Origin of the sequence: Sorangium sp. So ce321, from assembly GCF_051530195.1 — a bacterium.
GTDB lineage: Bacteria > Myxococcota_A > Polyangia > Polyangiales > Polyangiaceae > Sorangium.
The window spans coordinates 6542113-6657455 of the sequence record NZ_CP150329.1 but is presented as its reverse complement, the minus strand read 5'-3'; the positions used below and the strand labels follow the sequence as shown (position 1 = coordinate 6657455).

Annotated in this window: 93 protein-coding genes and 1 tRNA gene (2 of these 94 only partly in view); 58 read left to right on the top strand and 36 right to left on the bottom strand. The window is 73.4% G+C overall.

The features are described 5' to 3' along the window. The 3 genes from WME89_RS24615 to WME89_RS24605 form a co-directional block, all read left to right on the top strand. A protein-coding gene (locus WME89_RS24615) for a glutamine synthetase family protein (RefSeq protein WP_437627674.1) crosses the window boundary here: on the top strand, positions 1–579 show its 3' end. Its footprint begins 783 nt before the window's first position; 579 of the gene's 1362 nt are visible here — the last part of the coding sequence; its start codon lies off the left edge, out of view; it ends in the stop codon at positions 577–579. Then, on the top strand, positions 576–1730 hold the full coding sequence (locus tag WME89_RS24610; RefSeq protein WP_438011525.1) for an iron-containing alcohol dehydrogenase: 1155 nt from the start codon (positions 576–578) through the stop codon (positions 1728–1730). Before WME89_RS24615 ends, WME89_RS24610 begins: the two co-directional genes overlap by 4 nt. 191 nt (positions 1731–1921) lie before the next feature. Beyond that, the gene (locus WME89_RS24605; RefSeq protein ID WP_437663734.1) at positions 1922–2560 is read left to right on the top strand and encodes a sterol desaturase family protein; all 639 of its coding nucleotides are present in this window, start codon (positions 1922–1924) and stop codon (positions 2558–2560) included. 329 nt (positions 2561–2889) lie between these two features. Here the strand turns inward: WME89_RS24605 and WME89_RS24600 are convergent, their stop codons facing one another. Beyond that, positions 2890–3192, bottom strand: a complete 303-nt coding sequence (locus WME89_RS24600; protein WP_438011524.1) for a hypothetical protein — start codon at positions 3190–3192, stop codon at positions 2890–2892. A 201-nt stretch (positions 3193–3393) separates the two neighbouring features. Between WME89_RS24600 and WME89_RS24595 the strand changes: the two genes are divergently transcribed. From WME89_RS24595 to WME89_RS24575, 5 genes are all read left to right on the top strand, one after another. Then, positions 3394–3930, top strand: coding sequence for a hypothetical protein (locus tag WME89_RS24595; RefSeq protein WP_438011523.1), 537 nt, complete (start codon positions 3394–3396; stop codon positions 3928–3930). 115 nt (positions 3931–4045) lie between these two features. Continuing rightward, positions 4046–4118: transfer RNA gene (locus WME89_RS24590), tRNA-Gly, on the top strand. A gap of 340 nt (positions 4119–4458) precedes the next feature. Further along, positions 4459–5907, top strand: a complete 1449-nt coding sequence (locus WME89_RS24585; protein ID WP_438011522.1) for an oligosaccharide flippase family protein — start codon at positions 4459–4461, stop codon at positions 5905–5907. Between the two features lie 397 nt (positions 5908–6304). Next, complete coding sequence (locus WME89_RS24580) at positions 6305–7837, top strand: protein kinase domain-containing protein (protein WP_438011521.1); 1533 nt, start codon at positions 6305–6307, stop codon at positions 7835–7837. 69 nt (positions 7838–7906) lie between these two features. Beyond that, positions 7907–8728 (top strand): hypothetical protein, encoded by an 822-nt coding sequence (locus WME89_RS24575; protein WP_438011520.1) that lies wholly within the window; start codon positions 7907–7909, stop codon positions 8726–8728. Here WME89_RS24575 and WME89_RS24570 read toward each other — a convergent pair. The 3 genes from WME89_RS24570 to WME89_RS24560 form a co-directional block, all read right to left on the bottom strand. Next, positions 8692–8952 carry a GlsB/YeaQ/YmgE family stress response membrane protein gene (locus tag WME89_RS24570; RefSeq protein ID WP_438011519.1) on the bottom strand — a complete coding sequence of 87 codons (261 nt, stop codon included), beginning with the start codon at positions 8950–8952 and terminating at the stop codon, positions 8692–8694. The genes WME89_RS24575 and WME89_RS24570 overlap by 37 nt on opposite strands. A gap of 279 nt (positions 8953–9231) precedes the next feature. Continuing rightward, on the bottom strand, positions 9232–9633 hold the full coding sequence (locus WME89_RS24565) for a hypothetical protein (protein WP_438011518.1): 402 nt from the start codon (positions 9631–9633) through the stop codon (positions 9232–9234). Beyond that, positions 9630–11483, bottom strand: coding sequence for a serine/threonine-protein kinase (locus WME89_RS24560; RefSeq protein ID WP_438011517.1), 1854 nt, complete (start codon positions 11481–11483; stop codon positions 9630–9632). The genes WME89_RS24565 and WME89_RS24560 overlap by 4 nt, the downstream gene beginning before the upstream one ends. A 287-nt stretch (positions 11484–11770) precedes the next feature. Between WME89_RS24560 and WME89_RS24555 the strand changes: the two genes are divergently transcribed. Beyond that, on the top strand, positions 11771–12847 hold the full coding sequence (locus WME89_RS24555; RefSeq protein ID WP_438011516.1) for a hypothetical protein: 1077 nt from the start codon (positions 11771–11773) through the stop codon (positions 12845–12847). Between the two features lie 79 nt (positions 12848–12926). On the opposite strand, the gene WME89_RS24550 is transcribed toward WME89_RS24555, so the two are convergent. Next, entirely contained in the window at positions 12927–14474 is a 1548-nt protein-coding gene (locus WME89_RS24550; RefSeq protein WP_438011515.1) for a serine/threonine protein kinase, read from the bottom strand. A 511-nt stretch (positions 14475–14985) separates the two neighbouring features. Between WME89_RS24550 and WME89_RS24545 the strand changes: the two genes are divergently transcribed. Next, positions 14986–17460 (top strand): hypothetical protein, encoded by a 2475-nt coding sequence (locus WME89_RS24545; protein WP_438011514.1) that lies wholly within the window; start codon positions 14986–14988, stop codon positions 17458–17460. Positions 17461–17464: 4 nt separating this feature from the next. Next, on the top strand, positions 17465–19762 hold the full coding sequence (locus WME89_RS24540; protein WP_438011513.1) for an ATP-binding protein: 2298 nt from the start codon (positions 17465–17467) through the stop codon (positions 19760–19762). Positions 19763–19779: 17 nt separating this feature from the next. Here WME89_RS24540 and WME89_RS24535 read toward each other — a convergent pair whose 3' ends face one another. The 4 genes from WME89_RS24535 to WME89_RS24520 form a co-directional block, all read right to left on the bottom strand. Continuing rightward, a complete protein-coding gene (locus tag WME89_RS24535) occupies positions 19780–20997 on the bottom strand; it encodes a phosphodiester glycosidase family protein (protein WP_438011512.1) in 1218 nt (405 codons plus the stop codon). Positions 20998–21069: 72 nt separating this feature from the next. Next, entirely contained in the window at positions 21070–21474 is a 405-nt protein-coding gene (locus tag WME89_RS24530; RefSeq protein ID WP_438011511.1) for a hypothetical protein, read from the bottom strand. 83 nt (positions 21475–21557) lie between these two features. After that, complete coding sequence (locus WME89_RS24525) at positions 21558–22064, bottom strand: hypothetical protein (RefSeq protein ID WP_437627656.1); 507 nt, start codon at positions 22062–22064, stop codon at positions 21558–21560. Positions 22065–22314: 250 nt separating this feature from the next. Further along, on the bottom strand, positions 22315–23067 hold the full coding sequence (locus WME89_RS24520) for a hypothetical protein (protein ID WP_438011510.1): 753 nt from the start codon (positions 23065–23067) through the stop codon (positions 22315–22317). A 229-nt stretch (positions 23068–23296) separates the two neighbouring features. Between WME89_RS24520 and mutY the strand changes: the two genes are divergently transcribed. Together mutY and WME89_RS24510 are read left to right on the top strand one after the other, a co-directional pair. Then, the gene (gene mutY, locus WME89_RS24515) at positions 23297–24529 is read left to right on the top strand and encodes an A/G-specific adenine glycosylase (protein WP_438011509.1); all 1233 of its coding nucleotides are present in this window, start codon (positions 23297–23299) and stop codon (positions 24527–24529) included. Between the two features lie 378 nt (positions 24530–24907). Beyond that, the gene (locus WME89_RS24510; protein WP_020736650.1) at positions 24908–25063 is read left to right on the top strand and encodes a hypothetical protein; all 156 of its coding nucleotides are present in this window, start codon (positions 24908–24910) and stop codon (positions 25061–25063) included. A gap of 84 nt (positions 25064–25147) precedes the next feature. Here WME89_RS24510 and WME89_RS24505 read toward each other — a convergent pair whose 3' ends face one another. After that, on the bottom strand, positions 25148–25651 hold the full coding sequence (locus tag WME89_RS24505; protein ID WP_438011508.1) for a hypothetical protein: 504 nt from the start codon (positions 25649–25651) through the stop codon (positions 25148–25150). Positions 25652–25938: 287 nt separating this feature from the next. Here WME89_RS24505 and WME89_RS24500 point away from each other — a divergent pair, with 287 nt between their 5' ends. From WME89_RS24500 to WME89_RS24490, 3 genes are read left to right on the top strand one after another with little or no spacing between them, the layout of a single operon-like run. Continuing rightward, positions 25939–26616, top strand: a complete 678-nt coding sequence (locus WME89_RS24500; RefSeq protein WP_438011507.1) for a hypothetical protein — start codon at positions 25939–25941, stop codon at positions 26614–26616. Beyond that, the gene (locus WME89_RS24495) at positions 26613–27023 is read left to right on the top strand and encodes a hypothetical protein (RefSeq protein WP_438011506.1); all 411 of its coding nucleotides are present in this window, start codon (positions 26613–26615) and stop codon (positions 27021–27023) included. Before WME89_RS24500 ends, WME89_RS24495 begins: the two co-directional genes overlap by 4 nt. A 38-nt stretch (positions 27024–27061) precedes the next feature. Further along, a complete protein-coding gene (locus WME89_RS24490; RefSeq protein ID WP_438011505.1) occupies positions 27062–28054 on the top strand; it encodes a hypothetical protein in 993 nt (330 codons plus the stop codon). A 51-nt stretch (positions 28055–28105) separates the two neighbouring features. Here WME89_RS24490 and WME89_RS24485 read toward each other — a convergent pair whose 3' ends face one another. Next, positions 28106–29596 carry a sulfatase gene (locus WME89_RS24485; protein ID WP_438011504.1) on the bottom strand — a complete coding sequence of 497 codons (1491 nt, stop codon included), beginning with the start codon at positions 29594–29596 and terminating at the stop codon, positions 28106–28108. A 77-nt stretch (positions 29597–29673) separates the two neighbouring features. On the opposite strand from WME89_RS24485, the gene WME89_RS24480 reads away from it, so the two are divergent. Together WME89_RS24480 and WME89_RS24475 are read left to right on the top strand one after the other, a co-directional pair. Further along, complete coding sequence (locus tag WME89_RS24480) at positions 29674–30783, top strand: hypothetical protein (protein WP_438011503.1); 1110 nt, start codon at positions 29674–29676, stop codon at positions 30781–30783. A 44-nt stretch (positions 30784–30827) separates the two neighbouring features. Then, positions 30828–32918, top strand: coding sequence for a hypothetical protein (locus WME89_RS24475; RefSeq protein WP_438011502.1), 2091 nt, complete (start codon positions 30828–30830; stop codon positions 32916–32918). Positions 32919–32999: 81 nt separating this feature from the next. Here WME89_RS24475 and WME89_RS24470 read toward each other — a convergent pair whose 3' ends face one another. Next, complete coding sequence (locus tag WME89_RS24470) at positions 33000–34868, bottom strand: aconitase family protein (protein WP_438011501.1); 1869 nt, start codon at positions 34866–34868, stop codon at positions 33000–33002. Positions 34869–35442: 574 nt separating this feature from the next. Between WME89_RS24470 and WME89_RS24465 the strand changes: the two genes are divergently transcribed. From WME89_RS24465 to WME89_RS24445, 5 genes are all read left to right on the top strand, one after another. Continuing rightward, positions 35443–35790: a roadblock/LC7 domain-containing protein gene (locus tag WME89_RS24465; RefSeq protein ID WP_437627645.1), complete on the top strand. Its 348-nt coding sequence runs from the start codon at positions 35443–35445 to the stop codon at positions 35788–35790. Further along, the gene (locus tag WME89_RS24460) at positions 35787–36254 is read left to right on the top strand and encodes a type II 3-dehydroquinate dehydratase (protein ID WP_437628053.1); all 468 of its coding nucleotides are present in this window, start codon (positions 35787–35789) and stop codon (positions 36252–36254) included. Before WME89_RS24465 ends, WME89_RS24460 begins: the two co-directional genes overlap by 4 nt. A 39-nt stretch (positions 36255–36293) precedes the next feature. Next, positions 36294–36821, top strand: a complete 528-nt coding sequence (gene accB, locus WME89_RS24455; RefSeq protein WP_437663775.1) for an acetyl-CoA carboxylase biotin carboxyl carrier protein — start codon at positions 36294–36296, stop codon at positions 36819–36821. A 21-nt stretch (positions 36822–36842) separates the two neighbouring features. Then, the gene (accC, locus tag WME89_RS24450) at positions 36843–38189 is read left to right on the top strand and encodes an acetyl-CoA carboxylase biotin carboxylase subunit (protein ID WP_437663777.1); all 1347 of its coding nucleotides are present in this window, start codon (positions 36843–36845) and stop codon (positions 38187–38189) included. A gap of 346 nt (positions 38190–38535) precedes the next feature. After that, entirely contained in the window at positions 38536–42384 is a 3849-nt protein-coding gene (locus tag WME89_RS24445; protein ID WP_438011500.1) for an FAD-dependent oxidoreductase, read from the top strand. Between the two features lie 140 nt (positions 42385–42524). Here WME89_RS24445 and yhbY read toward each other — a convergent pair whose 3' ends face one another. Then, entirely contained in the window at positions 42525–42827 is a 303-nt protein-coding gene (yhbY, locus tag WME89_RS24440; protein ID WP_438011499.1) for a ribosome assembly RNA-binding protein YhbY, read from the bottom strand. Between the two features lie 372 nt (positions 42828–43199). Here yhbY and WME89_RS24435 point away from each other — a divergent pair, with 372 nt between their 5' ends. The 3 genes from WME89_RS24435 to meaB all read left to right on the top strand — a co-directional run bounded on the left by WME89_RS24435 (position 43200) and on the right by meaB (position 45494). Then, positions 43200–43994 carry an arginyltransferase gene (locus tag WME89_RS24435; RefSeq protein ID WP_438011498.1) on the top strand — a complete coding sequence of 265 codons (795 nt, stop codon included), beginning with the start codon at positions 43200–43202 and terminating at the stop codon, positions 43992–43994. Positions 43995–44104: 110 nt separating this feature from the next. Then, positions 44105–44341 (top strand): hypothetical protein, encoded by a 237-nt coding sequence (locus tag WME89_RS24430; protein WP_438011497.1) that lies wholly within the window; start codon positions 44105–44107, stop codon positions 44339–44341. Positions 44342–44402: 61 nt separating this feature from the next. Then, the gene (gene meaB / locus WME89_RS24425) at positions 44403–45494 is read left to right on the top strand and encodes a methylmalonyl Co-A mutase-associated GTPase MeaB (RefSeq protein WP_438011496.1); all 1092 of its coding nucleotides are present in this window, start codon (positions 44403–44405) and stop codon (positions 45492–45494) included. Positions 45495–45638: 144 nt separating this feature from the next. On the opposite strand, the gene WME89_RS24420 is transcribed toward meaB, so the two are convergent. From WME89_RS24420 to WME89_RS24410, 3 genes are all read right to left on the bottom strand, one after another. After that, positions 45639–45932 (bottom strand): hypothetical protein, encoded by a 294-nt coding sequence (locus WME89_RS24420; protein WP_438011495.1) that lies wholly within the window; start codon positions 45930–45932, stop codon positions 45639–45641. Between the two features lie 142 nt (positions 45933–46074). Next, a complete protein-coding gene (gene nth / locus WME89_RS24415) occupies positions 46075–47058 on the bottom strand; it encodes an endonuclease III (RefSeq protein WP_438011494.1) in 984 nt (327 codons plus the stop codon). 121 nt (positions 47059–47179) lie between these two features. Continuing rightward, positions 47180–48418 carry a Fic family protein gene (locus WME89_RS24410; RefSeq protein WP_438011493.1) on the bottom strand — a complete coding sequence of 413 codons (1239 nt, stop codon included), beginning with the start codon at positions 48416–48418 and terminating at the stop codon, positions 47180–47182. On the opposite strand from WME89_RS24410, the gene WME89_RS24405 reads away from it, so the two are divergent. Beyond that, positions 48411–49322 carry a hypothetical protein gene (locus tag WME89_RS24405; RefSeq protein WP_438011492.1) on the top strand — a complete coding sequence of 304 codons (912 nt, stop codon included), beginning with the start codon at positions 48411–48413 and terminating at the stop codon, positions 49320–49322. The genes WME89_RS24410 and WME89_RS24405 overlap by 8 nt on opposite strands. Before the next feature lie 157 nt (positions 49323–49479). Here WME89_RS24405 and WME89_RS24400 read toward each other — a convergent pair whose 3' ends face one another. Next, positions 49480–54777, bottom strand: a complete 5298-nt coding sequence (locus WME89_RS24400; protein ID WP_438011491.1) for a protein kinase domain-containing protein — start codon at positions 54775–54777, stop codon at positions 49480–49482. Between the two features lie 75 nt (positions 54778–54852). On the opposite strand from WME89_RS24400, the gene WME89_RS24395 reads away from it, so the two are divergent. From WME89_RS24395 to WME89_RS24385, 3 genes are all read left to right on the top strand, one after another. Further along, complete coding sequence (locus WME89_RS24395) at positions 54853–55062, top strand: hypothetical protein (RefSeq protein ID WP_438011490.1); 210 nt, start codon at positions 54853–54855, stop codon at positions 55060–55062. A 37-nt stretch (positions 55063–55099) separates the two neighbouring features. Beyond that, positions 55100–55399, top strand: coding sequence for an FtsB family cell division protein (locus WME89_RS24390; RefSeq protein ID WP_438011489.1), 300 nt, complete (start codon positions 55100–55102; stop codon positions 55397–55399). A 399-nt stretch (positions 55400–55798) separates the two neighbouring features. Next, positions 55799–57433, top strand: a complete 1635-nt coding sequence (locus WME89_RS24385; protein WP_438011488.1) for a hypothetical protein — start codon at positions 55799–55801, stop codon at positions 57431–57433. Here the strand turns inward: WME89_RS24385 and WME89_RS24380 are convergent. Beyond that, positions 57405–57905, bottom strand: a complete 501-nt coding sequence (locus tag WME89_RS24380) for a hypothetical protein (protein ID WP_438011487.1) — start codon at positions 57903–57905, stop codon at positions 57405–57407. The two genes, WME89_RS24385 and WME89_RS24380, sit on opposite strands and share 29 nt — an antisense overlap. A gap of 858 nt (positions 57906–58763) precedes the next feature. Here WME89_RS24380 and WME89_RS24375 point away from each other — a divergent pair. Further along, complete coding sequence (locus tag WME89_RS24375) at positions 58764–60317, top strand: pre-peptidase C-terminal domain-containing protein (protein WP_438011486.1); 1554 nt, start codon at positions 58764–58766, stop codon at positions 60315–60317. Between the two features lie 216 nt (positions 60318–60533). Here the strand turns inward: WME89_RS24375 and WME89_RS24370 are convergent, their stop codons facing one another. Further along, a complete protein-coding gene (locus WME89_RS24370) occupies positions 60534–61298 on the bottom strand; it encodes a hypothetical protein (protein ID WP_438011485.1) in 765 nt (254 codons plus the stop codon). A 330-nt stretch (positions 61299–61628) separates the two neighbouring features. Between WME89_RS24370 and WME89_RS24365 the strand changes: the two genes are divergently transcribed. Then, entirely contained in the window at positions 61629–62738 is a 1110-nt protein-coding gene (locus WME89_RS24365; protein ID WP_438011484.1) for a DUF1566 domain-containing protein, read from the top strand. A 13-nt stretch (positions 62739–62751) separates the two neighbouring features. Here the strand turns inward: WME89_RS24365 and WME89_RS24360 are convergent, their stop codons facing one another. Both WME89_RS24360 and WME89_RS24355 read right to left on the bottom strand, forming a co-directional pair. Beyond that, positions 62752–63627: a class I SAM-dependent methyltransferase gene (locus WME89_RS24360; RefSeq protein ID WP_438011483.1), complete on the bottom strand. Its 876-nt coding sequence runs from the start codon at positions 63625–63627 to the stop codon at positions 62752–62754. Between the two features lie 125 nt (positions 63628–63752). Beyond that, positions 63753–65492 (bottom strand): serine/threonine protein kinase, encoded by a 1740-nt coding sequence (locus WME89_RS24355; protein WP_438011482.1) that lies wholly within the window; start codon positions 65490–65492, stop codon positions 63753–63755. Positions 65493–65812: 320 nt separating this feature from the next. Here WME89_RS24355 and WME89_RS24350 point away from each other — a divergent pair, with 320 nt between their 5' ends. After that, on the top strand, positions 65813–66631 hold the full coding sequence (locus WME89_RS24350; protein ID WP_438011481.1) for an SDR family oxidoreductase: 819 nt from the start codon (positions 65813–65815) through the stop codon (positions 66629–66631). A gap of 201 nt (positions 66632–66832) precedes the next feature. Here WME89_RS24350 and WME89_RS24345 read toward each other — a convergent pair whose 3' ends face one another. Further along, on the bottom strand, positions 66833–69232 hold the full coding sequence (locus tag WME89_RS24345) for a DEAD/DEAH box helicase (protein ID WP_438011480.1): 2400 nt from the start codon (positions 69230–69232) through the stop codon (positions 66833–66835). A gap of 558 nt (positions 69233–69790) precedes the next feature. On the opposite strand from WME89_RS24345, the gene WME89_RS24340 reads away from it, so the two are divergent. From WME89_RS24340 to WME89_RS24320, 5 genes are all read left to right on the top strand, one after another. Further along, positions 69791–70144, top strand: a complete 354-nt coding sequence (locus WME89_RS24340) for a DUF4398 domain-containing protein (RefSeq protein ID WP_438011479.1) — start codon at positions 69791–69793, stop codon at positions 70142–70144. Between the two features lie 24 nt (positions 70145–70168). After that, positions 70169–70648 (top strand): DUF4398 domain-containing protein, encoded by a 480-nt coding sequence (locus WME89_RS24335; protein ID WP_438011478.1) that lies wholly within the window; start codon positions 70169–70171, stop codon positions 70646–70648. 176 nt (positions 70649–70824) lie between these two features. After that, a complete protein-coding gene (gene lspA, locus WME89_RS24330; protein WP_438011477.1) occupies positions 70825–71508 on the top strand; it encodes a signal peptidase II in 684 nt (227 codons plus the stop codon). A 219-nt stretch (positions 71509–71727) separates the two neighbouring features. Continuing rightward, positions 71728–72492 carry a signal peptidase II gene (gene lspA, locus WME89_RS24325; RefSeq protein ID WP_438011476.1) on the top strand — a complete coding sequence of 255 codons (765 nt, stop codon included), beginning with the start codon at positions 71728–71730 and terminating at the stop codon, positions 72490–72492. Positions 72493–72494: 2 nt separating this feature from the next. Next, positions 72495–73433, top strand: coding sequence for a prolipoprotein diacylglyceryl transferase (locus WME89_RS24320; protein ID WP_438011475.1), 939 nt, complete (start codon positions 72495–72497; stop codon positions 73431–73433). 293 nt (positions 73434–73726) lie between these two features. Here WME89_RS24320 and tatC read toward each other — a convergent pair whose 3' ends face one another. Genes tatC through rlmN form a run of 3 tightly spaced genes read right to left on the bottom strand, consistent with a single transcriptional unit; the run spans position 73727 to position 76628 of the window. After that, positions 73727–74614 (bottom strand): twin-arginine translocase subunit TatC, encoded by an 888-nt coding sequence (gene tatC / locus WME89_RS24315; RefSeq protein WP_438011474.1) that lies wholly within the window; start codon positions 74612–74614, stop codon positions 73727–73729. Beyond that, positions 74611–75327: a Sec-independent protein translocase protein TatB gene (tatB, locus tag WME89_RS24310; protein WP_438011473.1), complete on the bottom strand. Its 717-nt coding sequence runs from the start codon at positions 75325–75327 to the stop codon at positions 74611–74613. Before tatB ends, tatC begins: the two co-directional genes overlap by 4 nt. A 44-nt stretch (positions 75328–75371) precedes the next feature. Then, entirely contained in the window at positions 75372–76628 is a 1257-nt protein-coding gene (rlmN, locus tag WME89_RS24305; RefSeq protein WP_438011472.1) for a 23S rRNA (adenine(2503)-C(2))-methyltransferase RlmN, read from the bottom strand. Positions 76629–76679: 51 nt separating this feature from the next. Between rlmN and WME89_RS24300 the strand changes: the two genes are divergently transcribed. From WME89_RS24300 to WME89_RS24290, 3 genes are all read left to right on the top strand, one after another. Next, complete coding sequence (locus WME89_RS24300) at positions 76680–77996, top strand: OmpP1/FadL family transporter (protein ID WP_438011471.1); 1317 nt, start codon at positions 76680–76682, stop codon at positions 77994–77996. After that, on the top strand, positions 77996–79369 hold the full coding sequence (locus tag WME89_RS24295; protein ID WP_438011470.1) for an OmpP1/FadL family transporter: 1374 nt from the start codon (positions 77996–77998) through the stop codon (positions 79367–79369). The genes WME89_RS24300 and WME89_RS24295 overlap by 1 nt, the downstream gene beginning before the upstream one ends. A gap of 367 nt (positions 79370–79736) precedes the next feature. After that, positions 79737–80759 carry a hypothetical protein gene (locus WME89_RS24290; protein ID WP_438011469.1) on the top strand — a complete coding sequence of 341 codons (1023 nt, stop codon included), beginning with the start codon at positions 79737–79739 and terminating at the stop codon, positions 80757–80759. A 46-nt stretch (positions 80760–80805) separates the two neighbouring features. Here WME89_RS24290 and WME89_RS24285 read toward each other — a convergent pair whose 3' ends face one another. Both WME89_RS24285 and WME89_RS24280 read right to left on the bottom strand, forming a co-directional pair. Further along, positions 80806–82077, bottom strand: a complete 1272-nt coding sequence (locus WME89_RS24285) for an MFS transporter (RefSeq protein ID WP_438011468.1) — start codon at positions 82075–82077, stop codon at positions 80806–80808. 81 nt (positions 82078–82158) lie between these two features. Further along, complete coding sequence (locus WME89_RS24280) at positions 82159–83424, bottom strand: condensation domain-containing protein (RefSeq protein ID WP_438011467.1); 1266 nt, start codon at positions 83422–83424, stop codon at positions 82159–82161. A 530-nt stretch (positions 83425–83954) separates the two neighbouring features. On the opposite strand from WME89_RS24280, the gene WME89_RS24275 reads away from it, so the two are divergent. The 4 genes from WME89_RS24275 (at position 83955) to WME89_RS24260 (ending at position 89442) form a co-directional block, all read left to right on the top strand. Continuing rightward, positions 83955–84164: a hypothetical protein gene (locus tag WME89_RS24275; RefSeq protein WP_437517332.1), complete on the top strand. Its 210-nt coding sequence runs from the start codon at positions 83955–83957 to the stop codon at positions 84162–84164. Positions 84165–84342: 178 nt separating this feature from the next. Further along, positions 84343–87159, top strand: coding sequence for a TonB-dependent siderophore myxochelin receptor MxcH (mxcH, locus tag WME89_RS24270; RefSeq protein WP_438011466.1), 2817 nt, complete (start codon positions 84343–84345; stop codon positions 87157–87159). Positions 87160–87190: 31 nt separating this feature from the next. Continuing rightward, positions 87191–88444, top strand: coding sequence for a hypothetical protein (locus WME89_RS24265; protein ID WP_438011465.1), 1254 nt, complete (start codon positions 87191–87193; stop codon positions 88442–88444). Between the two features lie 26 nt (positions 88445–88470). Beyond that, on the top strand, positions 88471–89442 hold the full coding sequence (locus WME89_RS24260; protein ID WP_438011464.1) for a PepSY domain-containing protein: 972 nt from the start codon (positions 88471–88473) through the stop codon (positions 89440–89442). Positions 89443–89494: 52 nt separating this feature from the next. On the opposite strand, the gene WME89_RS24255 is transcribed toward WME89_RS24260, so the two are convergent. From WME89_RS24255 to dhbC, 5 genes are all read right to left on the bottom strand, one after another. Then, on the bottom strand, positions 89495–90271 hold the full coding sequence (locus WME89_RS24255; RefSeq protein WP_438011463.1) for a 2,3-dihydro-2,3-dihydroxybenzoate dehydrogenase: 777 nt from the start codon (positions 90269–90271) through the stop codon (positions 89495–89497). Positions 90272–90434: 163 nt separating this feature from the next. Then, positions 90435–91280, bottom strand: a complete 846-nt coding sequence (locus tag WME89_RS24250; protein WP_438011462.1) for a siderophore-interacting protein — start codon at positions 91278–91280, stop codon at positions 90435–90437. Between the two features lie 32 nt (positions 91281–91312). Then, positions 91313–92305, bottom strand: a complete 993-nt coding sequence (locus WME89_RS24245; RefSeq protein ID WP_438011461.1) for an isochorismatase family protein — start codon at positions 92303–92305, stop codon at positions 91313–91315. Positions 92306–92394: 89 nt separating this feature from the next. Continuing rightward, a complete protein-coding gene (locus WME89_RS24240) occupies positions 92395–94041 on the bottom strand; it encodes a (2,3-dihydroxybenzoyl)adenylate synthase (RefSeq protein WP_438011460.1) in 1647 nt (548 codons plus the stop codon). Beyond that, positions 94038–95297: an isochorismate synthase DhbC gene (gene dhbC, locus WME89_RS24235; protein WP_438011459.1), complete on the bottom strand. Its 1260-nt coding sequence runs from the start codon at positions 95295–95297 to the stop codon at positions 94038–94040. Before dhbC ends, WME89_RS24240 begins: the two co-directional genes overlap by 4 nt. 570 nt (positions 95298–95867) lie before the next feature. Between dhbC and WME89_RS24230 the strand changes: the two genes are divergently transcribed. Together WME89_RS24230 and WME89_RS24225 are read left to right on the top strand one after the other, a co-directional pair. Then, positions 95868–96125, top strand: coding sequence for a hypothetical protein (locus WME89_RS24230; RefSeq protein WP_438011458.1), 258 nt, complete (start codon positions 95868–95870; stop codon positions 96123–96125). A gap of 152 nt (positions 96126–96277) precedes the next feature. Continuing rightward, positions 96278–97123, top strand: a complete 846-nt coding sequence (locus WME89_RS24225) for an NAD-dependent protein deacetylase (RefSeq protein ID WP_438011457.1) — start codon at positions 96278–96280, stop codon at positions 97121–97123. 70 nt (positions 97124–97193) lie between these two features. On the opposite strand, the gene WME89_RS24220 is transcribed toward WME89_RS24225, so the two are convergent. After that, positions 97194–97772 carry a 2OG-Fe(II) oxygenase gene (locus WME89_RS24220; RefSeq protein ID WP_437627601.1) on the bottom strand — a complete coding sequence of 193 codons (579 nt, stop codon included), beginning with the start codon at positions 97770–97772 and terminating at the stop codon, positions 97194–97196. A 123-nt stretch (positions 97773–97895) separates the two neighbouring features. Between WME89_RS24220 and WME89_RS24215 the strand changes: the two genes are divergently transcribed. Then, on the top strand, positions 97896–100787 hold the full coding sequence (locus tag WME89_RS24215) for a helix-turn-helix domain-containing protein (protein WP_438011456.1): 2892 nt from the start codon (positions 97896–97898) through the stop codon (positions 100785–100787). A gap of 142 nt (positions 100788–100929) precedes the next feature. Here WME89_RS24215 and WME89_RS24210 read toward each other — a convergent pair whose 3' ends face one another. Then, entirely contained in the window at positions 100930–101625 is a 696-nt protein-coding gene (locus tag WME89_RS24210; RefSeq protein ID WP_438011455.1) for a type II toxin-antitoxin system RatA family toxin, read from the bottom strand. A 141-nt stretch (positions 101626–101766) separates the two neighbouring features. Here WME89_RS24210 and WME89_RS24205 point away from each other — a divergent pair, with 141 nt between their 5' ends. From WME89_RS24205 to WME89_RS24190, 4 genes are all read left to right on the top strand, one after another. After that, complete coding sequence (locus WME89_RS24205) at positions 101767–102069, top strand: hypothetical protein (RefSeq protein WP_438011454.1); 303 nt, start codon at positions 101767–101769, stop codon at positions 102067–102069. 97 nt (positions 102070–102166) lie between these two features. Next, positions 102167–102775, top strand: coding sequence for a Uma2 family endonuclease (locus WME89_RS24200; RefSeq protein WP_438011453.1), 609 nt, complete (start codon positions 102167–102169; stop codon positions 102773–102775). A gap of 453 nt (positions 102776–103228) precedes the next feature. Further along, positions 103229–104125, top strand: coding sequence for a hypothetical protein (locus tag WME89_RS24195; protein ID WP_438011452.1), 897 nt, complete (start codon positions 103229–103231; stop codon positions 104123–104125). Positions 104126–104363: 238 nt separating this feature from the next. Next, positions 104364–105635 (top strand): RNA polymerase sigma factor, encoded by a 1272-nt coding sequence (locus WME89_RS24190; RefSeq protein ID WP_438011451.1) that lies wholly within the window; start codon positions 104364–104366, stop codon positions 105633–105635. Between the two features lie 136 nt (positions 105636–105771). Here the strand turns inward: WME89_RS24190 and WME89_RS24185 are convergent, their stop codons facing one another. Next, the gene (locus WME89_RS24185; protein WP_438011450.1) at positions 105772–106065 is read right to left on the bottom strand and encodes a hypothetical protein; all 294 of its coding nucleotides are present in this window, start codon (positions 106063–106065) and stop codon (positions 105772–105774) included. A gap of 316 nt (positions 106066–106381) precedes the next feature. On the opposite strand from WME89_RS24185, the gene WME89_RS24180 reads away from it, so the two are divergent. From WME89_RS24180 to WME89_RS24155, 6 genes are all read left to right on the top strand, one after another. Then, positions 106382–106906 carry a hypothetical protein gene (locus WME89_RS24180; protein WP_438011449.1) on the top strand — a complete coding sequence of 175 codons (525 nt, stop codon included), beginning with the start codon at positions 106382–106384 and terminating at the stop codon, positions 106904–106906. A gap of 147 nt (positions 106907–107053) precedes the next feature. Further along, positions 107054–108205: a hypothetical protein gene (locus WME89_RS24175; RefSeq protein ID WP_438011448.1), complete on the top strand. Its 1152-nt coding sequence runs from the start codon at positions 107054–107056 to the stop codon at positions 108203–108205. 192 nt (positions 108206–108397) lie between these two features. Further along, on the top strand, positions 108398–109924 hold the full coding sequence (locus WME89_RS24170) for a metallophosphoesterase (protein WP_438011447.1): 1527 nt from the start codon (positions 108398–108400) through the stop codon (positions 109922–109924). A 230-nt stretch (positions 109925–110154) separates the two neighbouring features. Next, complete coding sequence (locus WME89_RS24165; protein WP_438011446.1) at positions 110155–112236, top strand: hypothetical protein; 2082 nt, start codon at positions 110155–110157, stop codon at positions 112234–112236. A gap of 2 nt (positions 112237–112238) precedes the next feature. Further along, positions 112239–113225 (top strand): hypothetical protein, encoded by a 987-nt coding sequence (locus WME89_RS24160; RefSeq protein ID WP_438011445.1) that lies wholly within the window; start codon positions 112239–112241, stop codon positions 113223–113225. After that, positions 113222–115114 carry an ArnT family glycosyltransferase gene (locus tag WME89_RS24155; RefSeq protein ID WP_438011444.1) on the top strand — a complete coding sequence of 631 codons (1893 nt, stop codon included), beginning with the start codon at positions 113222–113224 and terminating at the stop codon, positions 115112–115114. The genes WME89_RS24160 and WME89_RS24155 overlap by 4 nt, the downstream gene beginning before the upstream one ends. A gap of 22 nt (positions 115115–115136) precedes the next feature. Here WME89_RS24155 and WME89_RS24150 read toward each other — a convergent pair whose 3' ends face one another. Continuing rightward, a protein-coding gene (locus WME89_RS24150) for a hypothetical protein (RefSeq protein ID WP_438011443.1) crosses the window boundary here: on the bottom strand, positions 115137–115343 show its end. The gene runs 1275 nt beyond the window's last position; only the last 207 of its 1482 coding nucleotides appear in the window; its start codon lies beyond the right edge, outside the window — the gene reads right to left on this strand; its stop codon occupies positions 115137–115139.

Sequence of the window (115343 nt, the reverse complement as noted above, 5' to 3'; positions counted from 1 at the left end):
CACCAGAGCCTCTGGAAGGACGGCCGCAACGTGTTCGATGACGCGTCGGCGCCCGGCGGGCTCCCGGCCGCGCTGCGGCACTACGTCGGCGGCCAGATCGCGCTCATGCCCGAGCTCACGGCGCTCTACTCGCCGACGATCAACGCCTACAAGCGGTACGTGCCCGGCGTCTGGGCGCCGCTCACCGCCAGCTGGGGCGTCGAGAACCGCACGGCCGCGATCCGCCTCATCGGCATCGGGACGCCCGCGGCGCGCGTCGAGTACCGCCAGACGGCCGCGGACATCAACCCGTACATCGCGATGGCGACGTGCCTGGCCGCGGGGCTCCACGGCATCGAGAGCGGCGTCGAGCCGCCGCCGCAGGCCTCCGGGGACGCGTCGTCCACGGAGTCCTCGCGCCTGTCGCTGCCGCGCACGCTCGCGGAGGCGACCCGGATGCTCGCGGGCAGCCAGAAGGCCCGGGACATCCTCGGCGAGCGGTTCGTCGAGCACTATGTCAGGACGCGCGACTGGGAAGTACGGCAGTACGAGCGCGCGGTCACGGATTGGGAGCTGAAGCGCTACTTCGAGGCGGTGTGATCATGAGCCAGTTCACGGTTTGGAGCTTTCCTACACGCATCCTCTTCGGCGCCGGCGTCGTCGGGCAGACCGGCGCCGAGGCGCGCCGGCTCGGCGCGTCGAGGGCGCTCGTCGTCACGGACAAGGGCGTCGTCCGCTCGGGGCTGCTCGAGCCCGTCGCCGCGTCGCTGCAGCGAGAGGGCGTCGAGGTCGCCGTCTTCGACGACGTGCTCGGCAACCCGATCGAGAAGAACGTGCACGACGGCGTCGCCGCGTTCCGCGCCGCGCGCGCCGACATCGTCATCGCCCTCGGGGGCGGCTCGCCGCTCGACGTCGGCAAGCTCGTCCGCCTCGGCGTGAACCACGACCGGCCGCTCGTCGACTACGACGACGCCACGGGCGGCGATCGCTTCATCACGCCCAACGTCCCGCCGATGCTCGCCATCCCGACCACGGCCGGGACCGGCAGCGAGGTCGGCCGGTCGGGCGTCGTGACGCTCGACGTGAACCACCGGAAGACCGTGATCTTCTCGCCGCACCTGCTCGCGAACGCCGCGCTGCTCGACCCGGAGCTGACGCGATCGATGCCGGCCTTCCTCACCGCGGCGACGGGCTTCGACGCGCTCACCCACTGCGTCGAGGCGTACGTCTCGAAGGGCGATCACCCGATGGCGGACGGCATCGCGCTCGAGGGGATCCGCCTCGCGGCCGCGCACCTCGAGCGCGCGGTCACGCACGGCAACGACCTGGAGGCGCGCGGCGGCATGATGAAGGCGGCGATGATGGGCGCCGTCGCGTTCCAGAAGGGGCTCGGCGCGTGTCACTCGCTCGCCCACCCGCTCTCGAGCGAGTGCGGGCTGCACCACGGCCTCGCCAACGCGCTCTGTCTCCCGCCTGTCGTCGAGTTCAACGTCGTCGCCGCGGGGCCGCGCCTCGCCCGCGTCGCGGCCCTCCTCGGCGCGCAGGAGGACGCCGCCGCGTGCGCGGACGCGATCCGCGGCCTGCGCACCCGCATCGGGCTCGCGGCCGGCCTCGAGAAGGCGGGCGTCCCGCTCAACAAGCTCGACGCGCTGGCGGACCTCGCCGTTCAGGACGCGTGCCACTCGTGCAACCCCCGCCCGTGCTCGCGCGAGGATCTCCGCCACCTCTACGAGGCCTCCTTCGTGGGCTGACGCGCGCAGATGCGACGTGACCGCGCCGCGCCCGCGCCTCCGCCGCGGGGCGGACGCGGCGAGCGCCGACCCGAGCGCTGATCCGGGCGCCGACGCGGCGGGATCTCGGCCAGTTCCCGGCATCCAGCGGGCGGCTGGATGCCGGCCTACCTCTGGCCGACAATGGATAAATGAGGTAGCAGGGGTCCACGATGACCGTCACCCCCGCCGAGCGCACCGCCCGTCCTGCGACGTGCCAGATGTTCGAGACGCCGCTCATCGAGCGGTTTTCTCGGATCCACCCGATCGTGCCGTTCGCCTTCTGGCTCCCGGTCTACGGCTATCTGGGCGTCCGCGCCGCTCTGAATGGTGTCAGCCTCCTGGACGGGCTCGGGCTCCTGCTGGTCGGCCTGTTCCTGTGGACGTTCGCCGAGTACGTCCTGCACCGATACGTCTTTCACTACGTGGGCCCGCGCCTGTGGCAGCGACGGGTGCACTTTGTGCTCCACGGGGTGCACCATGACTTCCCGCAGGACGCCGACCGGCTGGTGATGCCGCTCGGCGCCAGCATCCCCCTCGGCGTCGTGTTCTACACGCTGTTCCGCGCCGTCTTCGGCCCTGTTCCGGCGGATCCGCTGTTCGTCGGCTTCGGCCTCGGCTACCTCGCGTACGACGGCACACACTATGCCATTCACCACTTCCGCATGACCTCGCGCTGGGGGAAGTGGATCAAGCGCCATCACATGGTCCATCACCACACGGGGGAGCGCGCGCGGTGGGGCGTGTCGTCCCCGCTCTGGGACTGGGTCTTCGGGACGATGGGCACCCCGCAGGCAGGAAAAGGCAGCTGAGCGGGAGATCGAATCGCGCTCCGGAGCGCGATTGTGGTGAACGTCAGGAGAGTGGGAATCGGTCCGCGGCGCCGCGGGTTGAGAGGCCGTGAGTCGGTCGCGCCTGGACGCCTGTGCCTGCGTGGTCGACGCGGCGCTCCAGCGCGGCGTCGGGCCGCGGGGTCGTCGAGGAGGGGAGGGGAGAGCCCGGTCGGGTCGGCTCGCCGCGCGAGATGTCGGAGCGCGAGGCGCGCGCGGCGGTGAACGCGCGGCGCCCGCCCGGGCTCAGGCGCGCGGGAGCCGCGCCTGCTTGACGCGCGGCCCGGGGAGCGCGAGGTGCGGCGAGCGCCTCAGGGCGAGGAGGCCGTGCCGGGGGGAGGCAGCTCGGCGTCGGGCAGGCGCCTCATGGCACCCGCATAGAAGGTCCGGAGCGTGTTGCGCCCGCAGTAGGGGCACAGCCACGCCACGTCGAACCGGTCGAGGTGGGCGTTGATGCTGTGCGCCGGCGCGAGCTCCTTGTCGGCCTCACCGGAGGCCGACCGGCCGCGGGGGGTCCGGGTGGCCCACCCGGCGGTGACGTGCCGGTGCTCGTCCAGGGTGGCTGAGAGGCTTGCCTGGCACTCGCAAGGAGTGGAGATGAGAAACCGACTCATGCGTGACCGTCCTTCGTAGATGTTTCCGTAAAACCATGTCGGCATGCCGCGACGCGGCGTGCCCGGAAGCGCGTCCGGGAAGCGTGCTCGGCGCCCGGTCCCGGTAAAGAAGCGCGCCCTCATATAAAGGTTGGTCAGTTTGAGCTCAAGGGGTGTTAGCCTGGAGTACGGTCGCCTTCGAGTGGCCGGGAAGGGGAGTACATGACCGCTCGACGTGCCGCTCGTGAGCGCGCGACGCTGGCGTCCGGGAGGCTGCAGGTCGTCGAGACGCGCCGGCCGGGGCCGCGCTCGGTGCGCAGCTTCAAGATCCTGCTCGCGCATGACCCCCGAGCCGCGACCTGCGACCCGCTGGCCCGCGCGATCGAGGCCGCGCTGGAGAACGTCGAGATCGTGGACGCGTCGTCGATCGACGACGCCCTGCTCGCGTCGGCGACCGAGCGGTTCGACGCGTGCCTCGTCTGCCTCGATCTGCCGCCGGCTCCGGTCGGCGGCGCGCGCCTCGCGAGCGAGCTCGTGGACAGCAACCACCCGGTCGTGCTCGTGACGAGGAGCCTGCGCTGGCTGCCGCCCGACCGGCCCGCGCTGCAGAAGCTGCCCTGGATCCCGCCGGACGCGCGCACGGCCGAGATCACCAGCGCGATCGCGGCGGCGACCAGCGAGTGCGACAGCGTGGTCCGCGCGCGCGCGCCGCTGCCCGGGGACGTGCTCGGCGCGCCCGCGTTCCGCGCGCGTCGCTGAGCGCCGGCGCCCCGCTGCGGCTCGACAACCGACGACCACCGGCGGGCCCGCGTCGAAAACGAAATGAAGGGGTTGCTCTGCGGCTCAGGATTCGGTAGAAGCTCCTCCACCTCGTGCGGGACTAGCTCAGTTGGTAGAGCATCAGCTTCCCAAGCTGAGGGTCGCGGGTTCGAATCCCGTGTCCCGCTCCGAGGATCGCCGGCCCCCTCCTGCGCTGGCGGTCCTTCTGCAATCGGATGCCGCGAGGCCGAGAAGCGTCTCCTGCCTGGACGCCTCCACGACGCCTTCGTGAGCTGAGCTCGAGAGCGGGCGTTCGGCGCCCGGCGGCTCCTTGCCAGCGTCCGGGCGCGCGTCGCTCGTCGGCGCGCCCGGCGGCTCCTTGCCAGCGTCGGCGCGCGCGTCGCTCGTCTGCGGCCCCATGCGCCGCGGTAGACGGACGCGCTCTGGGCGCGCACGACGCCTGAATCCGGGTCCCTCCCGCTACGTGGGTCGCGCCGCCCCGCACCATTGGGACACGCGGAGGTGTTCATGCAGGATGGCCGGCGCATCGCCCTGAACGCGGCGCTGATGCTCCTCAAGCAGGCGATCATGGCCGTCCTCGGCGTCGTGTTCGTCGGCTACCTCGCGCGGAAGGTGGGCGTCGTCGCCTGGGGCGAGTTCCAGGCATCGCTCGCGATCGCGGGGATCGTCACGATCCTCGCCGGCGTCGGGGTGAGGGGGTACCTCGCCCGGGAGATCGCCGTGCGGCCGGAGCTCGGGCCGCGTCACCTCGGCGCGGCGCTCTCGATCCGCGGCGTGACCGGGACGCTGGTGCTCGGCGCGACCGTGGCCGTCGTGCTCGCGACCCGCTCGGGGACCGGCGCGCAGCTCGTCGTGCTCGCCGCCGCGTCCCAGCTCGCGACGCTGCTCTACTCGACCATGTGGCTCTCGTTCGAGGCCCACGAGCGCTTCGAGCTCATCCTCTACGCGGAGCTCGGCGCGAGGCTGTTCGTCATCGGGCTCTCGACGGCCTTGCTCGCCCTGGGCCTCGGCGTCGTCGCGGCGGCCGCGGCGTTCCTGCTCGGCAACGTGCTGGAGCTCGGGCTCACCGCGCACTACCTCCGCACCCGCCTCTACCGGCCGGAGTTCGCGACGCCCCCCGCCGCGCTCTGGCAGATCGCGAAGCGCAGCCTGCCCATCGGCGCGCTCGGCGCGCTCGCGGGCGCGCTCCTCCAGGCCGACCGCATCATGCTCCGCGCCCTCTGCGACGAGGAGGCCGTCGGGGTCTACAGCGCCGCCTGGGTGCTGAACGAGAACTTCCGGATGCTCCCCGACGTCCTGCTCGGCGCCGCGTTCGCGGCGGGCATGCGCCTCTACGCCGAGGACCGCGACGCGTTCGGGCGCCTCTACAGCGGCTGCATGCTCGTCGCCGCGCTCTTCGGGCTACCCATCGCCGCCGGCCTCTTCCTGCTCGCGCCGGACATCATCCAGCTCGTCTACGGATCGGCGGGCGACTACGCGCCGGCGGCGGAGGTCCTCCGGGTCCTCGCCTGCGGCGTCCCCGTGATGTTCGCGTTCCAGGTCGTGACGCTGCCGCTGCTCGCCGCGAAGCGCGAGGTCGACATGGTGCAGCTGCTCGCCGTGACGCTCGTCGCCAAGATCGCGCTGAACCTGCTGCTCTTGCCGCGCTACCGCGCGCTGGGCGCCGCGTGCGCGACGCTCGCCGTCGGCGCGGGGTCGCTGCTCGCGTCGTGGGGCATGACCGCGCGCTGGGCCCAGTTCGTCGAGCTCGGCCGCATCGTCGCGGTCCTCGCCGCGACGGCGGCGATGGCCAGCGCGGCCTACGCCGCGCGCGTCCTCGCCGGGATGTGGGCGTCGATCGCCGTGGGCGCCGCCGTCTACGTCGCCCTCCTCCTCGCCTTGCGCGCCGTCTCCTTCCGCGAGCTGCGCGCGCTGCTGGCGCGCCGCGTCCGCGCCGCGCCAGCCCCTGCGGGTTGATCCGGGTCCGCCGAGGGCGGGCCCGGCGCGCGCGCAACGTGTTCCTCGGCGCCCGCGTCCATGTGTGGAACAAGGGGCGATCCAGATTCCGCATTTTCCGCCGGAAGCAGCGCTCGCCGCGGGTCTCTGTGGCTGCCGACATGCGCTCTCATCCGGCGGGATCCACGCAGGAGGAGCTCGAAGCCTGTGGCTCGGAGGTGACGGTGACGCGGCTCTCCCCGTGGCATGCAGCGTGAATAGCGAAGGGCCGATGTGGCGTCGCGGGCAGGTCCGGGGGCTGGCCGGGGTAGGGCGACTCCGGCAGTGGATGGCGCGGCGGCCGTCCTCGCTCCGCGCCCTCGGTGCGCCGGGGCGAGGCGAGGGGAGCGCGGCAGAGCAGCCGTGGAGGTCGAGGGAGATGGACCTGCCCATGGGCGACGGCGGCTACGCATTGCTCGCGCGCCTGTCGGCGGGCGGCATGGCCGAGCTGTTCCTCGCGTGCCGGCGCGGGCCGGCAGGTATCGCCCACCCCGTCGTCGTGAAGCGCCTGCGCCCCGAGGCGAGGCGAGATCCGTCGATCGTGCGGATGTTCCTCCGCGAGGCGTGGATCAGCGCCAGGCTCCAGCATCCGAACGTGATCCGGTTTCACGACTTCGTCTTTCACGAGGGGCGCCATCACCTCGTCGTCGAGTACGTCCCGGGCTGCGATCTCGCCGCGGCGGCGCGCGCCTGCTTCGCCGAGGGACGGCCGTTTCCGATCGAGGTGGCGATCGAGATCGGCCTGGGCGTGCTGCGGGCGCTCGGGCACGCCCACGGGCTCCGCGACGACAGCGGCAACCACGTCGGCCTCGTGCACCGCGACGTGAGCCCGCAGAACGTGCTCCTCTCGCTCGAGGGCGAGATCAAGCTCATCGACTTCGGCGTCGCGAAGATGGCGGCGATGAGCGGGGTGGAGGACGCCGTCGCCCTTGGCCCGGCAAGGGCGGCGCGGGGCGCGGCCCAGTCGAGCGGCGCCGGCACGGTGAAGGGCAAGCTCGGCTACGTGGCGCCCGAGCAGCTGTGCGGGCAGCGGATCGACGCGCGGGCGGATCTCTTCGCGGTCGGGGTGATCCTGTTCGAGCTGCTGACGGGGCGGCGCCTGTTCCACCGGAAGGACGACGGCGCGACGATGCGCGCGGTGCTCTCCGGCGAGGTGCCGGCGATCGCGCCGCTCCGCCCGGCGTGCCCCGCGCTGCTCGAGGAGGCGGTGCGGCGCGCGCTCGCGCGCGACCCCGACGCCCGCTTCGAGGCAGCGGCGGACATGGAAGAGGCGCTCGCCGAGGTGCTCGCCTCGCTGCGCAGGGCGGCGGGCGGGGGTGACGAGCCGAGCTCGAGCGAGCGCGGCCTCCTCGCGGGCCAGGAGCTCGCGGCGCTCGTGCGCGAGGTCACGAGCGGCCGCGATCGGCACCGATCGATGCTCGTGCGGGGTTGCCGGAGATCGGCCGGGCTCCGTGCGCGCCGCGGCGCGCGGTCGACCGCCGCGGGCCGCTCCGAGCAAGACGCGCGGTCGACCGCCGCGGGCCGCTCCGAGCAAGACGCGCGGTCGACCGCCGCGGGCCGCTCCGAGCGAGACGCGCGGTCGACCGCCGCGGGCCTGCCGACGGACGAGCGCAGCGAGGCGACGCCGCAGCCGCGCGGGCCGGATCCGGGCGCGAGCGCGCCGGAGGACGGGCGCGAGCGCAGCGAGGCAAGGGACGCCGTGACGCCGCACTGGAGGGACGCGCGCCCCGCGCGGCGCGTGCGACTTCTGCCCTGGCTCTTGATAGCGGCTGTCACGTTCGCCGTCGGGGCGCTCGCAGGCAGGGCCATCGGCGCGACCGGCGCCAGATCGTCCGGCGCCCGAGAGCCGCGCGGCGGAAGCGCGGAGAGCGCGCCATCCGGGGAAGACAGCCATTCGGCACCGCGGCGGTGACGCGCCGGACGCGCACGGCCCTTTGCGGTGGCGCGGCCAGCGACGGGCTCGCTAGCCTAGCCGGCCCTGATGTCGGTCCGGAACCTCCTGAGCCGTCCCTTCGCCGTCGCGGCGCTGGCCGTACCCCTCCTCGCGAGCTCCACGAGCGGGCGCGCGCTGCCTCGGCCCGTCCCTGGCGGCCCGGCGGAGCCGAGCGAGATCGGCGCGGCGCTCGGCGCGGCGATCGAGCGGCAGTCGATCTGCGTCGGCTCGACGGTGGCGAGCGCGGGGGAGCTCGGCGACGTCCTGTATTACCGCAGCTCGCCGGGCGAGCGCGGCGAGGTCTCGGTCGGCTACTACGCCTTCTTCTCCGAGGAGCGGCCCTGGGGTAACAACTGGCTCACCTGGACCGTGTTGCCGGCGCTCGCCGTGGACCTCGTCTACACGCACGCGCTGCTCCTCGGCCCGGGGATCCAGCGCGTCGCGTACGGCAAGGGCGACGTCGAGGGGTTCAGGATCCTCTACCGCATGGACGAGGAGGGGCGGCTCGCCGCCGACCACGCGGTGGCCGATCGCGGCGATCACGGCGAGGTGCGGCTCGAGCGCTCGGATCTGCTCTCGGTCGATGCCGCGCGGCCGACGGTCTACTCGAGGTGGTGGAGCCATCAGCTCGGCGGGCAGGGCGCGGGGCCGGACGATCTCGTCTATCGCCGCTGCTACGGGGCGGGCGCCATCCGGCCGCTGCCACCAGAAGTGGCGCTCGACTTCCGCCTGGATCGGCGCGCCGCGCCCGCGCGCGTGGTGCCCGCCGCCGCGCTGCTCGCGCCGCCCTCGCCCCCGCGGCAGGGCGATACCGCCGCTGCGAGGGCGAGCGATCAGGGCCTCGCCTTTCTGCCGACCGTCGCGTTGTAGATGGCGAGGAGGACGATGGCGCCCAGGATCGACATGAAGAAGCCCCCGCTCGACTGGTACGAGGGGTAGATCCCCAGGGCCCGGCCGACGAAGCCGCCGAGCAAGGCGCCAGCCACGCCCAGCAGCGCTGTCACCACGAAGCCACCCGGCTCGCGCCCGGGGGTCAGCAGCTTGGCGATGACGCCGACGATGAGCCCAAACAGGATCCACAACAGCACGGACATGGTTCGCTCCTCTCGACACCGGGTCGCGCCAAGGGGCAGCTTCCCGTGTCAACGCGGAGGCCAGCGTTTGCAGACGACGTGCCCGGGCGCGGTGCGCTCCGTTCACACCGGGATGGAAGCGGCGCCACGGCGGCCAGCGTGAACGGCGAGGCCATGCCGGCGAGCGGCGCTGCGCATCGGCTGTACACCGGCGCGCGACAGGTCGAGCGGCGTCGCGGGCCGCGGCGCTGCCGCGCGCCGGCGCGGGGTGAGCGCTCCGTTCGCACCCGCGCCCGGGCCTCAGCCCTCGCCGTCGGCTGGCTCCTCGTCGCTCCCGGCGCGCTCGGGGCTCGGCTCGGGCGCCGTGCGCACGGGTGCCGGTGCGTCGCCGGGGCCCGTCGGCCCGCCGTGCCCCGGGGCATGCCCGTGCGACGCGCCGTAGCCGAGATCGGCCTCCTGCGCGGGAGCCTCGCCACGGGGTGAAGCGCGGCGGCGCCGCGGCGGCCGGGCGCGCGCTGCGCGGGGCCGCCTCAGCTCGTGGACGCCGCTCGGCAGCGGCGCGGGCGTGAGGTCGGCGCCGCACGCGCACCGCGGCGCCGCGGCGGTGCCTGGGCCGGGCACGAGGAGAAAGCAGCGCCCGCAGCGCGCGCACTCGAGGAGCGCCGCGGAGGGCGCGTCCGGGGCGCCGCCGTACGCGCTCACGGCGGCTCCATCGGACAGGCGTGCTCCGGCTCGGGCGGGCGCGTCGCCCGGGCGGGCGCGTCGCCGGTCGGCGCCGCGGCGGCGTCGCGCGCCGGCGAGGGCCAGGTGAGCGGGGCGAGCGCGGCGGCAGCTGCGTTGAACAGCAGGCACAGCGAGCCGCCGAGCAACGTGGCCGCCACGGTGCCGAGCACGACCGGGGCGAGCCGCCGCCGCCGCCGTCGTCGCAGCCCGCTCTGGCTCCGCGGCCCGCCGGACAGGCGCGCCCGGAGCAGGAAGAGCGGCGCGAGCGCGGCGCCGAGCTCCGTCCTGCGATCGGCGCGGGCCGGCTCGGGCGCGGGCGGGGGCACCGCGGCGGCGGGAGGCGCCTCGCTCGCCGGCGTCGCGCCGATCGGCGCAGGCGGCGCGGCGAGCTCGGCGAGCGCGGCCGGCGGGCACGGCGAGGAGCGGTGACCGACCCACGTCGGCGCGGAGGAGGCGTCGCGCCGGGGGCTCGACGGCGAGCAGGGCTGATCGAGCGGCGCGCTCACCGAGGGCGACGAGGCGCGGTACCCCACCCACGTCGTGGCGCAAGCGGCGCGCGACGCCGCGGCGTCCCGCCCGGCCGCGGCGTCCTCCGCGGCGGTCCTCCAGCGCGACGAGGGCAACGCCGCGTCGCGCGCGCTCCGGGCCGGCGGCCGGGCGCGGCTCGCCGCCGCGCCGTCCTCCGCGGCGGAGCGCGCCAGCCGGCGCGCGATGTGCGCGAGCGCCCTGCGCAGCGCGCGCGCGCTCTGCGGGCGATCGTCCGGATTCTTGCGCAGGCATTGCAGGATCAGCGCCTCCAGATCCGGATCGATCGCCGGGTGGAGCGCGCCCGGTCGGGGCGGCGGGGAGTCGACGTGGGCCGCGGCGAGCGCCACGGGCGTGGGGCGCTCGAACGGGAGCCGGCCAGTCGCCATCTCGAAGAGCAGCACGCCGCACGCATAGATGTCGCTCCGCGCATCCACGGCCTGCCCCGCGGCCTGCTCCGGGCTCATGTAGGCGGGGGTCCCGATGACGAGCCGGCCGCATTCCTCGTCGGGCACGGCGGGGCGGGGCGCGCCCGCGAGCGCGCCGGACCCGTCGTCGTGGAGCAGCTTCGCGGTGCCGAAATCGAGGAGCTTCACCTGCTCGATCGGCGCGCCGTCGTCGTCCACGCGGGGCACCAGGCGGATGTTCTCGGGCTTGACGTCGCGGTGGATGACGCCGGCGTCGTGCGCGTGCTGCAGCGCGGAGCACAGCTGGCGCATGATCGCGACGATGCGCTCCGCCGGCAGGATCGGCTCGGCGTTCAGGAGATCGATGAGGTCCTCGCCGTCGAGGTGCTCCGTGACGAGGTACCAGAGGCTCGGCGGCGCCGCCTCACGTCCGCCGGCGCCGAGCGCCTCGGCCGGCTCGCAGCCGAAGTCGAGGACCCGCACGATGTTCGGGTGATCGAGCCGGCTCGCCGCCAGCGCCTCGACGTGGAACCGCCGCACCGCGTCCCCGGCGAGGGCGCCGCCGGAGCGCGATCTCTCGTCGGTGCGCGACCGCTCGCTCACGCCGCTCGACCCCCGGTGGTCGAGGTCCATCCGGCGCGGCGCCGCCGAGGCGCGCGTCGTGCAGGCGCGGCTCGCGTCGCCGCGAGCGCGCGGCGACGCGGCGCGCTCGCGGATGATCTTCACCGCGCACGCGCGACCGAGCCCTACATGCCGCGCGCGGTACACGCGCCCCATCGCGCCGGCGCCGATCATCTGCTCGACGAGGTAACGCCCCCCGAGCAGGCGTCCCCTGAGGAATCGCTCCGAGGACGGGAGTCCCGCGTCGAGGGGCGCGGAGGAGCGGAGACATTCCATGGCGCGTCCCACGCAGCAGAATGGGTGCCATCGCGCTGTGCGGACGGTTCACAGCGCCCCGCGGACAGAACAGCAGGCGCCGCCGCCCCGCGCGCTCACGCCCGCCCCGCCGGGCGCGGAGCCCGCGCGACGCGGGCCGAGCGCCCCGCGAGCGCCCGCGCAACCGCGGGAAATCGCGCGCAAAGGGCGCGGAGCTCCGCGGGCGGAGCGCCGGGGCGGCGGCGCTCGGGGGCTGAATTGTTCTGTTGTCGACGGCCTGTGATAGCGTGGCGCGCGAGGAGGCCCGAGTGCTCTTGAGACGATCCGTTCCGTTCGCTGCGGCGCTGTTCCTGTTGCTCCCGACAGGCGAGGTGCGCGCGCAATCGGACCAGGACAGAGCCGCGGCCAGGTCGCTGGCCACGCAGGGCGCCGAGGCGTTCACGTCCGGCCGCTTCGAGGAGGCGATCGATCTGCTCGGCCGCGCCGAGGCGCTCGTGCACGCGCCGACTCACCTCCTCCTGGCCGCGCGCGCGCAGACGCGCCTCGGCCGGCTCGTCGCGGCCAAGGAGACGTACCTGAGGATCGTGCGCGAGGAGCTTCCGCCCACGGCGCCGTCCCCCTTCAAGAGGGCCCAGCAGGACGCGCGGGAGGAGCTCGCCGCGGTCGAGCCCCGGATCGCGACGCTGCGCATCGCGCTCGAGGGCGCCGCGGGCCGGAAGATCGGCGTGAAGCTGGACGGTCAGCCGGTCGCGGACGCGCTGCTCGGCGTGCACCGCCCGATCGATCCCGGCAGCCATGTGGTCGTCGTGTCGCCGCCGGGCCTCGCCCCGATCGAGCAGGGGATCACCCTCGCCGACGGCGAGCGGAAGGAGCTGAAGATCCCGATCCCGGAGAGCCCGCCCGCGCCTCCGCCGAGCGGCTCGGGCTACTGGCAGGGCGCCGGGAGCGGCGACCAGACGGGGGTGCCGCCCGCCGGCCTGCCGGGCACCGCGGAGCGGAAGACGAACGTGGCGCTGCTGGGCGGGGGCATCGCGGCCGCGGCGCTCGGGCTCGGCGGCGTCGTGGTCGGGTCGGTGTTCCTGGCGAAAGGGAGCTCGACGCAGCAGAAAGCGAACGATCTGAGCGCGGCGCGCGGGTGCGAGTCGCCGGGCGGCGTCGGCTCGGACTGCGGGCCGCTGGTCCAGCGCCAGATCCAGACGCTCGACTCCGACGCCGCGTCGCAGCGGACGACCGGCGCCATCGGCCTCATCGCTGGCGGCGTGCTCGTCGTCGGCGGCGCGACGCTGATCGTGCTGGAGCTGACGTCCAAGCCGGAGCCGTCGAGCTCGGCCTGGATCGCGCCCTACGTCACGCCGACCGGGCTCGGGGTGCGCGGCGCGTTCTGAGCGGCGCGCCCCGAGCGGAGCGCTCCGGCGCGTGCTCGTCGCGGCGCGCCTGGAGCGTGGCGCTCTGCGTGGCGCGCGCTCAGTAACCGAAGTCGCCCGGAACGCCCGGCTTCTGCGGCTTCTGTGACGGTGCCGTCGGCTTCGTCGACGGTACCGTCTGCGGCGGCTTCGTGGCGGGCGGGGGCCTCGTCGGGGGAGGCACCGTCCGCGGCGGGAGCGGCTTCACGGGCGCCGAGGAGGCGCCCGGCGTCGCGCTGGGCTCGGTGGTGGCGGACGGCACAGGATCCGCGACCGCGGCGCTCGCGGTGACGGTCGGCTCGGACGGGGGCGTCGTCGCCGTCGCTGCCGCCGTCGTCGGTGGCGGCGGCGGTGGGGGGGCCGTCGCGCTGACGGCGCTCGGGTCGGCGGTCGCCGCGCCCGTGGGCCCGCTGCGGCCGAAGGCGAGCCACGCGGCGAGGCCCGCGCCGAGCACGGTGGCCGCCGCGGCGATCGCGACGAGGAGCGGCATCCTGGAGGGGGGGCGCGTCGAGCGGCCCGTGACGCCGGACGAGGCGCCCCACGAGTTGGCGGTCAGCTGCGGCGTCTGGCCCATGCCGGAGACCGGCGGTCCGTGTCCGTTCTGGCTCCCCCACGAGCCCTCGGGCCGGGCGACCGGCGGCGTGGTCGCCGGCGGCGTTGTGACCGGCGGGGCGACCGTCTCCGGCTGGGACGGCAGCGACAGCCGGGGGAACGTGCTTCGCCCCGTGGTGAGCATGGCCAGGCTGGGCCGCGCCGCTGCCCAGGCGAGGAGCGCGTTCTTGAACTCCGCGCAGCTCTGGAAGCGCGCCTTCGGCTCGCGCGCCATCGCCTTCTGGATGATCCCGGAGAACTCGACGTCGAGGTCGGGCACGAGCTGCTGGGGCAGGGGTGCTGTCTCGAGGACGATCTTGAAGAGCAGCTCGTTGAACGTCTCGGCGTCGAACGGCACCTGGCCGGTGGTCGCCTGATAGAGCAGCACGCCCATGGCGTAGATGTCGGTCCGCTGATCGACCGGGCTGGAGCCGCGCGCCTGCTCGGGCGACATGTAGTAGGGCGTCCCGACGACAGCGCCCGTGCGGGTCATGCTCATCTCCGAGCCGGCGAGCTGCGAGAACTTCGAGACGCCGAAATCGAGCACCTTCACGAAGTTGCTGAGGCCGGCCTTCGTGGGGAGGATGAAGATGTTGTCGGGCTTGAGGTCGCGGTGGATGATCCCCGCGGCGTGCGCTGCGCCGAGCGCCTCGAGCACCTGGATCATGATCGGCACGGTGGCCTCGGGCCCGAGGCGCCCCATCCGCTGGATCTTGGCCCCGAGGGTCTCGCCCTCGAGGTACTCCATGACCATGTACCGCGTGCCGTCCGACAGCACGCCGAGGTCGAGGACCTCGCAGATGTGATCGGAGCCGATCCGCGCCGCGGCCTGGGCCTCGCGCTCGAACCGCGCGACCGACTCGGCCTGGCTCGAGATGGTCGCGTGCAGCAGCTTGATGGCGACGCGGCGCCGGATGCGCACGTTCTCGCCCTCGAACACCGCGCCCATGCCCCCCTGACCGAGCAGCCGGACGATCCGGTACTTGCCGTCGATGATCTCGCCGATCAACGCGGTCATGACAGCATTCCCGGTTCGGAGAAGCGAATCACGCGGCCAGACTAGCACGGTCGCCCGAGCCCAGCCTACGCCCTCGCGGGGCGCGCGCTGCTCGTCGTGGTGCCGCTCGTCGTGCCCGGTCGTGGTGCCGCTCGTGGTGCCGCTCGTGGTGCCGCCGTCCACTCGTGGTGCCGCCGTCCATCCCGTACCGCGTCTTTCCCGCGGCGCGCGCCGCGCCCCGTCGGCCAGCGCCGCGCTCCGCGCGCCGCCGGTCTGCCCCGCACCGCGCTCCGCGCGCCGCCGGTCTGCCCCGCACCGCGCGGCGCGGGGTGCCCATGGCCGCCGTGCGGCGTTGACGCCCCCACACGAGGCCTACGAGGATCGGTGGCAGCGCGAGCCGCCTGAACATGAAAGCCCCGCGACCGCGCATCCCCGGGGCTGGCGCGGGGGATGTTCGTGATAACGTCGCCCACGTATGCCGGTTTACGAGCTGTCGGTCGATGGTGCCCTGGTTCGCGAAGCGGAGAAGGTCGTGTCTCTCGCAGGCCGCGAGTACCCGACGCTCGTCATGCGCTGGGAATCACGCCTCTTCGACCAGCCCTGGCTCACCACGCTGGTGCTCGACTACGTGATCGCGTTGCCGCCGCTCATGGTCGGGCAGGCGACCTTCAACGAGGTCAGGATCGCCGCCTTCACCGGGCGCGCGGGCACGAAGTTCATGTACTTCGGCACCGAGATGAGCGCGAGCGTGCCCCGGCTCGCGCCCGAGATGGAGAATGCGATCGCGCCCGCCGCGCTCTACCAGGAGTTCCGGCTGGACGAGCAGACCTGTCCCATCCCCTATCTGAAGCTGATCCAGGTCAGTCCGCGCATCTATGGGGAAGGGCTGCAGAACTACTACTCGCCGCCGATCAAGGTCGAGCGCTACGACGGGGTGGCCTCGCCGGAGCACGTCGCGGACTTCTTCCCCAAGATCGTGGCGAACCTCGATCCGGTGAAGGGCACGACGCTGGTCGATCCCGCGCAGGGCTTCTGGTCGGGCGCGCGGTTCCTCGGCGCCACGTCGATCGCCATCCTCCGGCAGGGCCGCGTGGTCGGCCTGCACCGCCGCACCGGCAAGACCGACAAGGACCCGATCCCGCCCGAGGTGAAGCGGCGCGACCCGCGGCACGACGTGCGTGGCGACTGGGTCGCCGTGGACGTCGGCGCGGCGTCGACCGTCGTCGCCGTCCGGGGAGAGCGCGGCGGCGCGGAGTTCCTCCGCATCGGGACCGACGCGCCGATCCGGGTGTCGGCCGACAACGAGAACCCGAGCGAGGTCGCCTTCGAGGCGCTCGCCCGGACCACGAAGGCCTGGCGCGACCGGGTGATCCTGCCCCTGACGCGCTGGGGCGACGTGCTCGTCGGGCACGCCGCGCGCGACATGCGCCTCCGGCCGGGCGAAGGCGCCCACGATCGCGCCGCGGCGTCCCTCCCGGCCCTCGCGCTGCTGCGCGAGCGGACCGAGCGCGGCGAGCCGTTCCGGCTGCGGGGCAGGGGCGACCCCGACACGACCGAGTCGCTGAAGAAGCCGGCGCCGCCCATCATCGACGAGGAGGGGATCGGCGCGCACGACCCGTTCGATCCGATCGAGCTCTACGCGTACTACGTCGGCCTGCACCTGAACCAGCGCTCGCGAGGGCTCTACACGCGCTACGCGATCACGATGCCGACGGGCTGGTCGGCCGAGCGCCGCGCCAGCGTGCTCATCGCCTTCCGGCGCGGCCTCTTCCGGAGCCTGCCCGCGGGCCTCTGCGAGTACCACGACCTCGACGGCCTCCAGGTCGTCGACGCGGGCCCGTCGGCGATCGCGTATGCCGTCCAGGCGTTCCGCATGTTCGGCGTCCAGCCGCGGGACGGCGGCGTCCCGTTCTGCGTGATCGACGCCGGCGCCAGCGAGACGGGGATCGCGTTCGGCATCCTGCGGAGCGCCAAGGCGCACGAGGAGGCGCAGGGGTTCGAGCGGATGGTCGAGTACCTCGAGCCCGCGGCGATCCCCTGGCTCGGCGGCGAGCGGCTCCTCCACCGGCTGGCCTACCGGGTCTACGCGGAGAGCCAGGACGCGATGCGCGAGCGCCGGATCCCTTTCGAGCGCCCGCCCGAGGAGGGCGCGCTCGACGGCGCGGAGGAGCTCTTCGCCCCGTCGCCCGACGCGCGCGCCAACACCTGGGCGCTCAAGGAGCTCTTGCGGCCGCTCCTCGAGCGGGGGTCGAGCGCGCCGATCGAGGAGCAGATCGCGCTGCGCGGGCTCGACGGGGAGGAGGTCCAGGTCCCGCTCTCGATCGATCGGGGCGCGCTCGACGGCGCGATCGAGGGGTGGCTCCAGGACGGGATCGACGTGTTCCGGCAGCACCTCGGCGGCGCCATCGCGAGGATCGGGCGGGAGCCGGATCCGTACCAGGGGCTCCGGGTCCTGCTCGGCGGGCGCCTCGGGATGAACCCGCGCCTCGCGGAGCTGCTCGCCGGCGTGCTGCCCCCGGGCGTGCAGGTGCACCGCTTCAAGGAGCCGGACAAGGCGAACCTCGGCGCGCCCACCGTGAAGATGGCGGTCGCGCTCGGCGCGCTGTCGCTGCGGTTCGATCGGATCGGGGCGACGCTCCGCGCGGAGAAGCGCGACGCGTTCCGCTACCGCGTCGGGCGCGCGCGCCACGGGCAGCTCGCCGACGTGCTCGATCCGTCCGTCGACTACGACGCCTGGCGCGAGATGGGCGCTTGCCTGAAGCCCGACGTCGAGGTCCTGTTCATGGCGGCCGAGGACGAGGGGGAGGTCGCCGCCGACGACCCGCGCGTGCGCCGCGCGGTCTGCGCGCTCGGGCGCGGCGCCGTCGGGCAGCGGCTCTACATCCGGGCCGTCGCGCCGGCGCGCGCGGAGGTCAGCGTGGGGCCGCCCGGCGGCGAGCCCGCGGCCGGCGCCGTGTGCTGGATGGTCAACCTGGAGAGCGGCGCCGCGGAAAAGACCGGCGGCTGATCGTATGGGGGCTTCGCAGCTGCACGCGCCACACGGCGGCCTCGATCCCGACGAGGTCGCCGCCCACGCCGGGGCCGCGCAGGGCGGCGCGCCGGCGGCGCCCGCGCTGCTGGGGGGCGCTTCGCCGCTCGATCCGCTCGATCCACCCGACGCCCCCGACGCCCGCCAGGCCGAGGCCCGTCTGGCCGCGCAGCTCGCGACGGCGAGCGCGCTGTCCGGGTCTACCTCGCTCGTGGAGGCTGCCCCGCGCGTCCTCGCCGCCCTGGTCGAGCACCTCGGCTGGGACGTCGCGGCGCTCTGGCTCGCCGAGCCGGAGGCCAGCGCCGCGTGCCCGCCGTCGGCCCTGGATGGCGCGCCCACCGCGGGCGACACCGCGCTCGCGGCGACGCCTGCGGGCGCGCTCCGCTGCGTCGAGGTCCGGGCCGCCGCGCCCCTCGATCCGGAGGCGCTCGCGGCGGCGCTCCGCGAGACGTCGTCGGCCTCCGGCGAGCCCGAGCTCGTCGCCGAGGCCCTCCGGAGCGGCGCGCCGGTGTTCCGCGCCAGCGGGGACGGCGTCCCCGAGGCGGCGCGCGAGCCGTGCTGGTGGCGCGCCGCCTGCGCCGTCCCGATCCTGAGCGGCGCCCGCGGCGTCGGGGCGCTCGAGCTGAGGAGCCGCGCCCCTCACCGCGGCGATGAGCAGCTGCTCCGCGTCCTGTCGGCCGTGGGCAGCCAGATCGGGCAGGTCATCGCGCGACTGCGCGCCGAGCGCGAGAGCGCGCGCGCCGCGGTCGAGCTCCGCGCGCTCTTCCGCGCCATCCCCGACCTCTGCTTCCGCCTCGACGACGAGCTCCGGATCGTCGACTGCAACGAGCCGCGCCTCTCCGAGCTCCACGCCGCGCCGGAGGCGCTGCTCGGCAAGCGCATGGCCGAGGCGCTCCCTGGCGAGCTCGGCGAGCAGCTCGAGCGCGCGACCCGGGAAGCCCGCGAGGCGGGCGCCGTCGTCGCGCTCGAGCACGCGCTCCCGGGCGCGGTCGGGGAGCGCCACGTCGAGGCCCGCATGATGCCGTTCCTCGACGGCCACGCGCTCGTCCTGATCCGCGACATCACCGAGCGGCGGCGCACCGAGGAGGCGCTCCGGCAGCGCGAGGAGCGCTCGCGCGAGTCGCAGAAGATGGAGGCGCTCGGCCGGCTGGCCGGCGGCATCGCGCACGACTTCAACAACATGCTCATGGTGATGCTCGGCTACGGCGAGCTCCTCCTGCGCCGGCTCGGGCCCGACAGCGCGCTGCGGCGCGACGCCCTCCAGATCACGAAGGCCGGCGAGCGCGCCGCGGCGCTCACGCGGCAGCTGCTCGCGATGAGCCGGCGCAAGGCGCTGCAGCGCGAGGTGCTCGACATCAACGCGGTGGTGCTCGACATGCAGACGATGCTGCAGCGCCTCATCGGCGAGAACATCGACCTGCAGACGAACGTCGGCCGCGATCTCGGATCGATCAAGGCCGACAAGAGCCAGCTGGAGCAGGTCCTCCTCAACCTGGTCGTGAACGCGCGCGACGCGATGCCGAGGGGCGGCAAGCTCGTGGTCGAGACCTCCCTCGGCGAGCCCGGGGCGAGCTCCACCGCGAAGTCCTTCGCGCCGGCGGAGCGGGACGAGGACGCCGCGCCCGCCGCGGGCGGCCCCCCGTACGTCGTGCTCTCGGTGACCGACAGCGGCCACGGCATGGACCAGGACACCCTCTCGCACCTGTTCGAGCCGTTCTTCACGACGAAGGCGCGCGGCAAGGGCACGGGGCTCGGCCTCGCCACCGTCTACGGGATCGTGAGCCAGAGCGGCGGGCTCATCGAGGTCGAGAGCGAGGTCGAGCGCGGCGCGACGTTCCGCGTCTACCTCCCGCGCGTCGAGGGCCGCTCCGAGGTGGCGCCCGCGCGGGCCCGGCCGTCGCCCGCGGGCGGCGACGAGACGGTGCTCGTCGTCGAGGACGACGACGCCGTCCGCAAGCTCATCGTCGAGGTGCTCGAGCGGCGCGGCTACGGCGTCGTCTCGGCAGCGAGCGCCGAGGAGGCGCTCGCCGCGCTCGCGCTCGAGGGGGCCGACGCGGTGGACCTCCTGCTCACCGATCTCGTGATGCCGGGCATGAACGGCCGCGAGCTCGCGGAGCGCGCCCTCGCGCTGCACCCGCGCGCCCGCGTGCTGTACATGTCCGGCTACGCCGACGATGTGTTCGCGGGCGCCGAGCCCGACGGCGAGCGCGCCCTGCTGCAGAAGCCGTTCACCCCCGACACCCTCGCGCAGCGCGTGCGCGACCTCCTCGACCGGCAGTAGCGGCGGCGCCCTGGTCGCTAGGAGTCCGGCCGCCGGCGCCTCAGGTAGAAGAAGTCGCGCGGCGACGGCTCCGCCACGTATTCCTCCGCCTTGAACTGCACGTCCGGGATGAGCGCGGACGTCGCGCGCGGCGCCGCGCCGTCCGCGCCGCGGCCGTACAGGAGGAAGCGCGGGTAGGCGTGGTTGACGTCGAGCTCCGCGACGTCGTGCGCGCCCGCGGCCCTCATCCCGTGGGCGAGGGTGCGCGCCGTCACGGCCTCGCCGAGGCCGTAGAAGAGCAGCTTGCCTGTCGCGTCGACGCCGAGCGCCGACCGACGGATCACCGTCTCGCCGCTCACCGTCGCGCCCCAGTCGCGGTTCGAGTCGTAGAGCGCGTGGTGCAGCTCGCCCTGCTCGACCAGGCACGGCGGCGTCTGCCGGTAGCCGGCCATGCGGGCCTCGTCGGCGCGCACCTCGGGCCAGGTGCGGATCCGCACCGCGCCGTTGCGGTAGAGCGCGATCGTGCAGGCCCTGTCGCGCGGCTGCAGGAACGTGTCGCCGTCGAGCATCATCCCGTAGTGGCCGTGCATCGCCTTGAAGCCCCCGTTGAAGGCGGCGATGAGCTCCCCGGCGTGGTCCTCGGGGATGAGCCCGGGGCGCCGCTCGGCCGGGATGTCCGGCGAGAACGGCTCCTTCGTGCCCGCGACGAGCCGGAGGTCGACGCGCCCGAGGTCGATGGCCACGACGGCGACCGCCGCGAAGACGCGCCGCGCGTCGGGGTGCACGACGCTCTTCCAGAGCGCCGGCGCGTCGCCCGGCCGCGCCGGGTCGGCGATCGGCGCCCAGACGCCGTCGCCCGTCGCCGCGACGTCCGGGAAGGGCGGCGCGAACGAGGAGGGGGGCGAGGCCGCCTCGGCCGCCAGGCGCTCGCCGCGCTCCTCGGCCTCCGCCGCGGCGGCGGGCGCGGGCTCCCAGAACGTCTTCGGGGCCGCGTGCCTGTAGATGGCCTGGTTCACGCGATCGGCGACGCCGTACGCCACGTCCTCGGCCCACGCGACCGGCGCGGGGCCGACCACGGCGCGCGCGCCGTCGGCCAGCGCCGGACCGAAGCCGCGGACCTCGTGGATGCCGTACCAGAGCGCCTCGACGGCGATCGCGCAGACCGCCGCCCAGCGCAGCGCGCGCTCGGGCAGGCGAGGTCGGGGTCGCCGCCGGCGCGAGGACCCGCTGGTGGAGGAGGGCGAAGGTTCGTCCACGGCGACGAAGAGGCTACCCGATCGCGCGGGCAGCCCCAAGTTCCGGGCTCCGGGCGCGCGACGACGAGCTCTCTACGGCTGCCCGTGCGCCATCGTCCGGGGCCCATCCTTGAACAGGATCTCGATCTTGCCCCGATCGATGACCTTCGCGACCACGCCGTCGCCGAACTTGCTGTGGTGAATGAGCTCGCCCTCGCCGAAGGTGAGGGTGATGCGGTACGGCTTGAACGCCCCGGAGGGCTGCCCCGCGATCGCGCGCTCCCAGGCGAGCGTCTGATCGCGCTCGGCGCGCTGGGCGGCCGTGAGGCGCTCCGCGCCGCCGCCGCGCGGTGACGCCGAGGCAGCCCTCGGCTCGCCGCTGCTCCGCGCCGTGGCGCGCGCCGCCGCGCTCTTCTCCCGCTCGCTCTTCGGCTGGCGGTAGAGGTGGTGCGACATGCAGGTCTTGCACTCGACCTTCTTCACCACGTCGCCGACCATCGCGATGATTCTATGAGTGAGGTCGAGGCGGCACTTGGTGCACCAAGCATCGACTTCGCCGCCGGTCCTAAGCTTCTTCGTCGTCACTTCTCCTCGCGGCGCCGGTCTCGCCCGGTCTCTTTGCTTCGGTCCTTCACGTTCACTTGGGCGGTGACTTCCGGTTTTGGCAAGCCGGTCCTCGGCTCGTCCTGGCTGTCGTCTCTCTTGGCCGCGTCGTTCGGGACGAAGCGGATCTCGGTCTTGATCTCGAAGGAGAGCTTCGTCAGCACCTTCGTGATCTCGTCCGCGAACTGGGTGTGCTCGAGCACGTCCCGGATCTCCTTGGCCACGACCCGGTAGAGACCGTTCTTGGTCTCGTCGATCTGGGTGTAGAGGTAGTGGAGGACCTCTTTGGGCAGCTTGAGATCGCCCACGAAGTGGCGGAGGTTCTCGGGCCCCTCGCTGAGCTTGTCGATGCCGCTCTCGACGGCGCGCTCGACCACGCGCTTGAAGAGCTCCGGGATGGCTCGCTCGAAGAGGCGCTTCTTCTCGCCTTCGCCTTCGACCTTGTCCCCTTCGTCCTCGCGGAGCGGCTCGGTGTCGTCGGCCATGGGTCGGGCTCCCCTAGCGGGACGAGGCGGCCACGTCAATGCGGGGGTGCGTGCGGGGTGCCGGCGTCGCGCCATGGTCCATGGATCTGCCGGATTTCGATGACGATGGGGAGCCTTTCGCGCGCTTCCGACAGGCGGGAGAGCTCTTCCTGCCAGTCTCGCGCCAGTGCCCTGCGGCGTGAAGCCGCCGCGACCGGGACGGAATGTGGCCATTCGATGTCGGCCGCGCGAAGGTCCAGCCCGCGTCGGCTCAGAGCTCCTCGTAGGCGTCGGTCTCGTCCGCCTCCGCGCCGCCGTCGCCCTCTGGCGCTTTTTTGTAGGATTTCAGGACCCACACCTCGGCCGCGAAGCGGCCTCCGCCGCGCCGGGCGCTGATCTCGACGGTGGCGTCGTCGTCCTCGAGCGGGCAGAAGGGCCGGTCCGGCTGGACGATCGGCCAGGCGTCCTCGGTGCCGTCGCTCGCGATCATGGCCCCGCGGCTGCTCCGCACGGCGACGTCCAGGTTCAGGACCCCCGGTCCGCCCACGGCAAAGACCCGGTAGCAAGCGCCCCGGATCGCCTGCAGCGGCGCCGTGACGATCGCCCCGCCTTCGGCCACCTGCCCCTCGATCGGCCTGGGCGAGAGCCGCCGCATGCCGTTCTCCGGGCCGCAAAGCAGCGAGAGCCGGGTCACGTCTTTCGCCGGATCGCCGGTGATCCTGAAGTTTCCGTAGCAGCGAACCCAGGGGCCGCCGACGCGCACCGGCAGGACCGGCAGGTCCGGATCCGCGGCTCCGGCGTCGCCGTCGCCCTGTCCCGCGTCGGCGTCCGCGGGGCCGCCGGACCCGACCGCGACCGCCGGGTGCGGCGGCGCGGCGGAGAGCACGACCGGCGGGCCGGGCTTGCCCTCCCAGGGGCGCGGCTCCTCACGGCACGCCGGCGCGGCGAGCCCGAGGAGCAGGGCGGCGCTGAGGCGCGCGGCCCGAGGGATCGGCAGGGAGGAGCAGGCGCGCCGCGACGACACCGCGGTCGGCTCTTGCGCTAGAGTCCCGCGCGATGGAAGCGTTTTCTGAGCGCAGCGCGCGGCAGCCGGGTAATCCGTGCGTGGGACCGTGCGTGGGAGCGTGCGTGGGACCGTGCATGGAACCCGGCGATGGCCTGCGCGCTGGGCCGTGCAAGGGACCGCGCCGAGCGGTGCGCCGCGGACCGCGCCGCGGATCACATAGAGGGCACACCGGGCGGGCCCTTCACGCGTGAGCCCGGCGCCGCGATCGCCCGCGCGCGCGAGCGCCAGTCACGCGAAGCAGGCGCCCACGCGCGCCCCGCGCCGCCGCAGCCCGTCCGCTGAGCAGGACGCGACCCCGCCGGAAGCGCCCGCGCCGAGCGAGCGCGATCTGGACATCGCGGCCGCCCTCGCGGCGTGGTTCGAGCGCGTGGCGCGCGACCTGCCGTGGCGGCGGACGCGCGACCCCTACGCGATCTGGCTGAGCGAGGTGATGCTCCAGCAGACCCGCGTCGAGACGGTGATCCCGTATTACGAGCGCTTCCTCGCCCGCTACCCGACCGTCTTCGCGCTCGCCTCCGCCGCGATCGACGACGTGCTCTCGCTGTGGAGCGGCCTCGGCTACTACCGCCGCGCCCGCGTGCTCCACCTGGCCGCGCGCGAGGTCACCGTGCGCCACGACGGCGCGCTCCCGCGCGACGTCTCCGCGCTCCGCGCGCTGCCTGGCGTCGGCGCGTACACCGCGGGCGCGATCGCGAGCATCGCCTACGATCAGCCCGTGCCCCTCGTCGACGGCAACGTCGCCCGGGTCCTCTCCCGCATCGAGGGCATCGACGACGACATCCGCAGCGCCGCGGGCACGCGCAAGCTCTGGTCGACCGCAGACCGCCTCGTGCGGGGCGCGGCGCGCAGCGTTCAGCCGGGACGCTTCAACCAGGCCTTGATGGAGCTCGGCGCGACCGTGTGCACGCCCCGCAATCCCCGCTGCGACGCGTGCCCTGTCGATGGCGCTTGCGTCGCGCGCGCCCTCGGGAGGCAGGCGGAGCTGCCGGTGATCGCCCCGAAGCGCGACGTCCCGGCGGTCGCGATGGTCGCCGCGGTGGTGCGGTCGGGCGACCGCGTGCTCTTCGTCCGGCGCGCCGAGGGGGGGCTCTTCGGCGGGCTGTGGGAGCCGCCCATGGTCGAGGCGCGCGCGCTCGCGGACGCCCGCGCGCTCCTCGAGCAGGTCGGCGTCGAGCCTGACGCGCTGCTCCGCGAGGTCGGCCGCGTGCGCCACATCCTCACGCACCGCCGGCTCGACGTGACGGTGGCGCGCGCCGAGGTGGCGGCCCCCTGGCGCAGCCGGGCAAAGCTTGCCTCCCCCTACGAGAAGGCGGCGTGGCTCGATCCGGGCGTGCTGGATATCGGCGTTTCCAAGCTCGCGCGAAAGGTCCTGTCCGCGGCGTCGGCGCCGGACGCCGGATCCACGCGCCGGCCTCGGTAGCGGCGCGCTCCCGGCCGAGCGCGCGCGTCCCGGCCCCGGAGAGGCCGGAGACGGGCCCGCAAGCGCGCCCGCGTGGAGCTCCCAGCTCGCTCCGCTCCGCTGCGGGCGGGGAGGGGCGGCGCGCGCGGCCGGGCCGCCGCGACGCAGCGGCGCGGGGTCAGGGCGAAACCCATATGTCGCCGTGGAACGCTCCTGGCGCCGGCGTCGCGGCGCCGGCGCCGTGGCACGGAAGGCGCTTGGTGGGGTGGTGGGCAGGCCCTCTAGCCTCGTGGCGCCGGCGATGGCCGGAGCTCGATTGAAGCCTGGGAGCTCAGCAACATGGATGCGCGACGACGGACCACAGAGACGTTGCCCACGGCGAGCGCACCTGTGCGATCCATGACCGTGATGGCGGACGACGGCGCGCTCTACGTGCTGCCGCTGTGCGAGCGGATCGTGCTCGACGTGCTGGCCTACGAAGACGAAGGCCTGCTGGCCTTCATCCGCATCGACGGAGAGGTGGTCGCGGAGCTGCCCGTGCTCGGTCAGGCGTGACCGAAATGCACCCTGCGCGCGCCCAGCGCGGCGGTGCGGCCCCACGACCTCGCGGCGCGCGCGCGGCGGCCCCGCGCGCCGCCTTCAGCCGACGCTCCGCCGCATCCGCTGCGTCACCGGCTGCTCGTCCTCTCCTTCGGCGTCTGGATCCACGGACTCGACATCCTCGTCCTCCAGCAGATAGGGCAGGTCGCCGTCGTCGTCGTCGTGCGACATCGCCACGTCGCTGATGTCCTGGCCCCTGGTGGCCCCTTCGAGGAACTCCGCCCCGAGATCGCTCGCCAGGTCGGCGGCGGCGTCGGCGGCGTCGGGGTTCACCTCGAACTCGGTGCATCCGGCGTCGTTCGGGTGGTGGTGGTAGCCGCGGCTCTCGTCGTCGAGCGTCGGGATGACGTCGCTGAGCTCGCTGCGCGGATGGGCCTTGCCGCGCAGAGGGGGCGCCGCGCCGGCGTCCATCATGTCGGCGAAGGGCTCATCCAGCTCGCTCGTGACGAGCCGCGACGCCGCGGACCGGGGCGCCTCGGCCGGCTTGCGCGGCCTTCCCGGGTCGGTGCGATCTTCTCGTTCTCGGCGGTGCGTCGGGCTCACGCGCGGTGCGCGCAATGTCGACGACGTCGGCGCGTGTGCGGCGGTGCTCTGCCTGCCTCGGGTGCTTGAATTGCTCACGGTGGTCTCTGCATGCAGGGTCCGGTCCGCAGGTGAAGCGGGCGGATGCGCAAAGAGAGCGAGGAGCGTGCCGCGGGCCGCGGGCCGCGGGCGGCGCCGATGCCGGGGCAGCGCCGCGTCGAGAACGCGCCGGAGCCGCGCGCGGGGCGCGGGCCGGACGCAATTGAGCGTGCCAGCGGGCGCTGCCTCGGGGTAGAAGGCTCGTGCCGATGCTGGAACTCCGGACCGGGCTCTCGCTCGTGGCCGTTCTGCTGGGAGCGTCCTGGGGGCGCGCCGCGGCGGCCCAGCCTGCTGCCGCGCGCGAGGCTGGGGCTGCCGGGGAGGCGGTGGCCGCCGAGGAGAGCGAGGGCGCCGCGCTGGAGGCCTACCGCGACCTCTCGCGGCCGCCGGGGACGGCGGCGCGCGTCGTGTCCACGGTCGCGATGGGGAAGGGGATCCGGTTCAACAACCCCTACCGGCTGCAGACGCAGCTCGGCGACACGGCGGAGTCGCTCTCGCTCACCGCGGGGTACCTCGATCTCGGCGCCGCGTTCGCGCTGGGGCCGGCCGACGGCGTTCAGCACGGCGCGGCCCTGCGCTTCTCTATCGCCACCGGCGGCGTCCCGCAGGAGTCGCTCACGCCGAGCTACTTCGTGGCCTACCGCGGCTTCGAGCGCGCGCTCGGGTACGGGCGGCTCGGGGCGGCGATCCTGATCGAGCCCGACGTGAACGTCGGCGGCGAGCTCGCCGTCGGCCTCGGGTACTTCCTCCTCGCTGGCGTCGCGCTCTCGGGCGAGATCGTCGGGGATCTCTTCTACGGCGCCGCGACCTACGACGCGGCGTACACCGTCTACCCCGTCGTCTCGGCGCAGCTCGGGCTCCTCATCGATCACGAGCTCCTGCCATGAGCGTGCCGGGACGCGCGCGGCGCGGCGGGCGCCTCCGGGCGAGGGAGATCGCGGGCGTCGCGGCGCTGCTGCTCCTCGCGGGCATCGCGCCGGTCGTGGGCGACATCGGCAGCTGCGGGCAGGCGCCGGAGGAGCTCGATCCGTACAAGTTCTTCGCGCTCAAGGCGCGGATCGATTGCGCCCAGTGCGAAGCGTGCGGCCTGCGCTCGCGCGCCTGCGACGCCGCGTGCGGGTTCGAGGACGCGCCGGAGTTTCCGCCCGGCTGCTACCCGCTGGTCCACGACGGCGAGGTGTGCCTGCACAAGCTCCAGATGGAGGGGTGCGACGCGTACCGCGCCTACGTGGCCGATGAGCGCCCCTCGACCCCGACCGAGTGCAATTTCTGCCCGGCGGCGGCCGCGCCGTGAGCGCGCGCCGCGCAGCCGCGCCGCGTCGGGGCCTCGCGATGGCCGCACGGGTGCTCTCGTGCGCGGCGCTCGCGGCGCTCCTGTCCGGGTGCGCCGCGAGGCCGGCTCTCCTGGCGAGCCACGACGACTACGCGGCGTACCGGGCCACCCGCGTGTCGAGGACCCTCGAGGGGCGGCTCGCCGCGGCGTCGACCTACCTGGAGCGCTACCCGCAGGGCACCTTCGCCGGCGAGGTGCGCGCGTACCTCGCGCGGGCCGAGCCGATCTACTACGCCGCCAAGCGCGGGACCGCCGCGGGGCTCACGGCGTACCTCGCGACGCTGCCGCGAGGCGCGTTCCGCGACGACGCGACCCACCGGCTGCGCGAGCTCGTCCGGGATCGCAGCGCGGGCGACCTGCTCGCGCGCGGCGCCAGAGAGACCGAGGCGCAGCTCGCGAGGCAGCGGGCGGCGCGCGCGCGGGTCCGCGAGGAGCTCGCCGCGTGGCTGCGCCGGTTCCTCGGCAGGGACGCCTGGGGGCGTCCCCTCGCGGAGTCGCCTGCCGAGGTGATCGTCCCGTTCGCCTTGACGCTTCCGGCCCCCCGGTGCGCGCCGGCCGACGGGCGCGGGGGGCCGGGCGCGGTCGTCTGCTCGAAGCGCGTCGAGCTCCCGTTCGTCGTGAACGCCGGGGGCGAGAGCGCGCCGCGAGAGGCGGAGCTCGAGGTCGCGGTCCTGGAGGACGCGGCGGGCCGCCCGATCGAGGTCGCGCTCCGGGGGCCCGACCTCTTCACGCGCCTCGAGGAGGCGCGCTCGGCGCGCGAGGTCGCTCCGGACGACGCCGCGGGCCGCGTCGGGGGCATCGCGCTCGCGGTCGAGCTCTCGCGCGGCGCCTTTGCGGCGCGCGTCTCCGGCGACCCGTCGTGCAACCGCGAGGCGGAGTCGCCCGTGGTGCTTCACCTGGAGTGCGAAGGGGCCCGCCTCGTGGCGCGCGCGGCGAGCGACGCGGGCGAGGAAGACAGCCTGACGATCACCGTCGCCCCGCCGGCGCGCTAGACCGCGCGCGCTGGCCAAAGACCGCGCGCGCACGCGCGCGGTGGCCAGGCGCTAGCACCGCTTGTTCTTCTTCTTGCCCTTCAGCTTCGCCGTGTTCTTCGGGCACACGTCCTTGATGGCGGCGGAGCGCTCCTTGTAGAGCGCCTTCATCTCCTCGAGCACGGACGGCTGCTCTCGCTTGAGATCCTTCAGCTCGCCGGGATCCGCGACCACGTCGAAGAGGTCGAAGGCGTCGTCGTCGCCGTAGGCGATGAGCTTGTACTGGCCGTGGATGAGCGCCCTGCGCCGGTCGTTGTCGCTCGTGCGCGGCAGGTCGACGATGACGTCGCGCGGCTCGGCCTTCGCGCCGTGGAGCTCGGGCACGAGGCTCTTGCCCGGGAACGACGGCTCTGCGGGGGCGCCGGTGAGCTCCAGGATCGTCGGCGCGAGATCGATCGAGCTGCGCGGCACGTCGATCCGGCGCGGGGTGATCCCGGGCGCCTGGATCATCAGCGGCACGTGGGCGAGCACGTCCCACACCTCGAAGCCGTGACGGAACATCTTGTGCTCGCCGAACGCCTCGCCGTGGTCGGCGGTCACGATGATCGCCGTGTCCTTCGCCCACGGCTGCTTCGCGACGAAATCGAGGAGCTTGCCGACGTGCATGTCGGTGAACTTGACCTCGCCGTCGTACTTGTCGCGGGCGCGCTTGCCGAACGGCTCGACGCCCTCGTGCGTCATGTAGACGTCGTGGGGATCGAGGAAGTGGAAGTACGCGAAGAAGGTGCCCGACGTGTTCGCCTTGTCGGAGAGCATCTTCAGCGCGAGCTCGAGGTGCCCCGGGCTCGTGACGTTCCGGTCGGTGGTGTTGTCGGCCGAGAGCCCCGGCACGATCTCGTACACGTCGAAGCCCTGCCGGAAGCCCGCCTTCTGGTCGAAGTAGAAGTGCGCGTGCGCGCTCATCGTGCGCACCCCGGCCTTCTGCAGCAGCTCCGGGAACATGAGCACGCTGTCCGGGTAGTTGCCGAAGAAGTAGCCGCTGCGGTCGACCTCGCTCGGGTACCGGCCGGCGAGGAAGCCGCCGACGCTCATCGAGGTGTACGACGAGATCGCGTAGTGGCGCGTGTAGCTGACCGCCTTCTTCTCGAACGCCGTCAGCGTGGGCGCGATGTCGCGCTCGTAGCCGTTCCACGGCATGTCCGCGCGCAGGCTGTCGATCGAGACGACGAGCACGTTCATCTTCGCGCGCTGCCCCGCCGGCGCCCCCGCCGCGCCTCCGCCCTCCTTGCCGGCGCCGGCGGCGCTCGAGGCTGCCGGCGCGGCGCCGGCCCCGGCGGCGTCCGGTCCGGCCGCGGCGGGCTCCTGCCGCGCGCTGGGCTCCGGCGTGCGCGCGGGCGGCGGCTGGCCGTCGCCTTCGCGGGAGCAGCCCGGGCCGGCGCCGGCGAGCGCGAGCGCGAGCGCCGCCGCGAGGCGCCGGTGGGCCGGGCGTGATGGCCTCGAGGAGAACGGCGCCCGTGGTCCTTCCGGCTCCCAGGTGCTCGTAGGTGCAGCGACCGTGTGCATGGTCGCCGTCTTACTCCGACTCGCGTCGCTCCGCCAAAGCCGCACACCGCGGGCGAGTTCCGGTATGCTCTCTTGTCATGGCCCCGGCCCCTCGGAACCCGCCGCCGCTACCACCTCAGGCCCGCTCGCAACCCGCGGCGAGGCCCGGGGAGCGGGCGGCGCCGGAGCCGCCGAGGTCGCTCCCGCCCGACGCGCCGCGGCGCGTCGGCGAGCACGTCAGCCAGGCGCTGAAGGACCACATCACCGAGATGGCGCTCGGCCTGCTCGAGGAGCAGATGCAGGCCCGCATCGTCCACTACCGCGCCGATCTCGAGACCAACCCCCAGCTCGACGCCGTCACCGCGCAGGTCGTCGCCCAGCTGAAGGTGATCCAGGCCTCCGCGGGCGCGGCGGAGCGCGGCGCGAAGAACCGCGACGCGATCCGCGACGCGCACGAGAAGACGCTCTGCGCGCTGCTCGAGCGGGTCATCCGCGACGACGGCATCTCGCTGCTCGTCGAGCGGCGGCTCAAGAAGATCCACAAGAACCTCGCCCGCCTGTTCTTCCAGTCCGAGCTCCACGAGAAGACGCGCGGCCGCGACGGCGCGCCCAAGGTGATCCACCACGGCGAGCAGGCGCTCTTCTACGTCCTGACCCGCTACAGGAACCGGATCGAGGCCGAGCTCGACGGCTTCGAGTTCGCCTCCGAGCAGGCGCGGGAGGAGTCGTTCGAGCTGCTCGCGAAGCTCACGAAGGACATGCAGGACGCCTTCCTGTCGCGCCGGTCGAGCGAGCTCCGGCGCATCGTCTCGGTGGTGCACGCCGTGCTCGTCGACTTCTTCAGCGTGCGGCTCGCCCAGAGCCTCGGGGACATCTCCGCGCGGGTCGTGCGGGACGCTGGCACGTTCGAGGGCAGGGCGTTCGCGTACAAGGTGACGAGCGAGGCGTTCCCTCGCTTCCGCGCGGCGTTCGAGCGCCACCTCATGGTGATGCTCATCGGCTTCGCCGAGGACGAGCTGGTCGCCCAGCTGGCCGACACGGCCGGCGCCGAGCGCGACGAGACGATCCTCTTCATCACCGACCCCCACCTCTTCAGCATGATCTGCGGCGAGGTCTGCGAGGGGCTCTACGAGTTCCTCTGCAACGAGGGCTTTCTCGACCTGCCGCCCGACTGGCGCCGCGCCTCGACCGCGCCCTCTGACAGTTGACCGGCGGCTGAGCCACAGCCGCTCCAAGAGAGATCCAGGACATCATGAGACGGTACGACGTCGCGGGGGCGGGCTCCGGCCTGCTCCTCGCTCTCACGCTGCTCGCCGGTTGCGTGCGCGGCCCCGATGTGGACGCCTCGGGGCTCGCGCTGCGGCGCGTGGTCATCTACAGGAACGGCGTCGCTTACTTCGAGCGCCGGGGGCTCATCGACGCCGATCAGGTGACCTTCAGGGTGCGCAAGGAGAAGGTCGGCGACTTCCTCGCGACGCTCGCGGTCATCGAGGCCGGCGGCAGCAGCGTCCGGAGCGCGTCGTTCCCCGTCGAGGTCGACGACGCCTCCGAGGAGGAGGCGGAGCCCGGGCCCGAGGTGACGACCACACCGCGGCCGCCGAAGGACAACGGCGCGAAGCAAGGCGACAAGAAGCGGGACAAGGACGAGCTCGAGAGCGTGAAGCTCACGCTCGACGGGCGAGAGCACGACCTCGTGATCGGCTATGTGGCCGAGACGCCGGTGTGGCGGCCGTCCTACCGGCTCGTGATGGGCGCGACCGGGGCGCCGGGCGCCGCGAGCGTCGATCCGCGCGTCCAGTCGAAGCAGGCGCACCTCCAGGCGTGGGGCATCGTGCAGAACCTCTCGGGCGAGGACTGGAAGGGGGTGAAGCTGTCGCTCGTGGCGGGCGCGCCGCTCGCCTTCCAGGCGACGCTCGACCAGGCGTCGATCCCGCCGCGCCCGATCGTCAGCGATCAGGGCGAGGTGATCGCCTCCGTGCCGACGAGCGAGACGACGCTGGCCGCCGAGGCCGCGCCGCCGCCGCCGCCGCCCATGCCGGCGCCGGTGGCGCCGGCGCCCGCGGACGCCGCCGCCGAGTACGCGCCCGAGGCCGAGGAGCGCGGCGGGCTGGAGTACGCGAAGGACGCAGCGGCTCCCAGGATGCCGGTGGCCACGCGGCCGGCGGCGAAGCGGGCCACTCGCGGCGCCGCGGGCGGCGCGGTCGGCGCCGCGGCGGCGCCGCCGGGCCAGATGGTGTTCAACGACGCTCGGCTGGCCGAGGCCAGCAAGCCCATGATGAACCCCTCGCCGCCGCGCAACATGAGCGCCCTCGCCGCGGTCGCGATGGAGGGGGGCACGACGCGCTACGACATCCCGTTCCCGGTCGACATCCCCGACCGGAGCGCGACGATGGTCCTGCTCCTGGCGAAGCAGGTCCCCGGCGAGTCGATCTTCCTCTTCGCGCCCGACGGCGGCGTGCCCGCGTCGAGCTCGCACCCGTTCCGGGTGGCGCGCTTCACGAACGACACGAAGGGGCTCCTCGAGCGCGGCCCCATCGCGGTCTTTGAGAACGGCGCGTTCCTCGGTCAGGGCATGGTCCAGCCGCTGCCGCCGGGGGCCACGACGACGGTGCCGTTCGCGCTCGAGCGGGCGCTCGCGGTCGACACGGCGCGCGAGGAGAGCGCGGAGGGCGCGCGCATCGCGAAGATCGAGGGCGGCGCGCTCGAGATCGAGCGCGACTGGGTCACGCACACGAAGTACGCCGTCCGCAACGGCGGCGACGCCGCGGCGAGGACGCTCGTGAAGCACCCGCGCCTGCACGGCACGCGCCTGCACGCGCCGCCGAAGGGCACCGAGGACAACGTCGGCACGGGCAGCGCGCTCGTGCCGATCGACGTGCCGCGGCGGGGGACGGCGGTGCTCGACGTGGACGAGCGGCGGATCTTCCGGCAGCAGATCGACTGGCTCAGCCAGCTCGCGGACGACGCGGTGCAGGCCTACCTGAAGGACCCGCGCGCCGACGCGGCCGTGGCGAAGCAGCTCGGCCAGGCGTGGGACGTCCGGGGCAAGCTGCGCCCCGCGATCGACGAGCGCGACAAGCTCCTCGCGGAGCAGCAGCGGCTGGAGCAGCAGAGCCAGGAGCTCCGCCAGAACCTCCGCGCCATCGAGAAGAACAGGACCGCCGACGAGCTCCGCCGCGATCTCACGGACCGGCTCGCGAAGGCCTCGGCGCGCCTCGACGAGATCACGAAGCGCGTCATCGTGCTCGAGATGCAGATCAACGAGCAGCAGATCCGCTTCCGCGATCTCACGAACGAGATCAAGCTCCTCGCGCCGCTCGCCCCCGTGCGCTCGGCGCCCTGAGCGCTCGCCCGCGGGGCCCCGGCGGGGATGGCGTCGTCCCTGCCGGGCGCTCGACGCCACCTGCCCGGAGCTCGACCCCCGCTACCGCGCTGGTTTGGCCGCGCTGGGCGGCTGCCGCAAGGTGCCCGCGTGGGTCCAGCTCCGCTCCATGCCCGTCGCGAGCCAGGCCACCTCGACGCGCTCGCTCCCGAAGACCGCCGCGACGCGATCGCCCCACTGCGCGGGGGCTGGCAGCTCCACGCTCTTCTGATCCTTGATGCTGCCGAGCGCCTCCGCGCCGACGAGGAACGTCGCGATCCCCTCGCTCGCGAACGCCGACACCGCGGTGCTCGGGACGAAGGGCGCGACGACCGCGCGCACCGCCGAGAGATCGGTCGCGCGCTCCGCGACCGCCCGCACCTCGTCGAGCGTCGACAGCACGAGCGCCACGCCGCCGGCCGGCGCCGCCTGCGCCTTGTCGTCCGCCACGGCGGGGGCCGCCTCGAGCGTGGCGGGGGCCTTGCGCCCGTGTGCCCCGACCGCCGCGCGCCCGTTGAGCTTCGGCACGCCGGCGAGCACGTCGAGCGTCAGCGGCCCCTTCCAGGGCACCGCCGACGGCGCCGTCGGCGGCCTCTTCGTGCTCACCTGCTCGCCCTTCTTGTCGCGGAGGATCAGCACGTCGTCGGTCGGCAGCGCCCGCGGCACGGTCACGCGCACCGGCCGCTTGAACGACCGCGGATCGCCGACCGCGCCCGTCGCCACGGCGTAGGCGAGCGTCTCGGCCGAGGCCACGACGAACGACGGCGTCCCCGCGATGCGAGGCTCCGGATCCGCCGTGCGCAGCGACAGCCCGCCGGGCGGCGGCGGGTAGATCTCCGACGTCACGACGCGCCGGTCCGGCTCGATGATGCGCGCGCCCGTGGCGACGAGATCGACCAGCGCGCCCGACTGCGCGAGCACCTCGAGCACCTGCCGCGACGGCGGCGCGACGAGCAGGTCGAGCCGCGAGGGGACGCGCTTCGACTTGAGCAGCAGCGCCGCCGCGAGCATGTCGCGCAACGTCACGCCGGAGTCGCCCCCGAGGACGACCTGCGCCACCGGCTTGCCCGCGAGATCGCGGACCGGCCGCACGACGCCGTCCTCGTCCATGAGCAGAGGATCGACCGTGCCGAGGTCGATCGACACGACCTCCTCGCACGGCGCGCCCGGGTCTGGCACGAGCGCGCGGTGGGCCTTCGACCGGCGTTGGTCGCGGAGGAAGACCTCGGTCTTCTCGTCGCTCACGAAGAGCGCCGCCGCCGCGCCCACCTGCGGCGCGATGCCGCAGAGCACCGCGCGGTCGCCCACCGAGAGGAGCCGCGCGCTCGGCCCGGCGAACTCGAGGATCACCGGCGCGTGGTGCTCGCCCTCGATGCGCCGCACGACCTCGTCGAGGTTCCTGCGGAGCAGCTCGAGCGCGACGTCGCGCGCGCAAACGAAGGGGCGCACCCGGCCCGAGAGGTGGATCTGCACGCTCCGCGGCGGCCGGAGCCAGGCCGAGCCCGTGGCGAGCGCCTGCCCGAGCTGGCTCGGCGAGACGACGAGCGACAGCATGCCGATGCCGCCGACTGTCGCGAGGCGCGGGTCGTCGGTGAGGGCGAGCCGCGCCGGCGCCGCGAAGCGCTCGAGGTGCACCGGCGCGGGGAAGCCGATGCCCGGCCGCGCGATCGGGATGTTGTAGGTCGGGAACTCGGGCGACACCGAGTGCGGGCTCCCCTCGTCGATGTCCGCGAGCGAGCTCGCGTCGGCCACGCAGGTGCCGTCGTAGGCGACGGCGACTTCGACCGGCGTCTTCTTCATGCCCGTCGCGATGGCTTCGGCCAGCGCGCGCGACGGCGCCCTGGAGAGGATTACCTGGTCGACCTTGACCTGGACGAGATCACCGCGCAGCTGAGGATCCGCCGCCCGCCCGGCGAGGATCTTCTGGGGCATCGTGCGGGGGGGATCCCCGGCTCGCGCACGCATAGATGTTGGGCCGTCCTTATTCTTCTTGATGAGCTGGAGGGTACGGCGCACGCCGCTCCCGACCACGTTTCACGTCGTCCCGCCGGCGAGACGCGCCGGCGGGTTCGCCCCGGGCGTCGCCGTAGGCGAAAGAACGGCCGCACGTTAGCCGCTCGCCGGGACAAGGGTCAAGGCGTGCTTTGGAGCGGGCCCCCAGGGGCGGGAATCGCCCGGCTGGGACCAGGATGCAAGAGGCAAAGCGCCCTCGCGGTTCGACCCCGCTCAGCGTTTCCCTCGTTTCCCACGTTCCCCGGGTCCCTCGCGTCGCTCGCGCTCTCCGCGCCGCCGGGCTGCCGGCGCTCGGTCTTCATGCCCGCTCGTTCCGGCTTCCGGTGTCCAGCGCCGCCGCTGCTGCCTGGCGCGCCGCCGCTGCTGCCTGGCTGCCGGCGCGGCTGGCGGCCGGGGGCGCCGGCCGCGCCGACGGGGCGCGGGATGTCGGGGCAGGTTCGTTTGTTTTCCCGATCGTGCCGCGCTTGGGTAGTCTCGGCGCATGTTCCAGGCCGTGCTGAAGGAAGTCGTAGAGAACACCGAGGGCGGCATCGCGACCCTTCTCATGGATTTCGAGGGGATCGCGGTCGACAGCTACTCCAAGCCGGGCGCCGCGTTCGACATCACCACCATCGGCGCCGAGTTCAGCGTCGTGCTCAAGTCGATCCAGCGCGCCGCCGAGATGCTCGACGCGGGCAACGCCGCCGAGATCGCCATCCAGGCGGAGAAGGTCACGACGCTGATCCGCGTCGTGAACAACTCGTACTTCGTGGCCTTCTCGATGACGCCCGACGCGAACATCGGCAAGGCGCGGTACCTCCTGCGCACCAGGGTGCCGGTGCTGCTGAAGGAGCTCGCCTGAGCGGCTTCAGGATCTCCGTCATCTCCGGGCCGAACCTCGATCGTCTGGGCAAGCGCGAGCCAGCGATCTACGGCACGGCCACGCTGGATGACATCCACCGCGCCGTCGAGGAGGCCGCTCAGGCCCACGGCGCCTCGGTGTCGTGCATGCAGTCGAACTGCGAGGGCGAGCTCGTGACCGCGATCAGCCACGCCGGCGATCGCGGCTTCCACGGCATCCTCCTCAACGCCGGTGCATACACGCACACGTCGATCGCGCTGTACGACGCGATCCGCGCGGGCGCGCTCCCTACCGTCGAGGTGCACATTTCCAACCCAGACGGCCGCGAGCCATTCCGCCGCCGCTCCCGCATCGCGCCGGCCTGCATGGCGCGGGTGGCGGGCTTCGGTCCGAGCTCGTACGTGCTCGGGTTGCTCGGGCTGCTGGGACACCTGGAGAAGCTGCGGCCCGACGAAAGAGGTTGAACATGGGCCGTCACTCTGGTTGAAAGGCGGCAAACATCGATGGCCGAACGTCCTTCCATGAACATCAACCTCAAGCAGTTGCGGGCGCTGGTGCGCCTCCTAGAGAAGCGCAACGTGAGCGACTTCGAGTTCGAGGACGAACACGTTCGCATTCGTCTCACGCGCGGGGGCTTCGTGCCGCAGGGCGGGGCGCAGCAGCTCGCGCCCGCTGCTTTCCACTTCCAGAGCGCGCCGGTCGCGCCGCCCCCGCAGGCCCAGGCGCCCGCGCCGGCGGCGGCGCCCGTCGCGGCGCTGGCGGCGGCGCCTGCCGCGGCGAGCGACGAGGGCATCAGCTACGTCACCTCTCCGTTCGTCGGCACGTTCTACCGGTCGCCGTCTCCCGACGCGCCGCCCTTCGTCGACGTCGGCAGCGCGATCCGCGTGGGCCAGGCGCTCTGCATCATCGAGGCGATGAAGCTGATGAACGAGATCGAGGCGGACTCCCCCGGCACGATCGTCGAGATCCTCGTCGACAACGGCAAGCCGGTCGAGTTCGGCCAGCGTCTCTTCAAGGTGCGGAGCAGCTAGCGCTGCCCGGGCGAGGGTGCCGTGTTCCAGAAGATCCTGATCGCCAATCGCGGCGAGATCGCGATGCGTGTCATCCGCGCTTGCCGCCTGCTCGGCATCCGCACTGTCGCGATCCACTCCGAGGCGGACGCCGCGGCGCTGCACGTCCGGTTCGCCGACGAGGCCGTGTGCGTCGGCCCGGCCGACGCGTCGAAGAGCTACCTCAACATCCCGCAGATCATCGCGGCCGCCGAGGTCACCGGCGCCGACGCGCTCCACCCGGGCTACGGGTTCCTCTCCGAGAACGCGAAGTTCGCCGAGCTCTGCAAGAAGTGCCGCCTCACCTTCATCGGGCCGACCGCCGAGGCGATGCGGACCTGGGGCGACAAGGTGTCCGCGCGCGCGGTCGCCAAGCGCTTCGGCATCCCCATGCTCAGCGGCACCGGCGTGCTGAAGAGCGCCGCGGACGCGGCCGAGCAGGCCGAGCGCGTCGGCTACCCGGTGATCCTGAAGGCCTCCGGCGGCGGCGGCGGCAGGGGCATGCGCATCGTCCGCCACGCCGGCGAGGTGCAGCGCTCGTTCGAGATCGCGACGCAGGAGGCCCTGAGCGGCTTCAAGAACCCGGACGTCTACCTCGAGCGCTACGTCGAGGCGCCGCGCCACATCGAGTTCCAGGTGCTCGCCGATCAGCACGGGGGCGTGTGGACGCTCGGCGAGCGCGAGTGCTCGCTCCAGCGCCGCCACCAGAAGGTGATGGAGGAGTCGCCCAGCCCGGCGATGGACAACGAGAAGCGCGCCCGGATGGGCGACATCATCCGGGCCGCGATCCTCGAGACCGGCTACACGGGCCTCGGCACGCTCGAGTTCCTCATGGATGAGCGCGGCGAGCTCTACTTCATGGAGATGAACACCCGCGTCCAGGTCGAGCACCCGGTCACCGAGATGGTGACCGGCGTCGATCTGGTCGCGCAGCAGATCCTCGCCGCCGCCGGCGAGCGCCTCTCGCTGCCCGACACGCGCCCGTGGAGCTTCCGGGGCCACGCCATCGAGTGCCGGATCAACGCCGAGGATCCGCGCTCGTTCGTGCCGTGGCCGGGGCTCATCACCGAGTACCACTCGCCGGGCGGCGTCGGGATCCGCGTCGACTCCGGCGTGTACGGCGGCTTCCGGGTGCCGAGCTCCTACGACTCGCTGGTCGCCAAGGTGATCGCGCACGGCGCGAACCGGGCCGAGGCGATCGCGCGGCTCCGGTGCGCGCTCGACGAGTTCATCATCGGCGGCATCCGCACGAACATCCCGCTGCACCAGGCGCTCCTGCGGGATCCAGAGGTCATCGCGGGCAACATCTCCACGCACACGATCGAGCGCGTGGTCTCCCAGGGGTTCTGACCGCGACGCACCGTCGCCCGCCCGTCGCCCGGGCTGGCGCTCTGCGTCGCGCGCGCTCTGTTTGCGAACGGTTGCGAACGGTCGCGAACGGTTGCGAACGGCCGTGACGGCGCCCCTTCCGCTCCTGGCTCCCTCTCCCCGCGAGCGAGCGGCGATCGCGCCGCGCCGACGCTCGCCGCCCTGCGCCGGAGTTGCGTGCTCGCCCTCGCGCGGCCCGCAGACCCCGTCGCGAGGTCGATGAATGTTGCCCGGGAGACATGTCGGAGGTACTGCCCGGTGCTACTTTACGCCGCTCTCTGAGATCGGGTGCTCAAACCCCTTGAAATAGAAAGCATTTGCCGCGGGTATGGAAGCGAACGCTGGAGTGCAGGCTGACTTCTCTTCGTGGGTTCAGGCGACCTCCGATGTTTCCGAGCTCGAGCTCGGAATCCCTGGTTTCGGTTACGCCGACCTCTTCGACCCGGCGAAGCTCGCCGAGCTGACGGAGCGCTTCGAGGACTACTTCCGCGCGGCGGACGAGGGCGCGTACGCGCGCTTCGACGCGTACCGGGCCTTCTTGCGGTCCGAGCAGCCGGTTGCCTCCGGGTCTCCGGGCGCCGGGGTCGGCGACGCGGGCCGGCCCGCGCTCACCGCGGAGCAGGTCTCCGAGGCGCTCCTCGCGGCGGCGCCGTACGTCGGCCGCTTCGTGGCCACGCTCTTCCGCGTCGAGCGGGACACCCAGGCGCAGATCGACGCGACCCTCGAGCGGAGCGTCCTCTGGGACTTCAAGCGCGAGTTCTCGAAGAAGCGGCTGTTCAAGCAGAACCCGGGGAAGTCGTGGCAGGGCACGCACGTCGAGGCGGCGCACGCCGCGCGGCGGTCGCTCGCGGCCATGGGCGCGCCGGCGAGCGTGCTCGACAGCGGCTCCGCCGCCGAGGAGCTCGCGATCGCGCGCGCGACGCTCCCGCTGATCGAGGTCGACGAGATCGCGCGCAAGGCCGCCAAGGCCGGCGGCGTGAAGTGGACGGACGAGCTCCGCGGCCGGTCGGCGAAGGTGCGCGCCGCGCTGCGGGAGGACCCGTCGCTCGCGGAGCGCGTGGCGCATGCGGTCGCGGTCGCGGGCGAGGAGCCCACGGACGCCGAGGACGCCGCGGTGGTGGCGTTCGCGCTCGACGCTGTCGAGGCCTGGCTCGCCGCGCGCCGCGCGGACCACCACGACCCGGCGCGGCGCTGGCCGACGCTGAAGGCGCCGCGCACGCTCGACTACCAGGAGCTCGTGCAGCTGCACCGGAAGAGCGCGAACGGCAGCGGCGGCTCGGCCGAGCTCCTCGTCGGCCCGGAGAACCACCGGCGGGATCGCGACGGCTTCGCGCTGACCGACCGGCGCGCCGGGCCCCGCGAGGTCGAGAGCCAGGTCGACTACTGCCTGCTCTGCCACGATCGCGACAAGGACTCGTGCTCCAAGGGCCTGCGTGACAACAAGACCGGGGCGATCAAGTCGAACCCGCTCGGGGTCGAGCTCCACGGCTGCCCGCTCGACGAGAAGATCAGCGAGATGCACACGATGCGGGGGCGGGGCGAGTCGATCGCCGCGCTCGCGCTCGTCTGCATCGACAACCCGATGTGCCCCGGCACCGGGCACCGGATCTGCAACGACTGCATGAAGGCCTGCGTCTTCCAGAAGCAGGATCCGGTGGACATCCCGCAGATCGAGACCGCGGCGCTCACCGACGTGCTGTCGCTGCCGTGGGGCCTCGAGATCTACGGGCTCCTCACGCGGTGGAACCCGCTCGACGCGCTGAGGCCGCACGCGCTCCCGTACAACGGGAAGAACGTGCTCGTCGTCGGCCTCGGCCCGGCGGGCTACACGCTGGCGCACCACCTCACGCGGCAGGGCTTCGCGTGCGCGGCGATCGACGGGCTGAAGATCGAGCCGCTGCCGGTCGAGCTCACGGGCGACGAGACGCGCCCGCCGCGGCCGGTCAGGGACTTCAAGCGCCTCTACACCGAGCTCGACGAGCGCGTGCTCCTCGGCTTCGGCGGGGTGAGCGAGTACGGGATCACGGTGCGGTGGGACAAGAACTTCCTCACCGTCCTCTACGTCACGCTCGCGCGGCAGCGCCTGCTCCGGATCTACGGCGGCGTGCGGTTCGGCGGGACGGTCGATCTCGACGACGCCTTCCGGCTCGGGTTCCACCACGTCGCGATCGCGGCGGGCGCGGGGCGCCCGACGATCATCCCGCTCAAGAACAACCTCGCGCGCGGCATCCGCAAGGCGTCGGACTTCCTGATGGCGCTCCAGCTGGCCGGCGCCTACAAGCGCTCGGCGCTCGCGAACCTGCAGGTGCGCCTGCCGGCGGTGGTGATCGGCGGCGGCCTCACGGCGATCGACACGGCGACGGAGCTCGCGGCCTACTACGTCGTGCAGGCCGAGAAGACGGCCGACCGGCTCGACGCGCTGAGCGCCGAGCGCGGCGAGGCCGCCGTCCTCGCGATGTTCGACGAGGAGGAGCGGGAGTTCTTGGCCGAGCAGCGGCGCCACGCCGAGGCGATCCGCGACGAGCGCGCGCGCGCCGCGCGCGAGGGGCGGCCGCCGCGGTTCCAGGGGCTCGTCGACGCGTGGGGCGGCGTGTCGCTCGTCTACCGCAAGCGGCTCATCGACTCGCCGGCTTACCGGCTGAACCACGAGGAGGTCGCCGCGTCGCTCGAGGAGGGGATCCGCTACGTCGAGAACCTCGCGCCGATCGAGGCGGTGCTCGACGAGCGCGGGTGCGTCTCGTCGCTCGTCTTCGATCGCCAGGCGGTCGTGGACGGCAAGTGGCGGAGCACGGGGGAGATGGTGTCGATCCCCGCCCGCACCGTGTGCGTCGCGGCGGGGACGAGCCCCAACGTCACGTACGAGAAGGAGCGCCCGGGCTCGTTCGCGTTCGACAAGTGGCGGCAGTTCTTCCAGCCGCACCGCGCCTACGTCGGCGACGACGGCAAGCTCAAGGTCGAGCCGGCCCCGGCGCGGGAGGGCTTCTTCACGAGCTACAACGACGGCGAGCACGCGGTGAGCTTCTACGGCGACAACCACCCGCACTACGCGGGGAGCGTCGTGAAGGCGATGGCGAGCGCGAAGGACGCGTACCCGTCGGTCGTCGCGCTGTTCCAGCGCGACATCGCGCGGCTCGGCGAGGAGCCGCAGGCGGCCCGCGACGCGCGGCGGCGCGACCTGTTCGCCCGCCTCGATCACGACTTCGTCGCGGTGGTCGAGCGCGTCGAGCGGCTGACGCCGACGATCGTCGAGGTGGTCGTGCGCGCGCCCGCGGCGGCGCGGAAGTTCGAGCCGGGGCAGTTCTACCGGCTGCAGAACTACGAGGTGCGGTCGCCGGTGATCCGCGGGACGCGGCTCGCGATGGAGGGGCTCGCGCTCACGGGCGCGTGGGTCGACAAGGAGAAGGGGCTGCTCTCGCTGATCGCGCTCGAGATGGGCGCCTCTTCCCGGCTGCTCGCGGCGCTGCGCCCGGGCGAGGAGGTCGTCGTGATGGGCCCGACCGGGACGCCGACGGACATCCCCGAGGGGGAGACCGTGCTGCTCGCCGGCGGCGGGCTCGGCAACGCCGTGCTGTTCTCGATCGCGAAGGCGCTCAAGGCGCGCGGCGCCCGGGTCATCTACTTCGCCGGCTACCGGCGGGGCGAGGACCTCTTCAAGCAGGACGAGATCGAGGTGGCGACCGATCAGGTCATCTGGTGCACGGACGGCGGCGCGGAGGTCCCCCCGCGGCGCCCCATGGACCGCCATTTCCGCGGCAACATCGTCCAGGCGATGCGGGCCTACGCCGAGCGCCAGCTCGGCGGCGAGCTGGCGAGCCTCTCGGAGGTGCGTCGCATCATCGCCATCGGCTCGGACAAGATGATGAACGCCGTGCGGGAGGCGCGGCACGGGGTGCTGGCGCCGCACCTCGACCCGAAGCACGTGGGCATCGCGAGCATCAACTCGCCGATGCAGTGCATGATGAAGGAGGTCTGCGCGCAGTGCCTCCAGCGGCACGTGGATCCGGAGACGGGCAAGGAGACGCTGGTCTTCTCGTGCTTCAACCAGGACCAGCTCATCGACCACGTCGACTTCAAGAACCTCGCCGCGCGGCTCCGGGCGAACACGGTGCAGGAGAAGCTGTCGAACGCCTGGCTCGATCACCTGCTCTCCGCGCGTCCGGAGCTGCGGCACGTGTGACGGCGGCGCTCGCGGCGCGTCGGGTCACCACCGCGCCGGTGACCCGACGCGCCGAGGGCGCGCGGCTGCTTTGTCCAGCCGCGCCGCCGCCCTGACGCGCGGCCGCGCCGCCGCCATGGTGCGTGGCCGCGAGCCCGCGCTCAGCTGCCGGTCGGCAGCTTGATCTTCGGCTCCTTGGGGTGGCGTCGGTACAGCAGGATCGTCCGGCCGAGGGTCTGGGCGACCTCGGCGCGGAGCCGCCCCGAGAGGGCATCGGCGACGTCGCCCAGCTCATCGGGGCATTCGGTGCCGAGTCGCACCTTCACGAGCTCGTGCCGCTCCACGGCGGCCTCGACGGCCGCGACGACGCCGTCGGTAAGGCCCGCCTTGCCGAGCTGCACGACCGGGTCGAGGTGATGCCCCAGCGCCCGGAGGTGGCGGCGCTGTTTTCCTGTGAGATCCAAAGCGTTCGGCCTTTCTCGAGGCGCCCGCGCTGAGCGGGCCCTTCACCGGGCCGCCTCGCGGGCGCGCGCTGGGTCATACCGGCCCCCGGGCCAAGGGAAAAGGGCGCTCCGCGCCGGTTCCGCGCGCGGGCCGCCCGGACCGGGGTATCCGTGGTCACCGCGAGCGACAGGAGCGACACGAGCGGAAGGAGTGAATGGGTGTAGATGAAGGTAGATGTGAGACAGATTTTCGATGCAGGGCGCGAGCGAGCGGGGCGTCGCCGGGGCCCCGAGCGGCTCAGGGTTTTGCTTGACGTGGCCGCGCAACAGGCATCCCCTGGATCTAGCGGCCGGCGTTTCGATAGAGTTTCGAGCGCTCGGATCGGCGGTGACATGGGCTCATCGAGCGAGCGAGAGGCGGTACCAGCGCAGGACGTGGAGCGCCCTCGGCTCGACGAGGTGGCGGACCCGATCGAGCTCACGGTCCACGACGAGGTGAGCCCCTGCCCGTACCTCCCCGAGGCCGAGGCGCGGATGCCGCTCCGGGTGCCCATCCGGCCGCTCACGCGCGCGGAGTTCGACCGGAGGCTGGTCGCTGGCAACCGTCGTCACGGCAAGCTGCTCTACCGCACCCAGTGCCCTTCGTGCCGCGCGTGCGAGCCGATCCGGATCCTCGTGCGCGACTTCGTCCCTGGCCGCACGCAGCGCCGGGTGCTCCGCCGGGGTGAGCAGGTCGTCGACGTCGAGATCGGCGCGCCCGTGACCACGCGAGAGAAGGTCGCCCTGTACAACCTGCACAAGCACGGCAGGGGGCTGATGCGCGACGACGGCCCCCTCGGCGCGGCGGGCTACGAGGCGTTCCTCGTGGACAGCTGCTGCGAGACGTTCGAGATGCGCTACCGAGTCGGCGGGCGCCTCGTCGGGGTCGCCGTCGTGGATCGGGGGCTGGAGTCGCTGTCGGCGGTCTACTCCTTCTATGATCCCGCGCTCGAGCCGCTGAGCCCTGGCGTCTTCTCGATCCTGAAGCAGCTCGAGCTGTGCCGCTCCTGGGGTCTGCGGTACCTCTACCTCGGGCTCTACGTCGAGAAGTGCTCGCGGCTGGTCTACAAGGCGCAGTACCTGCCGCATGAGCGGCTCATCGACGGCCGCTGGCAGCGCTTCGACCGTCCCGCGCCCGCGGCGCCGTGAAGAAGGCGCATCGCCGGGCCGGTCGGCGCTTCGACGGTCCCGCGCCCGCGGCGCCGTTGAAGAAGGCGCGCCGCTGGATTTCGCGAGCGACCCGCTTCAAGAACGTGCCCATGTGGAACCGCGCCCTGTCGCTCACCTCCTGCGTTGTGCTCTCGGCCCTGCTCGCCGTCGCGTGTGGCCAGACGAAGCCGATCTTTGACCGCGGCGGCGGCGGCGCCGGGGGCGCCGGCTCGTCGGCGGGCGGCGACGGCGGAGCTGGCGGCGACGGCGGCGGCGGAGCGGGCGGCGACGGCGGTGAGCCGTCCGGCGGTGGCGGCACGGCCGGCGGCGGCGGCACGGCAGGGTAGGGGGCGCGGGATCGACAGCGGCCCGGTTGTGTCCTCGCATCGCCGGGCCTAGACCGCTCGTGTGCACCCGCTCGCAGAGAAGGTCCTCGCCCGCGACATGCGCGCGACGGCGCGGGCCTGCCGGCTCGTCGATGACCGCGTCGGCGACCATGCCGCGATCCTGAAGGATCTCTTCCCCCACACCGGCCGCGCCTGGGTCCTCGGCGTGACGGGCAACCCCGGGGCGGGCAAGAGCACGCTCACCGACCGGCTGATCGGCGTGTTCAGGAAGCAGGGGCGCCGGGTCGCCGTGGTGGCGGTGGACCCGACGAGCCCGTTCACCGGCGGCGCCATCCTCGGCGATCGCATCCGCATGCAGGCGCATTTCGGCGATCCCGACGTGTTCATCCGGTCGCTGGCGACCCGGGGCGCGCTCGGCGGGCTGTCGCGTTCGGCGGCCGACATCGCGCGGGTGCTCGACGCGTGGGGCGCTGACGTCGTGCTGGTCGAGACCGTCGGGGTCGGGCAGGACGAGCTCGAGATCACGCGCATGGCGCACACCACCCTGGTCGTCGCGGCGCCCGGGATGGGCGACGAGGTGCAGGCGATCAAGGCGGGCATCCTGGAGTGCGCCGACGTCTTCGCCGTGAACAAGGCCGACCGGGACGGGGCCGACGCGGCGGTGCGCGATCTGGAGCTCATGATCGCGCTCGGCGGCGAGGTGGCGCAGGCCTCCGGGCGGGCGCGCGGGCACAGCGCGTCGGCGCTCCACGCCCGCGCGGCGGGCGCGGCGGGCGCGGCGGGCGCGGTGGATCCGAGCGGCGGGCCGCCCGAGGGGCCGTGGGTGCCCGCGATCGCGCGGACCGTGGCGACGCGCAACGAGGGCGTCGCGGCGCTCGTGGACAGGCTGGAGGGGCACCGGGCCTGGCTGTTCGGCACCGAGGCCGGCGCGGCGCGCCGGGAAGAGCGCCTGCGCGAGGCGATGCACGTGCAGCTCCGCGACGCGCTCACCGACGCCGCTGTCGCCGCGCTCGGGCCCGCGCTCGAGGCGGCGGTGCGCGCCGTCGCGCGGCGCGAGGTCGACCCCTACACGGCCTCGGAGCGGCTCGTCGAGGCGTTCCGCACCGGCGCCGCCGCTCTGGGCGGCGTCGTCACGCCGGGCGACGTGGCCTGAACGCCGCCGCGCCTGCCCCCTGTCGGACGAGCCGCTGCGCGGCCCGCCAGCGGGCTCACCCGGCATCGCCAGGCAGACTGCAGGGGGCCTCTCTGGCCCTCCCTGGGATCGGGACCCCTCGCGGCGGCGTCCGCCGGAACGAGCCTAGTCGAGGCACCGATCGAGTGTCTCTCTCTCGTTCTTGCAGGAGCTCTCCCATTTGTAGTCGTGGCAAACCCCGGTGTCGTCCTCGCACGCGAGGAGCTCGTCGTACCTGTCGAGACATCCGCGGTGGTCTGCGTCTTCGTACCTGTGATCGTAGCGATCAAGGCACTCGTCGTACTCGCGGTCGCTGCACCCCTCGCAGTCGCACTTGTAGTCGCAGAGATCGCCCTCCAGGCGGCCGCACGCGGCGGTGAACAGGCTGGTGAGGGCGACGAACAGGTGCAAAGCCTTCATCGTTCCAGTCTACCCCGCGCCCTTGGCGCCAGCGCAACAAACAGCTCGCGGCAGCGCGCCGAGCGGCGGTGAGCCGCGCTGGCCTGCCGTGCGTCTCTCCGTCAGCGCGCTCGACAGCTGGCCTGCGCAGCGTGCGTGACGCTCACGGCTGCGCGTCGCGGCGGCGAGGGGGGCGCGGCGGCTTCCGACCCACGTTCTCTGCGCGGAACGCGCTCGGGCACGCGTCGCTGATCCCGCATCCGCCGCACGCCGGCTTCCTCGCGAAGCAGATCCGGCGGCCGTGGAAGACCAGCGTGTGGGACAGCATATCCCAGTCACGTTGCGGCAAGAGCGCCCCGAGATCGCGCTCGATCTGCTCTGGCTTGTCGCTCCTCGTCCATCCGAGCCGCTGCGAGAGGCGCTGCACGTGGGTATCGACGACGACGCCCTCCGGCGCTCCGAAGGCCACGCCGAGGACGACATTCGCTGTCTTGCGCCCCACGCCAGGCAGCCTGACGAGCTCGGCCAGCGTCCTCGGCACCTCGCCGCCGTGCCGCTCGATGAGGCCTCGCGCGAGCCCCACGATGTTCCGAGCCTTCTGGTTGAACATGCCCATCCCGAGCCGGCGGAGGAGCGCGCTGATCTCGGTGGGATCGGCGCCGGCGAGCGCGCGGGCGTCGGGATAGGCGCCGAACAGGTGTGGCGTCACCTTGTTGACCAGCACGTCCGTCGTCTGGGCGCTCAGCACCGTGGCGACGAGCAGCTCGAAGGCCGATCTGTGATCGAGCTCGCAGTGGGCATCCGGGTGCAGCGCACGCAGCCGCGCGAACGTGGCCTGAGGCGGCGCGCCCGACCGCGCCGACGCCGGCCGAGCCGCCGTGTCGACGGTTTTCCTCGGCGGTAGAGCCGCCGCGCCGGCGGCGCCCGGCCGCGCTCGCGCCGGCCGAGCCGCCGTGTCGACGGCTTTCCTCGCCGGCCGAGCCGCCGTGTCGACGGCTTTCCTCGCCGGCCGAGCCGCCGCGCCGGGCGCGCCCGCCTTCCCTGTCTTTCGGCCCGCGGCGATGGTCGCGCCCGCTTTGTTGGGCCTGGTCGCGCGCAGCCCTGCGACGGGCTCGCCCCCGGGAGCGACCTTGCTCGGCCGCTTCACGGGGGCAGCTGCGCTCTCGTCCTGATTCCGGGCTGCGTTGCGCCGAGCGGCGGCCCCGGGCGGGCGGCGCGCGCTCCGTCCGGCTGGAGCCGCGCCCTGCGCGAGGCCGCGCTGAGGTATCTCAGCTGACGAAGGCGCGTTTCCGCGTCTCATGCTCATCGAGGAGCTTCTCGACGCTCGCGAGGGCGTTCTCCACCGACTCCTGCACCATCTGCAGCACCGTCGTCGCCGAGCCCTTCAGCGCCTCGTAGTAGCGCTGCCGCTCGGTCGAGTGGATGATCGACGGCGGCAGGCCGGTGCGGAGCAGCAGCATGTTCATGAACAGCCGCGCGACCTTCCCGCTGTCGTTGGGGAACGGATAGACCCGGAGCAGATCGTAGTGCGCGCGCGCCGCGATCCGGATGCCGTTCCGCGTCTTCCGCGTCTCGGGGTCGCTCAGCCAGTCGATGATCTGCCGCACCTTGTAGGCGATCTTGTCCGGCGGAGCGTACTCGTGGAAATAGAGCCGGTGCTGGGGGATGTCCTTGCGGTATTTTACCGTCTTGATGTCCCCCTCCTCCGGATGGAGGATCAGGTACAGCTTCTTCACGCAGTCGAGCGTGACCGGTGCCCGCTTGTTCGCGCCCTGCTCGCGCACATACACGATGGCCTCCTTGTGACGCCGGATATCGTCGTAGGTTGGCTGAAGGCTGGAGTCCGTCACCAGCGGAGCCGGGCCGTTGAGCGCCGCGCGCAGCTCGTCGAACGTGTAGACCACGCCCTCGAGCGCGCTGTCGTGGTAAATCCAGGACATATCGAGGCTGTCGATGTAGCGCCGCCGGAAGTCCTCCGTCTGCGCGTTCAGTCGCTGCTCGATGATCGCGCTGCGCTCCTCGATGGTGGCCCGCCGCGGGGGCGGCAGCATCGGCAAAGGCAGCGTGACGACCCGCGGCGGCTCCCGGAGCGGGACGCGGCCCGGACGGCGCTCGATCAACGCCCCCGCGCCCTTTCCCTTCGCCCCAGCCGGCCGCGAGCCCTTCTTCTCGACGGCGGGCCTGTCGCTCGCGCGCTGCGGCCTGTCGCTCGCGCGCTGCGGCCTGTCGCTCGCGCGCTGCGGCTTGTCGCTGATCCGGCGCGGGCGCTCCGCCTCGACCGGCTCGGCTTGCTCCCCGACGTCCCTGAGCTTCAGCTTCTCCTTGAGCTTGAGCTTCGGCTCCTTGAGCTTCGGCTCCTTGAGCGTCGGCTCCTTGAGCTTGAGCTTCGGCTCCTTGAGCGTCGGCTCCTTGAGCTTGAGCTTCGGCTCCTTGAGCTTCGGCGCGTCCTCGGCCCTCAGCTTCTTCTTCCGGAGCTTCGTCGGCTCGGCGGCCGGCGCCGTGAGCACCCGCTCGGAGCGCGCGGCGACCTTCCTCCTGAGCAGCCTCGGCTTCGCGGCCTTGACCCGCGCGAGCCTCGGCTTCGCGGCCTTGACCCGCGCGAGCCTCGGCTTCGCGGCCTTGACCCGCGCGAGCCTCGGCTTCGTCGCCTTGACCCGCGCGACCCTCTTCTTCTTCTTCGCGGCCCTTGTGCTCCGCGCCCGCCCGGCCGCGGCCCTCGGCTTCGCCGCCCTCTTCTTCGCGGCCCGGGCCCTCGTCACCCTCGGCTTCGCCGCCTTCGCCCTCGCGGCCCTCGCCCGCGTCGCCTTGGCCTTCGCCGCCCTCGCCTTGACCTTCGTCGCCCTCGCCTTCGCCCTGGCCTTGGTGGTCCTGAGCTTGGCGGCGGCGCGCGTCGATCTGGTCTTCGTTCTGGCTGCAGCCTTCCTCGCCTTGGACGCGCCGGCGCGCTTGGCGGCGGCGCGCGTCACCTTTTTCACCTTCGCGGCCGCTGATTTCTTCCGGGCGCTCGTACGCGTCGCCCGCGCTGGGGTGCGTGCGGCCTTGCGCCGCGCCGGGGCCGCCGACTTGCGGGTGGTCGCCCGTTTTGTCGTGGTTTTCCGGCGCTTTGCCGCCTTCACGGCCGAGGTGCGTCGCGCAGCAGGACGAGAGGCAGCGGCCTTCCGCTTCGGCTTGCGCGCGGTCGATCGGGCGGCAGGTTTCGCCTTCCTCGTCCGCGCTGTCGCGGCGGCTCGTCTCGAGCTCGCCGCGCTGGCCTTGGTCGCTCTCTTCCGGTCTTTTTTCGAAGTTTTTCGGGTCTTCTTTGCCGCCATGGGCGTGCTTTCACACAATCGCTCAGGCTGCCCGCTGCCACGCTGCGGCGAGCTAACATACGATCCAAAAGGCCTAATGCCGGCCCGCAGCCTAGCAATTTGACGATTTATCCGTCAACCAGTCCGGTGCGGAAGTCAGCAGAGAGTGATCTCCGTCCCCTGGATCCTCGTCGATCCAGCTAGCAGGCTGCGCCGGGGCGAGCCCTCGGTGGCCCCGCCCTGAGGGGAGCGGGCGCCCTCCGGGGGCGAGCCCCCGGCGCTCAGCTGTCGATGTTGATCCCGAGCCGCTGCCGGACGGCGAAGTACTCCTCGCTGACCGCGTAGAGCATGAGCTCCTTGAGCCGCTCCTTCTGGGGCACGGCGGCGCCCGCCTCGTCGGCCGCCTTGATCATCTCCTGCGCCAGCTCGAGGTCGTTCGCGAGGAGGAACCCGGCGCGGTCGGCCGTCAGGTCGATTCCGGACACCCAGCGCTTCAGATCGATGGCGCCCGCCTGGAGGAGCTTGGTGACGATGCTGGCCAGCTGATCGCGCGCCGGCCCGACGATGGTCGGCTCGAGGATCGCCAGGTTGTCCTTCACCGGCCCCTCGAGCTCCTTCGTGATCGGGAAGGTGGGCGAGATCAGCTTGATCGCCGCGAACAGCCAGGCGCGCAGGCCGGTGCCCGTGGGCACGAGGTGGCGGAGGTACATGCCGGGCCGGTAGTAGGTGAGGTGGCGGGCGGCGATGAACGAGGCGGCCTGGGTCGGCAGGTCCATCTGGAGCGCCGCGGCGCCGAGCACGATCGCCGGCACGTGCGCGTGGAGGAACGAGACGCCGCCGCCGTCGTTCGGGTTCTGGAACGTGAGCGGCGCCTCCAGGCCGAGGACGCCCGCGGCGTAATAGAGCGTCTGCGACATCGGGTAGGGGTGGCGCGAGAGGTCGATCTGGTAGGCGAGCTGGTAGCCGAGCTCCTCCAGGGGCTGCCCGTTCTTCCGCAGCACGGCCGGCTCGATCACGCCGAAGATTGCGGTCAGGAGCGGATCCGCGTCGGGGTGGATGAGCGCGGCCGCCCACGTCTCCTCGTCGAGCGGCTGCTGCGCGGCCGCGGCCGTGTCCGGGCGCATGCGGCGGAAGAAGCGCTCCTCGTCCGGCTCGGCGCCGCTCAGGCAGCAGAGCGCCTGGCACAGGCAGAAGGCGGCGTCGGCCCGCTTCGTCTCGGTGTACAGCTTCCGCAGCAGCCGGTACGCGTCCGGCCGGTAGGGGTTGCGCCGCAGGATCGGGATCTGCGCGGCCACCGCCTTGTCCAGGTACTGCGCCGGGTTGCTCGCGTACAGGTTCGCCAGGAGCTCGTTCCGCTCGTCGTTGTCCGGATCGAGCGTCTGCGCCGCCTCGTACGCGTCGATCGCGTCGCTCATCCAGTCGAGCTTGTCCTTGTAGAGGGCGCCCAGCCGGTCGAACGTCTCGAGCATCTTCGCCGTGTCGTTCTCCTCGGTCGCGCGGTCGAGCTCGACCTTGAGCAGGCGCTCCACCTCCTCGTGGTCGCCCTTCTCGCCGCGGACCTCGATCGCCTCGGCGAGCGCCCGGGTGAGGGACGGATCGAGCTCGAGCACCTCGTCGTAGAACCGCGCCGCCCGGTCGAGGTCGCCGAGCTGCCGCGCGCTCACGATCGCCGCGGTGTGCATGTACTTCGCCTTCTGGCGCCGATCGTCGATCTTGGCGGCGAGCTTGAGGACGATGTCGATGAGCTTCGACCAGTCCTTCTCCTCGCTGTAGAGCTGCATCAGCTTGGTGAGGATCTTCCGGTCGTCCGGGCGCTCGTCGAGCGCGGCCACGTAGCTCTTCGCGGCGCGCGTTCGGTCGTTGAGGTGCGTCGCGAGCAGGTCGCCGATCTCGAGCAGGAGCGCGCTCCGCTCCTCGCCGACCACCACGTCGAGCCGCCGGTTCTTGAGGCGCACGACCTCCTCCCACTCCCCCTTGGCCTCGAACACCCGGGAGAGCAGGGCGAGCGGGGCAGGGGACTCCGGGAGGAGATCGGCGGCGTCGTTCAGTGGGGCGATCGCGCCGTCGGCGTCGCCGGCCGCGAGCCTCGCCTCGCCGAGCCGGAGCAGCGCGTCGGCCCGCTCCCGCTCCGGCAGCTGGGCGCCGAAGCGCTCCACCAGGCCCTCGTAGAGCGCCGCGGCCTCCCTGGCCAGGCCCGCGTCGAGGTTGACCTTCGCGGCGCGCGAGATCGCCGCCGGGTCGTCCGGCGCGAGCGTGAGCAGCGCCTGCACGGTGCCGATCGCCTTGCCGCTCGAGCCGCTCTTGCTGAGCGCGTCGACGTAGCGGAGGAGCAGCTTGAGCCCCTGCTCCTTCGGCAGGGCGTCGACCCGGTTCGCCAGCGACTCGTAGTGCCGCGCCGCCTCGAGGAAGCGGCCCGCCTCGAACGCGAGGTCGCCCGAGATCATGTGCCCCTGCATGCTGGTCGGGTCGAGGTCGACCGCCCTCGTGGCCGCCTCCGCGGCGCGCGCGTCGTCCTTCAGGCGCTCCCGCAAGAGGAGGGCCATCTCGCCGTACAGCCGGGCCTTGGCGAGGTTGCCCTCCGCGCCCTCGGCCTCGCGCGCGATGAGCTCGACGGCGCTCGTCGCGTCGCCCCGCGCGAGGTAGGCCGCGCGCAGCGCCGAGGTCGCGCCCGCGTTGTGCGGCTGCGCGTCGAGGGCCATCTTGTAGCGCTCGATCGCCCCGTCCCGGTCCCCCTTCTCCTCGAGCATCTTCGCCGCGCGGATCCAGAGATCGGCCCTGCTCTCCGCGGTCTTGGCCGTCGCCGCGAGCGACTCGATCGCGCTGAGCGCCGCCGCCGCGTCGCCGGTCGCGGCGCGCACGTGCGCCAGCGACTCGAGCGCCCCGGCGTGGTGCGGGTCGATCGCGAGCACGCGCTCGTAGGCCTTGCGGGCGCGCTCGGGCGAGCCGACCTGCTCGAGCAGCACGCGGCCCATCGCGAGCAGGATCTCCTCCCGCCGCTTGTCGTCGGGCACGATGCCGAGGTGCCGCTCGTAGAGGGCCACCACGTCCTCCCACCGCTCGAGGGCGCGGTAGTGCCGCCCGAGCGCGGCCAGCGAGCCCTCGTGCGCGCCGTCGATCCTGAGGATCGCCTCGAGGGCCTCGGCCGCCTTCGCGTGGTCGAGGAACTCCTCGTCGTAGATGCCGGCGATCCGCTCGTGGAGGTTGATCTTCTGCCGCGGCGTCGCGCTGACGTCGATCTGCCGCTCCAGGTTCTGGAGGAGCTCCTTGTAGCGCCCGTTGCGGCTGTAGATGCGATCGAGCCCGCGCAGCGCGGTCAGGCTGGTCGGGTCGAGCTCCAGCGCGGCCTCGTAGCGGCGCGTCGCCTCGCCCAGGTCGCCGAGCCGGTCCTCGTAGAGCTCGGCAAGCTTGCACACCGTGTCGACGCGCTCCTCGCCCCGCAGCGCCTCGGCGCGCCTCTCGAGGATCTTCGCGTAGCCCGCGTGGTCCTCGATGCGCCGGTAGATCCTGAGCAGCGCGTCGCACGTCCTCGTGTGCCCGGGGTCCTCGGCGAAGATCTGCTCGTACAGGTCGCGCGCGCGGCTCGCGTCGTTCAGCTTCGTCTCGAGCAGCTCGGCGGCCGCGGCGCGGAGATCGCGCGCCTCGCCGGGCGTCGCGGCGCGGTCGGCCCGCGAGAGCAGCACCTGGACGAGCTCCTGCCACTGCTGGGCGCGGCGGTAGACCTGCGCGAGCCCCTCCAGCGCCTTCTCGTTCGCCGGGTCGAGCCCGAGCACGAACTGGAAGCAGGGGATCCCGAGGTCCGCCCGCGCGATCTTCTCCGCGTACCAGGGCCCGAGCCGGTTGAAGAGCGCGATCTTCGGCTCGGCGGCCATCGCCTCGTCGGTGCTCGCCTGGCTCAGGATCTGGAGCGCCTCGGCCCAGGTCTTCATGTCGCTGCCGGCCGCGCGCTCCAGGTCGACGGCGTACGCGTCCTGCTCCGGATCCTGCGCGAGCGCCTGAGCGAAGGCGAACACCCCCTGGTCCTTGTCGTCGAGCTCCCGCACGTAGAGGTGCCCGATCTCGCTCAGGGCCCGGGCGCGCTCGCCCGCGCTCTCGGCCTTCTCGCTCCGCTGGAGGAGCATCTCCACGCGCTCCTCGTGCTTGCCGAGCGTCTTGCGGAGCTCCTCGAGCGCGCTGAAGGCGATGTCGTCGCCCGGGTCGCGCTCGAGCAGGCCCACGTAGATGGCCTCCGCCTTATCGTGGAGCTTCCCCTTCTCGTAGATGCGTGCCGCCCGGAAGTGCAGCAGCTTCTTCGCCGCGGCCGCCTCGGCGCCACCCTCGCCCTCGGCGGCGCTCCCGTCGAGCTGCTCGGCCGCCATCACGAGCGCCTCGGCGACGCGCCCCGGATCGGCACCCTGGTCGACGGTCGCCTCGACGGCGAGCGCGAGGTCGGCGTCGGTCGGGCTCGCCACCAGCCGGTCGATGAGGTCGTTCAGCTGCGCCTCGCCGATCGTCGCCCCCTTCTGCTGCGGCTTGCCGAGCGGCTCGATCGCCTCGAGCACCGCGCGCGCCCCCTTCGGCCGCGCGTCCGGCGCCTTCGCGAGCAGGCGCCCCGACAGCTCGTCGATGTCCTTGCCGACCCACCCGCGGGGCGAGGCCGCGCTCGGCGAGGGCGGCGCCTCGGTGAGGTGCGCGATCGCGACGTCGATCGCGGCCGCGCCAGAGAACACGGGCTTGCCCGTGAGGACCTCGAAGAGCAGCGCGCCGAAGGCGTAGAGATCGCTGGCCGGGCCGGCGACCTCGCCGCGCAGCTGCTCGGGGCTCGCGGTCCGGACGAGCTCCGGGCTCGACCACCCGGCGCCGAGCCGGTCGCCGCCCACGTCGATGAGCACGGGGAGCGGCTGCCCGTCCTCGTCGCGGGCGACGAGGACGTTCTCCAGCTTGAGCGCCCCGTGGACGAGGCGCTGCTCGTGGAGCGCCGCGAGCCCGCTCAGGATCCCGCGGAGCAGCGGCCTGGCCTCGTTGACGTGGAGCGGCCCCGAGCGCGCGAGCCGCGCCGAGAGCGGCAGCCCGTCCACGTGCGTGTACGCCACGAACGCCCGCCCGCCCACGAGCCCCGCCTCGACGTCGCTGGCCAGGTTCTCGTGGCGCACCTGCGCGGCCAGGCGGACATGGGTGAGGAACCTGCGCACCGCCCTGCTGTCCCGCGTCACGTCGCGTCGGAGCACCTTGAGCGTCCTCGGCTCGGTGCCCCGGGTCGCCGCGTAGACGAGGCCCCGCGGCCCCTCGGCGATTTTTCTCGTGATGACGAAGTCGCCGAACGCCTCGCCGGCCGCGAGCTCCTCGGGCAGGGCGAGCCCCTGGGCGCCGAGGGCGCGGACGCGGGCGTCGACCTCCGCGCGTGAGGCGATGACGGCGTCGATCAACGCCTCGATGGCGTCGACCTCGACGCAGTGGTCCGTGAGCGCGCGCGCGAAGGAGGCCTTGGAGGCGCCGCCGCCGATCTCGACCGGGTTGAAGCCGAGGAGGTCGGACGACAGGGCCATCATTTCATCAAGCGAGAAGAGGCGCTCGAGCTCGCCTCGGACGATATCAATGGACATGGGTCTCCTCGGGCCGAGCCCTCGTGCCGGCGTGCGCGCGGCGCTGCGGACCTGCCGGACGGCGGGGCGTGCGTCATGCTAGCGAAGCTTGCGGCGTCACGCGACCTCCGACGCTCGTCCGGCCTTGCCGGCGCGCGCCAGGCGATCGTGCTCGCGGGCGCGCGGCACGCCGGAGCGCTCGTCGAGGCCGCAGTCCGCGCGGCGCTGCGCGGGCGGGCCGCGCTCACGCCGTATGCCCCCAGCCGCGACCCGGTGGAAGTTAACGGGGAGTTGCAGGAAGGTTGAAGGAAAGTTGACAGGATTGCCGGCAATGTGCGAGCGGATGTCTGTGCGTCGCATAGCGCAGTTCCTGGAGCGGACGCTCCCCATCGCGGTGCTGATCGTCGCGGCCGTGGGCGCCCCGATCATGATCTTCTCGCCTCAGGGGCTGCCGCGCCTGCGTGAGCTCGAGAGAGAGCTCGCCGACGTCGAGGAGGAGAACGCCGAGCTCGGGCGGCAGATCGAGGCGCTCCGCGGCAAGGTGGCGCGCCTCCGCGACGACCCGACCGCCGTGGAGCGGATCGCGCGCGACAACCTGGGTCTCGTGAGGCAGAGCGAGGTGGTGTTTCAGTTCTCTCGCTGAGGACTCGAGGCTTCCGGAGCTGTCCCAGGCCTGTTGTCATACCGGACACCGGGGCTCCGGCGCGGGGAGCCCGGCGTGAACACGTGAGCTCGCCCGGCGCGCGCCCCCGCGCCGTCAGCCCGCAGGGGCGCCCCCGCCGCGGCGCGCCGAGGCACGCGGCGCGCGGCGCTCGCCCTGCGCCGCGCGCTCCGCGAGGGCCATTGCGCCGGCGGCCGGGCCGCCCGGCGCCCCCGGCGAGGTGCGGTCTGCTCTTCCACGGCGCCGTGCTCTCCTTGTTACAGTTACAGAGAGACAGGGAGATCCTGCCGAGAGCGGTCCTCGCTGGGTGACCGGCGCGCGTCGTGGCCGCGCGGTCGCGCGCCGCACGCTGGCAGCGTCCTTTCTGGTATCGTGCAGCGAGTGTCGCTAGACCTGGGCCGCCTCCTCATCTCCGCCGGCGCCGTCTCGAAGGCTGAGGTCGAAGCCGCCCTCTTCGTGGCGGTGCTGCGGGGCATCTCGTTCCCTCGCGCCCTCATCGATCGCGCCGCCATCACCGAGCGCGCCCTGGAAGCGGAGCTCGAGCGCCGCGGTGGCCTCGCGCTGCGGCAGGTCGTCGGCGCCCGCGAGCTCGTCGCGCGCCTGCCGCGCGCCATGTGCCGTCGGCTCGGCGCCGTCCCGATCCGCGTCGATCCCGGCGCTGGCACCGTCGACGTCGCGGCCGCCGATCCGCTCGATCGCCACCTCCACGACGAGTTCAGCTTCCACCTCGGCGCGCCGGTGCGCATCTTCCGGGCGCCGATCACGGCGATCGAGGAGGCCATCCGCGCCCTGGAGCTCGACGAGCGGGAGCAGGTCCCGGTCCGCCTGCGCCGGGCGACGCCCGCATTTCCCCACGGCGCGCCGCAGTCGACCATCCCGCCGCCGCCGTCGTACGAGGTGCCGATCCCGCTCATCCGGCGCGCCTCGGTGCCCTCCTTCGACGAGCCGGGCCTGGTCGAGTCGCCGGGCGGCAGCGCGGGGCGCCGCGCTCCGGCGCAGAACGGCCACGCCCTGCTGGTCGACGCGCCTCCGCCGCAGGAGGAGCCGATCCTGCCGCTCCGGCATGCCAAGGCGGCGCGCGACGCGCGCGCCTCGTCCTCGATCGCCCGGCGCTCGCTGGACGCCGAGCGCGGCGCCGGCGCGGGCTCCGCCCGCTCGGCGACCCTGAAGGCGCCGGCGGTCGAGCCGCCCGCGGTCTCGTTCCCGCCGCCTCCGCCGGTGGAGATCTCGCCGCCTTTCAAGCTGCTCGCCTCGATCATGCCCCAGAGCTCGCCTGGCCTCGACAGCGGCCCGGAAAGCGGCGGACGTGAGCCGGCCCCCTCGACGCGTCGCCTCGGCCGGCTGCCCCTCGACGCGCCGTCCGGCCCCGCGTCGGGGCGCCGGGGCCCTGCCGACGCCGAGTTCCCCTCGTCGCGCCGCGGCGGCGAGGGCCGTCCGCCGAGCGCCGTGCCGCCGTCGAGCAGGCGCTCGGGGCGGCTCCCGGCGCTGCCCCCCCCGCCCGAGCCGGAGCTCTCCGACGCCCTCGACGACGACCCGCCGCCGCAGCCCTTCGTCGATCTGAGCGACGTCATCGACGCGCTGTACCTCGCGCGCACGCGCGACGACGTCGTCCGGCTCGCGCTGCGGGGGCTGCGCCTGTTCGCGCGGCGCGTCGCGATCTTCGCCGCGCACCGGGGGGTCTTCCGTGGCTTCGCCTGCAACGCGGAGTTCGGCGACCAGGAAGCGCTGCGGAAGCTCACCCTTCCGATGGACCAGCCCAGCGTGCTCGCCACGGCCGTGGCGACGCACCTCTACGTCGGGCCGATCCCCGGCACGCCCACCCACGCGCCGCTGCTCGACGTCATGGTCAACCCGAGCCTCGACGTCGCCGCCGTAGCGGTCCAGGTCGTCGGGCGGCCCGCGATGATCCTGGTCGCCGACCGGATCATCGACTCCTCGAGCGGATCGCGCCGGATGGTCGAGCTCGCGCGTGCAGTCGGCGAGGCGTTCAGCCGGATCCTGTCCGCGCGCGGGTGAGCCGCCGGCGCTCGCGGCGCCCCGGAGCGTGGATCGGCCCGCCGGCGTCGCCGCTCTGCTCCTTCGCGGTGCCATCGCTCTGCTCCTTCGCGGTGCCATCGCTCTGCTCCTTCGTGACGTCCTCGCTCTGCTCCTTCGCGGTGCCATCGCTCTGCTCCTTCGTGACGTCCTCGCTCTGCTCCTTCGCGGTGCCATCGCTCTGCTCCTTCGTGACGTCCTCGCTCTGCTCCTTCGCGGTGCCATCGCTCTGCTCCTTCGTGACGTCCTCGCTCTGCTCCTTCGCGGTGCCATCGCTCTGCTCCTTCGCGGTGCCATCGCTCGCCGCGCACGAGGTGCTGGCGTGGAGCACGACCGCGAACAGCGACCACCGGATGTGCGACGCCGGCGCGACGCGGCGTGGCAGATCGCGCGCGCGGACGGCATCGCCAGCGCCCGCGGCGCGACGCCCGCGGCGCAGCGGCTGCGCGCCCATGCCGTGCGCGTGACGGCGCAGGCGCTCGCCGCTTCGAGCACGAGGTGAAGCGCGGGGCCATCGCGGGGCAGGGCGCGCTCGTGTCCGGCGCGCCGCCCGCGCCGTCGCACGCGCGCCGATCCTGGCCCGGAGGTAGTCCGAGCGCACGCAAGCGCGTGTCGAGCGCGGCGCGCGAACGCACCGAGAAGCCCGAGGCGCTCGCGCGCACGGCACCGCGACGTGCGTCGCGGCGAGCCCGCTGCGCCCTCTCTCGACGCCGTGACGGCGGGCGCGACGTCGCCGCGATCTGCCACGCGCTGCGCGCGTCCAGCACCGGGAAGCGACCACCATCTGACCGCAGGTCATCTCTTCGGCAGCGCCTTCGCAGCGCCCCTGCGCGGCGCATCGCGGTTGCAACTGCTGCGCGATCGCGCCGGCTACAGGCGCGCGCTGCGCGTTGCTCTCGCGGCTGACCCGGCGCTCGCGAACCACGTCCGTGCGCACCGCGCGCGCTGCGACGCCGCGCCGCGCGCTGCGCTGCCGGCGTTGCATGCATGCGTTCCGCGGCTTTCATTTGCGCAACGTAGGAAGGAAAATCCCGATGCTTGTCGCCGTGCAAGTGCGCGTCGCGCGAACTCAAGAGGTGTGATTTTCCAGTGTATCTACCCGGAGCGATCTGTTCGCTTCGCGTGACGCAAGAATTTTCTTCTGACAGGGTAACTCGGTACGCTCCTTTCGAAATTTTTTACAATCCGGAACCCTTTTTCTGAACGCCGGTCAGATTTGGCTATCCGACTGAGGGTCAAATCGGGTTAAGGCATTTGGGTCTCATCGAGTTCGCGTGGACAGCGTGGTTCGCCTCCCCGAAAGGAGCTTCAAATGCATCCTGCAAAGCCGCACGAGAGCAATGTGGTCACCCGTAAGTTCGCAGTGGTGGTCGCTGGTTTGACCGCCGTTGTGGCCGGTTGCTCGGCAAACGTCGGCGACGCCGACATCGAGGCAGTGGGCACGAATCAACTGGGATTTGACCACTTCGAGCGGACGGTCTTCCGCGAGACCGACACAGGCGTCTATATTGTTAACGGGGACACGCCCGTCGTGGATATCAAGCATCTGCGCGAGTTCTGGGAGACGCATGTGCGCGATGGTGCGCTGATCGTCAACCAGTCTGGTGGGAGCGACGTTATCTGGACGACGGAGCAGCGGCGCAATCTCACCTACTGCGTGAGCAAGAGATTCGGGGACCGTTACGAGACCGTCGTGACGGCGATGGAGGAGGCCGTCCAGGCGTGGGAAGAGGTCACCGACGTCGACTTCATCCACGTGGAGTCGGCCGACGCGGGCTGCACGTCGAGCACCAGCGACGTCCTGTTCGACGTGAACCCGGTGAACACGGGCGGCCAGTACCTGGCGCGCGCCTTCTTCCCCGGCCAGTCGAGGTCGACGCGGAACGTGCTGATCGACAGGACCGCTTTCGGCAGCACCCAGCCCACGCTCACGGGCATTCTCCGCCACGAGCTGGGGCACACCCTCGCTTTCCGGCACGAGCACACCCGTCCTGAGTCCGGCACCTGCTTCGAGGACGACAACTGGCGCGCCCTCACGGAGTACGACGGAGCCTCCGTCATGCACTATCCGCAGTGCAACGGCTCTGGCGACAGGACGCTCAACCTCACGCAGAAGGACATCGATGGCGTTCAGTCGCTCTACGGCACCCCCGAGGGCGGCGGCGGCGGCGGTGGCGGTGGCGGTGGTGGAGGCGGTGGTGGAGGCGGCGGTGGCGGTGGCGGCGGTGGCGGCGAGCCGGTGACCGAGAACTTCAGCGGCCGTGTCGCGCGAGGGGCGTTCGACGTGGTGGGGCCCGCCGAGGGGTTCGAGGTTGTGCCCGGGACCACCTTCACCGTCGTCATGACCGGGACCGGAGATCCCGATCTCTTCGTGAAGTTCGGCTCTGCGCCGACGGCGCGGGCGTTCGATTGCCGGCCTTACCTCAGCGACGCCAACGAGACCTGCACGCTCGAGGTGCCCGAGGGCGAGACCAGGGCCTTCATCAAGGTGCAAGGCTTCACGGCCTCGAACTACGACATCGAGGTGAGCTACTCCGCGCCGGGAGCCCCCGCGCCGGGCGGCACCGAGACGTCGACGAGCTTCGAGGGCTCCATCTCGCGGCGCGAGGTGGCCGCCCACGGGCCGATCGCCGTCGTCCCGGGCACGTCGTTCCGGGCCGTGATGACGGGCTCCGGTGATCCCGACCTCTACGTGCGGTTCGGCGCGCAGCCCACGTTGAGCGACTTCGACTGCCGTCCTTACCTCGACGGCGCGGACGAGACGTGCGAGCTGAAGGTCCCGGAAGGGCAGTCCGAGGTCATGCTCCTCGTGAACGCGTACGCGAACAGCTCGTACACGGTGCAGGTCGACTACACGACGCCCTGACGCGGCGGACGCGCGGACAGCGACGCGCGAAGAGAGCACGGCTCGCGGGACAGCCACGCCACGGCGGACACCGAGGATGGGAATCGCCCCTCCTCGGTGTCCCCGCGACCGCCCCTCCCGGGCTCCAGCCGGTCGGCGGGTGGGCTCAACCAGAGCGCCAGGACGCGGCGGCGCCACTCACACCCTCACCAGCTTCCAGCCGGTCGGCGGGTGGGCTCAACCAGAGCGCCAGGACGCGGCGGCGCCGCTCCCACCCGCCTCGCAGGCCGTCGGCGCAGTCGCCGCTTCGCCGAGCGGGAGGGAGGTGATGAACTCGTCATCCACCGACAGCGCCGCGTCGCCGAGCACCACGAACGTGTCGCGGCCGTCCTCGACGACGAGCTGGTCGCTGAGGATCTCGTGGCTCTCGGCCGTCATGTCGTCGAACAGGCGGGCGCTCGGCGCAGCCTGCGCCGCCCGCCGCGCGACCCACGCCGCGACCGGCGTCACCATCGAGCTCACCGGCGCATAGATGGTCGCCTCGCCGATCGGGATCCGGACGAAGCCCGGCGCGATCCCGGCGCGGCGGAGCAGCGCGGCGCCGTGCTGCGGATCGAGGATCATCCGCTTCACCACGCCGGCGGCGTCGCTGAGCGAGACGTCCGCGTAGACGAGGCGACCCGAGGTGTCGATCTCGGCATACTCACGCAGGACGCCGCCGGCAGGGAGCGCGCCGGCCTGCGCGCGCGGGGACCGGGTCTCGCTCGACAGGGTCTCCGAGCCATCCGGCCGGACCCGCCGCTCGACCCGGCTCTGCGCCCCGGCGGCGCCGAAGAACGTGTAAACCTTCATCTCGGCCTTCTCGGTCGGTCCCCCGGAGAGGCAGGCGCCTGCCCCCGGAGCGACCCGATCCCCGGCCGGAGTTGTCGCGCTGTCGCCACAGCCCCCGAGCACGCTGCCCGTGAGCGCGACCGCGAACAACAGTGAGGTGCGTGTGCTCATACCCACTCTTCGCCGGCGCCTCGTGTTTATTTCATTCTCGCTTCGTTTTTCGCGAAGCGGCAGGTCCGCGACGGGCGGGGCGGATGCCATCGGCGAGGGCGCGCTCCGCGCAGCGCACGAAAGCGACGCGGAGAGCACGCGGGCGACGCGAAAGAGCGCGGGGTGAGGTGCAAGAGCGCAGCGAGAGGCGGGAAGAGCCGGGACGGCGCGGCGCGCGGCCCGCGATGGAAATCTCCGGCGCGCGGCCCGCCCGCGAGGAAATCGACCCCCGCGCCCCGGTGAATGATAGGCTGCACGCGCCGATCCATCGAAGGACGCCGCTGCTTGCCCATGCCGAACGAGACCCCTCACGCCCATCGCTTCACCTGGCTGTTGGCCGCGCTGCTCGTGGAGTCCGTCGCGCTGGCCGGATGCGTTGGAGATCCGTTTCAGGTCGGCGGCGGCGCCATGGGAGGGACCGGCGGCAGCGGCGGCAGCGAACCGATCGGCGGCGGCGGCAGCGAACCGATGGGCGGCGGTGGCGCCGGGGGAGGGCCCGGCGGGGGCCCGCCGTCAGTTCCGGTGACCTGGCCGGACTCGCTGACGAAACGCTGCTCGGACGGCACGACCGTGCTGGAGGAGTGCCCGGGACCGTCGGAGCCCTTCTTCGGACAGGACGGGAACTACGAGATCGCCGTTCCCTCCTACACGGAGCGCGACGGCACCGTGAAGGACTCGGTGACCGGGCGCGTATGGGAGAAGGTGACGGAGAACGTGACATTCACCCTGGCTGGCGCGCAGGAGCACTGCGCGACGCTCGCCGCCGAGCAGCTCGGCGGCCTCGCGACATGGCGCCTTCCGACGCGGCGCGAGCTCGTCTCCATCCTGGATTTCGGCCACACCACGGCGTTCCCGGACATCTTCGCGGCCGCGCAGGACAGCTTCTACTGGTCCGCGACCGACGTCGCCGGGGACACCGCGTTCTCCTGGGGCGTGGTCGCCAGCAAGGCGACGATCGGGTACTATGAGAAGGACGGCATGGCCATCGCCCATGCGCTCTGCATCGGAGGCGAGCTGGAGACGACGCCGGCCGCCCTGTCGGTGGGAGAGGACTGGGTGCTCGATGGCTCGACGGGGCTCGTCTGGCAGCGCCACGCCTCCACGACCCGGTTCATCTGGAGCGCCGCGCTCGCGCACTGCGAGGAGCTCACCCTGGCCGGCCAGAGCGACTGGCGGCTGCCGAGCGCGAAGGAGCTGCTCTCGATCGTCGATGATCGGCGGTCCGGCCCGGCGATCGACATGGAAGCCTTCCCGGGGACACCGTCCGATCCCTTCTGGTCGTCGACGCCCGCCATCGACAGCGCGGACACGGCCATCCTCGTCAACTTCTCGAACGGCGCGTCGCAGGACCACACGGTCCGCGATCGGCGGCTCGCGCGCTGCGTTCGCTCCGACCGGTGAGCGCCGCGGCGGCTCAGCCGCCGGGCTTGACGAACTTCAGGACGAAGCGATCGCTCGTGCCCCGCTTCTCGCCGGCCACCATGGGCGAGGCGTTCCAGTCGCGCGTGTCCGTCGGGGTCCGCAGGAACGCCGCCTCGGCCGCAAGCCGGAAGCCGGCCCGCTCGACCTCCTCGCGCACGACCTTCTCCTCGATCCGGTGGAGCGTCTTCACCTCGGTCACGCCCGTCCCGTCGCGCCCGCTGTGGTCGACGATCGCGAACACGCCGCCGGGCTTGAGCGCGCGGAAGATCGCGCGGTTCATCGCGGCCCGGTCCACCTCCATCCACACCGTGTCGTGGTAGAAGAGGATGAGGAACACGGCGTCGAGATCCCGCGCCTCGGGCGGCAGCGGATCGTCGAGCTCGCGGTCGACCCGGACCACCTGCTTCATCACGGGCTTCTTCAGCCGCTCGCTCCACGGCTTCTCGGCGAAGCGCTCGAGGACGAAGCGGTTGTTCTGCCCGTAGACGACCCCGCCGGGGCCGACCGCCCGCGCCAGGAGCTCGGCCGTGTAGCCGCCGCCGGCCTCGAGCTCCGCGACCTTCATCCCCGGCTGGATGCCGAAAAACGCGAGCGTCTCTGCCGGCTTACGACCGGCGTCGAGCGCCCGGTCGGCCTCCGCTCGGTCGGCGGCGTCGACGACCGCGCGCAGGGCCGGCGGCACCTCGACCGAGGTGACCCGGGAGGGCGCCTGGGGAGGCGCGTCGGCCGGAGCAGACGGCGCGGCGGGGGCCGTGGCCGGCGCCGCGTCGGGCGCGGCGGCCGGAGCAGACGGCGCGGCGGGGGGCGCGGAAGCGCAGCCGGTGAGCGCGGCGAGGGCGAGGGCGACGAGGGCGTTGGAGCTTCGCACGCAGCGCTGCTAGCCGAGCGGGCTGAGCGCCGCAAGCGGGTCGAGGCCGCGCGCGCCCGGCGCGGCGCAGCGATCAGCGCAGGCGGCGCAGCGCAGCGATCAGCGCAGGCGGCGCGGCGCGGCGATCAGCGCAGGTGGACGACGGCGGTCCCGGCGGCCGACACCGTGACGGAGAGCTGCTGCGTGCGGGCGGGGTCGACCCCCGAGGTCGCGCGCAGGTTGAAGCTGCCGCAAGGCCAGCGGTACTCGCCCGGCGCCCGCACCTCGGTGGGGCCGCCCGAGACGAGCCACGCCTCGCCCGCGTCGAGGCGGAGCGCCCCCTGGCAGGTCGCGGCCGGGGCTGCGTCCGGGGTGGCGCCGGCGTCGGGCACAGCGCTCGCGGCGGGGGCTGCATCCGGGGCGGCGCTCGCCGGAGGAGCCGGCCGTCGCAAGGGCACGAGCGCCGCCCGCGCGGCGGCGGCGAGCTGCGGCCGCGCCACGGCCGAGGCGTGCTGCGCTGCCGCGGGGTGCGCCGCGCTCAGCCGGCCGCGGTTGACGCGCACGCTGGCGATCGCGATCCCGGCCAGCGCGGCGCAGGCGATCGCGGCCGCGAGCAGGCGCTGCCGCGAGCCCCCGACCGGCGGCAGGGACTGGCCGGACGCCGAGGGCGGCGGCCGGAGCTCGTCCCGCGCCCGCGGCGCCGACGAGCCGGAGGCTTTCATGGACGAGGCCGGGAACGCGTCGGGCGAGCTCTCCTCGCCCGATACCGGCGCCACGGCGTGGAAGCCGCCGCTCACCGGGGCGCTCGACGGCTCCGGGAGCGCCGCGCCCGACCCGTCGAGCGGCTCGTCCTCGCCAGCGAGCGCCTGCGAAGGCGCCCCCGGGCGCCTCGTCACGCGCAGGGTGAAGGGGCTGTCCCCGTCGGCGCGCGTCAGCTCGCCGCCCTCCAGGTCGTCGTCGTCGTGGGGGGGCTCGGACGCGGCAAAGCCCGCAGAGCGCGGCTCGGGCGGCTCCTTCAGCGCCGCGTTCACGAGCGCCGCGACGTCCTCCGGCGCGCCGATCTCGTGGCCAGCCTCGCGCAGCGCCTCGATGGCCTCCAGCATCGCGCGGGCGTCGGGGAAGCGGTCCTCCCGGCGGGGCGCGAGCGCGCGCGCGAGGAGCGCCTCGAGCGCGGGGCTCACCTCGGGACGCAGCTCGCTCGCCCGCAGCATCTGCCCTTCGCGCGCCGCGGCCATCCGCGTGGCGGCGCTGGTCCCGGAGAACGGCCGCTCGCTGGTGAGCATCTGGAAGAGGACCACCCCGAGCGCGAACAGGTCGGCGCGGGCGTCGACCCGCTCGCCGTCGAACTGCTCGGGCGGCATGTAGCTCGGCTTCCCGACGAGATCGCGCCTGGCCGCGTCCCCAGCCTCGCCCCGCACGGCGATCGCCACGCCGAAATCCGCGATCTTCACCGCGCCGGCCAGCGAGATGAGCACGTTTCCCGGGCTCACGTCGCGGTGCACCATGAGCCGCCCCTCGGCGGCCGAGCGCTCGTGCGCGTAGCCCAGCCCCTTGAGGACCTCGGAGGCCACGAAGAGCGCGACGGGCACCGGGACGGTATCCCCGCGAGCCCAGAGCCATTTGCAAAGCCGACCCAAGTCCGTCCCGGACACAAGTTCGCAGACGAGGTAGAAGTCGCCCGCCTCATCGATGCCGAAGTCGAGCACCTCATCGATGTTGGGGTGCTTGAGGCGGGTCATCATGCTCGCCTCGGCGATGAACAGCTGCTTGAGGTCGTCGCTGCCCGCGTGCATCGGGACGATTCGCTTGATGGCGACCGGGATCTCCGCGCCATCCGGCCCGAGCGCGACCGCGCGAAACACCTCCCCCATCCCGCCGCGCGCCATCCTCGGCCCGATGGCGTAACGCCCCAGAACAAACCCCCTCGATGGCGCGCTCTCCACGGTGCTCAGACTCTAAATGGCACCGAGGGGCCCGGTAAAGGGGCGACCGCGCTCGACCACCGCAGATCCCTGCGGTCGATTGCACAAATCGACTCGCGGTGCTCCGGTCTCGGGGAAAACCGCTCTGTCCCGACGGCCCGACGCGAGATCGTGACACGTCCACAGCGAACTTCCTGCGCCGGTGCGGGGTGCGCCGACCTGCGGCGCAGGGCGCGGCGGGTGTCGCTGAATCTGCGCGGGTCTGGTACAAGTCCGCTCAGGACATGATGCACGCTGCCCTGAACGAACCGACTCCGGTTGTCTTCATCACCGGCGCCTCCGCTGGGTTTGGCGCCGCGATCGCCCGACGCTTCGCTGGCCTGGGGGCTCGCCTGATCCTCGCCGCGCGCCGTTACGAGCGCCTCGAGGCGCTCGCCGCCGAGCTCACGGGCGATGGGGCGAGCTTGGCGGGCGCCGAGGGGGGCGCGCGGGCGGCGGCGGTCCACCTCCTGCGGCTGGACGTCCGCGATCGGGGCGCGGTGGATCGGGCGATCGCGGAGCTCCCGCCGGAGCTCTCCGAGGTGTCGGTGCTCGTGAACAACGCGGGCGGCGCGATCGGCCTCTCGCCGGCGCACACGGCGGATCCCGACGACTGGGAGCAGATGGTCGACACGAACATCAAGGGGCTGCTCCACTGCACCCGGGCGCTCCTGCCCGGCATGGTGGCGCGCGACCGGGGGCACATCATCAACATCGGCTCGGTGGCCGCCGATACGCCGTATCCCGGGAGCAACGTCTACGGCGCGTGCAAGGCGTTCGTGGCGCAGTTCTCGCTGAACCTGCGCGCGGATCTCCTCGGCAGCCGGGTGCGCGTCACCGACATCGAGCCCGGCCTCGCCGAGACCGAGTTCTCGCTGGTGCGCTTCAAGGGCGACCGGGACAGGGCGGCCGCCGTCTACCAGGGCGTGAAGCCGCTCTCGGCCGAGGACGTGGCCGAGGCCGTGGTCTGGTGCGCGACGCTCCCGGAGCACGTCAATGTGAACCGTCTCGAGCTGATGCCCGTCATGCAGGCGTTCGCCGGCTTCGCGGTGAAGCGCAGCTAGATCCACGTCGCCCAGGCTCACTCCTGGGATTCATGAGAGAAGAACCACAGAGGCACAGAGGCACAGAGGCACAGAGAAGAGAAGAAGAGAGGGCGGCGCAGAGATACAGAGCTTCATTGCGCTCTCCTTCTCTCCTCTGTGCCCTCTGTGCCTCTGTGGTTTACTCTTCTTTCCCCCTCACGGGACCAGGAGCGCGATGCCTCACGCCTGGTGCAGCAGGAGCTCCAGGAGGCCGAGGGCGGCGCGCTTGCGGAGACCCTCGACGGACTCCGTCGCGCCGACGCAGAGAGGACAGCCGGCCCTGTCGCAGCCGCAGCCCGCGATGAGCTGGCGCGTGCGCGCGAGGAGCTCGTCGCGCTGCTCGTAAATGCGCTCGGCGAGCCCGACGCCGCCAGGCACGTTGTCGAACAGGAACAGCGTCGGATCGAAGACCCCGGCCACCTCGCCGCCGGGCGCGGCGTCCGGCGCCCGCGCCTCGCTGCCGTCCTCGAGCGTCTGGCCTATATCGCGCGGATCGCACATGAGCGAGAGCGTCGCCACCGTCTCCAGCGCCCGCGCGATCCCGCGCAGCCCGTCGATCGCGGTCGCGCGGCCGAGGCCGAGCTCCTCGCAGAGCGGCTCCGGCACGGTGAGCCAGAATGACGTCGTGTGCATCTGGATGTCGGGCAAACGCACGTCGCCGTAACCCGTGTTCTCGTGGGTGTAGAACTTGATCTTCTTGTACCCGACTATCTTCTCCACGACGCTCACCTCGCCGAACGAGGCGGCCGCCCGGCCGAGCGAGGACGTCGCGCTCTCATCGAGGATGCTCACCTTGCGGTGGGTGAGCGCGGTCGTGAAATAATCGGGGACCACCTTCGTCACGAACGCCTTGTGGTTCTCGTAGTCGAGCCGCTCGACCTGGTACTGCTCGCCGTCGTGCTGGTAGATGGCCTGTTCGTGGAGCATCGTCGGCGCGGCGCGCCAGTCGAGCTCGGCGAGCGTCTTGCCATGCGCCTTGTCGATGATGACGAAGTTGTCCCAGCCCACCGAGCGCAGGCTCACGTGGTTCGCCGGGTAGGCGTCGGTCGCCCAGTGAAAGCGGTCGTTCGACTCGTGCACGACGCCGTTGTCCTGGAGGAAACGGAGCGCCGCGACGGTGTCGTCCGGCTGCATCGCCGCGTAGGGCTCGCCCCTGAGGAAGGGCAGCTCGAACGCCGCGCACTTCAGGTGCTGCACCAGGATCTCGGTGTTGTGCGGATCGATGCGCGCCGACTCGGCCCCGCGCTCGAGCAGGTAGCTCGGGTTCCTCGCGAGGTACTGGTCGAGCGCCGCGCTCGTCGCGCACAGGACCGCGATGCTCGTCTTGCCGCGCCGGCCCGCGCGGCCGAAGCGCTGCCACGTCTCCGCGACCGAGCCGGGGTAGCCAGCGCAGATCACCGCGTCGAGCTCGCCGATGTCGATGCCGAGCTCGAGCGCGTTCGTGGCCACCACGCAGAGGATCTCGCCCTCGCGCAGCCCCCGCTCCACCCGGCGGCGCGTCTCCGGCAGGTACCCGCCGCGATAGGCCATGATCGCGTCCTCCGCCCCGATCTCCTTGCCGACGCCCTCGCGCAGGTACTTCAGCATGATCTCCACCGAGTTGCGCGACTGGCCGAACACCAGCGTGGGCACGCGGGCGCGCGCGAGATCCGAGGCAAGGCGCACCGCGCTCTTCAGCGTGCTGGCGCGCACCCCGAGCTCGGCGTTGACCACGGGCGGGTTGTACAAAAAGAACCGCCGCGGGCCGCGCGGGGCGCCGGACTCGTCGATGAGGTCGAGATCGTCCTCGCCGACGCCGAGCAGGCGCGCGGCGTGCGCCCGCGGGTTGCCGATGGTCGCCGTCGCGCAGAGGAAGGTCGGGCTCGAGCCGTGGAACGCGGCGACCCGGCGCAGCCGGGCGAGGACGTGGGCGACGTGCGACCCGAACACGCCACGGTAGGTGTGGAGCTCGTCGAGCACGACGTAGCGCAGGCGCTGGAACGTCCGCGCCCAGTGCGCGTGGTGCGGCAGGATCCCCGCGTGGAGCATGTCGGGGTTGGTCATCACGATGGGGCTGCGCTCGCGCGCCGCCCGCCGCGCGTCTCCCGGCGTGTCCCCATCGTAGACGATGGCCGGGATCGTGAGCCCCGCCTCGCGGATGAGCGCGTGCAGGCCGGCCTCCTGGTCCCGGGCGAGCGCCTTGGTCGGGTACAGGTAGATGGCGCTGCCGCCCTGGCCCGACGCCGCGCCCTCGGCCAGCGCGTCGAGCACCGGGAGGTGGAAGCAGAGGCTCTTGCCGCTCGCCGTCGGCGTCGCGACGACCACGTGCCGCCCGGCCCGGGCGGGCTCCGCCGCGCCGCGCTGATCGCCGCGCGCCGCCGCGAAGGCCCGGGCCTGGTGGTCGTACAGCCGGGTGATGCCGCGTCGCTCCAGCGCGCCGCGGAGCGCCGGCGAGAGCGCCTCGGGCATCGGGGAGGTGCGCGCCTCGGCGGGCGGCAGCTCGCGATCCGCCGTGAAACAAGGGCGGACGTAGCCGGAGGCAAGCCACGACGAGATGACGGTCTCGACGCCGGTCTCGATCTTCCAGGGGGGCGACGGCATGACCCGGGCATACTAAACAGATGCGCCGTGTCGCTCAACCGGATCAGGCAAGGCGCGCGCGGCGGGTGGATCCGCCCGGGCCCAGCTGGCCAGGCCGCGCCGAGCCGCGTCCGCCTGCGCGCGGTGAGGGCGGGCTGACGCGGCTCGGCGCGGTGGAGCGTGACGGCCGGCGCGGCCGGCGCGCGTACAGCGGAGAGAGGACATCTCCTGTCCGCGGGCGAGATGCGCTGTCCGCGCCCTGTCGCCCGGCCCTGGGCCGCTCGCGAGCGCGCGGGGAGCCGGCGAATGACCCGTTTGCGCGCAACGGCTGGGCAGCGCGGATACGGCGCGTGAGGCGATGTCTCAGCGCGCTCGTCGCGGCTGCGGCACCGACGGACAGCGGGCTGCGCGCCTCGTGGGCGCGCTAGGGCGCGGCCCGATGGGCTGCGGGCCTGGTGTGCTGGTTGCCTGAGGATCGAGCCGACCGGCGACGGAGATCCGGAGTCGAGACCCACATCCGCTCTTTGACCCGCCAGCGCCGGGCGATCGCTCCCCGGGGCTGGCCACGAGGTGTTGCCCATGAGAAACGCAGTGATCTTGACGCTCCTCGGCGCGTCGGCGGCGGGGTGCGCCGCGCGCACAGCGACGTTCGACGAGCGGCTCATCGCGTCGCAGGCGCTGATTCGAACCGCCGAGGAGGTCGGCGTCGAGGAGATCCCGCGGGCGGATCTCCACCTCCGCCTCGCCCGGGAGCAGGTGCAGAGGGCGCAGCGGCTGTCGGCCGAGGGGGTGCCGGATCGGGCGCGGCGCATGCTCCTGCGCGCGCAGGCGGACGCGGAGCTCGCGGTCGCCGTCGCGCGGGAGGCGCGGGTCGAGGCCCTCGTGCACGAGGCGCTCGGGGAGGTCGGATCCATCCAGCAGCGGCTCCGGTAGGGGCCCGGGAGGAGGCGCGGAATCATGCGATGCAATCAGAGGGTGATGGCCATGCTGGCCCTCGGCGGTCTCATGGGGTGCGCGAGCGCCCCGCTGCCGCCGAAGGAGCTCATCAGCGCGAGGAAGAGCTACGAGCGCGCCAGGGCGAGCGCGGCGGCGGAGCTCGCGCCCGCAGACCTGCACGGCGCCCGCGAGGCGCTGGAGCACGCGGAGCGGGCGTTCGCCGAGGAGCACGAGCTCACCGAGGCGAGGGACCTCGCGTACCTCGCGGAGCGCCGGGCGCAGCTGGCCGAGTCGCTCGGGCGCACGGCGGCAGCGGAGCGGCAGCGCGGCGCGGCGCTCCAGGCATACGGCGAGCTGCAGCTCGCGCTGCGCAGGAAGGGGGCGCCGCCGGCAGGCCCAGCAGGACCAGGCGACCCGGCCGGGACGCCAGGCCAGCAGGGGACGACGCCGGCGCAGGTGAGCGCCCGGGAGCGCTCGCTGATGATCCTGCAGGGTCGGTGAGCGGACCCAGGGCGGCTTGACGGCGCGACCCGAGCGGCGTGGCGGCTGGGCCGGGAAAGCGTGACGCCGCGCGCGACGGGCATGCGGCGGAGGCGCGGACGAGGAAGGGCGCCGCCGGCGTCGCCCTGCTCCAGGCTGTTTGCTCCGCGCTGCGGCATCGCGTAGAAGCGAGGACGATGTCCTCTGACGCACCGCAAGCGTCGCCCGCCGCACACCTGCCCGACGAGCTCCCGCGAGGCGAGCAGGCCTCGCTCACCTTCCTGGCGGTCGTGGCGCTCGTCTCGTGCGCCGCCGACCTCGCGACGAAGGCGTGGGCGCACGCGCGGCTCGCCGGGTTCGACGCGAAGCGGTCGGGCGCGAAGGTCTTCACGGTCATCCCGGACCACCTGGATTTCATCTTCGCGCAGAACCCCGGCGGGGCCTGGAGCTTCCTGCGCAGCCTCCCGGACGGGCTGCGGCGGCCGTTCTTCCTGTTCGTCTCGGCCGCGGCGATCGTCTTCATCTTCTCGATCTACCGGCGCGTCCACCGGAACCAGACCGCGATGAAGTGGGGCCTGGCGCTGGCGCTCGGCGGCGCGATGGGCAACCTGGTCGACCGGATCCGCTACGGCTGGGTCATCGACTTCATCGACGTGTACGTGTCCCGCGGCGGCCAGGAGTTTCACTGGCCGACGTTCAACGTGGCCGACATCGCGATCGTCGCCGGGGTCATCCTGATGTCCACGGACATGATCGCCTCCGCCCGCAACGCGAGCGCGCCGGCTCCGGACGCAGGCGGCGCGCCCGCTAGCCCGGCAGGCGGCGACGCCGGCCCTCCGCTCTCGACCGAGGCGCCCCCGCCCGCCCCGCCGGCGACCTGAGAGCCAGAAGCCGCCAGCGCGCCCGGAGCAGGCGCGCGCGCGCGCCAAGGCAAGGATGGGGGGGAGGGGGAGGGGGAGGGGGACGGCGCGACGTGCGAGACGTGCGCGACGGGGAAGACGTGAAAGACGTGAAAGACGTGAAAGACGCGTGAGACCGCGCGCCCGCGGAGGGAAGCCTTTGCCGGAGCGCTCGGATTGTCGTAGAGGAACGCGTTCCGCATGAGCGAAGACGCGACGCCGCGAGATGCTGCCGTGGAGACGAAAGGTGCCGACGCCGAGCCGGACCGCTCCGCGCGCGTGGATGCGCCGGGAGGCGAGCCGCTGCCTGCCGGTCAGCCCGATGACGAGCGGGGCGCCCCGTCGCCTGAGGAGGACGCCGACGACGTTGTCGCGCCGGCGGCGCCGGCCTACCGCCCGTCGTATCTATTCCTGATCGGCGTCTCGCTGATCACGCTGGCCGCCGATCTCGGCACCAAGTGGTGGGCCAAGGACCGGCTGGAGCCGCGGGCGCTCACCGACCTCGCCACCGCGCCGCGGCCGCTCGCGCTCCGGAAGATCGAGGTGATCAAGGACCACCTGAACATGATCTTCGCGAAGAACCACGGCGGGGCGTGGGGCATCCTGGGTGACGAGAGCGAGGCGATCCGCCGCCCGTTCTTCCTGGTGATCTCGCTCGCCGCGATCGTCTTCATCGTGTCGCTGTACCGGAAGCTCCACCCCTCGCAGGTCGCGCTCCGGTGGGGGCTGCCGCTCGTGCTCGGCGGGGCGCTCGGGAACCTCGTCGACCGCATCCGCTACGGGTACGTCGTCGACTTCATCCAGGTCCGGTTCACGCCCGAGTTCGTGTGGCCGACGTTCAACGTGGCCGACATCGCCATCGTCGTGGGCGTCGGGCTGATGGCGATCGACATGTTCTCCCCCCGCCGCCCCGCGGTCGTTGGGAAGCCCTCCGGCACGCCCGGAGCGAAGGCCTCCGCGGGCTGATCATGCGCCCCGAGCTGTTCCGCCTGGTCGACGTCGCGTTCCCTGCCTACTTCCTGCTGCTGCTGACCGGCTTCCTGTTCGCGACCGCGGTCGGCGCGCTGTGGGCGCGGCGGGTCGGCGAGGATCCGGACGTCGTCGTCGACCTGGGGCTCGCCTGCCTGCTCGCGGGCGTCATCGGCAGCCGGCTCCTCCACGTGGTCGCGGACGGATACTTCTGGGATTACGTGCACCTGTGCACCGATCCGTCGCAGGTCGACTGGAAGGTCGAGCAGGCGCTCTGCGCGCCGCGGTACCACGGCGTCTGGGACGCCGCGAAGGGGGTCTGCCACCCGACCGAGCCGGACTGCTTCGCGTGGGCGAAGTTCTGGGCCGGAGGCCTCACGTACTACGGCGGCTTCATCGGCGCGTCGGCGGCGGCGTACTGGCTGCTGAAGCGCGATCGGTTCCCGTTCTGGAAGGCGGCGGACATGGCGGGCTTCGCGGTCCCGCTGGGCCTCGGGTTCGGCCGGATGGGGTGCCTGCTCGCGGGCTGCTGCTTCGGCCTGCGCACCGACGGGGCGCTCGGGCTCTCGTTCCCGCCGAACAGCCCCGCCAGCGAGGCGCAGTTCAAGCTGCACGAGCTCGCGAGCGCGCGCGCGCCGTCGCACCCGGTGCACCCGACGCAGATCTACGAGTCGGCCATGTCGTTCGCGATCGCGGCGATCTGCCTGCTCTACGTGCACGGGCGGAAGCGGTACGACGGGCAGGTCTTCGCGACGTTCCTCGGGCTCTACGCGCTCGGGCGCTTCACGCTCGAGTTCGCGCGCGCCGACGACCGCGGCGGCCTCCTTGGCCTGTCCACGTCGCAGCTCATCGGGGTCGCGATGGCCGCCGTCGCGGTCGCGATCCACGTGGCGCGGAGCCGGAAGGCGGCGCCCGCGGCAGCAGCGCCCGCGGCCTGAGCTCCTGGCGGCGCGCCACCCGGCGCGTCGCGCCTGACGGCGGGCGCGGTGGCAGGGCGCCCGCGGCAGCAGCACCCGCGGCCTGAGCTCCGTCGGCGCGCTACCTGGCGCGTCGCGCCCGAAGGTGGGCGCGGCGGCAGCGGGGCTCGGGGCAGCGGCGCTCGTGGCAGCGGCGCCCGTGGCAGCGGCGCCCGTGGCAGCGGCGCCCGCGACCCGGGCGTTCACCCGCAGACACACGCGCGCCGCCGGAAGGCGGCGCCCCCGGCAGGACTGGCGCCGCGCCCTGCGGCCCCTCAGCCCTGGGTGACTTCCTTCTCTTTGCGCTTCTTGTACGCCGCGCGCTGGGAGTCCGTCGGCGGCTTGCCGAAGATGTACGCGAGGCCGATGGACACCACGTAGAGCAGGCACATCGGCACGGCCATCACGAGCTGGCTGGTGATGTCCGGCGGCGTCAGGATCGCGGCCAGGACGAAGGCGGCGAACACGAACCAGCGGCCGAACATGATCAGCTGGAGGTAGTTGATGATGCCGGCGAGCGACAGGAACAGCACGATGAGCGGGATCTCGAAGATGATCCCGAAGCCGAGCAGGAGCTGGGCGGCGAAGTCGAGGTAGTCGCCCATCATCACGGTCGGCGTGATCGTGACCCCATCGCCGCCGACCGTGCCGGCCATGCTGAGGAAGTAGCCGAACGAGATCGGGAAGGCCGCGCGCCAGCCGAAGAGGCCGCCGCCGACGAACAGGATCGTCGAGAACAGGACGAACGGGATGACGTAGCGCTTCTCGCGGGCGTAGAGGCCGGGCGCGACGAAGGCCCACAGCTGGTAGAAGATGAACGGCGAGGCCAGCGCCGCGCCGCCGATCATCGACAGCTTGAAGTAAGCGACGAACGCGGCCGCGGGCGCGCCGAAGTGGAGCGACGGGTTGCCCGGCAGGTTCTGCTCCCTCCACGCCTGCACGAACGGGACGGTCAGGAAGTGCAGGAGCTTCTCGCGGACCTCCCACCCGACGATGCAGGCCGCGAAAAAGACGAGGATGCTCCGGACGAGCCGCTTGCGCAGCTCGTCCAGGTGCTCCCAGAACGACATCGGCTTGTCTTCGGTCGGGTCCTCCTCGGCGTCGCCGGAGGCGCCGGCCGCGCCCGGGGAACCGCTCTTCGCTGCCACCTGCTCCTGGCTCATGACGCCGCTCCGCTCTCCGCCGCGCCCTGCGTCGCCGCCGCGGCCTCTGGCGCCATCGTCGACGCTGTCGTGGGCGCAGGCTCCGTCGCCGCCGCGGCTGCCGTCGCTGCGGTCTCTGCCGTGCCCGCGGTCGCTGCCGTGTCCGTGGTCGCTGGTGTGGTTGCGCTCGTTGTCGTGTCAGCGGTCGCTGCCGTGTCCGCGGTCGCTGCCGTGTCCGCGGTCGCTGGTGTGGTTGCGCTCGCTGTCGTTGCGCTCGCTGCGTCCGTCGAGGCCTCCGCAGCCTTCGTCGCGCCGTCAGCCCCGCCGTCCAGCTCGGCGCCGTAGGCGTCGCAGCCGAGGACGGGGTACTCGCGCTCGCGGAGGGGCTTCACGTCCGGCGGCGGCGGCGGCGCTGGCTCGGGCTCCGGCGGCCTCACGCGCGGCGTCGCCGAGACGACCGTGCCGACGGACATGGCGTCGCGGACCGGCGTCACCAGCGTCTCGATCACGTTGACGCGCGACAGGGAGCGGAGCTCGCGGATCTCGCGCTCCAGCCCCTCCTGGCGGATCAGGTCGTCGATGCCGCTCTGCGTCCGGAGCTCGGTCGTCATGCGGCGGAGCTTGGTGACCCAGCCCCCCGCCGTCCGCATCATGGCAGGCAGCCGCCGGGGGCCCACCACCACGACGCCCACGACGATGAGCACCACGATCTCGCCAAAGCTGAAGCCGAACACCGGCGCAAGCTAGCGCGCACGGGGGCGGGGATCCATAGCGACCCTCACGCTTGCGCTGGCCGCGGCGGCGCGCTCGCCCCGCCGGCCGCGGCGTCCGGCGTCGCGCCCGTGCGGGGCGACGTCCGGCGACCGCCTGGCCGCTGCGCCTCCGCCGGAGGCCGCGCGAGCTGCCCGCACGCCGCGCCGACGTCGCCGCCGCCGGAATAGCGCACGATCGACCCGACCCCGGAGGCGGAGAGCACCGCGCGGAACGCCTCGAGCCGCGCCGAGCGCGCGAAAGGATCGACCGCGGCGCCGCTCGCCTCGACGCCGTCGGGCGAGGGCAGGGGCGCGTCGGCCACGCCGATGGCGTTGTACGGGATGAGGCTGAGCCGGGGAGAGATCCCGTGCTCCGCCGCAAAGCTCCGGACGAGCGCGGCAAGGCTCGCGGCGTCCTCGTCCGTGTCGTTCTGGTCCGCGAGGAGCGTGTACGCCCACATCGGCGCGTGGCCCGTCGCGCGCGCGTGCTCGCCCACGGCGGCGAGGACCTCCTCGAGCGGGTGCGCGCCGTCGATCGGCATGAGCAGGCGCCGCCTGCCGGGGCGCACCGAGCCGAGCGAGAGGCCGAGGCGGACCGCGGGGACCTCGGCCGCGAGCCGCCGGATGCCGGACGGCAGCCCCGCCGTGCAGACCGTGATGTTGCGCATGTCGATCGCCTGCGCGCTCGGCTCGGAGAGCACCCGGATCGCCTGGATGACCCGGTCGGCGTTCGCGAGCGGCTCGCCCATGCCCTGGAACAGCACGCCGTGGACGCGCGCGCCGCCGCCCGCGCCCCGGGTGGGCGCGGCGAGATCCCGGCGGATGAGCCGCACCTGCTCGATGATCTCCCAGGCCTCCAGGTTGCGCGTGAGGCCCATGCGCCCGGTGGCGCAGAAGGCGCAGGCGAGCGCGCAGCCGACCTGCGAGCTCACGCACGCCGAGTACCGGCCCGGCCGCTCGAGCGGGATGCGCACCGACTCCACCGTCGCGCCGTCCTCCAGGCGGAAGGCGTACTTCACGAACGGATCCTCGGCGCTCGCGCGCCGCTCGACGAGCGCGAGCGTCCTGATCTCGCCCGCCGAGCGCGCGGCCTCGAGCGCGGCGCGCCGGATGGTCGCGGGCGAGCGCGCGGGCAGCTCGCCGAGGCGGTGCGCCAGCGAGACGATGCGGCGCGCGTCGGTGAGATCGATGCCGCACGCGCCGGCGAGGTCCGCCGGGAGCACGGCCTGGAGCGCGAGGCGAGGGCGGCGTTCGTCCACGGTGCTTTGAGGGCGGAGATCCACGGCCGGTACCGACTAGCGCGCCAGGGCGGCCCAGTCTACGGTCGCCCGCGCATGCTTCGCCCGATCCGCTGGATGCGGCGCGGTATCGCTCCTCTCCTCGCGGCGGGGCTCGCCTTCGCTCCGGCGCGCGCGGCCCTGGCGTCGCCCGAGGACGTGCTCGGCTTCGGCGCGCGCGCGAGCGCCATGGGCGCGACCGGCGCCGCGAGCGCCGAAGGGTACGAGGCCGTCCACGCGAACCCGGCGCTCCTGTCGCTGTCGCGCGACCGCCGGCTGACCCTGGGGCTCGAGGGCGCGGTCTTCGACCTCCGCGCCGGCGATCGGCGGCTCTCCTACGCGCCGCTGCGCGGCAGCCTGATCGGCGCCACGCTGCCGATCCCGTTCGGCGGCGCGCTCGCGGACCGCGTGACGATCGGCCTCGGCTTCTTCACGCCGTTCGACGTGGTGGTCCGCGGGCGCATCCTCTACCCGGAGACGCCGCAGTTCCCGCTCGCGGACCGCACCCAGTCGGTCGCGGTGCAGGCGGCGCTCGGCGCGTCGCTCGGGCGCGGCGTCCGGGTGGGGGCCGGCTTCGCCGCGCTGGCGGCGCTCTCCGGCTCGGTGACGGTGGCGACCGACGCCTCCGGCCGCGTGGGCACCCTCGTCGAGGACACGCTCGTCGCGAGCTACGGGCCGATCGTCGGCGCGAGCTACGATCTCGGGGCCTACCGCGTGGGGGCCACGTTCCGCGGCGAGCTCGTCGGGCGGTTCAACGTCGTCATCCACGCCGAGGATCTCGGGGGCATCGCCGTGCCGCCGCTCAACATCGCGGGGATCGCGCAGTACGACCCGGCGGAGCTCGCGCTCGAGGTGGCGCGCGTGAAGGGGCCCTGGAAGGTGGCGATCGGCGCGACGTACAAGCGCTGGTCGGACTACCCCGGCGCTGTCGAGGCGACGGTGCGCTGCCCGGAGGTCGACCCCGACACGGGCGAGCCGTTCACCGGCTCGTGCTCGGCGCCGGCGCCCGCGGCCCCGGGGTACTCGGACACCGTCGTGCCGCGCGTCGGCGTGGAGCGCAGCCTCGCGCTGCGGCCCGGCGCCACGGCGCACGCGCGCGGCGGCGCCTTCTTCGAGCCGTCGCCCGCGCCCGAGCAGACGGGCGCGTCGAACGTCTACGACAACGCGCGCCTCGGGCTCTCGCTCGGCTACGGGCTCGCGCTCGCCGCGCCGCTGCCGCGGCTGACGCTCGACCTGTTCACCGAGGTCCAGCTGCTCTTGCCGCGCGCGCACCGCAAGCGCGACGATCCGGGCGCCGCGGCCGGGGGAGGCGGCGTCGTACGCGCGCGCGGCGTGCTCGTCGCGGGCGGGACCACGGTCGGGGTGGCGTTCTGATGCGCCGGCTCCCCTGCGCCGCCGCCCTGCTGCTCGCCCTCACCGCCGGCGGGCGAGCGCGCGCGCACGCGCCGGACGCGTACGGCTTCGGCTCGCGCGGGGCCGCGATGGGCGGCGCGCTCGCGGCGGACGCGACCGACTTCTCGGCGAGCTACTACAACCCGGCGGGCCTCTCTGGCGCGACGGGCCTCGGCCTCTCGATCGGCTACGCCTACGCGTCGAACCGCCTGCGCGCGGACGGCCGTGACAGCGGCGTGCGCGACGTCCACGGGCTCTCGGGCGGCCTCGTCGCGCCGGGCGAGGTGCTCGGCGTGCCGTTCGCGCTCGGCCTGGCGACGTTCCTGCCGGACGACGGGCTGTCGCGGATCAAGGCGATCCGCCAGGAGACGCCGCGCTGGGAGCTCTACGACGACCGGCTCTCGATCCTGTTCCTGGCCGCGAACGTCGCGCTGCGCCCGCTCCCGTTCCTGGAGATCGGCGGCGGCGTCGCCTTCCTCGCCTCGACGCGGGGCCGCTTCTCGGTCACCGGCCGCGCCGACGCGCTGTCCCCCTACGACTCGGCGCTCCGCCACGAGGTCGACGCCGATCTCACGTCGATCCGCTACCCGCAGCTCGGCGCCCGGGTGCGCGCCGGAGACCTCGGCTTCATCGGGCTCACCTACCGCGGCGAGGCGAAGCTCCCGCTGTCGATCGACGCGCGGCTGCAAGGGGTCGTCGACTTCGCGGGCATCGAGGTGCCGCTCCTGTACGAGCTCGAGTCGCGCACCGTCGACGCGTTCCAGCCGCAGCAGGTCGTCGTGGGGGCGAGCTTCCAGCGGATCGAGGGCCTGCGCGTGAACGTGGACGTCGCGTGGGTGAACTGGTCGGCCTACGAGAGCCCGGTGGCGAGGACGCGGGCGCACCTCGAGGCGACGCCGCCCCCGGAGGTGCCGCTCGACCTGCCCGACGATCCGAGGCCGACGTCGGTGGTGCCGCTCCGGTTCGCCGATCGGCTCGTGCCGCGGCTCGGCGTCGAGTACCTCGGCCTCGCGGCGGGGGGCCTGCGCAAGGTCGCGGGCCAGGAAGGCGAGCGCCGCGCGATCGAGATCCCGCTCCGCGCCGGCTACGTCTACGAGCGCTCGCCGGTCCCGCCGCAGCGGGGCGCGACCAATTACATCGACGCGGATCGGCACACGATGTCCCTGGGCGCGGGCGTCGTCCTGAACCGGCCGCTGGCGGAGCTGCCGGGGTCGCTGCGGATCGATCTCCACGGGCAGCTGTCCGTGCTGCCGGAGTTCGTCGTGCAGAAGGACAATCCGGCGGATTTCGTCGGCGATTACCGGGCGGGCGGGACGATGGTGAACCTCGGGGGGACGGTGACCGCGGGGTTCTGACCTCGTCAACGGTGGCTCGAGCGAGCGGAGCCTGCGTTCGAGGTATCCGATCGGGCCCTGCTCGCGCCGGATGCGATGGTGGCAACATTGCCACATACGTAGGGTCACTTTGCATGCGGATCTGTAAACGTACGAACACACGTAGGGTCATTTTGCATGCGGATCTGTAAACGTACGGACACACATAGGGTCACTTTGCATGCAGATTTGTGAGCATCGTTGCATGTGCAGGATCACCCCCCATCCGCCAGGGCTCGCTCTGCGCCGACCGTTGCTCCGGTTACCCCCGCGAGCGCTCGCCGCGTGCGCCGCATCGCTGTCGCTCGCCGCATGCGCGACGCTCCCGTCCGACGGCGACGAGGGCAGCGTGCCGAACGCCCATGCCGGCCCGTTCCGCGAGATCGATCAGGAAGAGCTCGGCAGCTCCCGGGTGGCCCCGCACGCGATGGACGACGACGAGCGCTTCGCGCGCGACGCCTCCGTGATCGACCTCGACGGCGATCCCGCGACGCTCGCGGCCGCCGGCTTCTTCGCCGCGACGCTCCACGCCGAGGGCGCCGCGCCGGATCCGCTCGCCCCGCCGAACGCGATCGTCCGCCACGACGCCGCGGACGGCCGCTCGTTCACGCGGTCGTCCGTGACCGTCCTCGCGCCGGAGCTGCCCTGGGAAGGCGGCTTCGTTGCAGCGCCGTCCGCGGTCCTCGTGCGCGGCGAGATCTGGCTCTACTACGCGGCCGAAGGCGGCATCGGCCTCGCGCGCAGCGCCGACGGCGCCGCCTTCGAGCGCGAGCCGGCGCCGGTGCTCGCGCCGCTCGCGTCCGAGGAGGGGGGCTGGGAGCGGGGCGCGATCCCGGGGAGCCCCGGCGTCGTCCGGCTGCCCGACGGCTCGTTCCGGATGTTCTACGCCGTCGCCGGCGACGGCGGCGCGTCTTCCCTGGGAGAGGCGCGCAGCGACGACGGCCTCGCCTGGGAGCGCGTCGGCGGCGGCCCCGCGCTCGCGCCGGCGTCGCGGTCCGGCGCGGGCGCGCTCGCCGGCGAGGGCGAGCCCTTCGACAGCGTCGCCGTCTTCGACCCCGCCCCGGTGCTGGCCGTGTCCGCCACGGGCCGCGCGAGCCTTCGCGTCTACTACGCCGCCCGCGACAGCGCGGGGCGCTCGGCGATCGGCCTGGCTGCTCGCTGGGGTCACGACGGGCCGCTCCAGCGCGCCGTGGCGCCGGTGTTCGGCGCCTCGTCCGCCCTCGCGCCGCGCGCGCCCTGGGTGGCCGTCTATCCGGGGTTCTCGCTGCTGTTCGTCACGCAGGCGGCAGGGACGCGCGAGGGTCAGGGCTACCCCGCGGTCGCCGCCGGCGTCGCGCCGGCGGACGCCGCGCTCCCGCCGCGCGGGCCGTGAGCAGCGTGAGCCCGCCCGCGCGCGCTCCGGGTGCGCGCCGCGCAGCTCACCGCGGCGGCGCGCCGCCGAGCGATCCGGCCGGACGCGCGCCCAGCGCTGGCGCGGCGCGGCTCGCCAGATCGAGGGCCACCCGGCGCTCGATCCAGAGCAGCAGCGGGCAGAAGGCGAGCGTGAAGGCGATGGCCAGCGCGGCGACGCCGTCCATGCCGTCGAGCTGCCCGTCCGGGAGCTCGCGGAGCATCCTCGCGGAAAGGAAGGCGGCGAGCGCGGAGGCGAGGTGCTGCACCGCCGACTGGATCGACGCGAAGCGCGCCCGCTCCGCGGGGAGCGGCACCTTCGAGGCGAGGGTGCTGTACGAGATGTTGCAGATCGTCGTGCTGGTCATGAAGCCGACGAAGACGCCGATCACCGGCAGCCCCGGCACGTACGAGTGGAACCCGGCATAGAGGACGCCCACGAGCAGCGCCGCGCCGGCCAGGCTCGTGCGGAACGCGCCGAGCCGATCGAGCAGCGGACCCGCCGTGCGCATCACCACGAAGCTGAGCGCGCCGCCCGCGAGGTAGAGCAGGCCGAGCCGGTCGCGCGGGTAGCCGAGGTTCTGCTGCACGTAGGCCGAGATGTTCGGGATGATCAGGAACGACGCCATCATCACGGCCGCCGTCGCCAGGTACGAGAGCACCACCAGCGGGCGGCTGACCAGGGCGCGGAGCTCGCGCAGGGCGCTCCCCGGCGCCGCTGCGCCGCCGAGGTGGCCGCGCATCGAGGGCAAGAGCACGATCGCGAGCCCCGCGACGAGGACCCCGAGCCCCGCGACGGCGAAGAAGGGCACGTGGAACCCGCCGCGGCGCGCGAGCTCGAGCCCGGCGGGCACGCCGAGCACCGCGGCGAACGAGTAGGCGCCCATCACGACGCCCATGGCCTTGCCGCGCCGCTCGGGCGGGATGACGTCGGCGACGATGGACAGGGAGAGCGACGTCGCGGGCCCGGCGAAGGCGCCGGCGACCATGCGCGCCGCGAGCAGGCTCGGCAGCCCGGTCGCGAAGCCGCCCGCCGCGGTGCCGAGCACGAGCCCGAGCATCGCGACGGCGAGCGCGCGGCGCCGGTCGAACCGGTCGAGGAAGAACGCGCCCGCGACGCCCGAGAGCGCCGCCGCGGCGGTGTAGCTGCCGCCGACGAGGCCGAGCTCGGACACCGGGATGCCGAGGGCGCTCGCGAGATCCGGTCCGAGCGGCATGACCATCATGACGTCGAGGAGGTTCACGAACTGGACCGCCGCGACGAGGAGCAGGATCGTCCGCTCGGAGCGAGCGCTAGCCACGGTCGCCTCGCTCCCGGCCCGCGGCGCCACGCCCGGTGGCCCCGGCGATCTGGCCCTCATGGTGGTGTCCCCTGGCCGCGCTCATGACGCCAGCGCGGGGATCGCGAGCGGATCGCAGCCTGCGTCCAGCGCCGCCACGAACGCCTGCTGGTGCGCCGCGAGGGTGGCCAGATCGTAGAGCGAAGGGTGCCCGTCGAGCGTGAACTGAAGGGTGTCTCCCCAGCTGGAGAAGGCGAAGGAGAGGTCTTCCACCGGGCCGGACGCGACGTTGGTCACGGTCGCCGTGAGCTCGGGGCCGAAGTCGAGCGGCGCGTTGAAGGGGATGACGTTGACCTCGGGGCCGAACAGCCGCTTGTAGTTCATGTCGCGCCAGAGGTGCATGTAGTGATAGCGCTGGTGGGCGCGCAGGCCGTCGAACGCGCTCCTCGCGCGCTCCGCGAGCTCCGGAAGGGTGGAGTCCGGATCGACGCGGACCCTCACGGGGATCATGTTCATGGCCATGCAGGGGACCCTGAGGGCCGCGGTGCCCATCCGCTGCATCACCGGGATGCCGAGGAGCACGTCGCGCTCCCCGGTCAGGCGCGCATGGAAGGCCGCCACCATGCCGAAGAGCAGGTTGGGCCAGCTGACCTTGAGCTCGGTCGCCCTCTTCCTGAGCTTCGCGCCGAGCCGCGCGGGCAGCTCCATGCTCGCGCGGTTCCCCCGCAAGAGGCCCAGCTCCTCGAAGAGCACCGGCGGCAGATCGAGCCCGTCGAAGACGCGCATGAGCGCCTCCCGATCCCGGGCTTCCTGCGCGGAGCCCTGGTAGGCGAGATCCTCGTCGATCACCGGGGCGAAGCGCGCGAAGGCCGGCGGCAGCGCGCGGCCGTCGCGCAGCGCGCGGTAGTGCTCGGCGACACGGCTCTTGCAGAGCTGGAAGCCGTAGCCGTCGAGGGTGATGTGGTGCGCGCGGAAGACCCAGAGGTGATGATCGGGGGCCAGCCGGTAGATGGTCTGATCGCAGAGCTGCCCGTCCTCCAGCGAGAACGCCTGATCGAGCTGCTGCAGGATCTCCCTGTCGGCCGCGAGCTGCGGGTCGTCCGCGCCGGTCAGATCGCGCAGCGCGACGGGGCGCTCTGCTGCCTCCCCGAGGCGCTGGCGCGGCTCGCCGTCCTGCTCGAAGAACCGGATGTGCAGGGCCTCCGCCTCGCGCTGCATGGCGAGGATCGCCTGCCTGAGCCGATCGAGGTCGAGCGGCCCGCGCAGCGCGATCCGCTCCGCCGTGTTGTTGACGGTGCTCTGCGGCTCTCGCGTGTGCTCGAGCCACATGGCCGCTTGCGCTTGGGTGAGGGGGCGACTGGCGCTCATGGATTCAGGACCTCAGGACGCGGCTTCCACGAAGCACGCTTGGCTCGTCGTTGTCGTTGTCTGTCATCGCCGCTCGCCGCGGACCCGGGCGTCGCGGGCGCAGCGCGGCGAGCGCGCTCGCCGCGGGGCTCAGCGGGGTGCGACGACCGCGCTACCGGGCTGCCCGACGCCGGCCGACCCGGGAGCCGGGGCCCCGGCGCGATTGCACCGTGCACAGAGCCGGCATCCGGCTTCATGTGAAAATGAAAACTGCTTTCAATTAGCTAGAGGATCGGGTAGAACCCGTCAAGCGGATTCGCTCGAAGCGTCGCGCCGGCCGGTTCTCCCGGAGAGCTGCGCGCACCTGCCGCGCGAGCATCGCTTTCGCGTGCACAAGGCCTCCCGGATCACCGGGTTCCCCGAGCGCTCACCTGCGACGAGATCTGCTTGACAGTCTGGACGCAATGGTGCTAGAGCCACGAGTCGAAATTGAAAGTAGTTTTCATTATCGCTTCGGACGTTGAGGACAGAGCTGGAAAAGAGGGCCAGGGATGAACGACCTGACGCTGAAACGGGAGGCTTCGCCCGGCGGCCGGTGCGAGCACTGCGGTGTTGCCGGTCACGCGGAGAGCGAGGCCCTTCGCTGCGACTGCGGCAGCATGCTCGCGCGTCACGTGGCCGGCGGCATCGAGCTGAAGTGCCGGCGGTGCAAGCGCGTTGTCATCGTTCCGCTCTCGCCGGCAGGGGACGACGACGGATGAGACAGGGGTCGAGCGCTGATAGCAACGCTCGCGGCAGCGTGCCTGTGCGAGCGCCTCGCTCGGCCTCGCGGAGCAGACATGGATCGACCCGGAGCCGAGCCGCCCTGGAGGGCGGGGCTGCGCAGGCCTGTCCGGCGCGCCGGCTCATGACGTGTCGGCGGACTGGACTGGAGATGCGATGAACCGCGGGCGCTGTCCCCGTCGCGCGGGGCTGGTCTGGATACTGGCCCTCCTGCCCTGCGGCGCGCGTCCGGCCTTCGCGCAGGAGGCGCGGGCGAGCCAGGAGGCGCCTGTCGAGCAGCCCGAGGGGCGCGAGACGAACGAGGCCGAGTCGGGGCAGGGGACGCGCGCGCCGGGGGACGGCGCCGCGATCGAGGTGCGCGCGCCCGAGCTCATCGAGCGCGCCGAGGCCGCCTATCCGGAAGCCGCGCGCGCGGCCGGCATGGAGGGGAGCGTCGTCCTGACGCTGACGATCGACGCCGAGGGGCGCGTCACCCAGGCGAACGTCGCGACGCCCGCCGGCCACGGGTTCGACGAGGCCGCGCAGGAGGCCGCGCTGCGCTTCCGCTTCAGGCCGGCCCGGCGGGGGGACTGGAGCGTCGCGGCGCGGATCCTCTACCGCCACGACTTCCGGCTGCCCGAGCCGCCCGCCGCGGCGTCCGCTGCCGCGGCGCCCGCGGCGGCGACGCCGGCCACGGCGGCCGTCGCCGGGCGGGTCCTCTGGTCGGGCCCTGGCGGCGAGCCCGTGGCAGGGGTCGAGGTCGCGGTGGCGTCCCCGGACGGCGGCTCGCGCCGGGTCGCCCGCACCGACGAGCAGGGGCGCTTCCGCGTCGAGGCGCTCTCGCCCGGCCCGTACGACGTCACCGCCGCGCCCGCGTTCGCGCAGCGGCTCAGGGTGCGGGTGGCGGCGGCCTCCGGGCGAGAGGCCGAGACGACGCTGCGCCTCGTGCCCCTCGCCGCCGCGCCGTCGCTCGAGGTGAACGTGCGCGGCGCCTCCGAGGCCGAGCGGCTCCGCCGATCCGCGGAGGCCGTGCAGGTCGTCGAGACCGCCGCGGCGCGGCGGCAGTCCGCGGATCTCGGCGAGGTGCTCGCCCGCTCCGAGGGCGTGAGCGTGCGCCGCGGGGGCGGGCTCGGCTCCGCCACGCGCTTTTCGCTCAACGGCCTCACCGGCGAGCAGATCCGCTTCTTCCTCGACGGCGTGCCGCTCGCGCTCTCGGGCTACTCGTCCGGGATCGCCAATGTCCCGGTCAACCTCGTCGAGCGGGTCGAGATCTACCGCGGCGTCGTGCCCGTGCGCTTCGGCGCGGACGCGCTCGGCGGCGCCGTGAACCTGGTGACCGATCGGGACACCCGCGGCACGCGCGCCTCGGCGTCGTACCAGGTCGGCTCCTTCGGCACCTACCGGCTGACCCTCGGCGCGCGCCACGCCCACGAGCCCAGCGGGCTCTTCGCGCGCGCGAGCGGCTTCGTCGACCACGCGCGGAACGACTATCCGATGCAGGACGTCGAGGTGCTGGACGACGGCGGGCGCGTGACGCGCGCCGAGGTCCGCCGGTTCCACGACCGCTACCGCGCGGCCGGCGGCTCGGTCGAGGCGGGGTGGCTGCGGCGCCCCTGGGCCGAGCGGCTCCTCCTGCGGGCCTTCTACGCCGCGCACGACAGGGACGTGCAGCACAACCTGTTCATGACGGTGCCTTATGGCGAGGTCACCTATGGCAGGCAGTCCGGCGGCGGCCACGTGCGCTACGAGCAGCCGCTCCACGGCAGGAGGCTCCGGCTCGACGCCGTCGCGGGCTACGCGCTCGCGCGCACCGCCTTCCGCGACATGGCGACCTGCCGCTACGACTCGCGGGGGCGCTGCGTCGCGACGCTCCCGCAGCCGGGGGAGATGGGCGACGCGGCCGATCAGGCCGTCCTCCAGCACACGGCGTATGCCAGCGTGAACCTGGCCTTCCGCGCCGCGCCCGGGCACCTCGTTCGCCTCGGGGTGTCGCCCACCTACGCGAGCCGCACCGGGAGGAACCGCGCGATCCGCGACGGGTACGATCCGCTCACCGCGCAGCGGGGGCTGCTCGGCGGCGTGGCCGGCGTCGAGTACGAGGCGAGGCTGCTCGACGGCCGGCTCGCGAACATCGCCTTCCTCAAGAGCTACGCGCAGGTGATCGGGACGAAGGAGGTGCTCCCGAGCGGGGCACTCCGCGATCTCGAGCTGACGCGCCACCGGCTCGGGATCGGCGACAGCCTGCGGTTCCGCTTCACGGAGGCGCTCTACGCGAAGGCCTCGTACGAGCTGGCCACGCGGCTGCCCAGCGCGGAGGAGCTGTTCGGCGACGGCGGCGTCATCACCGACAGCCTGCACCTCCGGCCGGAGGTGAGCCACAACGTCAACGCCGGTGTCACCCTGGAGCGCGCGGAGACCGGCTTCGGGCAGGTTCGGTTCGACGTGAACGGCTTCGGTCGCCTGGTCGAGGACCTCATCCGGCTGGGCGGGCAGGCCAGCTACGCCAAATACGAGAACTTCCCCTCGGCCAGGTCCCTGGGCGTCGAGTCGTCGGTCGGCTGGACGTCCCCGGGCGACTGGCTGGCGCTCGACGGTCAGCTCACGTGGCAGGACTTCCGGAACACGACGAGCGCCGGGCCGCTCTCCCGCTTCGAGGGCGATCGCATGCTCAACCAGCCGTACCTGTTCGCGGGCGCCTCCGCGCGCCTCCAGTGGCCCGAGCCCTTCCACCGCCGCGACGCGCTGACGCTGACCTGGAGCACGCGTTACGTCGGCGAGTTCTTCCTCGGCTGGGAGAGCGCCGGAGACGAGAAGCACACCGTCGAGCCGCAGCTGCTGCACACGCTCGCGCTCGCCTACGCGGTGCAGAGCGGCGGACGCTCGGTGAGCGGCAGCCTCGAGGTCCGCAACCTCACCGACCAAAAAGCCTTTGATTTCTATGGAGTACAGCGTCCGGGGCGAGCGGCCTACGCCAAGCTCGTCCTCGAGCTGTGACCACGTACCTGATCGAAAAGGAGATGAATCGATGTCGCGTTCTCTTCGCCCCATGAAGGCGTTCTTGTTCACCCTCGTCGTCCCCTGCCTTGTCGCCTGCGGCGACAGCGGGAGCGACGGCGCCGGCGGTGGCGCCGGCGAAGGCGGCGCCGGGGCCGGGGGGAGCGCTTCAGGGGACCTGTTCGCGCTCACCACGCAGGTGTTCGGCGTCGAGGCGGCCGACACGCTGAGCTACATCCTGCTGACCGACACGCTCGAGAGCGACGCGCCGCTGTCGCTGGACAGCGGTATCGAGATCCTCGGGCGCGCCATCGGCGCGGCGCCCGACGGCGCCGGCGCGCTGTTCGTGGCGAGCGACGCCGGGCCGACCGTGACCCGTTATGACCTCGGCGCCAATGGCAGCTTGAAGAAGGGCGCCACGGTGAGCTTCCAGGGCGAGGGGCTCGCGAAGCTCGACGAGTACGGCGGGCAGTTCCAGTTCGTGTCGGAGACCAAGGCGTACTTCTTCGACGGGTACACCGCCCAGGTCGTGATCTGGAATCCGAAGGACATGACGGTCACCGGCGCCATCAAGCTCGACGACCTCGTGATCCCGGACGCCACGCTCACCTTCACCGCGGCGCCCCTGCGCGTCGGTGACGCGGTGATCTCCTTCGCCGGGTGGAGGAACGGGCCCGAGGTGCCGAGCCAGGCCGGGATCGTGGTCGTGGACAGCGCGACGGACAAGGCGACCGTCGTCACCGACGATCGCTGCGGCTACGTGCGCGACGGCGCCGAGGGGCCCGACGGCAAGATCTACATGGCCACCGAGGCGTACGGCGCCGCGGTGCACCGGCTCAACGCGGACAGCGCGGCGGCGCCCTGCATGCTGCGCTTCGACCTCGAGGCCGGCGCGTTCGACCCCGACTTCCACGTCGAGCTCGGCTCGCTGTTCGACGGCGGGGCCGCCGGCTCGCTCATCCGCGGATCGGGCGGCGAGGCGTACCTGCGCGTGCTCGACGAGGACGCCTTCGAGATCAAGGAGGACACCCACCCGCGGGTGCTCGCGAGCGCCGCGGCGTGGCGGTGGGCCAGCGTCACCCTCGGCGACGAGCCGGCGGCCACGGTGCTCGACGACGAGCCGACGAGCGGCAGCGTCGTGAACGTGTGGCTCGGCGGCAAGAGCTTCGTGCTCCAGTTCCAGGGCCAGGACACGACCACCTTCCGCGAGCTCGGCGGCAATGGCCCCGGCGAGGTGAGCTTGACGGCGCCCGGCGTCGTGTTCTCGGCCGCGAAGCTGCGATGATGCTGGCGCCCGATCGGGAAGGTGCGATGAGGGACGACCCCGCGCGAGAGCCCCGCTCCGCGCAGGGCCGCCGCCCGCGGCAGCGGTACGGCGCAGTGATGAAGATCGTGCGGCGCGCGCACATGTACCTCGGCCTGCTCGTGTTCCCCTGGATCCTGCTGTTCGGGATCAGCGGCGTGCTGTTCAACCATCCGAAGATCGGGCGCGACTTCGAGCGGCGGGAGATCTCCGCCGAGCAGATCGCGGCGCTCACCGCGTTCAGGCCCTGGGATCCCGACGCCCTGGCGCGCCGGGTCGTCGAGCAGCTCAACGCCGGATCGCCCTCGCGCTACACGCTCGACGAGGGGACGTCCGGCTCTTTCTCGGGCTGGCCCGAGCTCACCGGATCGACCGGCGACGGGGGGCGTACCATGCTGCTCATCAGCCTGGACGACGGCGACGCGACGCTCTCGACGTTCCCGCCCGGCCCGGGGAAGGCCCCTGAGCCTCCGTTCGCCGGCGCGAAGATCGAGCTGCCCGAGCACAGGATGGCGGCGGTGGAAGAGCAGGTGAAGGAGCTCCTGCCCAGGCTGGGTGTCGAGGGCGCGGGCCCGCTGCGCGCCCACCCGGAGGTCAGCCCCGAGCTGCGCTTCCGCATGCGCGACGCGGACGCCCGCGCGTGGAACGTCACGTACGACCTCGGGTCAGGCCGCCTCGACGGGCGGCCCGACGACGCGCCCGCGCAGCTGCGGTTCGTGGAGCTGCTCGGGAACCTGCACAAGACCCATCATTTCCCCGTTCACGGCGGGATGACCTGGGTCTGGGCGCTGTTCGCGGACATCACCGGCATCACCCTGGTCCTCTGGGCGCTCAGCGGCCTCGCGATGTGGTGGCAGATGAAGCCCTCGCGGGTCATCGGCGCCCTGGCGATCGCTGTCGCCGTCGCCGTCGCCGCGGTGGTGATGAGCGGCACGGCGTCGGACATCCTGTTCGGCAAGGTCGAGAAGGGCGGCGCCTGAGCGCGCGGCCCGGCGGCCGCCGCGGCTGCCGGGCCCTCGCCTGCGGGCCGGATCAGGCCCCGAGCGTGGCGCCGCCGTCGACGCAGAGGTCGTGCATCGTGATGTGCCGCGCCTGATCCGAGAGCAGGAACAGCACCGCCGCGGCGACGTCCTCGGGGGTGGCGATCCGGTTCAGCGGGATCCCCAGCTTGAACGCCTCGGGGTTGCCGGCGATGACCGCGCGCCCCCCGCGCTCGTCCGCCCACAGCGAGCGCTGCATCGGCGTGTCCGTCGAGCCCGGGGACACCACGTTGCACCGGATGTTGTGCTTCGCGAGCTCCAGGCCGAGGCACTTCGTGAACATGGTCGTCGCCGCCTTCGAGGCCGCGTAAGCGGCCATATGCACGCGGGGCGTCCGCGCGGCGTTGGACCCGACCGTCACGATCGCCCCTGAAGAGCGCGCCGTCATCCGCCGCGCCGCGGCCCGGCTCACGTTGAACACGCCCCTCGTGTTCACCGCGAAGGTCCGCTCCCAGTCCTCGTCGCTCAGCGAGAGGGCCGGGCCCACGCGCAGCACGCCGGCCACGTTGACAAGGAACTCGAGGGGACCGAGCTCCCGCTCTATCCAGTCCACGGCGCGATCGACGGCCCCGGCGTCGGCCACGTCCACCGGGAACGCCGCCGCGCGGTGGCCGCTCGCCCTCAGATCCGCGACGACGGCGCCGAGGCGCTCGCCGTTCGCGTCGAGCGCGGCCACCGCCGCGCCGCGCGCCGCGAGCGCGCGCGCGACAGCCTCACCGATCCCCTGGGCCGCGCCCGTGACGAGCGCGACCGTGTCCTTGAACTCCATCGCTTGTTCCCTCTCAGGTGTTGTCGCTGAGGCATCCCCTCGAATTCTTCGGAGAATTCACAGGGAGGCGGGGAGACGGGGAGGGAATCTTCGAAATACTCCCTGCCTCCCCGCCTCCCTGTTCAATTTCTCGCTGAAAATGGCTGCAACATGAGGGGATTCCTCAGGTGTTGTCGAGCTCGTCCATGAACCGATGTCGCTCCTCGTGATACGCCTCCTCGGAGCGGCTGGCCCTCCAGTAGGGGACGGCGTACATCGCGTCGCGCCCGAGGCCGCGCTCGCTCCCCAGGTGATCGCGGAGCGCGCGGACAGACGCCGACTCGCCGGCGACCCAGGCGAACACCCGGCCTGACGGCCACGTCAGCGTGCGGACGGCCTCTTCCAGCTCGGGGCTTGGCGCGTGCTTTCCGCCGAGGGGCAGCCACGTCAGCGCGACCTGCGGCGGGTGCTCGAGCTGCTGCACGTCCGCCTCGTCGGGGACCGCCACGACGGCGTGGCCGCGCGCCGTGGCCGGCAGGGCCTCGAGCAGCGCGCCGATGGCCGGGAGCGCCGCGAGATCGCCGGCCAGGAGGTACCAGTCGGCGGGCCCGAGCATCGGATCGGGGCCGCTCGGCCCGGCGACGCCGATCCGGCCGCCCGGCGCGGCGCGGCGGGCCCAGCGCGACGCGGGGCCGTCGTCCCCGTGCAGCACGAAGTCCACGTCGAGCTCTCCGGCCCGCGCGTCGTACCGCCGCACCGAGTACGTCCGCGTGATCGGCCGCCGCGGCGCCGGCGGCCAGATCGGGCCGTCCGGGCCGAGCGCGGGCAGCTCCGGCGACTCCTGGTCTTCGCGCGGGAGGAACACCTTGATGTGCGCGCCGCCAGCGCCCGCGGGGAACCCCGCGAGCGCCTCGCCGCCCAGCGTGATCCGCCGCAGATGAGGGGAGATCTGGGTCGCGCGCAGCACCTCGAGGAGGCGCGGGGGCTTGCGCGCCGCCGTTGCGGGCGGGGGGGTCGCGGTCTCGCTCATGACAGGGCTCCTCGTCGCCGCTGACGCGGCGATCAGCCGGCGGCCTCCTGGACGAGCACCTCGGCGCTGTGCCGCGGCGCTGGCCTTGTCTCGCGCGGCAGCCGCGTCGCCAGGAGCTCCCACCACTGCGCGAGCGTCGGCAGCTCGGCGAGCTCCACGAACGTGATCTCGATCCCCGCGCCGCGCCACCGCTCGACGAGCGTCATCAGGCGGATCGAGTCGAGCCCCAGGTCGAGGACGTGATCGCGGTCCGAGATCGCCGACGCGGGCTGCTCCAGGATCTCGGCCACGTCGCCGCGCAGGCGCTCGAGGCCTGGCGCCCGGTCCAGCGTCCACGTGAACGGCGGCGGCGGCGGTGCGTCGCGGAGCGGGAGGCTTGCCTCGCCGCGCGCGGCGAGCGCGGCCACCACCTCGCGGGTCGGCAGCGGGACGCCGCACCGCTGCGCCACGTAGGAGATCGCCATCTCGTGCTGCTCCCGGGAGAAATCGGCGGTCGCGTCGGTCACGAAGAACGGCTGGATGTCGTTCATGAACGCCTCACACGCGGTCAGCAGGCACCCGATGTGCGCGTAAACTCCGCACACGATCAGCTGATCGCGGCCCCACCGGCGCATGAGATCCAGCAGCTCGGTGCGCTGGAAGGCGCTGTATCGCCACTTGGTGAGGACCGTATCTGCGTCTCCCGGGGCGAGCTCGGACACGATCCCGTGCTTGTCCGGGTGCTGCGTCAGCCCGGGTCCCCAGAGGTCCAGCAGGAGGCCGCGCTGCGCGTCGGTCTGCTCGGCGGGCTGCTTCGTGTAGACGACCGGGATCCCGCCCGCCGCGCATCGCGCCCGGAGCAGCCGGGTGTTGGCCAGGAGCTCGACCACCGGCGACGCCTGGACGTCGTAGTAGCCGAGGAAGTACTGCTGCATATCGTGGATCAGGAGGACTGCGCGCCTCGGATCCGGACGCCACGACACCCGGCTCTGCGGGGTATCGTCGGCGCGTGGCATGGAATAGGCCTGGATTCTGGGGATTCCCATGATGCTTCCTCTCTCGCGTGATCAAAACGTCTCTTGTCGACGGGCCAGACAGCGGGCTTCGCCGCGCCGCCTCCGCCCGCGCCGCTCCTTCAGCCCCGCGCGCCCGGCGCGAGCCGGCCGGCGATCCACTGGCGGAGCGCCTTCTTGTCCACCTTGCCGACGCTCGTCGTGGGCAGCGCGTCGAGCCACTCGATGCGATCGGGCACCTTGTACTGGGCGACGCCGCGCTCGCGCAGGAAGGCGTTGATCTCCCGCGCCGCCGGCGGCTGCCCGCGGGGCACGAGGAACGCGCACGACCGCTCGCCGAGGCGCTCGTCCGGCATGGCGACGAGCGCCGCGTCGCGCACCGCCGGGTGGGCGAGTACGTGGTTCTCGACCTCCTCGGCCGCGATCTTCTCGCCGCCGCGGTTGATCTGGTCCTTGGCGCGCCCCTCGACGACCAGGTAGCCGGCCGGCGTCCGCCGCACGAGATCGCCCGTGCGGTAGAAGCCGTCGCGCGTGAACGCCTTCGCGTTGTGCGCGTCGGCCCGATAATAGCCGCGGATCGTGTAGGGCCCGCGCGTGAGCAGGTGACCGACCTGCCCGGGCTCGACGTCGCGATCCTCGTCGTCCACGACCCGGATCTCGTCGAGGGGGGAGATGGGCCGGCCCTGCGTCTCGAGCACGATGTCGTCCGGGTCGTCGAGGCGGGTGTAGTTGACCAGCCCTTCCGCCATCCCGAACACCTGCTGCAGCGCGCAGCCCAGCGTGGGTCGCACCCGGCGCGCGACCTCGGCGGAGAGCTTGGCGCCGCCCACCTGGAGCACCTTCAGGCTCGACAGATCGTGCCGTGTCGCCCGCGCCGACTCCAGCCACACCGAGGCGAGCGGCGGCACGAGCGCGGTGATCGTGACCTTCTCCCGCTCGATCAGGGGAAACGCCTCGTCCGGGCTGGGACGGCGGCTGAGCACCACGCGGCCGCCGGCGCACAGCGCGCCCAGGCTCCCGGGGGAGCTGAGCGTGAAGTTGTGCGCGACGGGGAGGACGGCCAGGTACACGCTGCCGGCGTCGAGCGCGCAGATCTCCGCGCTGGCCCGCACGCTGTACAGGTAATCGTCGTGCGTCCGCGGGATCAGCTTGGGGACTCCCGTGCTCCCGCCCGAGAGCTGGAAGAAGGCGACGTCCCCCGGGTCGGGCCTCGGGAGCTCGACGGGCTCGTCGTGAAGGCTCGACAGCGCGGTGAACTCGCCTGGCTCGCCGGCCACGAGCACGTGCTTCACGGTCCCCGCCTCGCGCCGGACCTGCCTCGCCAGCTCCCGGTAATCGAACCCGCCGTCCCTGTCCGCGACGACGTAGGCCACCGCCTCCGTGTGCTCGCAGAAATACGTGATCTCGGCGCGGCGGTGCGCGGGCAGGGCGAGCACGGGGAGCGCGCCGAGCCGGAACAGCGCGAAGCACACCTCGAAGAACTCCGCGATGTTCGGGAGCTGGACCACCACGCGATCCCCCGGCCGGATCCCGAGGCGCAGGAGGCCCGCGGCGAGGCGATCGGCGCGCTGGTCGAGCTCACCGTAGCTCAGCCGGCGATCGTCGCTGACGAGCGCGATCCGGCGCGGGTGCTGCGCGGCCCGCTCGCGCAGCAGGTCGCCGAAGGTCTCGCCGCGCCAGAAGCCGGCGCGGCGGTAGAGATCGGCCACCTCGGACGGCCACGGAGTCCAGCCGTCCAGCGCCGGTCGGCTCTCCTCCGCCGCCGTCACGAGAGCTCCGGCGCCTGGTCGAGGCCGAGCGCGTTCAGCATGGTCCCGAGCTTGGCGGAGGTCTCGGCGAGCTCGCGCTCGCCGTCGGAGCCGATGACGATCCCGGCCCCGGCGTACAGGCGGAGCGACCGGCCGGCGATATCGGCGCAGCGGATGGCGACCGCCCACTCGCCGTCTCCGGAGGCGTCGCACCAGCCCACGAGCCCCGTGAAGAACCCGCGATCGAACGGCTCGATCGCCCCGATCGCCGCGCGGGCGGACCCGGTGGGGTAGCCGCACACGGCGGGGGTCGGGTGCAGCGCGGTGGCGAGCTTCATCGAGGAGATCGAGAGATCGCGCAGCTCCCCCGTGATCCGGCTCGACAGGTGCCAGAGGGTCGCTGTCTGCGTGAGGGAAGGCTCCTCGGGGACGCTCAGGCGCCGGCAGAACGGCCGGAGCGCGGCGGCCACGGCCTCGACGACGATCGCGTGCTCGTGGCGATCCTTCTCGGAAGCGAGGAGGGCGACCGCGCGCCGCCTGTCCTCCTCGGGGTCCGGGCTGCGCACCGCGGAGCCGGCGAGGGGATTGGCGATGACCCTGAGTCCGGAGCGGGACAGGAGCAGCTCCGGACTGGCGCCGATCAGGGTGCGCTGCCGCGAGAGCGGGGCGATGCGCTCCTGGCCGTACACCCCCGCTGCAGGATCGGAGAGGTTGGCGGCGAAGGTGTAGCCGCTCCGGTTCTGCTGCGACAGGCGCTGCAGCACCAGGCGGAGATCGACGGGCTCTCGCAGCGTCATCTCCAGCATCCTGGAGAGCACCACCTTGCGCAGCGCCTCGGCTCGCATCAGGTCCACGGCCAGCTCGACGCCGCGCACGTAGTCGCGTGGCTCGGGGAACATGCGCAGCTCCTGGATGGCCGGCGGCGACTCCCGCCGGAGCGCCTCCGCTGCGGGGTTGAGCGGGCCGGCGCTCTGGATCGTCCTCGGCACGATGAGGTGCGCGGGCGACGTGCTGTTGAAGGGCACCGCGCCGACGACGATGGGCAGTCCATGGCCGTGCCTCCCCTGCGCCGCGAGCAGCCTGGTGACGCGGTCCGCGAGGCGATCGTCGCCGTCGGCGCCGTTGGGCTCGAGGATGACGTCGTGCACGCCCTGCGCGAGGAGCGTGCGTGTCGGCGACGAGAAGAAGAACGCCGATTCGGGGGTGTATTGCCTGAGGAGCTGCCCGGCGTTCACCACGGGCAGCGCGACAGCGTCCGGCATCGAAATGGAATTCATCGACTACTCCTTGCAAGCTGTGGAATCGGGGGGCGCTCGCGGCGCGGCGCTCGGGCCAGAGCGCCGCTCGGCCGCCGCGCCATGGCGGGGTTCGCCCGGCGCTAGCGCTGGATCGAGCCGCGGTCCGCGCTCCCGGCGCGCGAACCGCGGGGCTCCAGCGGTGGGCGCCCGGGCGCGGCGAGCGCGACCTGGGCGCGTCTCCGGCCTATCGCCCCGCGCCCGGCAGCGCCCCCGGCTTCATCGCGCCGCCACGTGCCACGCAGGCGCGGCCGCGAGGGCTCTCTCGTTGCAGCGCACAGGCGCGCCGCCGCTGACCAGCACGCGCGCTCGGCCACCCAGGGCGTCGAGGCGCGGAGTCGGCTCGCACGTCGAAATGGGCACGTCGTCACATCCAGCTCCGATGGGCTTCGAGAGCCGCGTGGGCTCGGTTCATCGGGCTCTGGACGTGAAGTCGCGGGCCGCTGACTGATTCTGATAAAGAAAATCAGTTTCAAGTAACTTGTGACATGTCCCGGGGGAAACGTCAAGAATTCCGTTCGCCTGCGCAGCCAGCAGGGCTACGGGGCCTGCGTGCCGCTCGTGATCCGCCTCCACGCTGACCCGCGCCGCGTCCGGGCCGAGATCTCATCCCGCGGGATCTCGCTGGAGGAGGAAGCCGCCGTGGCGGTCGTCTACCGGCGGCCCCGGCGCCGTGAGCTGCCGTGTGCCGTGCTCGCGGTGGGCCGCGATGCGCTCGGAATGTCCGGGGGTGTCCGCTTCACGGAGCGCTCGCTCGCGGTGACGGAGGAGGACCGGCGGGCGAGGTACCGGAGGTTCCGGTGCGAATGACCGGCGCCCCCGGCGGGCGGAGCGCGCTCCGCCGCGTCGTCCCTGCGGCTCGGCCCGTCCAGCGCCGTCGCCGGCGGTGATGGGCGCGCCGGCGCGCGCAAGACGGCGCGGACGGCTGGCGACGCCTCGCGGGACGGGCCACAACGGGGGCCATGCCGCTCACCGAAGCGCTCCTCGCGGATCCGGTCGACGACCTCATCGCGCTCCTGCGCGGCAAGCGGTTCGTGACGCTGACGGGCGCGGGGTGCAGCACCGAGTCCGGCATCCCGGATTACCGCGGTCCCGAGACGCAGCGCCGCGCGCGCAACCCCATCCAGGGGCGGGAGTTCTCGCGCTCGACCGAGATCCGGCAGCGCTACTGGGCGCGCGCGGTGATCGGCTGGGAGCGGTTCTCCCGGGCTCAGCCCAACCCGGCGCACCGCGCCCTCGCGCGGCTGGAGCACGGCGGGCTGATCGAGGGCCTGATCACCCAGAACGTCGACGGGCTCCACCAGGCCGCCGGCAGCCGCCGCGTCATCGAGCTGCACGGGACGCTCGCCGAGGTCGCCTGCCTCGCGTGCGGCGCGCTGGAGCCGCGCGCCGCCCTGCAGGAGCGGCTCCTCGCGCAGAACCCTGGCTGGCTGCGCCTCGCGGCCGATATAGCGCCCGACGGCGACGCCGACCTGCCCGCGGAGCACGTGGCCGGCTTCCGGGCGCCGCCCTGCCTGCGCTGCGACGGGCCGCTCAAGCCGCGCGTCGTCTTCTTCGGCGAGAACGTGGCGCGGCCGATCGTCGACGCGGCGTTCGCGATGGTCGACGCGGCGGAGGCGCTCCTCGTCGTGGGCTCCTCGCTGGCGGTCTTCTCGGGCTACCGGTTCGTGCTGCGGGCCGCGCAGCGGGGCATCCCGATCGCGATGGTGAACCTCGGGGCCGCGCGCGGCGAGGAGCTCGGCGCCGTGAAGGTCGACGCCCGGGCGGGCGACGTGCTGCCGCGCCTCGCCGACGCGCTGGCGCGCTGACCGGCGCGCCCTGGCGCGGGTAGGGACGCCGCGCTGACGGGGCGCGGCGCGCGGCCGCCCGTGCTCGAGCTCAGTCGCGCCGGTACATGACGTCGCTGCGGAGCACGTACTTGCACCCGCGCGTCACCGCGGCGCCGCGGTGGAGCCGCCGGTGCTCGAAGACGAGCGCCATCCCGCGCTGCGGGGTGACGCTGCGGCCGCCCCAGAAGTCGGTCGTGCCGCCCTCGAAATCGTCGTTCAGGTAGATCATCGCGGTGAACAGGCTCCGCTCGCCGTCCGATCGCAGGAACGACCCGTCGCCGTGCCAGTTGAAGTACTCGCCCTCCGAGTACCGGTAGTAGCGGAAGCGCTCGTTCAGCCCGACGGCGCGGTGGAGGCCCCAGGTCGGCGGCGTCCACGGCGCGAGCCGCTCCCAGAGCCGGGTGGCGAGGGTCGGGTCGTCGAGGATGACGCGACCGTTGTTGCGGACCTCGAGGTTCACCACCTCGGTGCCGCCGATGGGCGCCTGCTCGAAGCCGTGCGCCTCGGCGAGGCGGATGAACCCGGCGCACTCGTCGGGCGACAGCAGGTTCGTCACCGTGAAGACGCGGAGATCGTCGGCGTAGGCGGTTCGCTGGGCGAGTCGTTCGGCGTGCGTCGTCGTGCTCATGCGTGGACCATGCGTCCGGGCGGACCGGATCCGGAAGGGCGGGACCGGGCAGGACCGGGCAGGACCGGGCAGCGCGGGTGGACAGGAGGGCGCTGCATCGCGGATCATCGAGCGCTCGCAGCGATGGCACAGGTCCCCAGGGCGGGCCGCGGCGCGGGGCCCGCGGTCCACTTCAACCACACGCTCCTCCAGCGGGCGCGGCTCGAGCTCGACCTCACGCAGGAGCAGGTCGCCGCGTCGATCGGCGTCGATGTGCGGACCTACAGGCGCTACGAGTCGGGCGCGGTCAACGATCCGCGGCTCGGCTTCTCGGTCCGGAGCCCGTCCCGGCGGCGCATCCTCGAGCGGCTCAGCGCCGAGCTCGGAATCGCCGAGGCGGAGCTGCTCGCCGGTGAGGCCGGGGGCGCGGCGGCGGAGGCGCCCGCCAGCGCGGCGGCGGAGACGCCCGCCAGCGCGGCGGAGGCGCCCGCCAGCGCGGCGGCGGAGGCGCCCGCGGCGGCGGAGGCGCCCGCGGCGGCAGAAGCGCCCGCGGCAGCAGAAGCGCCCGCCAGCGCGGCGGAGGAGAGGGCGCCTGCCGCTGCTGCCGCCGCGCCGCAGGCAGGCGCCGCCGCGTGGCGCCCGCTGCACGCGCACACGCTCCAGCGCGCGCGGCACTTCGTCGGGCGCGGCGAGGTCCTCGAGCGGCTCGCCGCGTGGGCCGACGCCGCGGCGCCGGAGCCGCGGGTCGTCGCGCTCCTCGGCGTGGGCGGGGCGGGCAAGACCGCGATCGCCGAGCGCTTCCTCCAGGGGCTCGGCGACGCGCCGCGGCCGGGCGGCGTGCTCGTCTGGAGCTTCTACGACGACCCGAGGACCGAGGCGTTCCTGGACCAGGCGGTGGCTTACTTCGCCCAGGGCGAGGGCGCCGCGCCGCGAGCGCCCGCGGCTCCCGGCGAGCAGCTCGCGCGGCTCCGGGGAGCGCTGGGGCAGGGGCCGCCGCACCTGCTCGTGCTCGACGGGCTCGAGACGGTGCAGGCCGAGGGGGGCGCCGGGCGCGCGCACGGCGAGCTCCGCGACGCGCTCCTCCGGCGGCTGCTCTGCGCGATCGCGGCCGGGCTCGGCGGCGCGCGGGCGCTCGTCACGTCGCGCTTCGAGCTCGCGGATCTCGCGGCCTGGTCCGACGGCGGGCTCGCCACGATCCGGCCGGCGTCGCTCTCCCCGGACGACGCCGCGTCGCTGATGCGGCGCTGGGGCATCCGCAGCGGCGACGGGGCGCTGCGCGCGCTGTTCGAGCGGACGGGCGGCCACGCGCTCTCGGTCGCCGTCGTCGGCTCCTACGTGGGCGCGTTCCTCGGCGGCGACGCGGGGCGGCTCGACGCGGCGCAGCTCGCCGAGGCCGAGCGCGACGACGTCCTCGCCCGCCGCCTGAGCTCCGTGCTGTCGGCCTACGCGCGCGCGCTGCCCCCGGGCGAGCGGGACCTGCTCGCGCGGCTGTCGGTGTTCCCCGGCGGCGCGGGCGAGCCGGCGCTGCTCCAGCTGATCCGGGCCGGCGGCGAGATCGCGGGCGCGACGGCGGGGTGGGGGGCGGCGGAGCTCGCGCGCGGCCTCGCGCGGCTCGAGCGGCTGGGGCTCGTGTTCGCGGCGCGGCAGGGCGAGCTCTGCTACTCGACGCACCCCTTCGTGCGGCAGCACTTCAAGGCGCTGCTCGGCGTGCCGCCGGAGCGCGTCCACGCCGCGGGGAGCGCCGCGCCGCCGCCGCGCCTGGACGAGGCGCCGCGCCGGCCGCCGCGCGAGCGCGGCGCGCTCGACGCGTACGAGGCCGTGATCCTGGAGCTGCTCGGCGCCGGGCGCGAGGCCGAGGCGCTCGACATCTACGAGCTCGGCCTCGGGGGCTTCGCGCACCTCGGGCTCAGGCTCGGCGACATGGCGCGCGGCGCCCGCATCCTGCGCGCGTTCGCCGGCGGCGACGATCCCCGCGGCATGCCGGCCTCGCTGCCCGCGCGGGTGCGCGCGTCGCTCGCGTACGAGGCCGGGCTCTACGCGGGCGCGCTCGGCGATCTAGCGTTCGCCTGCGCCTGCCACGAGGCGCACAACGAGGTCGCCGAGGCGCTCGCCGACCCGGCGCCGCTCGCGACCGGCCTGCGCACGCTGGCGTACACGGAGCGGCTGCGCGGCGACCTGACCGCGGCGCGCCGCCTGGTCGAGCGCTCGTCGGAGATCGCCGAGCGCGCGGCGGACCGCGCCCACGCGGTGCGCGCGCAGGCGCTGCTCGGCGCGGTGCTGCACGACCTCGGCGAGGTCGACGCGGCGGGCGAGCGCTTCGCGCGGCTCCGGGCGATGGGCGACGCGCCGATGGCGCGCCGCGGGCTCTGGGCGTCGGAGCACGACCTCGCGCTCGGGCGCCGCGAGGAGGCGCGCGCGGCCACGGCGCGGAACATCGCGGCGTGCCGGCGGCGCGGCTGGGAGGGGCACGTGGCGCACGGCCACACGCTGCTCGGCCTCGCGCTGCTGGGGGGTGAGGGGAGCGAGGGACGCGATGACAGCCGCGGCGACGAGCGCGGCGACGGCCGCGACGTCGCGGCGGCCGAGGCGCACCTCGCCGAGGCGCGCCGCTGGGCCTCCGCGACGGGTGAGGTGGAGGTCGCGCTGCGGTGCCACGAGCTCGCGGCGCGGATCGCGCTCGCGGCCGGGCGGCTCGACGAGGGCGAGCGCCAGGCGGGGGAGGGGATGCACGTCGCCGGGACGTGCGGGTTCGGCCCGTTCCGCGCGCGGCTCGCCGTCGTCGCGGCGCGGTGCGCGCTGGGTCGCGGCGCGGGAGGTGCAGCCGCGGTGGCGGCGCTCGCCGATGCGGCGGTGGCGTGGGCGGGCGAGGACGCGTGGGCGAGGGCGGACGCCCTCCACTGGGCTGGTGTCGCCGCCGCGCGGGCAGGGGACGCGCCGCGCGGCCGGGAGCTGCTCGCCGGGGCCGTGGCGCTGCGGGCGCGCCTGCGCCATCCCGGGGCGGGGGCGTCGCGGGAGGCGCTCTCGCGGCTCGGGTGATGGACGCGCGCGGCGCGCCCCGCCGGCGAGCGGCGGGGGCGGCTCGCCGCTGCTCGCCTTTGGCCGGGCGCCTCCACTTCGGCCGGGCGCCTCCACGGAGCGTGCATCGCGCTGAGCTCCAGCGGCGCCGCCTCGCCGCCCGTCAAACGTCTGCGATCTCGCGCCGCGGCAGTCGCTGCAGGATGTCCGTCGTCTCGGCGCTTTGTTTGAGACCGGTGAGACGCTTCTCGATATCGCGCTCGAGCACGGCCGTCATGACCGGCTCCAGCACCGGGGCGAGGAAGCGTGGGCGCGCCGTGAAGTTGTAGCGGAACGTGACGCGGGTCCGCCGCGGCGACAGCGCCTTGAAGAGCCACGCGCCCGAGAACTGGCGGAAGATCCGCGGCCCGTCGACCATGGTGATGGCCACCTGTTCCGGCGGGTTCAGGGTGATGTAGCGGGCCTCCATGGACAGCCCGTTCTTCGCCCGCACCCACACCCGCACGCCGACGGCCGGCCCGGTCGCGCCGTCGCGGTAGCGCATCTCGCGGAGGAACGGGTCCCACTCGAGCCGGAGACCGTAGTCCTGGGACAGCGCGAAGAGCTCGTCGGGAGCGGCGTCGATCTCGGCGGTGCTCTGGATCGTGGGCATGGCGCTCAGGATATGGCCGTGGGGATCGCGATGGCGAGGGCGCGCTGCGCTGCGGGCTCGTGCGCTCGCGTGCTCCGCGTCGGGCGGGCTGCTGCGGAGACGGTCGGGGGTTGCGCGCTCATCGATCGGGCTCTCACCGCCGGCGAGGCGCGCGCCGGTTCGTTGACGGCCCTCGAGGACCCATGTAGTTCGCCCTTCATGGTCCACCGATCGGCGTTCGTGCTCGCATTCATGGCGTCTGGGGCGCTCGCGCTGAGCGGCTGTAACCGTGGGTATCAGACGGCAGCGGAGCTCGAGAGCGCGGAGCGCGGGCCGACTCACTGTGCCCGCTCCTGTTACGACCTCGGGATGCGGATGTCCGCCTTCGTGCTCGTGGACCGCGGCGTGGCGGGCTGCGTGTGCGAGCCTGTCCAGGCGCCGGCCGGCCCTTATCCCGCGCCGCCGTCGGCTGGAGCAGCGCCGCCGCCGGCTGGAGCGGCGCCGCCCCCGCCGCCCGCGCCCGGAGCGGCGCCGCCTCCGGCCGGAATGGCGCCGGCTCCGCAGCCCCAGAGCCGCGCCTCGGCCGCGGCGGCGGCGGGCTACGCTGTGATCCAGGCCCAGCGGAACCAGCAGGAGGAGCAGCAGGCGCTGCGGGCCTCACAGTCGAAGTGAGCTGGCCGGGGGCGTGCGTGACGACCTTCCACCTGGAGGAGGCACACGGGCACCGTTGGCGATTGGAGGAGTCCGCGCGGTATGCTCGGCCGAGCCGATGGACGAGCCGGCGCGCAAGGTCGTGAGTAGCTACGCCGAGTATCTCGAGCAGGAGCGGGCGAGCCCGACGAAGCACGAGTTCCTGAACGGCGAGATCTTCGCGATGGCCGGCGGAACGCCGGAGCACGCGCGCCTGTGCGCGAGCGTCGGCGCCGAGCTACGGACGCATCTCCGCGGGCGGCCCTGCGCAGTCTACTCCGCCGACCTGCGCGTCCGGGTGCAGGCGACCGGGCTCTCCACGTACCCGGATGTCAGCGTCGTCTGCGGGAAGCTCGAGCGCGATCTCGAGGACAAGGACGCAGCGCTCAACCCGAGCGTCCTTGTCGAGGTCCTCTCCGACAGCTCGGAGGCTTACGACCGGGGGCAGAAGTTCGCGCACTATCGGCACATCCCCTCGCTCCGCGAGTACGTCCTCGTCTCGCAGCATGAGCCGCGGATCGAGGTATTCCACCGCAACGAGGATGACTCGTGGACGCTCCGGGAGGCCCGCGCCGGACAGGGCGCGCACCTGGAGGCGATCGGGTGCACCCTGTCGGTGGACGAGGTGTACCGGGATCCGCTCGCACAGGCCGCGACCGAGGCGGAGGAGCGACTCCCGGGCTCGTGAGATGCTCCTGACTTCTGCAGGATGGGGATGTGCGCTGAAGATCCTTGATCGGCATCGAGGTCGCGGGTGCTGTCGAGCGTCGAACCTCCGGCAGCGGGCGCCGGGGCGGCGCGCCAGGGAAGCTAGGCGGAGCGCTCCACCGCCGCAGCGCCGTGCCGGGTGACACCACGTAAGTCCCGTGGTCTGCAGCAGGGCCTGCCGAGTGACACTACGTGTGCCCCGCCGTTTACAGATCTGCCTGCGGAATGACACTACGTGTGCCCCGCCGTTTACAGATCTGCCTGCGAAATGACACTATGTGACCCTAGCCATACCCGCCCCGGGCGCCGAGGCCAGGGAAGCGCCTTCCATCGCCGCCCCACCCCGGTGGCGTCGACATCGTGCGCTCCCCCGAGCACACATCCGGCGGCGCTGTGACCCACTGTCGCGCTCGCCTGGATCTACGTTCCCAGGATGGCCAAAGCCAGGACCAACAAAGAACACACCGGGAAGTCGCCCAAGGCGACTCCCACGGCAACAACGACCTACCACGCCTGCTACAAGCGCTTTGCCCCGCTGGCCGCGGAGCTCCCGGACCGCGACGTCGAGGTCTGTCGAGCGGACGTGCGGATCGCCTTCGCCAACGTGAAGCGGGGCGTCCAGGCCGCCTGCGCGGATCCGGCGCGCATCCGGCGGGCGCTGCCCGAGCTGCCGCTCGATGACGTGCTCGCGCTGCCGGACCTCGGCCGGGCGCTGATCTTCGCGGCCACGCGCGTCACGGCGAAGCCGGCGAGCTCCGGCGAGATCGACGCGAAGCTGAAGGTCGTGACCGAGCTGCGCGAGCCGATGCTCACGCTCGCCGAGACCCTGGCGAAGCGCGGGCTCCTGCCGAAGGACGTGGTGGCCGAGATCCGCGCCGGCAGCGGCAAGTACGACCTGGCCAGCGACGGGATGGCGCTCGCCCACCTGTACGAGGAGCACGCGGACGCGCTCCGCGGAAAGCACCCCTTCAGCCGGGAAGAGCTCGAGCAGCTGCGGGAAGCGAGCGAGTGGCTGCTCGACACCCTCACTCCCGAGGGCGCCCGCCGGCCCGCGGCAAAGCAGCGCGGCGAGGCCGAGAAGATGCGCGACCGGCTCTGGACCCTCCTGGTCCGGCGTTACGCGGACCTCCGGAAGATCGCGTACTACTTCCACGGCGACGCGTTCGAGGACGTGGCGCCGAAGCTCCAGTCACGCCTCTCGAGCTCCGCCGCCGCGGACGTGGCCGAGGAGGAGGAGCTCGAGGCCGAGGAGGGCGGCGCGGACGACGCGGGCGCGGCCGCCAGCGCCGGCGGCGGTGGCGAGCAACCTCCCATTCCGCTGTCACCGTAAGCGGCGCGCCCGACCGCACCGCGCGCCCGACCGCACCGCGCGCCCGACCGCGCCGCGCCGCGCGCCGGCGGACGCGCGGCGCGGCGCGAAACACAAACGGGTCCGGAGAACCCCCCGCAATTGAAGGGGTATGAGCGCACCCCTCTCGTCGCCCGCCGGCACCTCCCGCGATCGCACCTGGAACGCCCTTCATACAGCCGCAGCGGAAACGCTCCCCCGAGCGTTTCGGCTCATGGGCGTGGCCGAGCCCGATATCGACGACCTCCTCCAGGAGGTCCTCCTCACGGCGTACAAGACCCTGGATCGGTTCGATCCCACCTGGCATCCGCCCCAGACCGAGGCGGGCGTCGCCGCCGATCCCGCGCGCCGGGATGGCCCGCACCAGCACCGCAGCGCCGAGGCGCGGTGGGTGTTCGGGATCGCGTGGCGGAAGGTCAGTCACTACCTGGACCGCGCCCATCGCCGCCGCGAGCTGGCGCACGGCCTGCTGCCCGCGTCGTGCTCCGAAGCCGTCGATCCCGCGCCGCTCAGCGAGGAGCGCGCCGTGGAGCGAGAGCGGCTGGAGCTCGTGATTGACCTGCTCTGGACGCTGGCCCCGGAGCGGCGGCTCGTCCTGGTCCTGCACGAGGCGTACGAGGTGCCGCTCGTCGAGATCGCGCGCGATCTCGGCATCAACTACAACACCGCCAGCAGCCGGCTGCGCCTCGCCCGCGCGGACTACCGCGCTGCCGTCAAGCGGCTGCGCCCGGAGCAGCGAGACGCGCTGCGCGGCTGCTGGCTCGGGTTTCCGCTGGCTTCGGCGTTCCTGGTGCACGAGGACGCTGGAGCGATCGCGCCCGCGCCGGCCGAGGGCGCGTCGCCAGCGCCCGCGCCGGCCGAGGGCGCGTCGCCAGCGCCCGCGCCGGCCGAGGGCGCGTCGCCAGCGCCCGCGCCGCCTCTGCCGGCACCGCCTGCGCTCGCGCCCCCCGGGCCGCCGCCAGCGGGGCTCGCGGGCTCGCACCCCTGGCTGGGCGAGGTGGGACGCGCGCTCGGATGGACCGCGGCAGGCGCTGGCGGCACCCTGGTCTTGCTGCTTGTGTTCGCGCCGTCGCGACCGCTGTGGGCCGACCGCTTCGGCGCGCTGGTGACCGAGCTGCCCCGGGTGCGCAGCGCCCGCGTCGTGGAGATGACGCCGCGCGAGACGCCGGCGCCGCAGCCCATCGCGCCGGCGCCCGACGTGACCTCGCGGCGCGACCTCGCGCCGCTTCCAGCGCGCGACGTCACGCTGCGTCCGGCGCCATCGGCAAGCGCGCGGGAAGACTCGTTCGCCGAGGAATACCGGGTGCTCGCCGCGGCGCAGGCGAGGCTCTCCGCCGACGATCCCGCCGGGGCGCTCCGGCAGCTCGCCCTCCATGAGCAGCGGTTCCCGAACGGCCATCTGCGTGCCGTGCGCGAGCGGCTCCGGGAGCTCGCGGAGATGCGCCTGGCCGGTGCAGCGGAGGGTGCGGCGAGGGAAGAGCCGTCGCGATGAGGCTGCCTCACGACCGACGGATGCCGCATGAGCGGCCCGCGCGCAGCACCTCGGGGCCTGTCCGCCATGTCCGGCGAGCGGCGTGCGCCGGTGCCGCCCTCCTGGGGGCGGCGTATCTGCTCTGCGCCGCGGAAGCTCACGCCGGGCCAGAGCTGCGTCCGAGCGCGGCGCGCCTCGAGTACGTGCGCGGGCCTGGCGCCGAACGCTGCCCTGACGCGTCGTTCCTGCGCGCGGAGGTGGCGCGGGTGGCTGGCGCCGACCCGTTCCGGGACGACGCTCCGCTCGTGATCTCGGCCAGGATCGAGCGCCAGGGGGCCGAGCTCGTGGCCTCGCTCGCGCTGCGCGACAGCGAGGGGAAGACCCGGTGGGCCGACGGGTTCAGCACCAGCAGAGCCTGCGAGGTGCTCGTCGCCGGCATGGGGCTCGCCATCGCGGCGCGGCTCCTGGGCATGCCGGAGCGGGTGCCACATGAGCCTTCGCCGCCTGAGCCTCCGCAGAGGCTGCCTGGGCCTCCGCCGCCGGAACCTCCGCAGGGGCTGCCTGGACCTCCGCCGCCTGAGCCTCCGCAGAGGCTGCCTGGGCCTCCGCCGCCTGAGCCTCCGCAGAGGCTGCCTGGGCCTCCGCCGTCTGCGCAGGCCCCGCAGGGTCGCCCCGGGCGATTGCCACCCACCCACGCGGCGCGCGCGGCGCCAGGGCCGTCCGGCCGCGTCGCGTCGGAGCCGTCAACCTCTTCGGGTGAGCAGGCGATGGCGGATCCTTCGCGGCCGTTGCGGTTCGAGGCGGGGCTCGGCGCGACCGTGGGACTGGGGATCACGCCGGGGATCGCGGCCGGGACGACCCTGGCCCTCGGCGTGCGCTGGTCCGACTGGTCGGTCGCCGTGGAGGGGCGGGGGCTCGTCTCGCTGGCGCCGGAGGTAGCCGACATCGACATCAGCACGACGGCCTTCACGGTGGCCACCGTGGCTTGCCGTCGCGGTCACCTCATGTTCGGCTGCGGGCTCGGGACGGTCGGTGCTGTCCGGTTCGTCCCGCAGGACCCCTGGAACATGCGTGTACGCACCAAGGCCCTGTTCGGGATAGGGGCACGGCTTGGCAGCGCATGGCCGCTCTCGGACACGTGGTCTGTGCACGGTCAGGTCGAGGCGATCTGGATCGTGGAGGATGCGCTGCTCCGGCGTCAGGGCGACGGGAGCGAAACTCCTGCGCCTCCCAGCTGGTCATCGCCCCCGCTCGCGGCAGCGCTCGGGCTGGGTCTCACGGCCACATACTGAACAAGCTGCCGAGCGGTGGTGTGTTTTCGTTGAGATTGAAGAGCTGGTGATAATTTGTTCGCGGAGTTCGTAATGATGGATCTGATCGAGAATCTGTCGGAAGCTGTCCATTGTATGCCCACGGCAACCTCAGGTAGGTTGTTCAGCATGCGCATCTTCTCCTGCCTGTTCATGGGGCTGCACTTGTTGACCGGTTGCGCCGGAGATCCGGTCGTCTACGGGCCTTGCCAACCTCAGGAGTACGGCAATCCAGGGTGCCCGTATCCCGAGGCGGGTACCGGGGACGCGGGCGACGGTGGGGATGGGGGTGAAGGCGGGGAGGGGGGCAGAGGCGGTGCCGGTGGTGCCGGCGGCGGCGATGAAACTGCCTGCGCGGGCGACTGCGTCTCGCCGGCGCCGCTCGGCTGGTTCGGTCCGGCGCTCCTCTGGTACGGCCCGCCGGACCAGGCGCCGGACTGCCCGACCGAGGCGTCGAACGTCGGCTACCAGGGCTTTGCCGACCTGGCGCCGGCGCCGCTCGCCTGCGCGGCCTGCCTGTGCGATCCGCCGGAGGCAGCTTCCGTCTCGTGCCAGCTCCCGCTGGGCTGGTCAGCGCACGTGGCAACGTGTGCCGTCACTACCCCCGACACTGTCGAGACAGCCTTCACAGCGCCCGACGGCTGGGACGGCGCCTGCACCGCTGCGAACGCGATCCCCGCGGGCCAGGACTGCGGCGGGCAGCCGTGCGTGCAGTGGCTTTCCGTCGAGGCGCCGGCCGTGCTGGTGACCACCGCGTGCACGCCGAGGGTGGACGAGCCGCCGCCGCCGGCGCGCCTCGATCCGTGGCAGACCCGGGCGCTCGCCTGCCTGCCCGGCGCCTACACGGAGTGCCCGGGCAACGGGAGCACCTGCATGCCGTCACCGGATCAGCCCGAGGTCCCGCCGCCCGGCAGCTTCCTGACGTGCATCTTCCACGAGGGCGACGTGACATGCGAGAGCCCTTATCTGGACAGGCACGTCTTCTACGGCGGCGCCGAGGACACGCGCGGCTGCTCCGAGTGCGGCTGCGCGGAGCCGGAGGGCGCCTCGTGCACGATCATGGCTTCGGTCTACAGCGACGGCGCGTGTGCCGATCAGGTCGCATCGACCCTCGTCAGCTCCAGGGCGCCGTTCTGCGGGGTCACGCCGCCCGGCGTCGCCCTCGGCAGCAAGTCGGCGGAGGTCGTGGCCGTGGACCCCGGCGCCTGCGCTCCGAGCGGCGGCGAGGCGATCGGCCAGGTGCTGCCGGCCGAGCCATCGACGTTCTGCTGTCTGGCGTAGAGCGACCTGGGGTGGTGGCCGGTCGACGAGCGGCCGCACGAGGTTTGCCGAGACCCGGCGGGCGACGGCCGTCCGTCCGCTCGCCCAGAGCACCGCTCCCCTGTGCGCCATCGCGGTACACGGCTTGCTCTGTTCGCGACGCGGGGGACGCGGCCGTCTCATGGCGGGATCGCCCGACCCGGGGATAAGGCGATGGACAACGCAGCCAGGGACATCTTCGTCATCAGCGATCTGCACATCGGTGACGGCGGCGCGCGCGACAACTTCGACGCAGGCAAGAAGACGCCGCAGCTGCGCGCATTTCTCGACCACGTGGGCAGCGAGGGAGGCGAGCTCTTCGTCCTCGGCGACCTCTTCGAGCTCTGGCAGATGAACCTCAGCCTCCTGGTCGTGAAGCGGCGGGAGCTCCTCGACCAGCTCGCCGCGCTGCGGCTCATCTACGTGCCAGGCAACCACGACGTCGACCTCCGGCACTTCATCGGCACGGACCTCCTCAATCACCCCTTCTTCTCCTGCATGCGCGCGCCGTTCATCAGGGAGCTCGGGGGCAAGCGGTTCCGCTTCTGCCACGGGCACGAGAGCGATCCCTTGAACGCCGGGGACGACCCCGGCTTCGGCCGCATGCTCGCCATCTTCGCCGGCATCTACGAGGACCAGAACGGCTCTCCCCTCCTCACGAGCGGCGAGAACGTGGAGGACGTCCTCGAGCAGTTCGGCGAGTCGATGTTGACGATCTGGAAACGCGCCCTGGCGACGGTGAACCAGCGCGGAGCGCGCGGGGATGTGCGCCCCAGCTCGGCGCTGACGCCGGCGCAGAGCCCGGATCGGCTCGGCGAGCACGTGATCGGGGTCCGGGCAGAGCTCGATCGGGACGCGTACGACGTGGCGGTGCTCGGGCACACCCACAAGGCAGGTCGTATCGGTGACTGGTACTTCAACAGCGGCTCATGGGCCGGCTCCGCCAACTCCTTCCTTCGCATCTCTCCGGACGGGCATGTCCGCTATCTCGAGTGGAAGGACGGGCGCGCCATCGAGCGCGAGATGCCCGTCGTGCTCCCGGGCGCGGAGCCCGGCCGCGCCCCTCCGAAGGCGGAGAACCCGATCGCCGCAGCCGTCGCCGCCGCGAGGACGCTCTTCCCGAAGCCGACGCGGCCGGAGCGCTCCCGGTGGGTCCTCATCGCGCAAGGCGCCCTCGCGATCGCCGTGGGCGCCGGCACCCTGACGATCTCCGTCGGTCACGGCTCGTCCGCGGGGTGGCGACTGCTCGTCTCCGCCTTCGGCGCGTACGCGCTGCTCGATGGCGCCCTGTCGCTGCTGGGCGCTTCACGCGAGCCGCCCGTCAGGCGCCTCCTCTCCCTCTCGCGCGGCGTGGCGAGCCTCCTGCTCGGCCTCGTCGTGCTCCGCCGCGGCTACGTGGTCGAGATCTTCGTGATCCTCGTCGGCCTCTGGGCGTTCATCTCCGGCGCGCTGCGCGTCGCGGCGTCGGTCGTGCTCAAGGGCATGGTGGAGTCGAGGTGGCTCCTCGTCGCGGGCACCGGCTCGATGATCGCCAGCCTCGTCCTGCTCTCGTTGCCCGCCTCGGCCGTGCTGCTCAAGTTCGTGCTGGCCGGCTATCTCTGCTACTACGGCGCGGGGGAGCTCCTGGCCGGCATCTTCGGGCAACGACTGCCAAGGATGCCAAGAATGCCAGGGACGGCGCGCTCCCGCGCCACCGCCTGAGGCTGCTCGCGGCCCGCTGCACACGCCGCTCGCCCGGGCGCACAAACACGCCCTGGCAGCGCACCGTTGATCTACGCTCCCGCCCGCCCCGGCAGTCCAGCGGCCGATCGCGCGGGGAGCCGCCCTCGCGGCGCGACAGGGCGCCGGCCGCTCTCGCGGCGCGCCTCCTCGGCCTCGCAGGCCTCCCCCGCGCACCCCGCAGGTCGAGGACCCCACCCGGAGCTCCAGCCATGACGACCCCCCTCCCGATCACCCCCTCCCGCGCCCCGCTCGCCGCCCTCGCCGGGCTCGCCGCCCTCGCCGCGGGCGCCGCCTGCGCTGCGCCGCACCCCGCGCCGCCGGCCGAGCCGCCCAGGGCCGCGCCGCCCGCGCCCGCCGCCGCACAGGCCGCGCCCCCGGCGCCGCGCTTCGACCAGATCCCGCGGCTCGACTTCAACCGCATCGCGGTGGAGCTCGATCTGCCGCTCTTCTGGATCGCCGACCGCAACAGCTCGGGCGCCGTCGAGCCCGACGAGGTCGTCGCCCTGTGGCACCACACGACGGCCCCCGCCTGGGTCGCCTCCGGCGCGTTCACGCCGGCGTTCACCTCGGCCTACGCCGCGATGGTCAAGATCAAGACCGAGGGTCACCCGCGCGCCGGCCTCGACGACGCCGAGAAGCGCCGCCGCGACGCCGTCCTCGCGGAGCTCGCTGCCGGCCGCCCGTCGCTCCTCCGGTCCGACCTCCGCGGCGCGTCGGCCGAGGACCGCGCCATCGTCGGCCACCTGCTCAAGGTGGCCGAGCTCATCGAGCAGATCCACGCGAAGCAGCTCGGCTCCGCCGGCATGGCCGACAAGATCCCGGCCGACGATCCGGCCAGCCGGGCGCTCTTCTGGCGCAACCAGGGGCCCTGGTGCGAGCAGCCCCGGACCCAGAGCGATCCGAGCTGCAGCGCGGTGCCGGGCAACCCGCCGCGCATCACCGGCGTCTATCCGGCGCGCCTCCAGCAGGACAAGAAGTTCTGCGCCGCGCTCGAGGCGCGCCCGGACCAGCAGGCGCTCCTGTCGCCCTTCACGGCGGTGGTCGAGCAGGGCGGCGCGCTCCGCGCCGTGCCGTACAGCGAGGCGTACAGGCCCGAGATGGAGGCGGTGAGCCGGGAGCTCAAGGCGGCGGCGGAGGCGATCCAGAGCCCCGGCGAGGCGGCCTTCAAGGCGTACCTGCTCGCGGCGGCGCAGGCGTTCCTCGACAACCGCTGGGAGGTCGCGGACGAGCCCTGGGCGAAGATGAACGCCGAGAACTCGGCGTGGTACCTGCGCGTCGGGCCGGACGAGACCTACTGGGAGCCGTGCAGCCGCAAGGCGGGCTTCCACGTGAGCTTCGCGCGCATCAACCAGGAGTCGCTCACGTGGCAGCGGAAGCTCGACCCCGTGAAGGCGGACATGGAGGCGGCGTTCGCGGCGCTCGCGGGCGCGCCGTACAAGGCGCGCAAGGTGGCGTTCCACCTGCCCGACTTCATCGACGTCCTCGTGAACGCCGGCGACTCGCGCGGGGCGACCGGCGGGACCGCGGGGCAGAGCCTGCCGAACTGGGGGCCTGTCGCGACCGAGGGGCGCGGCCGCACCATGGCCATGGTGAACCTCCTCCAGGACGACGACACCCGCGCCGCCACGCGGGAGGCCACAGCGTCGCTCCTCTGCAAGACGACGATGGAGAGCGTCTCGCTCGAGCGCCCGGTCGCGACGCTGAGCACGGTGCTGCACGAGGCGGCCCACAACCTGGGCCCGACGCACAACCACAAGGTGCGGGGCAAGACCGAGAGCGAGATCTACGGGGGCGGGCTCGCCTCGATGCTCGAGGAGCTCAAGGCGCAGACCGGCGCGCTCTTCTTCAGCGGCTGGCTCGCGCAGCGCGGCGTCCTCGATCCGGCGCTCGCCCGCATGTCCGAGGCGCGGGACGTGATCTGGGCGCTCGGGCAGATCGGGCAGGGCATGTACACAGCCGGCGGCGAGCCGCGGCCGTATGCCCACCTCGCCGCGATCCAGCTCGGCAGCCTGCTCGACGCGGGCGCGCTCGGCTTCCACCGCGGCGAGGTGGCGGCGAACGGCACGGACAAGGGGTGCTTCTCGATCCAGGCGGACAAGATGCCCGCCGCGGCGGAGGCGCTCGCGAGGACGGTGCTCGGCATCAAGGCGCGCGGCGACAAGGCGGGCGCGCTGCGCCTCCGCGACACGTACGTCGAGAAGGAGGGGGCCTGGAAGGCGCTCCGCGGGGTGATCGAGGAGCGCATGCAGCGCATGCCGCACGGCAGCGTGATCTACGCGATCGAGCTGTAGCCGTGACCCAAGCGCCGCCCGACGAGACGGGCCTGGCCGCGCGCGAGGCGACGAGCGCGCGCAGACGGCTCCGCGCCCTCGGCCTGCTCGCGCTCGTCGGCCTCCCCGCGCTCGGCCTCGGCGAGCTCGGGGCGCACGCCTACTTCAGCCGGCGCGCCCCGGGCTTCGACGCCTGGCGCGAGGTGAAGGCGCCCCTCGCGGCGATGAAGCAGCCCGGAGACCTCGTGGTCGTCGCGCCCGCCTGGGCCGACCCGGCCGCGCGCCGCGCGCTCGGCGACGAGCTCATGCCCCTGCGCGACGCCGCCAGGCCCGACGAGAGCCGCTACGCCGCCGCCGTCGAGATCAGCGTCCTCGGGGAGCGCGCCGGGGAGCTCGCGGGCTTCCGCGAGGAGAAGCGGCAGGAGCACGGCGGCTTCGTGCTGCGGCGCCTCGTGAACCCGTCGCCGGCGCGCGTCGTCTACGACTTCGTCGACCACGTCGCGCCGTCGTCGGCCGACGTGCGCGTCACCGATCCGCCGGCCGCGTGCCGCTGGAACCCGCGCGCGCGGGTCGCGGCCGGGGGCCTCGGCGGCCACCCGACGTTCCCCGCCGAGCGCTTCGAGTGCCCCGGCGGCCCCTTCTTCAACGTCGGCGTCACGGTGATCGCGGACGAGGAGTTCCGGCCGCGCCGGTGCATCTGGTCGCACCCGCCGCGGGACGGCGCGATCGTCACGCGCTTCCGCGACGTCCCGCTCGGCTCGGTGATCCGCGGGCACGCGGGGATGTACTGGATCATCGAGCGGGAGCAGCAGGGCGCGCCGGTCACGCTGTCCGTGCGCGTGGACGGCGAGTCCGTGGGGGAGGCGACGCACGTCGACGGCGACGGGTGGGCGGCGTTCGAGTTCCCGCTCGGAGCGCACGCGGGCGCCGCGAAGGCCGAGGTCGAGTTCGCGGTGACGTCGGCGGACTACACGCACCGCCACTACTGCTTCGAGGCAGACACCCGATGAGGCAAGCGGCCCGGCCCGCCCCGCTCGCGCTCGCCGACGGCGCGATCGCGCTCGCGTTCGCGGCGGCGTACGTCGCCCTCCTGCTCGCGACCGCGGGCGACCTCGGCTACGCGCGCGACGAGGGGTTCTACTTCTTCGCCGCGAGCCGCTACGGCGCGTGGTTCCAGGCGCTCCTCGAGGCGCCGCGCGCCGCGCTCGACCCCGGGGTCATCGACGCCGCCTGGTCCGTGAACCACGAGCACCCCGGCCTCATCAAGTCGCTCTTCGCGCTCTCCAACCTCCTCCTGCAGAAGCGGCTCGGCCTCTTCGCCATGGAGGGCACGAGCTACCGCTTCCCCGCGATGGTCCTGTCGGGCGCGGGGGTCGCGCTCGTGTACCTCTGGGGCACGCAGGCGCGCGACCGGATCGCGGGCGCGTCGGCGGCCGCGCTCTTCGCGATGATGCCGCGGTACTTCTACCACGCGCACCTCGCGTGCTTCGACGCGCCGATCGTGACCGTCTGGGCCGTGTGCGCCTACGCCTACTGGCGCTCGCTGCGGGACGGCGGCGCGCTGTGGCCGGTCCTCACCGGCATCACCTTCGGCCTGGCGCTCGACACGAAGCACAACTCCTGGTTCTTGCCGATCGTCTGCGTCGCGCACGCGATCGCCGTGGAGCTCACGGAGCGGATCGTCGCGCCCGCCGCTCCGGCGGAGGGCCCGCCGCGGGAGGCCGCCGCCGCAGCGCCGGCGCCGCCGCGGGAGGGCCGGCGGGCGCTCGCGGCGCTCGCCGCGATGGCGACGATCGGCCCGCTCGTCTTCTACGCGCTCTGGCCGTGGATCTGGCGCGACACGCTCCCGCGCCTCCGCGAGTACGCGTCGTTCCACCTGAACCACGAGTACTACAACATGGAGTTCCTCGGCCGGAACTACTGGACGCCGCCGATGCCGAGGGCGTACGCGCCGGTGATGACCGCGGCGACGGTGCCCGTCGTGACGCTCTGCCTCTTCGCCGCGGGGCTCTGCGCCAGCGCGCGCGAGCGGCTGCTCTATCCGCTCGCGCGCGCGGCGGCGCGGCTCGCCCCGGCCGGCGGGGGGAGCGCGCTCGCCGCGGCGCGCGCGCTCGCCGCGCGGCTCCGCCCGCCCGCGCGCGACCCCGGCGGCGCCGCGCTGCTCTGGTTCCTCGCCATCGCCGCCGTGTACGGCGCCTGGCTCTCGCCGAGCACGCCGATCTTCGGCGGCACGAAGCACTGGATGACCGCCTACCCGTTCGTCGCCCTGTTCGCCGGCGCGGCGTTCTCCGCCGCGGTGAGGCGCGCGCGCCTCGCGCTCCGCGCGCTGGCGCGCCCCCGGCGCGGCGCCGGCGCGCGAGCCGACGTTGCCGCGCCCGCGCGCGGCTGGCGTGGTCCCGCGCTCGCGGGCGCCGCCGGGCCCGCGCTCGCGCGCGCCGCCGGCGGGCCGCTGGTGCCGGTGCTGCTCGGCGCGGCGGTGATCGCGGCGCCGGTCGCCGAGACGCTGCACGCCCACCCGTGGGCGCTCTCGAGCTACACGCCGCTGGTCGGCGGCGCGCCCGGGGCGGCGACCCTCGGGCTGAACCGCACCTTCTGGGGGTACACCACGGGCGCGGTCGCGGCGTACCTCAACGAGCACGTCCCGCCCCGCGGGACGGTGTACATCCACGACACCGCCGGACAGGCCTGGGACATGCTGCTGCGCGACGGGCGCCTGCGAAAGGACATCCGCGGCGTCGGCGCGGTCGCGGGCGCGGATTTCGCCCTCTACCACCACGAGAAGCACATGCTCGGGCAGGCGTACCAGGCGTGGGTCGCGTTCGGGACCACGAGCCCGGATCACATCGCCGGGCTCGACGGAGTGCCGGTGATCCTGGTCTACCGCAACACGATGCGGTGAGCGTCCTGCCGGAAGCGCGCCGTCAGCGCTTCTTCGCCGCCGCCTTCTTGGCGGGGGCCTTGGCGGCCTTCTTGGCCGAGGCCGGCGCCGCCTTCTTGGCGGGGGCCTTGGCGGCCTTCTTGGCCGGAGCCGCCTTCCCTGTCGCGGCCTTCTCCGCAGGGGCGGCCGCCTTCCGGGGCGCGGCGGCCGCCTTCTTGGCCGGCTCCTTCTTCGCGCCTCGGACCGCCAC

What these genes read in the sequence shown, in the direction of transcription:
- WME89_RS24605 (WP_437663734.1), top strand. Translation starts at nt 1,922, where the DNA reads ATGACCGTCACCCCCGCCGAGCGCACCGCCCGTCCTGCGACGTGCCAG.
- WME89_RS24600 (WP_438011524.1), bottom strand. Translation starts at nt 3,192, where the DNA reads ATGAGTCGGTTTCTCATCTCCACTCCTTGCGAGTGCCAGGCAAGCCTC.
- WME89_RS24595 (WP_438011523.1), top strand. Translation starts at nt 3,394, where the DNA reads ATGACCGCTCGACGTGCCGCTCGTGAGCGCGCGACGCTGGCGTCCGGG.
- WME89_RS24585 (WP_438011522.1), top strand. Translation starts at nt 4,459, where the DNA reads ATGCAGGATGGCCGGCGCATCGCCCTGAACGCGGCGCTGATGCTCCTC.
- WME89_RS24580 (WP_438011521.1), top strand. Translation starts at nt 6,305, where the DNA reads ATGGACCTGCCCATGGGCGACGGCGGCTACGCATTGCTCGCGCGCCTG.
- WME89_RS24575 (WP_438011520.1), top strand. Translation starts at nt 7,907, where the DNA reads ATGTCGGTCCGGAACCTCCTGAGCCGTCCCTTCGCCGTCGCGGCGCTG.
- WME89_RS24570 (WP_438011519.1), bottom strand. Translation starts at nt 8,952, where the DNA reads ATGTCCGTGCTGTTGTGGATCCTGTTTGGGCTCATCGTCGGCGTCATC.
- WME89_RS24560 (WP_438011517.1), bottom strand. Translation starts at nt 11,483, where the DNA reads ATGGAATGTCTCCGCTCCTCCGCGCCCCTCGACGCGGGACTCCCGTCC.
- WME89_RS24550 (WP_438011515.1), bottom strand. Translation starts at nt 14,474, where the DNA reads ATGACCGCGTTGATCGGCGAGATCATCGACGGCAAGTACCGGATCGTC.
- WME89_RS24540 (WP_438011513.1), top strand. Translation starts at nt 17,465, where the DNA reads ATGGGGGCTTCGCAGCTGCACGCGCCACACGGCGGCCTCGATCCCGAC.
- WME89_RS24530 (WP_438011511.1), bottom strand. Translation starts at nt 21,474, where the DNA reads ATGGTCGGCGACGTGGTGAAGAAGGTCGAGTGCAAGACCTGCATGTCG.
- WME89_RS24525 (WP_437627656.1), bottom strand. Translation starts at nt 22,064, where the DNA reads ATGGCCGACGACACCGAGCCGCTCCGCGAGGACGAAGGGGACAAGGTC.
- WME89_RS24510 (WP_020736650.1), top strand. Translation starts at nt 24,908, where the DNA reads ATGACCGTGATGGCGGACGACGGCGCGCTCTACGTGCTGCCGCTGTGC.
- WME89_RS24500 (WP_438011507.1), top strand. Translation starts at nt 25,939, where the DNA reads ATGCTGGAACTCCGGACCGGGCTCTCGCTCGTGGCCGTTCTGCTGGGA.
- WME89_RS24495 (WP_438011506.1), top strand. Translation starts at nt 26,613, where the DNA reads ATGAGCGTGCCGGGACGCGCGCGGCGCGGCGGGCGCCTCCGGGCGAGG.
- WME89_RS24490 (WP_438011505.1), top strand. Translation starts at nt 27,062, where the DNA reads ATGGCCGCACGGGTGCTCTCGTGCGCGGCGCTCGCGGCGCTCCTGTCC.
- WME89_RS24485 (WP_438011504.1), bottom strand. Translation starts at nt 29,596, where the DNA reads ATGCACACGGTCGCTGCACCTACGAGCACCTGGGAGCCGGAAGGACCA.
- WME89_RS24480 (WP_438011503.1), top strand. Translation starts at nt 29,674, where the DNA reads ATGGCCCCGGCCCCTCGGAACCCGCCGCCGCTACCACCTCAGGCCCGC.
- WME89_RS24475 (WP_438011502.1), top strand. Translation starts at nt 30,828, where the DNA reads ATGAGACGGTACGACGTCGCGGGGGCGGGCTCCGGCCTGCTCCTCGCT.
- WME89_RS24470 (WP_438011501.1), bottom strand. Translation starts at nt 34,868, where the DNA reads ATGCCCCAGAAGATCCTCGCCGGGCGGGCGGCGGATCCTCAGCTGCGC.
- accB (WP_437663775.1), top strand. Translation starts at nt 36,294, where the DNA reads ATGGCCGAACGTCCTTCCATGAACATCAACCTCAAGCAGTTGCGGGCG.
- WME89_RS24445 (WP_438011500.1), top strand. Translation starts at nt 38,536, where the DNA reads ATGGAAGCGAACGCTGGAGTGCAGGCTGACTTCTCTTCGTGGGTTCAG.
- WME89_RS24435 (WP_438011498.1), top strand. Translation starts at nt 43,200, where the DNA reads ATGGGCTCATCGAGCGAGCGAGAGGCGGTACCAGCGCAGGACGTGGAG.
- WME89_RS24430 (WP_438011497.1), top strand. Translation starts at nt 44,105, where the DNA reads ATGTGGAACCGCGCCCTGTCGCTCACCTCCTGCGTTGTGCTCTCGGCC.
- WME89_RS24420 (WP_438011495.1), bottom strand. Translation starts at nt 45,932, where the DNA reads ATGAAGGCTTTGCACCTGTTCGTCGCCCTCACCAGCCTGTTCACCGCC.
- WME89_RS24400 (WP_438011491.1), bottom strand. Translation starts at nt 54,777, where the DNA reads ATGTCCATTGATATCGTCCGAGGCGAGCTCGAGCGCCTCTTCTCGCTT.
- WME89_RS24395 (WP_438011490.1), top strand. Translation starts at nt 54,853, where the DNA reads ATGCTAGCGAAGCTTGCGGCGTCACGCGACCTCCGACGCTCGTCCGGC.
- WME89_RS24390 (WP_438011489.1), top strand. Translation starts at nt 55,100, where the DNA reads ATGTCTGTGCGTCGCATAGCGCAGTTCCTGGAGCGGACGCTCCCCATC.
- WME89_RS24380 (WP_438011487.1), bottom strand. Translation starts at nt 57,905, where the DNA reads ATGGGCGCGCAGCCGCTGCGCCGCGGGCGTCGCGCCGCGGGCGCTGGC.
- WME89_RS24375 (WP_438011486.1), top strand. Translation starts at nt 58,764, where the DNA reads ATGCATCCTGCAAAGCCGCACGAGAGCAATGTGGTCACCCGTAAGTTC.
- WME89_RS24370 (WP_438011485.1), bottom strand. Translation starts at nt 61,298, where the DNA reads ATGAGCACACGCACCTCACTGTTGTTCGCGGTCGCGCTCACGGGCAGC.
- WME89_RS24365 (WP_438011484.1), top strand. Translation starts at nt 61,629, where the DNA reads ATGCCGAACGAGACCCCTCACGCCCATCGCTTCACCTGGCTGTTGGCC.
- WME89_RS24355 (WP_438011482.1), bottom strand. Translation starts at nt 65,492, where the DNA reads ATGGCGCGCGGCGGGATGGGGGAGGTGTTTCGCGCGGTCGCGCTCGGG.
- WME89_RS24350 (WP_438011481.1), top strand. Translation starts at nt 65,813, where the DNA reads ATGATGCACGCTGCCCTGAACGAACCGACTCCGGTTGTCTTCATCACC.
- WME89_RS24345 (WP_438011480.1), bottom strand. Translation starts at nt 69,232, where the DNA reads ATGCCGTCGCCCCCCTGGAAGATCGAGACCGGCGTCGAGACCGTCATC.
- WME89_RS24340 (WP_438011479.1), top strand. Translation starts at nt 69,791, where the DNA reads ATGAGAAACGCAGTGATCTTGACGCTCCTCGGCGCGTCGGCGGCGGGG.
- WME89_RS24335 (WP_438011478.1), top strand. Translation starts at nt 70,169, where the DNA reads ATGCGATGCAATCAGAGGGTGATGGCCATGCTGGCCCTCGGCGGTCTC.
- lspA (WP_438011477.1), top strand. Translation starts at nt 70,825, where the DNA reads ATGTCCTCTGACGCACCGCAAGCGTCGCCCGCCGCACACCTGCCCGAC.
- lspA (WP_438011476.1), top strand. Translation starts at nt 71,728, where the DNA reads ATGAGCGAAGACGCGACGCCGCGAGATGCTGCCGTGGAGACGAAAGGT.
- WME89_RS24320 (WP_438011475.1), top strand. Translation starts at nt 72,495, where the DNA reads ATGCGCCCCGAGCTGTTCCGCCTGGTCGACGTCGCGTTCCCTGCCTAC.
- tatC (WP_438011474.1), bottom strand. Translation starts at nt 74,614, where the DNA reads ATGAGCCAGGAGCAGGTGGCAGCGAAGAGCGGTTCCCCGGGCGCGGCC.
- WME89_RS24300 (WP_438011471.1), top strand. Translation starts at nt 76,680, where the DNA reads ATGCTTCGCCCGATCCGCTGGATGCGGCGCGGTATCGCTCCTCTCCTC.
- WME89_RS24295 (WP_438011470.1), top strand. Translation starts at nt 77,996, where the DNA reads ATGCGCCGGCTCCCCTGCGCCGCCGCCCTGCTGCTCGCCCTCACCGCC.
- WME89_RS24280 (WP_438011467.1), bottom strand. Translation starts at nt 83,424, where the DNA reads ATGAGCGCCAGTCGCCCCCTCACCCAAGCGCAAGCGGCCATGTGGCTC.
- WME89_RS24275 (WP_437517332.1), top strand. Translation starts at nt 83,955, where the DNA reads ATGAACGACCTGACGCTGAAACGGGAGGCTTCGCCCGGCGGCCGGTGC.
- mxcH (WP_438011466.1), top strand. Translation starts at nt 84,343, where the DNA reads ATGAACCGCGGGCGCTGTCCCCGTCGCGCGGGGCTGGTCTGGATACTG.
- WME89_RS24265 (WP_438011465.1), top strand. Translation starts at nt 87,191, where the DNA reads ATGTCGCGTTCTCTTCGCCCCATGAAGGCGTTCTTGTTCACCCTCGTC.
- WME89_RS24260 (WP_438011464.1), top strand. Translation starts at nt 88,471, where the DNA reads ATGAGGGACGACCCCGCGCGAGAGCCCCGCTCCGCGCAGGGCCGCCGC.
- WME89_RS24255 (WP_438011463.1), bottom strand. Translation starts at nt 90,271, where the DNA reads ATGGAGTTCAAGGACACGGTCGCGCTCGTCACGGGCGCGGCCCAGGGG.
- WME89_RS24250 (WP_438011462.1), bottom strand. Translation starts at nt 91,280, where the DNA reads ATGAGCGAGACCGCGACCCCCCCGCCCGCAACGGCGGCGCGCAAGCCC.
- WME89_RS24245 (WP_438011461.1), bottom strand. Translation starts at nt 92,305, where the DNA reads ATGGGAATCCCCAGAATCCAGGCCTATTCCATGCCACGCGCCGACGAT.
- dhbC (WP_438011459.1), bottom strand. Translation starts at nt 95,297, where the DNA reads ATGAATTCCATTTCGATGCCGGACGCTGTCGCGCTGCCCGTGGTGAAC.
- WME89_RS24225 (WP_438011457.1), top strand. Translation starts at nt 96,278, where the DNA reads ATGCCGCTCACCGAAGCGCTCCTCGCGGATCCGGTCGACGACCTCATC.
- WME89_RS24220 (WP_437627601.1), bottom strand. Translation starts at nt 97,772, where the DNA reads ATGAGCACGACGACGCACGCCGAACGACTCGCCCAGCGAACCGCCTAC.
- WME89_RS24215 (WP_438011456.1), top strand. Translation starts at nt 97,896, where the DNA reads ATGGCACAGGTCCCCAGGGCGGGCCGCGGCGCGGGGCCCGCGGTCCAC.
- WME89_RS24205 (WP_438011454.1), top strand. Translation starts at nt 101,767, where the DNA reads ATGCGGATGTCCGCCTTCGTGCTCGTGGACCGCGGCGTGGCGGGCTGC.
- WME89_RS24200 (WP_438011453.1), top strand. Translation starts at nt 102,167, where the DNA reads ATGGACGAGCCGGCGCGCAAGGTCGTGAGTAGCTACGCCGAGTATCTC.
- WME89_RS24195 (WP_438011452.1), top strand. Translation starts at nt 103,229, where the DNA reads ATGGCCAAAGCCAGGACCAACAAAGAACACACCGGGAAGTCGCCCAAG.
- WME89_RS24185 (WP_438011450.1), bottom strand. Translation starts at nt 106,065, where the DNA reads ATGGCGAGCCCCATGCCGGCGACGAGCACCTCGCAGGCTCTGCTGGTG.
- WME89_RS24180 (WP_438011449.1), top strand. Translation starts at nt 106,382, where the DNA reads ATGGCGGATCCTTCGCGGCCGTTGCGGTTCGAGGCGGGGCTCGGCGCG.
- WME89_RS24175 (WP_438011448.1), top strand. Translation starts at nt 107,054, where the DNA reads ATGCGCATCTTCTCCTGCCTGTTCATGGGGCTGCACTTGTTGACCGGT.
- WME89_RS24170 (WP_438011447.1), top strand. Translation starts at nt 108,398, where the DNA reads ATGGACAACGCAGCCAGGGACATCTTCGTCATCAGCGATCTGCACATC.
- WME89_RS24165 (WP_438011446.1), top strand. Translation starts at nt 110,155, where the DNA reads ATGACGACCCCCCTCCCGATCACCCCCTCCCGCGCCCCGCTCGCCGCC.
- WME89_RS24155 (WP_438011444.1), top strand. Translation starts at nt 113,222, where the DNA reads ATGAGGCAAGCGGCCCGGCCCGCCCCGCTCGCGCTCGCCGACGGCGCG.